The organism is Pseudoalteromonas sp. T1lg24 (genome assembly GCF_002964745.1).
GTDB classification, from domain to species: Bacteria; Pseudomonadota; Gammaproteobacteria; order Enterobacterales; family Alteromonadaceae; genus Pseudoalteromonas; species Pseudoalteromonas spongiae.
Genome location: NZ_PQCB01000004.1, coordinates 115,344 through 230,686 on the forward strand (window position 1 = coordinate 115,344; position 115,343 = coordinate 230,686).

The following is a 115,343-nucleotide window of genomic DNA, read 5'->3' on the forward strand; positions in this document are numbered from 1 at the left end:
AGTCCAGTACGACAACAAGGGCAAATATTGCGCCACTCAGTTGCAATGAGTATTGATTGAATCTCGCATTGTGTTTGATTAATTGAGCAAGAGCTAACATCAGCAAAAATGACGAATATACGCTGTTTTCGATAATCTCTGCACGCGTTGTTATCTCAATTGGTATTATTCGTGCGGCACTAAAGCCGACAGCAATGGCAAAGATAAAGCCAATAAAGCCACCGCTTGTCATTCGCGTGACAAAATTAAGAGAGCGCTGACTTTGATTACGCTGTTTTGCACGTTTTTCTAGCCACATTAAATTGCCGGTTAAAATTACATAACAGGTTGCTAAGCCGAGTAAAAAGAAAGCTAACCCTAAACCGTAGCCAGCAAAATCGCCAAAGTGCAAACGGGCAATTACACCTAAACCACTGCGCACGGCATTATCGTAGTTGTCTTTAGTAAGATAGATTTGTTGTTGATTACTTAGTTGGTAATGTACTGCGGTTTCAGTGGCAAATCTGTCTTGCTTTTGGCCTGTAAAAATCGCGACAGCGCTTTCATCGCCAAAATGCTCAATCATAATGCGGTCAATGATTGCGTTATCCATGTCTTTTTCTGCCATTTCGCGCAATCTGTCGATGCCGTTCATCGTCATTTTGTTGTCGATGATATCAATATGGGGTTCGTTAAATCCTGCTGCCGCGAGTAGCTTTTGTTGGTCGCCTTGGTACAACACAAGGGCATAAGAAATTTGGTAGACAATAACTAAATTAAAAACTAATCCGGTGAAGGCATACATCACATGAAACGGCAGTCCCATTGTGCCAATAATATTATGTGCGTCTAACCACTTGTCTTTATTGCCACCTTTACGGTATTGAAAGAAATTTTTGAAAAGCTTGCGCCAATGAATAAGTAACCCACTAAGCACTGCAACAAAAAAGAACAGGGTAATGATCCCGACAAAATACAAACCAATGCGGCCAAGGCCTAAGTTGTAATGAAGCTGGTAAACAAAATTACCAAAATCCACGGTATCGGCATTGCCAATAATTTCGCCGCTCTGAGCATCCAGCATAATATGCACATCGCTATGATCTTCTCCTGTTTTTGGGTCGGTACCTTCAATGTTTTTTGCAAAGTACGCTTCTATGTACGGTGAATGTTCTGTTGGCGGTAATAAATAAAACCTGTGGTCGACATATACATCATAGTGCTTATTAATGGTTGCAATAGCGTTATCGTAACTTACGTTTTGAGAGTCTGAGAATACCGTTTGATTTGCATGTATTGGTAGTTTTTCCCATGCCACAATGTTTTCGCGAAATAAGCTAATTGAACCGGCAAAAAATACAATAAATAAGACGATGGATATAACAAGGCCAATCCATGCATGTGCGTTAGTTAATGATTTCAGAGTTTTATTATTCATTATTATTGACTCATCAAAAGAATAACGTTGAGTAAGCAAGAGGGGATAAGAACAAGGCTAATGTTTTTGGCAGCTTTGCGTGCTTTTTCAAATGCGTAACTCCACACCAGTACGCCTGCCCAAATAGGGAATGCCAACACTAGCCCTGAAATAAGCCTAACGTCTTCTGCTAATGGCAAAATCAAATTTAAATTGAGCACGATTGAGATTGATAACAAAAGACCCAAAAAGAAGCCAATCAGTGTTTTAGGCCACATAGCTCACCCCCGCTAATACCAATAGCGATGCCACAACGCTTGTATTGAAACGCCAAATGCTTGTTGTATAAGTGCTTAAAATTGTGTGGCTTACCAGCGCAAGCATTAATGTGACAAAGGCAGCCAGTAGCGAAGATGCAAGCGCAAAAGACAGCGAGAAAATGGCAACACCAATAACATAACCAATAACTAATAAAAAATTAGCAATAGATTTATTCATTGGTTTACTGAGCAGTAGTTGTTTTTCACTGCCTAAGTAACAGGCTAGGCATCCAAGCCAGATTGGGATAATTGCTAAAAAGCTCATTATAATGCAAATGATATTGATTTTCATTCGATCCTAATGGTGTTTTTTATTTGTCGCAACATTTGTTATTCGAAAAATGTAAAAAATTATTAAAATCAACTGTATTACTCAAAAGTTGGTTTAAACGATGAGGGTGTAATAGTGACTTTTACAAAGCACTGATTATGAAATGCGAGGTGGGTTTGTTGGTAGAAGTACGGTTGGTGTATTTTTTACGTAAACTTTAAATAGACATCTAAACATCTAGAGCTTGATATTTCCGGCTATCCGTTCATAATTAGCGTCAGGTTAAACCCAATTTACCATAGTAATAAGGATTAAATGATGCCAATCACAGTGCGCGATCAATTGCCCGCCATTAATACATTAAGGCAAGAAAATGTGTTTGTAATGCCACAAAGCCGTGCGCAAACACAAGAGATCCGCCCAATGCGATTAGCCATTTTAAACCTGATGCCTAATAAGGTTGAGACTGAAGTACAGTTTATTCGTTTACTGGCTAATTCACCGCTGCAGGTAAATGTGGAGTTACTGCGTTTAGATACTCACCGTAGCAAAAATACCTCTGAGCAACATCTTGATATGTTCTATAAGTATTTTTCAGAAGTTAAAAACGAAAACTACGATGCCATGATTGTGACTGGCGCGCCATTGGCACACCTTGAATATAGCGATGTTGCTTATTGGCAAGAGTTGAAAGAGATATTCGACTGGGCTGAACAGCATGTAACGTCTACTTTATTCTCTTGCTGGGCCGCTCATGCAGGGCTATTTCATCACTATGGATTAAAGCGCAAACTTAAAGCGAAAAAGCTGTGTGGTGTATTTAAACATTTGCGTTACTTTGAACATGCAGCGTTAACACGCGGTTTTGACGATGAATTCTTAGTGCCACATTCGCGTTATGGTCATATTAATGAGGCGGATATTGCAAACCACAGCCAGCTTGAAGTAATTGCAGGATCGCCAGAGGTCGGTGCGTTTTTAATTAAGAATAAATCTGGTTCGCAGGTGTATTTAACTGGTCACCCAGAATACGATGCAGATACTTTGAAAAAAGAGTATCTACGCGACCTAGAAAAAGATCAGAATGCGCCTAAACCAAATAATTATTTTCCTAATGATGATGCCAGCGCCAAGCCAAGTAAAACTTGGCAGAGCCATGCCTTTTTATTATTTTCAAATTGGTTAAACTACTACGTTTATCAAACCACGCCATACGATATTAATTTAGTCAGCCAAGACGTAAGGACTAACAACTATGCCGAATAAATCACAGCAGCTAAGCGCTGCATTAAAAGCGCGTATTCATATTCTTGATGGTGCAATGGGTACCATGATCCAGAAATACAAACTGGAAGAAGAAGATTACCGCGGTGAACGCTTTGCAAATTGGCATGTGTTAGTTAAGGGCAATAATGACTTACTTAGTTTAACCCAGCCACAGATCATTGAACAAATTCATCGTGAATACCTTGCGGCAGGCGCTGATATTATTGAAACCAATACCTTTAACGCGACTACCATTTCAATGGAAGATTATGAAATGGCAAGCTTAAGCCGTGAAATCAATCTTGAATCGGCAAAACTGGCGCGTAAAGTGTGTGATGAATTTGAAGCACAAGACCCAACAAAACCGCGTTATGTAGCCGGTGTGCTTGGTCCAACATCAAAAACCTGCTCTATTTCACCAGATGTAAACGATCCTGGTTTTAGAAACATTACCTTTGATGCACTCGTTGAAGCCTACATTGAATCAACACTGGCATTGATTGAAGGTGGTGCAGATTTAATTCTGATTGAGACTATTTTCGATACGCTTAATTCAAAAGCAGCGGCTTTTGCAGTAGAAGAAGCATTCGAGCGCGCAGGCGTTACTTTACCCGTAATGATTTCAGGCACCATTACTGATGCATCGGGCCGAACTTTATCGGGCCAAACAACCGAGGCATTCTACAATTCTATTCGTCATATAAAGCCTATTTCAATTGGCCTTAACTGTGCCCTTGGGCCAGATTTACTACGCCAATATGTAGAAGAGTTATCGCGTGTGTGTGAAACCTTTGTATCGGTTCACCCCAACGCAGGCCTACCGAACGAATTTGGTGAATACGATTTAGAAGCGGACGAAATGGCAAAAGAAATTATTGATTGGGCAGAGTCGGGCTTTATCAATATTGTTGGTGGCTGTTGTGGCACCACGCCTGAGCATATTAATGCGATGTATCAAGGCACAAAAAATGTAGCACCGCGCCAATTACCTGAAATTGAAGTGCGCATGCGTTTAGCTGGCCTTGAAGCCTGTAATTTAAACTAGGAGCAAACATGACAAGCAGTACAGCAGTATTTACCAATGTTGGTGAACGTACCAATGTTACGGGTTCAGCCCGTTTTAAACGTTTAATCCTAGAAGAAGATTACGAAACCGCACTCGAGGTTGCCCGTGAACAAGTAGAAAACGGCGCGCAAATTATTGATATCAACATGGATGAAGCCATGTTGGACTCAAAAGCGGCAATGGTACGCTTTTTAAATCTAATTGCGTCAGAGCCGGATATCTCTCGTGTACCAATTATGGTCGACTCATCGAAGTGGGATGTAATTGAAGCAGGCTTAAAATGCATTCAAGGTAAGGCAATCGTTAACTCAATTTCACTTAAAGAAGGTGAAGAGCCGTTTATAAAGCAAGCTAAAATCATTAAGCGTTTTGGTGCAGCTGCCGTTGTGATGGCGTTTGATGAAACAGGGCAAGCCGAAACGGCCGACCGTAAGTTTGAAATCTGTCAGCGTTCGTACCGTATTCTAGTAGAGCAATTAGGTTTTCCGCCGGAAGACATTATTTTTGACCCGAATATTTTTGCGGTAGCTACGGGTATTGAAGAGCACGACAACTACGCCGTTGAGTTTATTGAAGGTACGCGCCGCATTAAACAAAACTTACCGCACTGTAAAGTGTCGGGCGGTGTCTCAAACGTATCTTTCTCATTCCGTGGTAATAACCCGGTGCGTGAAGCCATTCACTCAGTGTTTTTATATCACGCGATTAAAGCGGGTATGGACATGGGTATCGTAAATGCCGGTCAGCTTGCGGTTTATGATGATATTCCAAAAGAGCTACGAGATGCAGTTGAAGACGTAGTATTAAATACCGACCCTGAAGCCGGCGAGCGCTTAGTTGAACTTGCGCCTAAATACTCAGGGCAAGGCGTTGAAGCAAAAAAAGAAGATTTAGAATGGCGCAGCTGGCCTGTTGCTAAACGTTTAGAGCATGCTCTTGTTAAAGGTATTACCGAATTTATTGATGAAGATACCGAAGAGGCACGCCAGCAAGCTGATAAACCAATTCAAGTAATTGAAGGTCCATTAATGGACGGTATGAACGTAGTAGGCGACCTGTTTGGTGCTGGTAAAATGTTCTTACCACAAGTAGTTAAATCGGCGCGTGTAATGAAGCGCGCAGTTGCCTACCTCGACCCTTATATTGAAGCGGAAAAAGAAGAGGGTGCAACCAACGGTAAAATCCTAATGGCTACCGTTAAAGGCGATGTGCACGACATTGGTAAAAACATTGTGGGTGTTGTACTGCAATGTAATAACTATGAAGTGATCGACCTTGGGGTAATGGTACCTGCAGAAACTATTTTACGTACCGCCATTGAAGAAAAAGTCGATATTATTGGTCTTTCTGGCCTGATTACGCCATCGCTTGATGAAATGGTGCATGTGGCAAAAGAAATGACACGCCAAGGGTTTGATATTCCGTTATTAATTGGCGGTGCAACTACATCAAAAGCGCATACGGCGGTTAAAATTGAACCTGAATATGACAAAGGTGTGGTGTATGTTAATAACGCTTCGCGTGCGGTTGGTGTGGCGTCAAGCTTGTTAAGCAAAACGCAAAAGCCTGAGTTTTTAGCAAAAACGACTGCAGAGTATGAAAAAGTGCGTGAGCAGCAAGCGCGCAAACGCCCACGCTCAAAACCAGTTACACTTGCCGCAGCTCGCGCGAATAGCGCACCAATCGATTTTAAAAACTACACGCCACCTGTGCCAAAAAAACTTGGTGTGACCGAGTTTAAAGATGTCTCAATTGAGACACTGCGTGAGTATATCGACTGGACGCCATTTTTTATGACCTGGTCGCTTGCTGGTAAATACCCGCGCATTTTAGAAGATGAAATTGTTGGCGAAGAGGCAAAGCAGCTGTTTAAAGATGCTAACGAGATGCTCGATGATTTAGCGTCATCAAACAAGCTGCAGCCGTTAGGCGTAATGGGTATCTTCCCAGCTAATCGCGTTGACGATGATATTGAAATCTACTCCGATGAATCGCGCACTGAAGTACTTGTGACAAGTTGCCAGTTACGTCAGCAAACCGAGAAAAAAGACTTCCCTAACTACTGTTTAGCTGATTATATCGCACCAAAAGGTACACCAGATTACTTTGGTGCATTTGCGGTAACAGGCGGGTTAGAGGAAGACGATTTAGCGGATGTATTCGAGCAGCAGCAAGATGACTATAACAAGATTATGGTAAAAGCCGTTGCCGACCGTTTAGCGGAAGCCTTTGCTGAATACCTGCATGAGCGCGTGCGTAAAGAAATCTGGGGCTTTGCAGCCGATGAAAACTTATCGAACGATGAGCTAATTCGCGAAAATTACCAAGGTATACGTCCGGCTCCTGGTTACCCTGCGTGCCCAGAGCATACTGAAAAGCAAAAAATTTGGCAGTTACTCGATGTCGAAAACCGCATCGGTATGAAGTTGACTAGCTCTTATGCGATGTGGCCGGGTGCTGCGGTTTCGGGTTGGTATTTTTCTCACCCAGATTCGAAATATTTTGCTGTTGCACAAATTCAGCAAGATCAGCTAGAAGATTATGCCAAGCGTCAAGGTATGAATTTACAAGAAGCCGAACGTTGGCTGGGACCTAACTTGTAAAAGTCAAAGGGAGATTTATATCTCCCTTTTCTTTTGCTAATGATTAACAGCATTTAGCGGCATTTATCCGCTGCCTGTGCTGTTCAGCATCTAGTGATTTGCCTGCATTATCAACTAACAATTAATTGGCGTTAGTTTTTCGCGTTTAAATTCGCTTTTGTAGTGTTCTTTGATAATACTTGAATAATGATCGAATCTGTTTTTGGTGTGATGATAAGACTTTTTAAGTACTTGATGTTCTGCATCATTTTATTTAGTAGCTCGGTACGTGCTGAGTTGAATATTTTATTTGTAAACCCGTCTATCCCCAATGAGCCTTTTTGGCAAAGTGTTGAAGAAATCGCGCAATCAGCAGCGCAGCAACTTGGCACAAAAATGCAGGTGATTTATGGCGGTGGTAATCGTATTGTTCAACTAGAAGCGCTAAAACAATATTTAGCGAAAAACCCCAAACCAGATTATGCGGTAATTTTAAACTACCCCGGCGGCTCTACTGCGAGCATGTCATTGCTGGAATCGCAGCAGATTAAGTTTGTTACTTTAGAGCAAACAATTTTTGGTGAAGAGCGCGAAAAAATAGGGTTAGCAGGGCAAAAATATAAGCATTGGCTTGGTGAAATCTATTTTGATAATCACACCGCAGGAGGCCAACTTGCAAGAGCGCTACAGCATTTAAAACAGGCGCAATTACCCAAGCAAGAAACGCATGTGGTGGCTATTAATGGTCACTATGGCAGTGAATCGCAAGCGCGGTTTAATGGTATGCAAGAGTATTTTGAAAGTAATAATGGTGTGGTATATCAAGCGGTGCACGCTGGTTGGTCTGAGCAGGTTGCGTTTAATCAAAGCAAGGCGCTATTAGCGCGTTTTCCTAATGTTAATATTATTTGGGCCGCGTCTGATTTAATGGCACTTGGTGCCAGTAAAGCAGCAGTAGAATCGGGTCGTATTCCCAATAAAGATATTTTTATTGGCGGTTTTGACTGGTTACCCCGCGCAATTCAAGCCGTTGAAAAACAGTCAATAAGCGCGTCAATTGGTGGTCATAAAGTAATGGGCGCGTGGGCAGTTATTAGCCTGTTACTTTACGATAATGGACACGATATTTTTGCCCAGCAAAAAAATAAAAAGCTAACTTTTAACCTTGATGTGATCACTAAGCAAAATGTTGCACATTTTAAATCCCATAAAGTTAAAATTAATTGGGCCGAATACGACTTTAAAGCACTTAAAGAAAAAGTGGCATTAAGCCACTCGATTGCAGGGCTTAGCCCATTAAACCCTAACTAGCTGTAACTTGAAGTTAAGCTGATTGCGGAAGCCTTAAATTAACTTGCTAACTGCTTTTCAGCCAAGTTCAGTTCCATCGTTGCTTTTAATAAACGATAAAGATTAATTGATGCATCAATTTCTTCTTTACGGTTGGTTAAGCTCTCAATATTTAAACCAAGTGGCACATCTAAATGAGCACAGCTTTGTAAAATAAGGTTTAGATTTTCACGGCAAATACGTACTGATTCATTAAGAGATTGCTCAGAATCTAAAATACGCCATTTAGTGGCTTCTGGCACAGAAATACCAAGCCATTGCATAAACTCTAATGTTTTCTCACTGCCGCATGGAGTAAAGGTTAAGATAATACGGTTAGGTGTTAGACCTTGCTGTTTGCAACTGCGGGCATAGCTAGTGATTAAGTCGATTGTTGCTTGTGCATCATATACCGCTTGCGAGATAAAATACTCACAACCTTGCGCTGTTTTTTCTAACAGACGTTCATGCTCATTGCGTTTTGATGCATGACGCTCAGCGATGGTAACACCACCTAAGAAAAACTTATTTTGATGCTCACTTAATGCGTTATAGGCGTTTGGCAAGCTTAATTTAATCTCACCTTCAGACGATGGGCTACCTACCAAAACAAGGTTGTTCAGCGCATATTTTTCTTTGGTTTCTGTTAACCAGTCATTAAATTCTTCAACACCACGCTGCGCGACGCTTTTGTAGGTGATTACATCTAATTCTGATAAATCACTTAACAGCAAACTGTATTCACGAGGGTCTACAGTATGCTTAAACGGAAAAGGGCGTGGTACGCTGGTACGGCTGCTTTCATCTTGAATGTCGTAAATGACTAATCCGTCATATTCAATCTCATGTAAACGACCTAATAATTTATTGGCAATTTCTGTCACTTTATCTTTTTCAGTACCCATTTTTGGTGGCGTAGTACCAATTAAATAAACGCCTTGTGTTGGGTCTTGAATTTTTTGTTGTAAAGATAAAGCCATTGTTCCGTACCATAAATAATTTCGATACAGTAACTATAGCAGCCTTTTAGACGTCTAAATAGCTAAAATTTAAAATAGCGACTGAAAAAAATTGAAATAGAACTTGAGGGAAATTCATAGTGTGAAGGTTTCAGGTTTCAGGTTTCAGGTTTTAGGTTTTAGGTTTCAGGTTTCAGGTCTCAGATGTTGCGCTCAAATCTTAATTCTGAGTTCTGAATCCTTAGTTCTGAACTCTAAGTCCTTTATTCTGAAATTTAATGTTGCAAAACGTTTACACCCATTTACCGCAATTGCTCGCTTAACATCGCGAACATCGCCATAATTACCCAGTTTAGAAAAATTCTATAGAAAAATAATCCAAACCAAGGGAAACAGTATGAAACTTAAATTGGTTGCAGCAAGTGTAGCAATTGCACTATCACTTGCTGGTTGTAATAGCACAACATCATCAAATAATGCACAAGCTACCACGTCAGTAAAAGCTGAAAACAAAGTATTTGCACAAGATTATGTGTTAGAAGAGCTTGATAACGGCCTTCGCGTTATGGTGGTGAAAACAGATTACCCAGATGTAGTCTCACTACAAATTCCAGTATCAGTAGGTTCACGTAACGAAGTTGAAGCTGGTAAAACAGGTTTTGCGCACTTCTTTGAACATATGATGTTTAAAGGCTCTGAGAAATTCCCGCAAGATGTTTACTCTGATATTCTTAAAAACTCAGGTGTCGATAACCGCGCTTACACCACAAACGATTACACCAACTACCACCTTAATTTCTCAAAACAGCATTTAGAAACTGTGCTTGAAATTAAAGGTGATATTTTCCAAAACCTTAAATATTCTGAGTCGCAATTTAGAACAGAAGCACTAACAGTTAAAGGTGAATACCTTAAAAACAATGCTAACCCAATCCGTCAGCTATTAAGTGCAGTGCGCAATGAAGCGTTTGAAAAGCATACTTACAAACACACCACTATGGGCTTTTTTGAAGACATCGAAAAAATGCCAGATCAAATGGCCTACGGTGAAGAGTTCTTTAAAAAGTTTTATAAGCCTGAATATGTATCGCTCATTATTACCGGTGATGTAGACCCGAACGATACCATTGAACTGGTTAAAAAGCATTGGGGTAACTGGCAGCGTGGCGATTATGTTGCTGATATTCCAGTAGAGCCAAAGCAAACAGCGGCAAAATACCTTCATAAAGAAAGTGAAGGTTTACCGGGTCACTGGTTACTTGTTTCTTACAAAGGCCCTGCGTGGCAGCCAACGGAAAAAGATCGTGCTGCGGTAGATTTAATCTCGCAATTATATTTCTCAAATAACTCAGCGCTTTACCAAGAGTTAGTTGTTGAGAAACAGCTTGCTAGCCAAATGTTTACTTATAACCCAGAAACTAAAGATCCGGGTTTATTGCACGTATTTGTAAAGGTTGAAAAAGAAGAAGATTTAGCAAAAGCACGTGATGCGATTAATCGTACTTATGCAAAAGCGCGTACTGAGTTAGTAGATGCAGATAAGCTTGCTAACTTAAAGTCTAACCTAAAGTACAGCTTTGTTAATGGCTTAGATTCATCGCAAGCAATTGCGTCAACTCTTGCGAGCTACATGCATTTTGAGCGTGACCCAGAAGTTATTAATCAGCTTTACGCGACGGCAGATAGCATTTCTGCAGAAGATATTCGTGAGATTGCCAATAAGTACTTTATTGATTCGGGCCGTACAACTGTGACTATGTCGGCACTTGAATCGGTAAAAGGGTTTGAACAAGAAGTTGACTTAAACGCGACTGTTGCCGAATTAAATAAGCCGCAAGGCGATGCGAAATTCTCAGTACTTGATATGCGCAGCAGCTCACCGCTAGTTGACGTAAACCTATTATTCTACACTGGTGCAGCAGCAGATCCTGAAGGTAAAAAAGGCCTTGCAGCAATTACAGCTAATATGATTGCACGTGGTGGCTCTGAGTCGCGCTCTTACAAAGAAATTCAAAAAGCGCTTTACCCAATTGCGGGTAGCTTCGGCGTACAAATTGATAAAGAAATGGTGTCATTCCGTGGCCGTGTTAATAAAGACAAGGTAGACGAGTGGTACAAAATTGTTAGTGACCAACTACTTAATCCAGGTTGGCGTGAAGACGACTTTAAACGTTTAAAGAAAGAGCAGCTAGATGGCATCAAAGCAGGCCTAAAAGCATCTAATGATGAAGAGCTTGGCAAAGAAGTGTTATACAGCAAGCTTTACCAAGGCCACGCTTATGAAAGCTACAACTATGGTGATATTTCTGATTTAGAAGCGCTTACACTTGAAGACTTAAAAGCATTTTATAAAGCTGAATTTACTCAAGCTAAATTAAATGTCGGTATTTCAGGTGCCATGTCTGATGCAGCAAAAGCAAAACTGCTTAAAGACTTAGGCACGCTTCCTGAAGGCAGTGAAAAGCGCCTAACGATTGCTGATGCGCCTAAGTTGGAAGGTCGACATGCAACCATTGTAGAAAAGCCAGCTAAATCAACAGCGGTTAGCTTTGGTTTCCCGATTGATACGATTCGTAGCGATAAAGATTGGGCGGCACTTTGGTTAATGCGTTCTTACTTTGGTGAGCACCGTAACTCAAACAGCTTCTTGTATCAGCGCATTCGTCAAATTCGTGGTATGAACTATGGTGATTACGCGTATATTGAGTACTTCCCGCGTGGTATGTACCAAACTAAACCAGATGCTAACTTAGGTCGTTCTGAGCAGATTTTCCAAATTTGGTTGCGCCCACTACGCTCTAATAATGATGCACACTTTGCAACACGTGTTGCCCAGTACGAGCTTGATAAGCTAATTGAAAATGGCATGAGCAAAGAAGATTTCGAATCAACTCGTAACTTCTTAACTAACTTTGTGCCGCAAATGGTTGCAAGCCAAGATCGCCAGCTAGGTTATGCACTCGATAGCAAGTTCTATAATACCGATGAGTTTGTTGCGTATGTGCGTAAGCAGCTTGCGAGCTTAACTGTAGAAGATGTAAATCGTGTTATTCGTGACAACCTGCAAAATAAAAACATTCACTATGTATTTATTACCGGTGATGCAAAAGACATGAAAGCGCGTTTAGCAAACGAAACGGTTTCTCCGCTTAAATATAATGCTGAAAAACCAAAATCACTTACCGATGAAGATAAGGTGATTGAAAGCTACAATCTAGCTATCGATAAAGCTAACATCGAAGTGATGGATGTGAAAGACGTATTTAAGTAAACGTTTTTAACACGGTAAAAAGCCCGCCAATTGGCGGGCTTTTTTATGCTTAATTTGAAATATTACAAACATAATCAAGTAATAAAAAACACTAAGCGCACCGGCTTAACGTGGGCATAATTACAAAAAGATGCTGGATAATTAAGCACTTCAATGAAATAATCACGTTGCTAAAATGAACACAAAACATAAAGGACTAAACAATGTTAAAAAAAATAGCGCTAATAGCAGTAGTAACCCTTTCACTCGCTGCATGTAAAACCATTCCTGTAACTGACTACAATCAACAAGTAAATGCGTCAAACATGACTAAAGAGTCAGTTGAAAAGGCAATTTTAAGCGGCTGTCAGCAGCGTCAGTGGGCATGTAAAGTTGAAAGCGATGGCGTAATTGCTGGTTTACTTAATTGGCGTGGTACGCAAGTTAAAGTAGGCATTCATTACGACGAAAAGACGTACACGATTAAGTACCGCGATTCACTTAACTTGAAATATGATGGTGATAGCATTCACAAAAAATACGGTAAGTGGGTAAATAACCTTATTCGTACAATTGATTCACAGCTGTTCACAATGTAATTAGCGTATGCTAGTTAATCAACTAGCATACTAGCGACTGCTAATTTACGCGCACTCTACGGTAATTTCAAAATTTACCGAACGCGCTAAAAAGCACGCTTCATGAGCTTGGTGGTGTAACTCTGCCAAGCTTTTTTTATGTGTAATCGATTCATCTGCCAATATCACCTCGGGTGTTAACGTCACACCGGTAATACATAGTTTGCCATCATTGTTTTTGGCAAGTTCGCCAATTGCATTATCGGTGTAACGCTCAATCACAATGCCTTGTTCTGCGGCAAAGTGCAGAAAAAATAACATATGACAACTTGCCAGTGATGCAACAAAGGCTTCTTCAGGGTCAACAAATTCAGGGTTTGAAAAAGGCATCGGTACTATCATAGGAGAGGGCGATGCTGGCATTGAAAAACCGCCATCAAAATGCCACTGGTGAACACGGTTGTAACGTCCATCGGTAAACATCTCATCTGGCGCTTTTTGCCATTCAATTTGTGCACTGTGCTGCGACATCTTATTTCCTAATTTAAAACGGGTTTAAACTAATTTTGCTTGTTATCTGTTGTTAAAGAAAGTGATATTATTTTCAAGTGATATGAGTAAAATTTGAATCATAAATAATGATCAGTAGCCAATTACCCAATTTATACACCTTTGTTGTCGTCGCTGAGCAGCTTAATTTTAGTCGTGCCAGTGATTTATTGCACCTTACGCCAAGTGCAGTAAGTCATCAAATGAAGCAGCTAGAAACGCATTTAGACGTGAAGTTGTTTATTCGCCAATCAAAAGGTGTGGCACTTACCAGCGAAGCTAAACAGCTTTATAGCTCAGTTAAAAAAGCGTTTTCAGAAATAGAGTTTGGTATTGAGAAAGCGCAAGCACCTAAAGTAAAAAAGCTGGTTATAGCGGCGATCCCGAGTGTTGTTTCTTGTGTATTGGTGAATAAATTAGCCGAGCTGCAAGCTTTGCTACCTAACTATCAAATTCATTTTATTAGCCAGCATCAAATCGTTAATTTTGAGCAGCAAAATATAGACTGTCATATTCATTTTGGTAACGGCAAATATGCGAATGCCGTTGCAAAAAAACTGGCAGATGAAGTGGTTTATCCGGTATGTGCGTCAAATGTTTATGAAATGCAGCATGAATTACCTTTGATTCATTACGCTGCAGGAATGGAAGACAAGCCCGGTGGCATTAGTTGGCAACATTGGCAAAAGCATTTTCAACTACCCACAATACCAGCCCAATTTGTCTTTGATGAAGTCGGCCTTACATTAAATGCAGCTAAAAATGGTGTAGGTAAAGCACTCGCTTGGCATCAACTTGTAAAACCTTTAATTAAAGATAAGCAACTAAAACGCATTGGCGAAACGCAAATCACATTGCCATTTAGTTATTACTTTGTCACACCTAAATGCCATACTCAGTGAGTTGAACTCTCGATTTTGTATCAATGGTTGCAAGCACAATTTACTAGGGCCTGTTGATCTTTGCTGTTCTATTTTTGTTCTTTTTGAGCGTGCTTTTATCGCGGCGCTTGATGTGTTGCCTAGTAATCTAAGCGGATATCGAGCAAAGCTTCCGCGTCCTGCTCACGCCCCTTACCTACATCCATGTAGGCAACAATGAGAAAAGTGCGCTCAGAAGAACCGTTCGGCAGCGCTTGATTGGGCTTTCTACTGTGTTATCGGCTGACTCACATAGAATAACTATGCCACACAGCCTCTGCCTTGTATAAACCCCAATCAAACTGCTGCAAAAACGAACTTGAAAGGTCAACAGGCCCTAAGGGTATTAGCTCGTCGTTAAGTTAACCTTTAGCTGTGCTTTTTGCTTTATTTTATAAATTGTTAACCACGCGATTGTTAATAATAAAATCGGCAAAGTAACTAGGTTTAATGTTTGCCAACCTACGGTGGCTTCTAACCAACCTGCACTTAATGCAGAGAGGGTTACCATGCTAAACACTAAAAATTCATTAGTCGCTTGGGCTTTAGCGCGCTCTTGCGGTAGGTAAGTTTGGCTCACCATTTGCGTCGCGCTAATAAACATAAAATTCCAACCGACACCCAGTAAAAAGAGCGCAGCTAAAAAGTGCCAATGGCTTAAGCCAAGTAGGTTCACAAAGCAACAAAGGGCGATTAAAACAATTCCCGCATACATCATGGTGACCTGACCAAATCGCTCTATTAATTTGCCACTAAAAAATGACGGTAAAAACATGCCCAATACGTGCCATTCAATCACCAGTGCTGACTGTGCTAAATCAAAGCCATGACGATGCATCGCCAGTGGCGTTGCTGTCATCAATAAGTTCATCACCGTGTAACTCACCATGGCAATAAACACTGCAGTCATAAACTTAGGCGCGCTAATAATGGCTTTTAATGGTCTGCTTTCACCATTATTTTGGCTATGTGAAACCTCATTAAATTTAACGAGCTGTAATAGCAGCAGCGCAATTGAATATAAAAACGCAAGGGCAATAAACGCATTGGCGTAGTTTAATGTTGGGTAGTGATGGTTTACCCATACTGCTAAATTAGGGCCGAGTATCGCGGCTACAACACCACTTGCCATCACTGTAGAGATTGCCACAGCAGGTTTGTCACTGGCTTCAATTGCTGCAAAACGATACAGGGTAGCAAAGCCAATCCAATCCCAATTAAAAAAGTAGCGAAGCTAAATAACCAAAACTGGCTTGCCAATAAACTAAAAAAGCCAAGCACGGCGCCGCTAATGCCAATGCTATTGCCTAAACTAAAGCCCAGCTTTCGACCCGTTTTAGCCATAATCAGCGACGCAGGAATCGTAGTAACTAGTAGCCCCAACATTTGCATGGCAACGGGAAAAGTAATAAATGTGGTACTTGGGCTTAGCGCTTTTCCAACAAGGGCTGAGATGGTCACAAGCAAAATATTACCGGTTGTGATAAGTCCTTGGCAAAAGGCTAAAAGTACAACATTTTTGTTCATATTTAGAGGCCGCGTTTGGTTATGAAGGGGACTATTTCTAGCACACATTTATCTAAAGGCAAATAAATCAGTCTAACAACTTATCTTTAATTACTTACTCAAGTTAACAAAAAGCGTTAAACTCGTTTAAAATTAAGCTATACAGCTAAAAGTAGTTAAAGTGATTGGTGTTGTTATGCGTCATACAATTTGGCAAGAATTACGTAAAGAAGCAGAAGCCTTAGTAAGAAAAGAGCCGTTATTGGCAAGTCACGTTTATTCGTGTGTACTTAACCATGAGTGCCTAGGGTCTGCATTAAGCTTTATTGTCGCTAATAAATTATCTGATGCGGTAGTTTCAGCTTTCACTTTCCGCGAGTTATTCGATCAAGCATTTGTTAATTGCGACACCATGCTTGATAACGTTGCGCACGATATTAAAGCGGTGCGTGATCGTGACCCTGCGGTTGATAATTACCTAACTGTGCTATTGAATCTAAAAGGCTTTCAGTCAATTCAAGTACATCGCTTAGCACACTGCCTATGGCGCCAAGACCGAAAAGAGCTCGCGCAATTTATTCAAAGTCGCAACTCAGAAGTGTTTGGTGTTGATATTCACCCTGCATGTAAAGTGGGTAAAGGCATTATGTTTGACCACGCAACTGGCATTGTAGTGGGCGAAACCGCCGTTATTGAAGATAACGTATCGATTCTGCAAGGGGTTACGTTAGGTGGTACAGGTAATGAACAAGGCGATCGTCACCCGAAAATCCGCCACGGCGTATTAATAGGTGCGGGAGCAAAAGTACTAGGTAACATTGATGTTGGTGAAGATGCGAAAATTGGCGCGGGTTCAGTCGTAATTGCCGATGTTGATGCGCACACTACTGTCGTTGGTGTGCCAGCTAAAGTGGTTGGCAAAACCACAACAGGTTGCCCTGCAGAAACCATGGATCAGTGTTTTGTAGCTGATATGTCTGAAGAGGCTGGTTGTTCACTGTCGAGCGCTGCACTGTAATATTGCTGCTCTAACTGTTTAATTACTCCATTTTCGGCCAGTGCTTTCACTGCGTTAGCGAATGCGCTGGCAACGCTTCCTTCATTTACCAAATAAGGTACGTTGTTGACCGACACAGCTTGCTCTGGCAAGTAGTTTGGGTTGAGCGACGATTCATAGTGCTTCGACTTTCTTGAAAACCCAAAATGCATTGGTTTTGCTAAATAACAGCAGTCGTGAATTTTAATCTGTGCATTTGGCTGCTGCGCTAGGTAATAATCAATCGACGCTTTGTTGTAAATAAAAAAGTCAGCCTGCTTTTTTTCAATTACTTTGATTGCATCGGCAATACCTAAATCTTGCCCGTATCGCACCATTATATCTCGCTCTTCAATGGCCGACTTTCTGCCACCATAGGGCTTTAACAGTACTTTGTTTTCCAGTTGTTTTAAATTATCTATCTTGGCAACATCTCGGTGTGTGATCACCACGCTATGACTGGTGAGGCCATTTTCGAAAAAGTGAGTAAATTCGCTACGCGTCTGATTAAAACCATAACCGGGATAAAAGTCGATGGCACCTTCGTTAAGCAGTTTAATAATGCGTTTTTTTGGCGCGCGCTTTATGACTAACTTACAGTTAATATTTTGTGCAGCTCGTTGATATATGGCTTTGTACAGCCCTTGATTGGATGGCATTGCGGCGATAAGTGGTAATCGTGCACTTGTGCGATAACCCATGGTTATTTCACAGCTAAACGCCGGTAGGCAAATAGTCATCAGCACGATGAAAAAGGATATGCGATACATCAGGTTACGCCAATCGATAACACTTATAGTTTTAATCAAAACACACTTATTGATAAGACTCAAACAACTTCGATAATTTCATATTCAGTTGCTTGCCAGTCAAAGCTAACAATATCGTCAATGGATTGCTTTAGTAGCTTTTTAGCTATCGGGGCACTTGGTGTAACAATTTGAATATCAGCATTATTTAAAGTGATTTTATTACCACCTGCAACGGCTAAAATATAAACCCATAACACACTTTCATCGTCACAATTTTCGAGCTTAATTAAATGGCCTAGTTGTATTTTCTGATTGCTAATTGGCTCTATCGATTCTTTAAGTACCTGAATTTCTTGTCTAAGCGCTTCAATGCGTTTACTTTGCCCTTCAGCTAAATAGGCCATCTCGATGCCGAGGCTGTCGTATTGGGTTTCGGCCTTACTTTGCTCGTGAGTGGCATCTTGATGTGCGTGTTTTGCAGATTGCACTGCAACCGCCAAGCTCGCTTCAAGCTGCTCAATAAGAGCCTGTTTGATAAATGATTTATTGATCATTGTTAGCACTCACATGTGAGACTTTACTGGTAACAGTGCCATCGGCAAATTGCGTGATAATGTTGTCGCCTTCAGTAATTTGAGAGACAGAGGTGACCACGCTAGAATCTTTTTGCGTCATTGAGTAGCCGCGCGCTAATACCGCAAGCGGGCTGGTGGCATTGAGTTTTGCCGCCAATACCGCAAGTTGTTTTTCTGCAGACTCTAATTGCTTTGCTTGACTGCTTTGAAGCCTGCTAACCAGATTATGCAACTGTTGCTGTGCATGACTTAATCGCTTTTCAGGTGTGGTTTTTTCGAGTCTATTTTGCAATGTATGTTGCGCATATTTTGCTTGCTCTAATTTTCGTTGAATACTGTTGAGTAAGCGCATTTCAAGCTCATCACGTAACTGAGACTGCTGATTTAATTGGTTACTAGGGTGGTAACGCAGCAAACGCTGTTCTAATACTTGGTAGCTGTGAGCTGCATTTTGCAGGCGCTTTGCCATAAAGTGGTGCAATCGATTTTGTAGCACATCGATGTTTTGCACTAAGTGATTTTTATCTGGACTGACAATTTCGGCCGCTTGCGATGGTGTTGCCGCACGCAAATCTGCAACATAATCTGAAATAGTGGTATCAATTTCATGACCAACAGCACTTACTACAGGCAGCTTAGACGTGAAAATAGCGCGCGCGAGCATTTCGTGGTTAAAGCACCATAAATCTTCCATTGAGCCGCCGCCGCGTCCAAGAATAATGACATCCACTTCATTGCGCTGATTAGCAAGCTGTAATTGTTCAATAAGTTGTAGATGCGCTTCATTTCCTTGCACTAGTGCAGGGTAAATTACTACCTCAAGTTGTGGCGCGCGCTTTTCCAGTACGGTGAGAATATCTTTAATTGCAGCGCCAGTAGGTGAGGTGATAACCCCTAAGCGGCGAATATTGTTGGGCAAGGGCTTTTTAAATTCACTGGCAAATAAGCCTTCGCCAGCGAGTTGCATTTTAAGCGCGTCAAACTGTTGTTTTAACTGACCTTCACCTGCAGGCTCGATGTGCTCCACAATAAGCTGATAATCGCCGCGAGGTTCATAAAGTGATACGCGAGCACGCACCAGTACTTGGTCACCATTTTTTGGTTTAAAAGTGGCACTTCTATTATTACCGCGCCACATAGCTGCGCGAATTTGTGCGTTATCGTCTTTTAAACTGAAATACCAATGGCCAGAACTCGGCGAAATAAAATTAGATATTTCACCTGTGAGTTGCAATGAAAAGAAATTTTGTTCGAGTAAGTAGCGTATCTCTTTATTGAGCAAGGAAACGGTATAAACTTTTTGTATCTGATTTTGCAACATAACAGTATGATTTAGCGCTGAATGGAAAATATTCTACCACAAAACATTAAATTTTATTTTACTAGAATGAAATTCGCTGATAAAATCCACCCGCAACTCCCTACACCCACAGATATCATGAGAAGTTGCAAATGCTTAGGATCGCTAAAGAAGCTTTAACCTTTGATGACGTACTATTAGTACCAGGCCACTCAACTGTATTACCACATACAGCTAACCTTAAAACTCGTCTAACGAAAACAATTGAACTAAATCTGCCAATCGTTTCTGCATCTATGGATACAGTTACTGAAGCGCGTTTAGCGATTGCGTTAGCGCAAGAAGGTGGTCTTGGTTTCATTCACAAGAACATGACAATTGCAGAGCAAGCTGCCAATGTACGTAAAGTTAAAACGTATGAGGCGGGCATTGTTTCTCACCCAGTTACTGTTACTGCAGACTTGACAATTGCCGGTGCACTTCAATTAGCACACGATAAAGGTTTCTCAGGTTTCCCTGTTGTTGATGCTGAAAACAACCTAGTTGGTATTGTAACAAGCCGCGATATGCGTTTTGAAACAAAACTAGACCAACCTGTTTCAACAGTAATGACTAAGAAAGAGCAGCTGGTAACAGTAAAAGAAGGCGCAGATCGTGAAACGATTTTAGGCCTAATGCACGAGCACCGTATCGAAAAAATCTTAGTTGTTAATGATGACTTTAAACTTAAAGGCATGATTACTGTTAAGGATTACCAAAAAGCACAAGATAAACCAAATGCATGTAAAGACGAACAAGGTCGTTTACGTGTAGGTGCAGCTGTTGGTGTTGGTGCAGGCACAGATGAGCGCATCGCAGCGTTAGTTGAAGCGGGTGTTGATATTCTGCTTATCGATACTTCTCACGGTCACTCACAAGGTGTTATCGACCGCGTAAAAGCAACGCGTGAAGCATTCCCTGATTTACAAATCGTTGCAGGCAACGTAGCAACAGCAGAAGGTGCAGTAGCACTTGCTGATGCCGGTGCGAACGCTGTTAAAGTAGGTATTGGCCCAGGTTCAATTTGTACTACGCGTATCGTAACAGGTTGTGGTGTGCCGCAAATTACAGCGATTTCAGATGCAGTTGACGGCTTGAAAGGCCGTGATATTCCAGTTATTGCTGACGGTGGTATTCGTTTCTCTGGTGATATTGCGAAAGCACTTGTTGCTGGTGCATCACTGGTAATGGTTGGTTCAATGCTAGCTGGTACGGAAGAAGCACCAGGTGAAGTTGAGCTTTATCAAGGTCGTTACTACAAGTCTTACCGTGGTATGGGTAGTTTAGGTGCAATGAACCAAAAAGAAGGTTCATCTGACCGTTACTTCCAAGATGCTAAATCAGAAGAGAAGCTGGTTCCAGAAGGTATTGAAGGTCGCGTAGCGTATAAAGGTCCTATTGCTAACATTATTCACCAACAGGTTGGTGGTATTCGCAGCGCTATGGGTCTTACTGGCTGTGCAACAATTGAAGAGCTTAACACTAAGCCGCAATTTGTACGTGTTACCGCTGCAGGTATGGGTGAATCGCACGTTCACGACGTACAAATCACAAAAGAAGCTCCTAACTACCGTTTAGGTTAATTCGCGCTTTTATTTATCGATAAGGCTAGCTTTTTGCTAGCCTTAGTTAATTGTATCCCGATTGAAATTGCCGTTTTCAATCGAGTTGTTGGATTTTTAGAAAGAGACAACTAATGAGCAAAAATATTCATGATTCTCGCGTACTGATTTTAGATTTCGGTTCGCAATACACTCAGCTTATCGCCCGCCGCATCCGTGAAATCGGTGTTTACTGTGAACTATGGGCATGGGATGTAACCGAAGAGCAAATTCGCGAATTTAACCCGCAAGGTATTATTTTATCGGGTGGCCCTGAGTCAACGACCGAAGAAAATAGCCCACGCGCTCCAGAGTATGTATTTAATGCTGGCGTACCTGTACTTGGTATTTGTTACGGCATGCAAACAATGGCGATGCAACTTGGTGGTCAAGTACACAGCTCAGACAAAAAAGAGTTTGGTTACGCGAAAGTTGAAAAAGTAGGTAACTGTGCGCTATTTGATGCAATTGAAGATCATATCGAAGATGGCATTGGCAAACTTGACGTTTGGATGAGCCATGGCGACAAGGTTATCGAAATTCCTGAAACGTTTGTAACATCAGCTAAAACAGATACTTGCCCACATGCAGCAATGTCTTGGGAAGAGAAAAAATTCTACGGTGTACAATTCCACCCTGAAGTAACTCACACGCACCAAGGTTTACGTTTATTAGAGCGTTTCGTAATTGATATTTGTGGCTGTGAAAAATTATGGACACCAGCATCAATTATTGAAGATGCCGTTGCGCGTATTAAAGAAAAAGTAGGCGATGACGAAGTTATTCTAGGCCTATCTGGTGGTGTTGATTCATCAGTTGTAGCGATGCTAATTAACCGTGCGATCGGCGACAAACTAACCTGTGTATTTGTTGATAACGGTTTACTTCGTTTAAACGAAGGTCAGCAAGTAATGGATATGTTTGGCGATAAATTTGGCTTAAACATCATTAAAGTAGATGCTGAAGACCGCTTCTTAGCAAACCTTGCAGGTATTGATGAACCAGAAGCTAAGCGTAAATCAATTGGCCATACGTTCATTGAAGTATTCGATGAAGAAGCGGGCAAACGTCAAAATGCTAAATGGTTAGCGCAAGGTACAATTTACCCAGACGTAATTGAATCTGCTGCGTCAGCTACTGGTAAAGCGCATGTAATCAAGTCTCACCATAACGTAGGTGGTTTACCTGAAGATATGGAAATGGGCCTTGTTGAGCCACTGCGTGAACTATTTAAAGACGAAGTACGTAAAATTGGTCTTGAACTAGGTCTGCCATACGACATGCTTTACCGTCACCCATTCCCAGGTCCAGGCCTAGGTGTTCGCGTGCTTGGTGAAATTAAGAAAGAATACTGTGATTTACTACGTCGTGCTGATGCCATCTTTATTGAAGAACTACACAAAGCAGATCTTTACCATAAAGTGTCACAAGCATTCACTGTTTTCCTACCGGTTAAGTCTGTAGGTGTAATGGGTGATGCGCGTAAATATGATTGGGTTGTATCACTTCGTTGTGTTGAAACAATCGACTTTATGACAGCGCGTTGGTCACACTTACCGTATGATTTCTTAGGTTTAGTATCGAACCGTATTATCAACGAAATCGATGGTATTTCGCGCGTGGTTTACGATATTTCTGGTAAGCCGCCAGCGACAATTGAGTGGGAATAATCCTACTTAGTTTTAGATATAAAAATGCCAGCTTATAGCTGGCATTTTTTATGTTTTAGAATAATTCGACGTCATCGGCGGAAGGGTGTTCTTGGCTATCTTCATCGAGAATATCGCCGTAATAAACACATTGGTTTCGTCCGCTATTTTTTGCTACATAGAGCGCTTTGTCGGCATTTTCTATCACCGAAATAGGGAAGTCGTAAGGGCTCATTCTCGAAAAGCCAATACTCAATGTTAACTGTTCGACAAATGGAAATTTGTTATCTCGCACATATTGCTGGAATTCAGCCAGTTTTGAGGTGATATGTTCAAGTGTTGTCGGTTCAAATACGACGACAAACTCTTCACCACCAAAGCGGAAAATTAAATCGCTGGAGCGGAAAAAGAGCTGCATTTTTTGCGCAAGTGTCAACAGTACTTCATCACCGCATACATGTCCGTAGGTATCATTAACTTGTTTAAAGTGGTCAATATCAAGAATGGCTAGCCAAGAAGACTCGTCATAACGTTTGTTACGGTTGCCCTGTAATTGTGGCGTATTATGCGAGTGTAACTGGTCTTCCAGCAGTTGTTTTATCTTGCGTTCAAACGTTTGTCTGTTGAGTAAGCCGGTTAATTTATCGCGTTCACTCTCGTTAAGAATGGTTAAGTAGTTTTCATAAATACGACAAAGTGCATTTAGCGTAACTTGCTCACTGGAATTAAGGTGTTTAGCAACAATATACACGGCGCCCGATACTTGGTCGTCAATTACGACAGGGATCCAGCGTGTTTCGTTGCCTGATTTGTCTTGTAAGCTGATTGTACAGGCAGACTCAAGGCAGCATTGTAGCTCCTTCGTCGGCTCTTCAATAATCTCGCGTGAACGCCAGTGAATTTTTCCCTGTTCGTCACATAATAAAGAGGCACTCGACTCTATACCTTTGCCATTAAAACGCGAAAGGTCTTTGTAAAGCGCCGCTTCTGTTGGTTGCAGAAACTCGCTAATTGTCGACAACAAGCTTAATTCAAGTGAATCTACATCGCGGTGTCGTGTAATTTTTACTACCGAGTTTAAGAGATCTTTTTGCAAAATTACCTCAGCTCCAGACTCCGTTCTGTATATTTTTCATAATTAATTCTTAATTTTCGAACAAATATAATTATTGGTCAATTGTAAAATTTGATTTTGTTGTTATTTTGAGCATCTGAACTGAATTATGTTATTTTTTTCTTTACCTTTAGCAAAGAGTCCTTATAATGCGACGTCATTGCAGGGGCGTAGTTCCAATTGGTAGAACAGCGGTCTCCAAAACCGACGGTTACGGGTTCGAGTCCTGTCGCCCCTGCCACTTCTTTTTTCACTTTCTAAGTACTTCAATTTTTAATCTTTTTGTCATTATGGTTACAAACTGGTTAGCTACACTTTTCGATATAGAATTGCTTCAGCTCAAACAAAGCGACGATTTAATCCAGCAAAACAATGCGCAGTTACAAATTGACCTGAATTTGATGCTAGAATCAGCCGGCTTTAAGCTAGTGTTTACTGATCTAAATGTGCCTTTTGAAATAAGCGCTGGATTAGTAAAGGTGAGCAATTTGGGATTAACCGGCGAACAAAAGAAAGCATTGTGGCACACGTTATGGCAACAGATTTAATCGTAAAATTAGACCAAACCTATTTGCAGAATTTAATGACTATTGAACAGCAATGTCATGCTTTTCCGATGTCTGAAAAACTAATGGCATCGTGTTTATCGGGGCGTTACAGTGCGTATGGATGTTTGGAGAACAATACTCTTCAAGGCTTTTATATTTTAGAGCAAGTAGGTCCTGATTATACCTTGATGGATATTTGTGTTAGCCCTGAAAATCAAGGTAAAGGGCTTGCTAAAGCTATGCTTACTCATTTGTTGGGTGTTGTAAAAGCGGCAAATGGCGAGAATGTATTTTTAGAAGTGCGACAGTCGAATCTAGCCGCTATTCATCTTTACACTGCATTCGATTTTGTTGAAACAGGTGTGCGTAAAAATTACTATCCGAGCGAGTTTGGTCGTGAAGACGCGATATTAATGGCGCTTAGTTTTTAGTTATAAAAACAGCCGCTTCATTAATTCATCTAGATAACGAATCATTGTTTTGGGTTAAGCACTCCGCTTACAGCGCTATACCTAACCACATATTTAGCTAGCCCTAATCTTCCTCTTTTAGATTAAGAATAAATATAATTGCTTGCTCAAGTTTGAGAATATGATAATCAAGGCCATCTTCATTATGGTCGCGAATACATGATTCTAATTCGGCGGCGGCATCACTAATATGATTAAAGCCAAAACAACCCGCGCTGCCTTTAATGCTGTGGGCTAATGCGAGTAATTCATTGAGATCTTGTTGCTCATTTAAATGAGCGATTTGATCTAATAAATTAGGTAGCTTAGCTTTGTAATTGCTACTGATCTGTTTAAAACGCTCGCCTTGGAATAACTCTTCCCAGTTTTGCTGACTGCTGCGATCAAGTGCCAAAAATTGTTGTAATGTTTGTTCAAGCTGTGATTTATCAATTGGCTTTGCAAGCGCCTTGTTACACCCAGCTTCGAGGTAGGCGTCAACATCGTTTTTCATTACGTTTGCCGTTAGCGCAACAATTGGCCCATCAAAGGCTGCATTACGCAGCATTTCTGTCGCCTCTAAGCCACCCATTACCGGCATTTGCATATCCATTAGGATGAGGTCGTAATCGTTGGTTAATGCTTGCTCTACCGCTTCTGCGCCATTATTGGCAAAGTCAGGTGAGATGCCCCATTGACTGAGCAATAAGCGGATCAGGTCTTGGTTGTCTTTATTATCTTCCGCGACCAAAATGTTGCCCTCAAACTGCTGGGTATGGGTTGTGTGTTCTTCTTTCAACATTGCCTGAGCTGAATCGGCGCTGTTAATCATGGTGATTTGTTGATTTTGATTGTTTGTTGCCACGATTATTTCAAAGGTACTGCCTTCGCTTAGCTTGCTGTTTACAGTGATATCGCCACCCAATATCTGTGCTAGGTTTTTAGCAATACATAAACCTAGCCCTGTACCACCAAACTTACGAGTAGTACTGATGTCGGCTTGCTCAAATGGTTTAAAGGCGCGCTCTTGCTCTTGTTGTGACATACCGATACCACTATCAATCACGGTAAAGATTAGTTTCTCAGTTGAAGGTGAATAACGAACGTTTAATGCCACTTCGCCTTTTTCGGTAAACTTAACGGCGTTGCTACAAATATTGAGCAGTATTTGTTTAAGACGCGTTTCATCGCTATGAATAATGCTTGGTAATGGGTATTCGATATTTAGGCTTAAAGTAAGCTTCTTATCCGTCGCCATTGGCTCAATCACGCTTTTAATATCGTTAATAAACGGAATAAGCTCCAATGCACGTGTTTCAACTTCGAGTTTATCGGCTTCAATTTTAGAAAGGTCGAGAATGTTATTAATAAGCTCAAGTAAGTGCTTAGAGTTGCGCAATACCGTACTTAAATACTTGGCTTTTTTGTTATTTGATTCTTGCGTTAAGATGGTTTCGGTAAAGCCCATAATTGCTGTAAGTGGCGTGCGAATTTCATGGCTCATATTGGCAAGGAAACGGCTTTTCAAATGGTTAGCTTGCTCAGCTTCAATTATTGCTTTTTCGAGCTTTTTATTAATTTTTGCGATGGCTTGAGTACGTGTAACTACTTTTTCTTCTAAGTGCTCGCGATAGTCGAGTAATTCATTTTGGTATTGCTTAATTTGATTAACCATATGGTTAAAATCTTGAAACAACATACCTAATTCGTCACTGCGGTCGATTGGTAGTTTTACGTTGAGATTACCGTCTCCCACTTTATGGCTGGCCTCGGCAAGTGATTCAATCGGCTTTAACAGCATGCGACGTACAACTAAGAAAATAATGCCTGGTAAAAACACCGCAGTCGCAAGAATTAATAATGCGGTGTACATGGTTATGGTTTTACCTGCTTTATAGAGCGAATCTTTATTTAGCGCGGTAACAAAGTATAAATCATTGCCCATTGAGTGCGCTAAGATCATACGTTTTTCATCAGCTAACGTACGCAGTGCCACTTGACTAAAAAGGCCAGTATTGGCTGTTTTTTTCAGTAATTGCAGCTCGAATTCAGATACATAGCGGTTATTAATATCAACTTGATTGCAGAACAAGATTTTACCTGAGCTATCCATAATGAAATTAACCGTGTCAGAAAAGTAGTTGTTAGCAACACTTTTCGCAATTTCACTGTTATTGATATGAAAAATTAAATATCCCAAAACTTTGGGTGAGTCGAGGGTAAATCGCGAATCAAATAAGCGATAGGTTAGGTAAATCGAGGTGTTGTCGTTCTCTGTAACGAAAAACAAATTTTGTTGCTTGCGACTATTTGTCAGCTGTTCGCTAAACGGGTAGCTTTCTCGTGTTTCAAGCACCGCTTTGGGGTAGTAACTAAGTACTTCTCCTTGTGGGTTAATTACACCAATGCTGAGTATGTGAGAAAATGAATCGACGTAATTACCAAATTCATCCACCAGTGCTGATACTAATTTTGTGCGCTCTTTTGATGGGCGATTGTGCTCATCGTAACTGTAAATTAAATATTGACTGAGATCGGGGGAGGCGGAAAGTAATTCAATAATAGAACTGTACAGTTGTGTGTAATTTTGGCTTTTTGAAACTTGCTGTTCAACAAAGCGTGTAACAATTGCTTCGGCTTGTTTTTCGGAAGAACTGGTAACGTTGGAAAGGGAGAATACCCCTTGAATTGCCATAGGAATAATCACAAGGGGAGTAATATACCACAGCAGTCTTACACTCAACTTGTTGTTATTCATCGTTTTCCATTTTTCAGCAAAAGTTCTTCTATAATCTAGCATATTTTTGTACTAGTATAAGAATATAATTACAATCAGTACAATAATTTGCATGTATGTTGCATTGTCGTTTTGGAATACGATAGCTTATCGAAAAGGAGTCTCAAATAAGCATTATGTGTAAGTTTTACAGCAAGATAATAGTCGAACAGTGTTGCTAAACTCAGTTAATAAGTTAAAATGGCTATTCGTACTATCGTTAGTGCTTTTCAGCTTATCAACATTCAGCATGGCCAGCGAATTGCCGGCAAATTTGCAGGTTGTATTACTTTCCAAGTTAATGCCATATGAAAAGGCATTGTCAGTTAAGCCTAAGCTTTCTATTTTTGTTATTAATGACCAAGCAGTTTACCAGGCGTTTAATTTACTAAAAGCCAAACAGCGCAACGAGCAGCTAGGTAATATTAAGTTTGGTAATACACTACCAAACAAAGCTTACGATATTATTTACCTTGATAGCCAAGTAAATTTAAGTGATGCACTTATTTATAGTTTGAAGTTTAATAGCTTGCTGGTGACTAATGAAATTGATTTGGTAAAGCAGGGCATTACATTGGGGTTAAGTGTTAAAAATGGCCGCCCGATGTTCTTTCTTAATAAAAAGAGCAGCGATGCTACAGGACTTAGCTGGGATAAAACGGTACTCGATATTGCAACGCTTTATAACTAACCGCTATTAGGTTAAACAATTAACCCTTTATACCAACACGCCTCTAAATAAACACTAACGTGCCTAACTACGCTTTCAATTTCATTTAGATAGTCGATTAAAAGCTTACCAATACTTGTAACGCTAGGGTGCGTCCCATTTGCGGGTGATAGGCTGGTGTGAAACCCTGAGGATCGGCATTTCGCTCAATATCATACTCATTAATGTCGCTGGCGCCATCTTGCCTACCAACCAAGGTGTATTGTTTATCAAATAGGTTTTTAACAATGAGTTGTGGTGTAAGGTTTATGCCCGAAATTGTTAAATTTGGTGCTGATAGCACTAAGTTATATAGCGATAAACTAGGTGCGTGCTTATCAAAATAAGCGTTACTGGTTGGTGCATTACGATTGATTAGGTGATTTGCGCGTAAGTCAATTGTGAGGTTTGGCATAACGCGGTAATTAATGCCCCAATTAATTTTGTGATCTGTGGTGTGATTAAGTGCATTCGCAGCTAAATCTTGGTCGCCATCGGAGTAATGATAATTAAAGTACGCCGATATATTTTGATTATAGGTATAACTCGTATCTAACGTGACGCCCCAGTAGTCGCTGTGTTTTGCGTTTTCATAGCTCACTGTGCTGCTAGTGTCGTAGCGGAAGTTATTATTCTCATCACTAATATCTAGCCTAATACGGTTATCTTCTTGGCTGTAGTAAAGTGCGGTCTTAATATCTAACTGGTGTTTTTGCTGTTCGTAAAAATAATGGCTAACAAGCTCTGTGGTTCTGACTTGTTCTGGTTTTAGGTTTGGATTACCACGAAACTCATCATTGAGCTCAAAAATACTAGGCTCGCGGAAGGCTTGTCCATAGAGTAGTTTAAACACTAAGCTCTGGCTGGCGTTATAGTTAATTGCAGCTCTTGGGTTAGTTGTTCCGCCGTAGGCATCACTGTGGTCATAGCGCATACCTAAGGTGTAATTTAGGCGATCATTTAGGTAGCCTTGGGCTTCTATATACACCGCTTGTTCATCAACATGTTCAAGAGGGTATTCGCTGTATACATTGAGTCCTAATCCAGCCTCTGCCGCTAACCAATCAGATGATGTTGAAGCTTGTTGACCTATTTGATAATCGCCGAGCGAAACCACTTGGCCCATTTTCTTTGAGCGCATTAAGCGATAACCAATTTGCCAGTCTATATCGTATAGCTTTGAGATATTGAGTTGTTGTTCAAATGCGCGTTGCTCACTCACGCTATGATAACTTTTAATTAAATCTACAAAGCGATAGCTGTACTTAAAGCCGGTATCGGGTTTTTGTTCGTTTTCTCTTTGCCATATCCGCGTTTGCAATATCAGCTCTGGCGAATATTGATAGTCAAAATCCAAGTAATAGTGCTGTGCGCTTTGGTTTTTTTTATACGATGCATCGCGTGTTTGGTATTCAAAACCTGTTACATAGCTGCCGAGCCCTTGCTCCTGCTGCCAAGTATTAAAGCCTACCTTAATGAGTTGAATACCACGCTTATACTGATGTGGATTTTGCCAAACTAGTTTACCTCTTAATGCTGAATCATCGCTTTGGTTATTAAATCCCGCGCCTTGATATTGGTTAGCAAATGGGTGTGGCGTATTGGTGGTGTAGCCGTTGGCGTTATAACTCTGTAGTTGATAATTCGGAAATAAATGATTGGCAAAGTAGCCTGCAGGGTCGTAGCTTTCGAGCCCTGAATCTCCATCGCGTTTAAAATAACGGCCAGCAAGTTGCAAACGCAATTCTGAAAGTTGATGGTTAAGCATAAACTGCGCAGACTGAGTGCCGTGCTCTCCGGCAAGTAAGCTCATGCGCTGCCCAGATGTGTTTGCGGCACTTTTTGTAATAAAGTGAACAACGCCCGAATACGCATTGGCACCATAACTTGCAGAGCCTGGGCCTTGTACTATTTCAATGCGTTCAATATCAGCGAGAATTTGCTGATTGCCCCAAGGCTGCGACCAATTAAATGCGATATGGTTTTGTACAATGCCGTCAATCATAATGAGCAATTGCACATTACCTGGGGTGCCACCGATCCCACGATTGATACTGTGGCTAGTGTATTCCCCAGCACCATCATAGTGATTGCTAAAATCAAAACCGGGTACATCACGTAAGATATCAATCAGGTTTTGATATCCACGTTGCTTTATTTGCTCTGCGGTGACTATTTTAATATTTGCAGGGGCATCAAGAAGTGAGCGCTTTTTGCGGCTAGCAGTTTGCACTTGCACATTGAGCAAGTCTTTTAAGCTAAGTGCTTGTAGAGATTCTAAATCGTAATCAATAGCGTCAGCATGATTTGCTTGAGCTGAAATAGCTAAAAGTATTGCAACACTGAGAAAATTAATTCGGCTAGCCATAGCTGTTACACATTCAATATCGAATATTATTAGATTTATAGGTCAACGATAGCACAGTTTAGTTGCAATAGGTATTTATGCTAAAAGCCTATGGCAGCGGTTGTAAACAACTCGACACATAGGCTTAAGGTTGGCAGTAATAAAGAAATTACTTACTAATATATGGGTTATTTAATTGCCAGCAGGCGGGCTCTCAGTTCTGTTTCTTGCTTAGCGCAATCACGTAACTGCGCCGCGATATCGCTAAGTGGTACAGGTGTCTTACTGCGGCAGTGATTAACAGCAAGTGACGCAAGATTACGCCAGTTATCACCGATTTCAGTTGCCATTTGCGATGCTTCAAACATTGCTTGATTGTTTGTATAGTTTGCAGCTTCATCTAAAAAGCTGGCAAACATAAAGCGAAAACCAGCGCCACCTGTGCCGATTTCTTCTTGCATTCGTACAATATGCGCCAAAAATAAATGACGGTATTTCTTTGGTTTGCGATCGAGTCTTTCAATATCTTTCGCTAACTTTTCCATACCTTGGGTGCCAAACAAGTTAATGCCCGGAACTGGTAAACCAGCCATCATTTTTGCTGTTTTCTTTATGCCAGAATAAATATGTGGTGTTAAATCCACTTCTTTTGGCACATTATCAACCCAATACATTAAGCCTTTTGGTGCAAGTGCACCTTTACTAAAGCGTGCTTTTTCTAAATCACGTTTAGGGCAGGTTACAGTATGTTCAAATACAGGGTCACTAATTTGGTAGTGATCGTTAGCATCGATTCCGTAAACCATTAAATTGTGTGCATTAAAGTGAAAGCGCATTTCATCAGGGAAGTAGGGCAACCAATAAACCGAGGTTTGTAAACCAACTACTTTGCCTTCAGCTAAAACCTCATCTAGTTTTGCCATACCTTTGTCTGCACTTGAGAATTTTTCTCGGTGCAAGGTAATGCCAAGCTTTTTAGTCACTGTATTAATAATGGTTTTTGGTGGCATGCGATAAGCAATCAGTGGCATACCGGCTACTTTAACGAATGGCAAATAGGCAAAGCTCATTGCCGATGAAATACCAAACGCCATTGGCTCAGAAATATTGAAGCCATTGGTTGATAGCATATTTGATACAACGCCACTTTCGCAATGTGAAGATTGGTTATGCACTAGGTTGTTTAAAACTGGCGTCATGTTGCTCTGGTATTTCCTTTAATTGTTGTTCGGTAATGGCAAGTGCCTCGCAGTAACGGGCGAGCGCTTTGGCTGAAAGTGTGTTAAATACGCGCGGCTTAAAATGGCGTTTTATTTGCCACTGAAAAAAGCCCGTCACTTGAGATAGGGATAACACATCGTGACGTGCGCAAAGCATATGGTACTTAAGTGCTGAAACCTTGCCTTGCTGCACTTCGGCTAACGTATCTTCGGCTTGTTGATTAAGATCGTCAACAGCATACTGGGTGGCAAATGATTCGACATCCCAGCCAGACGACTTTACACCGGCATAATGGCCCGTTTCATCAACTGCATATACCAACTTTGATTGCCCTTGGTAAATTTTTGAATTGTCCTGAGGGACTTGATCTTTTTTCACCGTTATTCAACCGTTAACTGCATAAAGCCACTTGAGAAACGGCCACTTTCAGGAATGTAACAAAGTAACTGCTGACCTTTTTCAAGGGTATTCGAACGCAGTAGCTCCGATAACATAATGAAAATAGAGGCCGAACCTGTGTTGCCGCGCTCAGTTAAGTTGGTGTACCACTTTTCGTATGGAATCGTAAAGTCGATGTTTTCAAGTCCTGCATATAAACGTTCTCTGAAATAACCCGATGAGTAGTGAGGTACAAATAAGGCGTAATCACTGGCAACGAGTTTACGTTTTTCAATGATGCGGCTTAGTGCGTCTTCTACCGTATATTTTACAATGTTTTCGTTCAGTAAACGCACATCTTGCTTGACCGTCATAATCGACTGTTGCGTCACTTCTTCTGCAGAAAAACGGGTCCAGCTTTTAAGTTGGCCGTCATCTTGTTTTACTGCACCGGCGTACATACAGGTTTCTAATTCATTGGCGTACGAAATAATATCAATCCAATCAATTCTCAGATTGAGTTGTCCCGCCACGGGTTTGTTTTGTAAAAATGCGGCACCTGCACCGTCAGACAGCATCCAACGTAAGAAGTCTTTTTCAAAGGCTACTTCAGGGTTTTGTTCAAGTGTTTCAACTTTGTGCTGGCATTCTTTATCGAAATTTTTAGCTGTCATCATGCTAGAAGCTATTTCGCTTGCTACCACCACGCTGTTCTCAACTTCTTCAGCTTTAATATTCAGGTAGGCATACTTAAGTGCGGTAACACCACATAAACAAATGCCTGATGTTGAAACCACCTCGCAGGGCGGATTGTTTAATTCACCATGCACCATTACGCCATGGTTAGGTAATGTTTGGTCTGCTTGGCTGGTACTCGCAATTAAACTTTGAATCTGATTAAGTTCAGTTGGATCAGTAAAAAGGCCTTTTACTGCTTGTGCTGCAAGCGACGCATTTGTGTGCGTCATTTCTTTGGTTTCTGGATCGATTGCGTAATAACGTTGCTTAATTTTGTTGCTTCGCAAAATTACAGCGCGCGCTCGAGATGGTTTATTGCCAGCCATTCCGAGCAGATTTTCCATTTCTTTGTTTGATACAGGCTGGTTCGGTAAAGCGTCAGCCATCGCTGTAATATAAACAGGACTTCCCATATGTACTACTCTCCAGATGGTTCAGCGTAATAGGCTTTTTGTTTTGCAATTTTTTTGCGTGTTAACGGCGCTATTAGCTTTTTAATAATTGCGGTAATCGGCACGACGGTGAGGATTAAAGTAACTAAAAATACAACATACACACTTAATCCAACGGCACGGCCAAAGCTTTGCTGTGAGCCGAATTTTTTAAGAATTTTCGACCAAATAGAGAAGCTATGGTTGCCAACGCGTTCACTCGCAATCAATTTTTCATTTATCTTAACTGCTTTCATGCCAAAAAACATTGGGCGGGTAATCTGGGTATCATTCAATAACAAACGTTGTCTGATAGCATACCCAAAGCGTTTTGCATCAGCGATATCTGTTTGTGATACACCTGCCGCAGGCACCCAACTAAGTGGCTTTTTCTTTCCTGTCATCATCCAAAGTGGTGTCGCTAAAAAGCTAAATGCAGCCCCGCAGTCATCGCTAAGCACGACGTTATCGACCAAGTTTGCATCGGCATCGGCTAATAGCTTTTTCATTTTTTCTTGCGCTGATAACCACATGCCGCGACAACCGATCAATGTAACAACAGGGGTGTCTTTAAAAAGCTGTTTTGTTTGCGGTAATTGCAAGAAAGATGAAATTGGTAACGAAGGGGTTAAAAACCACACTTGATAACTAAGGATAATTAAGTCGTATTTTTCAAATTGAGTTTCAAACGGTTCTAGCTCAATTGGATCCATTGCGACGGTTTCAGGAAATACACGAAAGAACTGACCGAACGGCCAAGGAAAGGGGAAATCCACCTTAGGTTTGATCACTAGGTGATCAACTGTAATCTCTTTATTTTCCTTGAGAGGACTAACAACTGAGTCCAAAATGCTTGATAGTTGCCCAGTTTGTGAATAGTTAACAGTTAGAACTTTGCGCATTATTAAGACAGTATTTATTCCATTAAAAAGAAGTTATTATATAAAACATTAATATCTAAGTGAATCTTAATTGGACAATGTTTTGTATGTTAATGTTTAAGCGAAGTATTATTTTGTCGATTGCCTTATTTAGCGCTGTCTCCAACGCTAATAGCTTATCACTCGAGGTTGAAAATGATGTGGCTGCTTTGGGTACTTTGCATGTTCAACTTTTTCAGTCAGAACTCGGTTTTTCGCAAGATTCAAAAGATTGGCAGTCGCTTACGCCTTATCAAGAGCAGCATATTGCGATTAATGGTCAAAATGTCTTGGTTGATTTTAACGACTTGCCAACGGCTTGGTACGCAGTTCGTTTATATGTTGACGAAAACGCCAATCAAAAGCTCGATTTATCTCGCGCAGGTATTCCCAAAGAAGCGGTAGGTTTTTCCAATAACCCTATGTTATTTGGCGGCAAACCTAAAATTGCAAAAACCAGCTTTAAATTATCTGAAAACAGTAAAAGCCAAATCAAATTAATGAAAGATAAACGAAAATAATCGTTTATCTTTCAAATAGAGTGATTTAGTTCACCACAAATGGTGTTTTTGCACCAGCATCCAATTGAGCGATTAGTTCGTGCGTATTTACGTCTGTTGTTTGCTGCGGTGCTAATTCAACTAAAAGCGCGTAACAGCGGCGCGTTTTTTCACTTTCTTGCCAAATTACAATAATTGCAGCGTCGGAGTTTTGCTCAGATAAATCCAGTTCTGCCACTAACAACGTTTTACTTAGTTTGTTGTCGGTGCACCCTAAGAACAAATTGGTTGCTTCTAGGTTGAACTGTTTTGCCAAATAGTAATTTGCTGCATTGCCTACGGTTGCAACAAAATCGAGCGGTTTAAGCGGTGTATTTTGTGCTAAATCGAGCAGTAAACTTTGCAATAATTCCAATGAAAAATACTGTGCAGCACTAAACAGTGCGTAACGGTTTTCACTATTTAAGCTCGGTGCAATTTTAGCAACCGCTTTCATTGCGGTTAATGTAAAATTATCGAGTCTGCGTCCATTAATCGCAAAATCGTTTTTCAACTCTTGGCGCAGTTGCTTATTGGTTTTGTCGCGTGGTTCGTCAACAATCGCGTAGTTCAGTACGTTTAATGTCATCAAGCCACCTCAACAATTAATGCCGCGTTATTACCACCAAAACCACAGTGATTAAGTAATATATGTTGGTAACTTGATAGCGGTTTTGCGTCACTAAACGGTCTTAAAATCGTATCTGTGTTTAGGTATTCTGGCCTTGGTATAACAAGCTGTTGCTGATGCAAGTAGTCCATTAATGCTAATTCTAATACGCCACAAGCCCCTAAGGTGTGGCCAGTAAAAGGTTTAAAGGCAAAAATAGGCGCATGCTCAAGCCATTGATTAAATGCGTTTAGCTCAGCCTGATCGTTATTTAAGGTGGCCGTGCCGTGTACTTTTATTAAATCAATTTGTTCAGCATCAAGGTTGGCTTTTTTAAGTGCCATTTCAATAATAGCTTGAATATGTACGCCAGATTCTTGTGTCATGGTTAAACTGTAGTGATCACAGCCTGAACCATAGCCAACCAATTTTAATTGCGACGGTGAGGTGGTGTGTTTTGCCATAACTAACGCAGCAACACCTTCACCAAGTACCAACCCAGAGCGAGACTCACTAAAGGTACGTAGCCCTTGGCTACTTTGTAAATCGAGTGAATAAAAGCCTTCTACTGTTAGCGGGTTGTAAAACTCACAACCAACAACAATGACATATTGCGCTTTATTTTGGTTTAGCAACTGGTCGGCTAAAATAACCGCGTTAGTGCCCGCAGTGCATGCTGTGTTGATGGTTAGGTGTAAGTCAGAAGTAGCAAACTGCTGCTTTAAATAACCACTTAAACGGTCGGTATTTGTAAGCCAAATAGTTTGCTCAGGTTTGGCTTCTACCGCACTGACATCTAAGCTGGTTGAACCGAGAATAATTGCTGTATTGGCAAGTTGTTCAGCAGTTAATCCTGCTTTTTTTACAGCATTGCCTACAACACTTGAGAGCGATGAAAGAATACGCTTTTCGCTGGTATCAACAGGTAAATTTTGCATTGCAAAAAACGGCACGTCAATTTGCTCTGCCGTTTTTACTGTTTGAAACTGCGTTGTGGAAAAGTGTAATTCATTGCCGCGGCCACAGGCCGACCATGAATCAGAAGCAATAATATAACTAGGCAAGGTCTTTACTTTTTTCGCGTTCAATAAGTGCAACTATGGTGTTTATTGAGTAAAGGTCTTTACGACTTTCTTTTGAACTTTCAACACGAATACCAAAGTTTTGTTTGATAATTAAAGCAAGTTGTAGGGCATCAAGTGAATCTAAACCGACTTTAGAGTCATTGCCAAACAGCGGCGCGTCATCTTCGATTTCGTGCCATTCTATCTCATCTTCCTTGTCACACTCTTCAACAATAAGTTGTTTAAGTTTGTTTTTTAATTCTTCTATTTCCATTGTAATTTCCTAACTTTTAACTCGAATAGCCACAGTGCCAATACACCACAAATCACTGAAAAGATAATTAAAGGTAGGGCAGTGGTTAAGCTGAGTACGTCCGAGTCTGAGATAAATAAATTTTTAAGTCCTGATTGCGCCCAGTGCATAGGCGAAAGCTGCGCTATAGTTTGCATCGCCTTTGGCATGATGTCTAGAGGCACCATTAAGCCACTAATCGCCGCAAGTAAAATGTTAGTGCCGCCGCCTATTACAATCGCTTGTTCATGGCTTTTTATTTGGCTTGCGATAACCGCGCCAAAGGTCACGGCGGTGGCACAGGTTACGGCTAATAAAGGAAGGGCGGGCACGAGCTGCAATACGTTAAGGCTAGGTGCATCGACTAATTTAGGTATAACCGTAAAGCCAATAATCATCAGCACAATCGCTTGCGTAAAGCTGACTAAATAAAACGCCAATAGTTTGGCCGAAAAATATGCGGTATTTGAAATTGGAAAGGTGGTAACGCGCAATAACGTACCGTTTTGGCTTTCACTAATAAGCGTAATTGAAATCGGCAAAACAATAAAAAACACACCAAATACTAACCAAGATGGAATACTGTGCTGTACTGCTTGGTAGTTTTCTTCGCGCTTAAACGACACCAACTTTAATTGGTTGGTTTGCTCGCTCACTCGTGACATTTGTTCTGCAAGTGGCATGGACTCAGATAATTGCCCGGCATCGAGTAAGTAAATATGGAGTTTTACTTTCGCCAAAGCAATTTGCAAATGTTGCTTTGCTAAGCTGGTCATCTGAGGTGATAAGCTAGTTGCATGGCTAAAAGTGATCACAGAATTTGCCTGATCAGCAAATAGGGCGCTTTCAAAGCCTGTGGCAAGCTCAAGAGTGACATCGGCTTGTTGGTTTATATCTTGGCTAAATCCCACATCACTTAAATAGGCTTTGAGCAGCGATTCTGCCAAATTGCTATCCTGCTGGGTGATGTTTAAATTAATTGATTTAGTTAAATCTTCCGCTTTATTACTCAGTGCAAATGTCATAATCAACATAAAGCTAATCGGCATTAAAAAGAGCACAGCTAGGCTATGTAAGTCGCTAAAAATAAGCCGGAATTCTTTAATGATACTCGCTTTAATCATAGTTCTGTAAACAGCTCTTTATAGTAGTTTTCGAGGTGCAGTGTTGAATAATTGATTTCACTAATAGGCGGTAATGAAACTTGGCTAAGCTGTGCGAGCAAAGCAAGCGGTTCTTTGCACGAGCTTATTTCAATTTGGCTTGGTGAGTTTAATTGTGTATTTGGTAATAACGCAGTAATGCCTGCGATGGCATCGTCGCACAATGCACTTTCAAAGCTAATTTGCAGTGGTGCGTTTTCACTGTGAGCTGTTATATGAATAAGTTCACCACGCTTTAAACCATAAATTGTATCGCAAATTTGCTCTACTTCGGTAAGTAAATGCGAGGTGTAAATAATGGTTGTGCCTTGCTGTTTTAATGTGGCAAGTAGCTGCATAATTAGCTCACGAGAAACCGGGTCAATTCCTACCGTTGGTTCATCTAAAATTAATACGCTAGGCTGTTTTAACAGTGCAATCGCCAAGTTTAAACGGCGTTTATAGCCACCTGATAAATTATCGGCCTTTTTACTGCTTACGTGACTCAGTTGGCATTGGGCTAAGGTGTTTGTAACTAACTCATCGCAGTTATTCGTTTTTAGTAAACTGGCAAAATACGCTAGATTTTGCTGAACCGTAAGGCGCTCATAAAAAGCGTATTCTTGCGACACAAGTGCCAACTGTTGTTTGATAAATTGTCGTGGAGTAGCGTTATCGCCATAGCAAACAGAGCCTGTTTGAGCACTGAGTAAGCCAGTAATAATCGAGATTAAGGTCGATTTACCCGCACCATTTGGCCCAATTAAACCAACGCATTCACCTGGCTTTATCGCAAGAGAAAGATTATTAAGCGTATCGACATCATTACTTTTGTATCGAAAACTGAGTTGCTGCAGTTTAATAATGAAGTCGTGATCTGGCACTTACGTTCTCCCTTGCCATATATGGATATCAATTCAATATGCGTGGTTAAATTTAAAGAAAACCAACATATTAGACATAGTTAATCATTCTAACATGAGGATTTCTTGCGAAGACAGTAATTTTTTAATGGCACAGTGATGCATGTAAACGAAAAAATCCTACTTATTCACGCTGCTTTAATTGCTATTAAAGTGGTGAAACAGGTATAATTTCGCCCCATTTTTAACCTTGAATTTTAAGCGATTGGCGGGTATTCATGTCCAGTATTTCAACTGAAGTTGGCAAACGTCGCACCTTTGCGATTATCTCCCACCCGGATGCGGGTAAAACAACCATTACTGAAAAGGTACTTCTTTTCGGACAAGCTCTGCAAAAAGCAGGTACAGTAAAAGGTCGTGGTTCGAATCAACATGCTAAATCAGACTGGATGGAAATGGAAAAAGAGCGTGGTATCTCGGTTACTACCTCTGTTATGCAATTCCCGTACAACGACTGTTTGGTAAACCTACTGGATACCCCAGGACACGAAGACTTCTCGGAAGATACATATCGTACACTCACAGCGGTTGACTCGTGCCTAATGGTAATTGACGCTGCGAAAGGTGTAGAAGACCGTACCCGTAAGCTAATGGAAGTAACGCGTCTTCGTGATACGCCTATTGTTACTTTTATGAACAAACTCGACCGTGATATCCGTGACCCAATGGAAGTAATGGACGAAGTTGAAAGTGAACTAAACATCGCGTGTGCTCCGGTTACGTGGCCAATTGGCTGTGGTAAAGAGTTTAAAGGTGTTTACCATATTCATCGCGATGAAACGATTTTATACCAAACAGGTCAAGGCCATACAATTCAAGAAGTGCGTATTGTTAAAGGGTTAGATAACCCAGAGCTTGACGCCGCCGTGGGTGAAGAACTGGCCGAGTTATTGCGCGAAGAACTTGAGCTAGTAGTGGGTGCATCGCACGAATTTGACCAAGAACTTTTCCTAGCAGGTGAATTAACACCTGTATTCTTTGGTACCGCACTTGGTAACTTTGGTGTTGACCATATGCTTGACGGTTTAACAAAGTGGGCACCAGCACCACAGCCGCGTCAAACAGATGACCGCCTCGTTACTGCTGAAGAAGAAAAGTTCTCAGGCTTCGTATTTAAAATCCAAGCAAACATGGACCCGAAACACCGTGACCGTATTGCCTTTATGCGTATTGTATCAGGCAAGTATGAGCAAGGTATGAAAATGGATCATGTACGTATTGGTAAAAAGGTAAGCATTTCAGATGCGGTAACCTTTATGGCTGGTGACCGTGAGCGTGCAGCAGAAGCTTACGCTGGTGACATTATTGGTCTTCACAACCATGGTACGATTCAAATTGGTGACACCTTCACGCAAGGTGAAAAAATTAAGTTCAGCGGTATTCCAAACTTTGCGCCAGAATTATTCCGTCGTATTCGCTTACGCGACCCGCTTAAGCAAAAGCAGCTACTTAAAGGCCTTATCCAGCTTTCGGAAGAAGGTGCAGTACAGGTATTTAGACCGCTGCAAAATAACGACTTAATTGTAGGTGCGGTAGGTGTGCTTCAGTTTGATGTAGTTGTAGCGCGTTTAAAAGCAGAATACAACGTAGACGCCATGTACGAAGGTGTAAGTGTTGCGACAGCGCGCTGGGTAACCTGTGATGATGCGAAAAAGCTAGAAGAATTCCGCCGTAAGTGCGAAGTAAATTTAGCACTCGATGGTGGTGATAACCTAACTTATATCGCACCAACACGTGTTAACTTAAACTTGTCGCAAGAGCGTTATCCGGAAGTTGAGTTCCACCAGACGCGTGAACACTAATCGGCTTATTATCAAAGTGTTGTAACTTTATTGCCGTCAGTTTTGGCATTAGTCATTTAGCGGACTAAACTCCTAACGCCCAAAACTTCGGCGGCTGCGTTACAACAATTGATAAATTGCCGATGGAAAGATGAGTGATAGCGTCATTGCTATCGTATTTTTCGTTAGTTTTTTAGCGGACTAAACTCCTAGCGAAAAATACTCAGCTGCTTCGCTCTCGCAACATTTATTTAGTAAAAAAGTTAAGTTACATTGATAACGTGTTGTGTGATGTTGTCAGTTTTAAAAACGAATAAAAATGACATGGCTTGGTTGAGATTACTCCTAAGCGGTGTGTAACAGGAAATAGAGAATGAATATTCGTCAGATATTAGTAGAAAAAGCCGTTGCAGCAATGGTTGCAGCAGGCTTACCAGAAGATACCAACCCAGCGGTAACGCAAAGTACGCGCCCGCAGTTTGGTGATTACCAAATTAATGGTGCAATGGGCGCTGCGAAAAAGTTAAAAACGAATCCGCGTGAACTTGCACAAAAAATTATCGACAATCTAGATGTTAGCGATATTGCTTCGCAAACTGAAATTGCCGGCCCAGGTTTTATTAATATTCACTTAAAGCCAGAGTTTTTAGCAGACACGCTTTCATCTGCAAACCAAGATGAAAAACTGGGTGTGGCTGAGCATGCTAGCGCACAAAACGTGGTAGTAGATTACTCATCGCCAAATCTTGCAAAAGAAATGCACGTTGGTCATTTACGCTCAACCATTATCGGTGATGCGGTAGTACGTGCACTTGAGTTCCGCGGCGACTCCGTTACCCGTCAAAATCACGTAGGTGATTGGGGTACGCAGTTTGGTATGCTGATTGCGCACCTAGAAGACTTACTTAACCAAGGTGTTGATCTTGAATCAGTTGCGTTAGCTGATTTAGAAACCTTCTACCGCGATGCGAAAAAACGTTTTGACGATGAAGACGGTTTTGCTGATAAAGCACGTGACTACGTAGTTAAGCTACAAGGTGGCGATGCACACTGTGAAAAGCTGTGGAAACTGTTTATTGATACCTCAGTAAAACACTCTGAAGAAGTGTACGCAAAGCTAAACGTTACCCTTAAGCCAGAAGATATTAAAGCTGAAAGTGCATATAACGATGCGCTACAAGGTGTTATTGCACTACTTAAAGAAAAAGGCATTGCCGTTGAAGACCAAGGCGCACAAGTGGTATTCCTTGATGAGCTTGCAAATAAAGACGGTGAGCCATCTGTATTTATCGTGCAAAAATCAGGTGGTGGCTTCTTATATGCAACTACCGACTTAGCAGCGTGTGATTACCGTTCTAACAAACTCGGCGCAGATCGTATTTTAATCTTTGTAGATGCGCGTCAAAGTCTTCACTTCAGCCAAGTTGAATTAACAGCACGTAAAGCTGGCCTGTTACGTGACGAAACAACATATGAGTTCTGCCCATTCGGCACCATGATGGGTGAAGATGGTAAACCATTTAAAACGCGTACTGGTGGCACAGTTAAACTAGCTGAACTTCTAGAAGAAGCAGTAAGCCGTGCAACTGACAAGCTAGCAGAGCGCGAATCAGACCTAAGCGTTGAAGAACGCGCTGAAATCGCTCGTAAAGTAGGTATTGGTGCTGTGAAATACGCGGATCTTTCTAAGAATCGTACCAGCGACTATATCTTTAACTGGGATACCATGCTGAGCTTTGAAGGTGCAACAGCGCCTTACTTACAGTATGCATACACGCGTGTGCGCAGTATCTTCCGTAAAGCAGGTATTGACGCAGCAAGCTTAAATGCACCAATTTCAATTGTTGAAGCACAAGAAAAAGCGTTAGCAATTAAACTAATCCAGTTTGAAGAAGTGCTAGACCAAATGATTGGTGAGGCGACACCGCACGTTTTATGTAGCTACTTATATGAGCTTGCAAGCCTATACATGAGCTTCTATGAAGCATGTCCGGTACTAAAAGACGGTGTTGAGCCAGCAACTAAAGAAAGCCGCTTAATGCTGTGTAATTTAGTGGCGAAGACATTGGCAAAAGGTTTGGATCTGCTAGGCATCGAAGTAATGGAGCAAATGTAACCTACTGCATATGCTTCGCTTTGACAGCGTTACATAAAGCTTTTTATCGAATCACATACTAAAGTATGCTCAGCGGCTAAAAAGCTTTATGTGCCTTGTCAATTTCTCGCCTATTTGTAGGACTTTGCTTCCTATTTCGATTAATACTGCGTCAGGTTTTTAATCTACCCCAATCACATAGCAGGCTATGCTCATGGGGCTAGATTAAAAACCTTTCTTGTCTAAATGCAAACTAGTTTGCAAATGGCACTGAAATTTCCTTTCTTTGATTTCCGAATTATATTTTCGTCTATTTTTAGGAATTTGTTTTAACTTTGGAGCTTATCATTGGCTCTAAAGTCATTCTGAAACATGGTTGTCGCGCTGGCGACAGCAGCCAAAAGGGAGCTAACGCCGGCCCCCCTTTGGATTCCCCCGACGCCCCCAGAAATCAAACTGATTCTTCAAACATAATTTAAATGTGAACATAAACGCCATGAAGCAACGTCCTTGTTGTACATGGCTTGCTCGACTCGCTTCGCTCCCTGTCTCGCATTATTCATTTAAATTATATTTTCAGGTTTGATTAAAGGGGTGACAAAAGACCGAAGCACCGCTTCGCAGCTTGAGGAAGTGAGATCATGGATGACCTATGGAACCAAGCTTCACGGATGAATTATTAATTCAGGCCCATAACATACTTAATTGCTCTAAAACAGCTTCGAGCGAGGAACAGTAGTTGGAAGTTTTTGTAACCCACTCACGATAACTATTTTAAATTTTATGTATATCAATACAGTTATAAGTGAATGCGCCAATCATTTTATCAATCGGCTCGCTATGTAAATTATAAACATTCTCGGCTATCTCATTTATGAAATTATAACGAGTTGAATTTAAATCTTTTAATTACGCTCATTTTTTACATAGCGAGTTCATAAAATTTCTCGGTTATGCCAATTCTCGTTTTCTCCAAGTCAAAGAACCATTGAGTGTTTAAATTAAAGTTGATAACCTATTAATATATTTAAATAAAACGTATTGGTGTTTAGAATTCATGGACGATATTCAATTTGGGATAACCGGGAGTTCTCACTAATACACTGTTGTGTTTCCTGTTACTTATTATGAAGTAATAATCGAGAAAATAAATTGTGTATAATATTTTTCAGTTGCTTTTGGTGTTTATAGTATTCCTTGGCTTATTTCATTATTTCTTAGTTTTTAAAAAAAACCTAAGTAAAAAACAATGGAAGCAAGTCGATTACATCTGGTTTTGTATGTCATTCATTGGTTTAATATCTTTAGCTTCTGATGTGCGTATAAGCCAAGTTTCTCAAGATAAATTAATTCAAGAGTCACACATGGAAACATTCTGGAATGTGGCTGATAGACTTTCTAAAGATGCTGAAAGTACTTACGAATGCAATGTATTTAAGATGTTTGATAACGACTCAGATAAGAAGGATTATGCACTAAATAAAGACCGATTCTCTTCAGCGTGTGAATGGAGGAAAGAAACTGAGTTATTTTTTTCTGATTTAAATCAAGAAAGTTATCCTGAAGTGAAAATTGATGATTTGCCTATACCAAAACTTGATAGTTCAGAGCTTTTAGGGGATTACGAGTGGTTACAGCGTGAGATACCTATATACAATTTACACAGAGAATCATGGTTAGAAATAAAAAGTAACTCTTTTAAGAATACGTTTGAGCAAATATTGTATCTCCTATCCCCATTTTTTATTGCAATTGCTTTAGCTTTGAGGTTGACAAAAGTTACGGGAGAAGTTAGACATGAGAATTAGTTTCTGAGCTCGTAAAACATAACAAACAATTTAAGAGCGATTCGGCACGCGTGGCTTTTTTACTATGCGGTGGTTTTAGTGATCAAGGTGGCATGCGGAAACATCGGTATGGTGTGCCTCACACCTTCATTAGGCGTTACGACTGGCCGCTTATGGCACATAACAGCCCAAAACAGACAGTGTTAAGCTTTACTCCCTCACTCATTAATCAAACCTGAAAATACAATTTAAATGAATAATGCGAGACGGGGAGCGCAGCGGTCGAGCAAGCCATGCTTAGGCATGGATGCCGATTCATGGCGTTTATGTTCACATTTAAAGAGTGTTTGAAGAACCAGTTTGATTTTGGGGCGCCGAGGGATTCCAAAGGGAGGCCGGCGCATGCCGCCCTTTGGCTGTCGTCGCCAGCGCGACAAATATGCTGTCAAATTACACTGCTGTCGAGATGAAGATGATGAACACTTTGGCAACTATCTAACCCCAACCCTTTATTTTAAATCAACTATATAACCAATCTTTATTGGTATTTCACACGTATCTGTTTACCATAAGCTTATACGATATCTTTTGGAAAAGATGATGAAAATTGATGATATTCGCCGTGAGTATTTAAAGGATGGTTTGTCTGAAGAGAAGCTGTTAGCCAATCCAATTGAGCAGTTTGAATCGTGGTTGCAGTTAGCGGTAGATGCTAAGCTAGATGACCCAACAGCTATGGTTGTTGCAACGGTAGATAGCAATGGTCAGCCGTCGCAGCGCATTGTGTTATTAAAAGATGTAAATCCAAATGGGTTTGTCTTTTTTACCAATACTGAGTCGCGCAAGGCGCAGGAAATTGCAGGCAATAACAAGGTGAGTTTACATTTCCCATGGCACAGCTTGGAGCGCCAAGTTATTGTTTATGGTACGGCAAAGCCATTATCCAATTTGGCGGTGACTAAGTACTTTTTATCGCGTCCAAAAGAGAGCCAGCTTGCGGCGTGGGCATCAGCACAAAGTCGCCCAGTGTCATCGCGTAAAGTGCTAATGGAAAAATTCCAGCAAATTAAAAATAAGTTTAGTGAAGGCGAAGTGCCACTGCCGTCGTTTTGGGGGGGTTACTGCATTGAACCGCATCAAATTGAGTTTTGGCAAGGTGGTGCAAACCGATTACACGACCGCTTTATGTATAAACTTGAAGATGGCGTGTGGACTAAGCAGCGCTTAAATCCATAATATGGCGTTTTTTGATACGCACTGTCATATCGACTTTGATGAGTTTGAAGATGATCGCTCCAAGGTGTTAGCTGATGCGACTACATGTAATGTGTCGCGTCTGCTGATACCGGGCGTAACGCTTGCACAAAGCGCTAAACTACTTTCCCTTGAGAATACCCAAGACATTACGTTTTACAAAGCCCTTGGGTTACACCCATATTTTTTAAGTGAGCATCAACAGGGCGACTTTGAACGCCTTGCAATCCTTGCTGAAAAACATCGCGACTCATTGGTGGCAATCGGTGAGTGCGGTATCGACCGCAGTATCGACAAGCTCGATTACCAACAGCAACTTTTTCTACAGCATATTGAGCTTGCTAATCAGTTGTCATTGCCGCTGGTGGTGCATCATCGCAAAAGTCACGACTTAATTGCCGAAGCGTTTAAAACACTAAAACCAAAATGTGGCGGTATTATTCATGCGTTTAGTGGCTCAGCGCAGGTGGCTAATTACTATGTTGAACAAGGCTTTAAGTTAGGCGTTGGTGGCACAATTACGTACGCGCGTGCGCAAAAAACACGGGATGTGATTGCCAGTATGCCGATTGAAAACTTAGTGCTAGAAACCGATGCGCCTTCAATGCCGCTTTATGGTTTTCAAGGTGAGCGCAATACACCGTCGCAGATAACGCGGGTATTTGATGAGTTGTGCGAATTAAAAGGTATCGAGACACAAAGCGCCCGAATAATGCTTGCCGAGCAGCTTTACTCTTCGTCTTGCTCAGTATTGCGAATATAACGTTTAACCTGCCAGCGCTTGATTTTACGCGCTAATACCCAAGTTAATACCACACTTAAAATCAACATAAGGGCAATTTGCTTGCTTACTTCATGCAGGTAATCATGACCGTCGCGGATGGCGGCCGGAAAAGTATAGGTAAGCCTAACAAAGCCGACGCGTTCACCCTCAACAAACACATCATCAATAATCGGTGTCGCTAGTTTAGATAAACCGGGTAGCGCATTTGGGGTTTTTAATAAATCTTGATAAGACGCCGCAAAATCGCTTTGCGACAGTAAATTACCAAACTTATCAAACACAGCGGCAGTTTGAATAAATTCATCTTGTGCAAAGTTATTAACTAGGCGCGTTAACGCTTGGGTATCTTGATCTTTGATGGCAAATCGAGCACTTAATGCCAACTGCTTAGCTAGCCCTTGCGCTGTGGTTTGGCTTTGATTGTTAAGTATTTGGTGGCCTTTAAAGCTAGTGTTAAAACCAATATGGGTAAGCGCAATAAAGCATATCGCAGCAATCATTAAGCGCGATATTCTTTGGTATGTTGAGGCGAAAGCCGGATTGCGGTCTTGGTTTTTTTTCATTTTGCTCAATGCCTTTTGGACAGTGTGCTTTTTTCTTGGTTAAATTGCAACAACACATAAGTCGAGTAGTGAGCGTGTCACATATGTTTGAAAGTATGGTGGAGTTTGAGCAGTTTTTCTCAAACTTAGAGAATAATAAATGGCATTCAGTTGCAGAGTCCAATGAGCCAAGTGAAACATGTTTTGTTTTGCTTTCTACATTGCAGTCACAGCTTGAACCAAGCAGCGCGTTATTAACCTCGCTTTCAGCGCTGCCTGTGGCAGCGGTTGCAAAAATTGCACCTCACCCAGACTTATCCAGTGCGTTGGGCTTAAAAGTTAGCGCAAATGTAGCAGCTGTAAAAAAACAGCTGAGTGACTTTTTGGCGCCAAATCAAGCGTTAGAAGTTAATGTATTTGCAAATGCACCAACAATTAACCAACCTGGTTTGTTAGTCATGGACATGGACTCAACCGCTATTCAAATTGAATGCATCGATGAAATTGCCCGTTTAGCCAATGTGTATGACGAAGTGGCCAGTGTTACTCGCCAAGCAATGCAAGGGGCATTACCCTTCTCTGAAAGCCTGCGAAAACGCGTTGCAAAATTAGAAGGTGTGTCGCTTGAGTTAATGGCAGAGCTTAAAGATAACCTACCGTTAATGCCAGGCGTAAAAGCACTGTGTCAGCATTTAAAAGCGAACGGATGGACGCTTGCCATTGCATCAGGCGGTTTTATTCCATTTGCTGAGCGTGTGCAAACATTACTTGAACTTGATGCGATTCACGCTAATACCTTAGAAGATAATGGCAAAACGCTTACCGGTAAGGTGTTGGGCACAATTGTTGATGCCGACGAAAAAGCACGTTTTTTAACGCAATATGCCAAAGAGCTTAATATTGATAAGTCGCAAACGATGGCAATGGGCGATGGTGCAAATGACTTAGTGATGATGGCGGCAAGTGGCCTTGGGGTTGCGGTTCATGGTAAGCCTCTTGTTGCTGAGACGGCAGATGTGGCCGTTAATTTTGGCAGTTTATTGCAGGTGCTTTATTTTATTAGTTGCCTGAATAAATAAGCGAAACACGGCCTGATTTAGTGTTACTAATTCAGGCTAAATATAAAAGACAGTGCTTTAAATCTAATTAAATAGATCTACTCAAATAAATTGCTTAATTGGTATTGCGCTGTTTTAGACCAAAGCACTTTGCGTTTATTAAGGTTGCTTTGCACGTCTGGCGCAATGGCATAACGGGTTAAAACTTCCTGTGTGATATCAAGTGCATCACCTACACCAATAACCGACCACAACTCTTCTTCTAAGTCTTTTGCTTTGTGTTGCGCATATTGGCTGATATAACCTAACTCTTTGGCAATATAATCGGTATCTGGTCGGCCAGTACGCGAAATATATAAACGAAAGGCAAAGAACAGATCTTCTCTAACACTTGCTGCAACAAAGGTTTTACGGTTATTAACTTGTTTGCAGTCAAGTAATTCAGTAACCAGTGCTTTATCGGGATCGCGCTCTTTTGGCTGTAAGCGAACAAATAAATCAAATTGCAGCGGCGCATCATGACGCGCCATATCTTTAAGCGGTGCGCCAATTAAATTATCAAACGCGTTATGCTTAATTAAATGCTTGAACTCAAAGTTCTTAGTTAAGCTGGCCATATGGCTTAGCAATAAGTGACAGCTGCTTGGGTAAAGGCCTTTCGCAATGGCACCAACTTTGATTTGAGAGCCACGCTTGTGCAAATAAAACGGAAATTGGCAGACATTTTTCGTCACCATATTACGCAGAGCGGTCGAAAGTCCCGGCGTTTTGGGTGACTCTTCTGAAGCAACAAGCTTTGATTTATTGTTTTCAATTAACTGATTAAAAAAGCGTGAGCCTTGATGCTCCATATCGGTAGTTGGTTTATAGGTGCGTAAATTTACAACTGTTTTGGTTTTACTAACTGCCATTACTTCATAGGCTAATTTACTCAGCTGATATTTCTTGGTGAGTTTTTGTAACTCAGGTAACGCGACCAGCAGTAAATCGCCTTTTTCATAATCGGTAGGGGCAGCAAGCTCAAGCTGCAAGCCATTCACCGAGAAATCCAATGTGTGACCTGTTAGCTCGCCTTTTTCTTCTTGTTCCAATTGAATGGGGGTTTTGTATAAATAGCGTGTTTCGTTGCGCAAGTTAATATAATCAAGTGCTACAAACTCAACATCTGGGTAGCTGCGCAGTTTTTGATGACCATATTGTTTTAAGTGATTAACATGGCTTTTATCAAATGTAATTTTCTTTAACGTATCGCTTGACGATGCACTGGTGATGTCAGTTAACAACAATAAATACTTGGTATCTTTTACAATGCCTTGCACACGCGGAGAAGGTGGTTTATTGAGTTTAGCAACTTCGCTGCTAGCACTGTCTGGCAAGGATAAAGGAATATAACTGTCTTCGCTCGAGCATGGCATTAACTGTACATTGAACACTCTAAAGCTCGGCTTTTGGCTGGCAAAGCCCCAAAATAAATTACGTAAATTCGGAGTGTTATTTAGCTCGCTCTCGCTTGCTGAATAATAGAAAATCTTACCGTTATTAGTATGTGTGAAGCAGTATAAATTTATTTGCTTAACATCACCTGGGGTGTTTTGTAATTGGTTAATGCGGGCTGAATTTAATATTTGTGGCAGTACTGAGTTGCGATTTTCATCGTTAAAATAGCGCGCAACATTTAAATTATTTTCGTTAGACAGCACTATATTCGGAATAACGCGGGCATCTTTAACGCTTAAAAATACAAACAGTGAGGCAACACGCGGCAAATAATATTGCTCATAACCTTTTACAACAACGGCATCAAGGGTGTTATCTAGATTGACTTTATAACGGCGCTTATTGCCGTGAATAAAGCTTTTTAAAAATTCATCTATGGTTTTGTTGTCATCGCTGAAGGTGCGTTTCATACGCACATGATTCAGCTCTGCATTGACCGACTCAACGGCAACCACTTCGTATTCCAAACCGTTTTTAAGCCCTAACTCAAAGTCTTGCTCTAAACCCATTAGGCGCATGCGAATGGTTTCGCCTTTACGCACTTGGTAGCGCGAATAGAGTTTAACTTTACAACCGCTGACGGAAATATCCGACGTAGATGCTTCAATTTCGCTGCCGGAGGGTAAAAACAGTTTTACTTTAATTGAGTAATTCATGCGTTCTTCTGAACGCGACTCGTATGAGGCAAAAGATACCCAATTGACGCTGGGCTTTTCTTCTTTTTTCTCGCTGCTGCCAACTGGTTGAGGGGCAAGCTCGCCACGCTCTTGCGCTTTGCGCTGCATTACTTTGTGATTGTTTTCGGTGTTCATTACCGCTTCATAAACGGCAAGGGTGTAGCGTTTGTAGCGGCGAATTCCTGCCTCAAATACATTGATGGCAATTTCATCCATAAAGTGCTGCTTGCCGTTATAGCTGTAGGCGCGCACATCACCGGTTACTTGTCCGCGTAAATCAATAAAGCGATTGATTGGCTGAAGTAGACGGTTCATTTCCATTTTTATAAGGAACCGTTCCGAACTGCTTAATGTTTTGGTTTTTTTAGTAAAAATCGCATCAAAATTAGGGCGTCCCAAGTCGCGCTTGAGCTCTTCAATAAGCGATTGATACTTTATCAATACATCTTCAGCCATAAAAACGGATTGTTCCTTAATTTTTATTATTCTACTTGCTTGAATAGGTTAAGATATCAAACAATTTTGATTTTAGCTTGTCGCATTTAGCGGTGAAGCGTGATTTATTAACTGAAGCAATTACTATACCAGTATCCTAGCAAGAAACATTGATTTAACGAGTGTTAGGTGCATATTGCGTACAAATTTATAAGAGTCGGTTTTTATGGCTAAAAATAAAACTGCATTTGTTTGCAGTGAGTGTGGCGCAGAATTCGCCCGTTGGCAAGGTCAATGTGGTGAATGTAAAGCGTGGAATACGGTGACTGAATTTCGTGTGCCATCAATTAAGCAAACACCAAGAAGTGGCGGCGCAACAGCCGGTTATGCGGGCGCGATTGAAGCTAAGGTGCAAACCTTAGATGAGGTTAATCTTGAACAATTGCCACGTTTTACAACAGGCTTTGCTGAATTTGACCGCGTACTGGGTGGCGGTGTGGTGCCGGGTAGTGCAATTTTAATTGGTGGTTCTCCAGGTGCAGGTAAAAGTACCTTACTGCTACAAACCATGTGTTTGCTCGCACAAAATATGAATACCTTGTACGTTACCGGTGAAGAATCACTGCAGCAGGTGGCAATGCGAGCAAAACGCCTTGGTTTACCCACAGATAAACTGAAAACCCTCGCTGAAACCAATGTAGAAACGATTTGCCAATTAGCGCTCAGAGAAAAGCCGCAAATCATGGTTATTGACTCAATTCAGGTAATGCATATGGCCGATATTCAGTCGGCGCCGGGCAGTGTATCGCAAGTTCGAGAAGGTGCTGCTTATTTGACGCGTTTTGCCAAGCAAAACCAAGTGGCGATTATTATGGTTGGCCATGTTACTAAGGATGGTTCTTTGGCTGGTCCGAAAGTGCTAGAGCATTGTATTGACTGTTCTATTTTACTTGAAGGTAGCAGCGATAGCCGCTTTAGAACGCTGCGTGGCAACAAAAACCGTTTTGGTGCGGTAAATGAATTAGGCGTATTTGCCATGACAGGGCAAGGCTTAAAAGAAGTCAGTAACCCATCGGCAATTTTCTTAAATCGTTCAGACGAGCAAACACCAGGTTCGCTAGTAATGGTGATTTGGGAAGGTACACGGCCGCTACTGGTTGAGGTGCAAGCATTGGTAGATTATTCGCAGCTTGGTAACCCAAGGCGCGTTACGGTTGGCCTTGAACAGAACCGCTTGGCGATGTTACTAGCAGTACTGCACCGCCATGGTGGCTTGCAAGTATCTGATCAAGATGTATTTGTTAACGTGGTGGGTGGTGTAAAAGTTACTGAAACCAGCGCCGATTTAGCCCTTATTACCGCGCTTGTTTCAAGTTTTAAAAATGCCTCACTGGCACGCGAATTAGTGGTATTTGGTGAAGTGGGTCTAGGCGGTGAAATTCGTCCTGTGCCAAGTGGTGTTGAGCGATTAAAAGAAGCGGCAAAGCATGGCTTTAAACGCGCTATTGTGCCGATAGCTAATAAACCAAAAGAGCAAATTGAAGGTATGGAAGTGATAGGGGTAAGTTCGCTGTCACAAGCGTTAGAAGCACTGTTTTAATACCAATTCACTTAAATAGCTGATCATCCTAGCGGGCTAAATATCATGCTAACTGCGTTAGAATTTATCAATGTAGAACAACTACATAAGAAAAATTCCGACTTGTTAGCATTTCATTTATCCAGCGCAATCCCTGATCACATACTTAACAGAGTTGGTATAATTTCTTTTTATCTTATGAATTAGCTATAAAAAAAAGCAGCGTAACGCTGCTTTTTTTATGCTGTTTTGACGTGGTTATTAGTGAAGAATACGTGCGCGAATCGTACCGTCGATGGCGCGTAGCTCTTTTAATGCCACTTCTGAATGATCTGTTTCTACATCAATTACCACGTAACCAATGGTTTCGTTTGTTTGCAGGTATTGCGCTGCGATATTAATACCGTGCTGGGTAAACGCTTGGTTAATTTGCGTTAGTACACCCGGTTGGTTGTGGTGAATGTGCAATAGGCGGCTGCGATTAGCCAGCTCTGGCAAAGATACTTCAGGGAAGTTAACAGCCGATACCGTTGAACCGTTGTCTGAGTACTTGGCAAGTTTACCTGCTACTTCAACACCAATATTTTCTTGCGCTTCTTGTGTTGAACCGCCAATGTGTGGCGTTAGAATCACGTTATCAAATTCGCGCAGTGGTGAAACAAACTCTTCGTCGTTACCTTTTGGCTCTACTGGGAATACATCAATAGCTGCACCAGCGATTTTCTTTTCTTGCAAGCTGCTGGCAAGTGCATCAATGTCCACTACCGTACCGCGTGACGCGTTGATTAAAATGGCGCCCTGCTTCATAACTTCTAGTTCTGCAGCACCAATTAGGTTTTTGGTTTGCGCTGTTTCTGGTACGTGCAGGCTGATTACATCGGATGTTTGTAACAACTGCGTTAAATTTTGTACTTGCGTAGCATTACCAAGTACCAGCTTATCTTCAATATCGAAGAACTGTACTTTCATGCCGATGTTTTCAGCCATAATACTTAGCTGCGTACCAATGTGGCCGTAACCGATAATACCTAAGGTTTTACCACGTGCTTCAAATGAACCTGCAGCTGATTTTTGCCATTCACCGCGATGTGCTTTGGCGTTCTTCTCAGGAATGCCGCGTAATAGCAGCAGAATTTCACCGAGTACTAGTTCAGCTACTGAACGTGTATTTGAGAACGGAGCATTGAATACTGGAATGCCAAATTTCTGCGCTGCATCTAGTGATACTTGATTGGTACCAATGCAAAAACATCCAATAGCAACCAGTTTATCAGCTTGTTCAAGTACCGCTTCAGTTAAGTGAGTACGTGAGCGAATACCAACGAAATGTGCGTCGCGTAAACGCTCAATCAGTTCAGGCTCAGGCAAGGACGTTTTAACATAATCAATATTGGTGTAACCATTACGCTTAAGTGTTTCAACGGCACTTTGGTGCACGCCTTCAAGCAGTAAAATTTTAATTTTGTCTTTTGCTAACGATACCTTGCTCATAACCTTTCCTAAATATTACTTCAGCGTTTTAGGTCCTTGTGGTGTACCTACAATCACTGTGTTTGCGCCGCGCTCGGCAAATAAACCATTGGTTACTACACCAACAATTTGATTTATTTTTTGTTCAGTTTGTTTGGCGTTGTCGATATGCATATTGTGCACGTCTAAAATGACATTACCGTTATCTGTGATAACGCCTTCGCGATAAACTGGGTCACCACCAAGATGTACTAATTCTCGTGCTACATAGCTGCGTGCCATTGGAATGACTTCAACCGGTAATGGGAAGTTGCCAAGTACATCAACAAGCTTTGTTTCATCAACAATACAAACAAACTGTTTAGCAACTGCTGCCACGATTTTTTCACGTGTTAACGCGGCACCGCCACCTTTGATCATTTCGTTAAGTGAGTTGATTTCATCTGCGCCATCAACATACACACTTAAACTATCAACATCGTTCAATTCGAAAATCTCAATACCGAGTGCTTTTAGCTTTTCAGTTGAGGCTTCTGAACTTGAAACAGCACCGCGAATGTCATCTTTAATGCTCGCAAGTGCATCAATAAAGTGGTTAACCGTTGAACCTGTGCCAACACCAACGATGCTGTCTTTTTCAACGTATTCCAGTGCCGCCCATGCAGCTGCTTTTTTCATTTCATCTTGAGTCATAGGTAAAGGCCTAATGTTTGAACGGATTTTAGAGTTGTAAGTATTATACCTAGTTGCACCTTACATGCTTACCATAAATAACACTTTTTTGGCGTTACTATGGTTTTAAGTGGTACATCCCAACTTTCAATCGGTAATTGGTCAATGTGTTGGCAATCATGAGCAAGGCCGATAATTTCGGGCTTAGTACGTTGTTCGCGATAATATTTAGCGAGCGTACGATCATAATAGCCGCCACCCATACCAAGGCGGTTACCTTGTTGGTCAAAAGCGACAAGTGGTGTGCAAAGCACATCTAAGTCTTCAACCAAACAAACCTGACTACAATTTAACTTGGGTTCCAAGATACCATAGCGATTTGGCGTCATGGGTGAATTTTTCTCATACCTTTGAAAGAGTAAGTAACCGTGGCAGAAGGGGTGTAGCACAGGCAGGTAAACGTCGATGTTTTTACGCCATAACTCTTCAATTATCAATGAGGTATCAATTTCGCTGTCGTTTGATAAGTAGATCCCAACTCGGCGTATACTGGCGTTTTTAAAGTGTTGAAAAATGTTCACGTTAATTTTTTTCGCGGCTTCAAGTTGTTCAATTTCTGAAAGTTGAGCGCGACGTTCTCGCATTAACTTGCGAATATTTTGACGTTCCATAGCAATATTTAAATATTAAAAGGGCAGTAAATTAGGAAATGCGACAATTACACCGAGTAAAGACAGCAAAATGGCAATTAAAGCAAAGAACAACCAGTTGATATTTTTTGGTTTGTTACTTGATTCAACGGTTTCATCAAACTCAAGCTCTTCGCCCCAACTGTTATTTTCGAGCTCTAAGTCGATTTCGCCATTTTGTTCTTGTTGCAGGCGAGCTAAGTCATCGACTTTTTCTTCAAGGCGAATAATTGATGTGGTTATATAGTCAAGCGCAGCCAAAATACGCTGGTCGACATCGTGCTCAGGTTCTTGTGTTTGCGCTTTGTTTGCATTGACTATTTTGACTTTAATGCCGAGCGCAGAGAAGGTTTTTTGCTGTTTTATTGCTTTGTCTTGCGAGATAGGACTAAAAATGAGCTTGCCCGCAAGAAACTGTGTAGCTTTTGCATCAGACAGTTTTAATTTTGTTGTTAAGATTGTTTTCGCCTGTTCAGTGGTGACATTGTTACTTAATTGGGCGAATTGAATGCGATAGCTCATATACTTAGCAAAATTAATTGTTTTGCTAAGTATATAGTTGTTAAAAGCTTTTTTGCAAAGTTAAAAAGCAGCAAGAACTGCTGCTTTTAAATGTGATTAGTACTTAGCTGGACCTGATGGCAGTGAGTTTAAAATAAACTCGCGTACATCTTGGTTTGATGTTTCTAAATCGGCGCGGCGAAGATACATCATGTGCCCGCTTTCGTAACCTTTAAAGCTTAAGCGTTCACGCATTTTGCCACTCGGATCAAGTTGCCACATAGTGTACTTGGCATCAAAGTAGTTTGTTGCACCATCAAAATAACCAGATTGCACCATTACATTCAAATATGGGTTTTGCGCCATTGCTAAGCGCAGATTCTCGCCGGTTTTATTATTGCTGCGGTCCCACGGATGAACCGAACCAAACATGTTGTATTTTAGATCTGTTTTGTAGCCGAGCTCTTGTTGTAAGTAGTAATTAATTGCTGGTGTAAATGAGTGCAACCATGAGGTTAGCTCAGCCCAATAATCAGGGCGACTGCCTGCATCACGTTTATCGATACCTTTATAGCGTGAATCTAAACGACCCACAGTAAAGCCGTCTTCGCGTAGCAATTCTTTCCAAAACGCGGCATTAGGAATATCAAGATTATTGCGTAGTACAAAGGTTTCGCTCAATGCTGTGTATTTAGCGATGGTTGCGGCAATTTGTTGTTTTTCATCAATATTAATAAAGCCACCTTTGCTAATTGCAGGGATCGCTTTATTGATTGTAAAGTCTTCAACTTCGGCCAAAAACGTTGTTAGTGGCATGTTTTGGTATTTAGCATCTAACTTGTTGTGATACCACGCCGTTGCAGCAAAGTAAGGAATGCGATTAGCGGCTTCAACTGGGCCTTCGCGTTTAATACCAATTTCAGTAGGTGATACTAAGATTACGCCATTTAGATACATCCATTGGCGATTTTGCAATTCAAGTGCAAGACCAGAAACACGTGTTGTACCGTAACTTTCTCCAATTAAAAACTTTGGTGATAACCAGCGGTTGTTGCGTGTTACAAAGGTATTAATCCAATCAGCTAGGTATTTAATGTCGGCATTAACACCAAAAAATAACTCTTTTTGTTTATCTTTACTTGGCAGTTCACCTTTGTCATTTTCAAGAACACGAGAATAGCCTGTGTTTACTGGATTAACGTAGACAATATCGGCGACATCAAGCACTGAGTAAGGGTTACTTTTAACGCCATAAGGCTGAACTGGGTAGCCTTCGTCATCAATATTTAAGATTTTAGGGCCTGTGTAAGCAAGGTGCATCCAAACCGAAGCCGAACCAGGTCCACCATTAAACGAAATCAGTAATGGGCGTTTGCCATAGTCTTTTACACCTGACTTTTGATAATACGTGTAATGCAAACTGGCAATCGCGTTACCTTGCTCATCCCACACCGGTTGCGTGCCAATTGTTGCACTGTACTTAACCTTGTTACCTAAGATTTTTACTTGGTGATTAGAGGTTTGTTTACTATCGATTGTTATTTTTCTATCAGTGGCTTGTGATTGGTTTGATATTACAAGCGCTGAAAAAACGACTAACTGAATAAGCTTTTTCATGTTGGCCCTGTTGTTAAACATGTGGATTAGGTTAGTAAGCAGACTACTTAATTTTTGCTTGTGCGGTCAAAGAGAGTGAGACCAATATAGGCATTTTTTCGTTGAATTACTAAATCTACCCTATACTGATTAATGACGTATATAAAACAATGATGCACTTTGACTTTTTACATATAAGCCGTTTTTACAGCGCAACAAGCATCGTATTTAAAACGCGATTAAATGGTTAAAGCAAAAAAACAAACCCATTGTTTGTATCGATACGTACAGTAACTATGAGCGATATTGTCACCGCTAACTGATTCAATTAAGGAGAAAGTTATGCCTCAAACTCCAGTAGCAGATAAGCATGCGACTTTTGCCAGATGTTTAGAGTGCAATAAGGTTGGACTATTTGCCCCTCTGCATTGGCTTGCCCTTGGTTTTAAAGATATGGCGAGTGCGCCAATTTTGAGCCTATTTTATGGTGTTGTGTTTAGTATTATCCCTGTCGCGATTTTATATTTTGTCTATCAATCAGGTACCCATCTCGTTATTTTACCCGCCACAGTGGCATTTGCCCTAATTGGGCCGGCTTTTGCTGTTGGCTTATACGATATTGCGTGGGAGCTAGAAAAGCAGCACAAACCCACACTAAGTCATAGTTTAAGGTCAATGTTTCGAAACCCAGTTGGCGAGTGGGGGTTTGCGGTACTGTTAATGGTGATTATGATTATTTGGATGCGTTTAGCGGCACTGGTGCATGCGTTATACCCAAATAGTGTTAATCCAACATTTGACGAGCTCTCGGCGTTTTTAACCTTAGGGTCGTTAATTGGTGCATTTATGCTTGGTAGTGTATTTGCTATTTCAGCGTTTACACCGCAAATCATGATGGAGCGCCGAGTGGATATTATGACTGCTGTGGTGTCATCGATACATGCAGTAAAAGAAAATATTGGTGCCATGATTGTTTGGGCATTTTGCATTGTTGCTTTGGTGGCATTAGGCTTTTTGACTGGCGCAACAGGGTTTATTGTAATAATGCCGCTGCTTAGCTATGCAAGCTGGCATGGTTATATCGCCATCATAAAACACAAAGGCCCTCGCGGTTACGAGTAATAAGGGGCGGCTATCTTTTTACGTTCGTTTTTGCAGCAGTTTGGTTGGGCTTTATATAAGGCAGAGGCTGCGTGACATAGTTATGCTATGTGAGTCAGCCGATAACACCGTAAAAAAGCTAATCAAGCGTTGCCTAAAGGTTCTTTTGAGCGTACTTTTCTCATTGTTGCCTACATGGAAGCAGGTAAGGGGCGTTAGCAGGACGCGCAAGCGTTTCGATATTCGCTTAGATTACTAGGCTACACATCGAGCGTCGCGATAAACACACGCTCAGAGAGAACTAAAATAGAACTGAAAAGATCAGCAGGCCCTAGTATATTTTAAAAAAAGGGGAACGTTTGTTTCCCTTTTTTTAATGGTTATGTGGTATAACGGGACCACAATAATAAGCCTGCGAGCAGGTAAGAAAAGCTTAGTTGGAGTGTAACTATGCAACGAATTTTAATCGTTGAAGATAGCAAAATGGTGCAACAAGTATTGCGCCATCTAGTCGCGCAGTATTTATCTGTTCCCGTTGATTTTGCCGCATCGCTGAGAGAGTCGGCAGGACTTATCAAAAATAATAAATATACCCTGGCGCTGGTGGATTTGAACTTACCCGATGCGAGTAACGGTGAAGTGGCCACATTGACCTTACGTTGTGGTATTCCAACCCTTGTTTTAACTGGCAGTATTGATGAGTTTAAGCGTCAGCAAATGCTGGAAATGGGAGTGGTGGATTACGTCCTAAAAGAAAACCGCGATTCTTATACTTATGCCGTAAAGCAGTTGGCACAACTGCTCGGAAACCAAGGAACTAAAGTACTGGTTGCCGATGATTCGCAAACTAGCCGTACTATGATGCGTCAAAACTTAGAGCGTTTACTGTACCATGTTGAAGAGGCTGAAGATGGTGAACAAGCGTATCAAAAGCTATTAGCTGATGAGAGCATTAAGTTACTACTCACCGACTTTGCTATGCCGAAAAAAGATGGTTTTGAATTAGTTAAAAGCATTCGCTCAAAACGAGGGCGTGATAGTTTAGGTATTATTGGTATTTCAGGTTCTGGCAGTCAGAGTTTATCTGCCAAGTTTATTAAGCATGGCGCAAATGACTTTTTAACAAAACCTTTCGCACCAGAAGAGTTTCATTGTCGTGTAATGATGACCATGGAGCAGCTAAACCTGATAGAAACCATTAAAGATTCGGCGAACAAAGACTATCTAACAGGGCTATATAATCGTCGTTACTTCTATCAAGCGTCAGAGAAAATCATCACTGAGCAATCGTTATTAAGTATTGCTGTGATTGATATCGATCACTTCAAGCAAATAAATGATACTTACGGGCACCAAGCTGGTGATGAAGTATTAAGCTTTTTATCAAATAAGTTAACAGAGCAATTTGGTGATGCACTGATGGCGCGTCTCGGCGGGGAAGAATTTGCCGTGCTGTTTAGAGGTGAAGATCAGGATGCAGCATTTGAAAAACTTGATGAACTACGTTTTTCACTCGCGAATATGCAAGTTGAAGCTGCGGGTCAATTTATTAGCTTGTCTATCAGTGCGGGTGTTGCTCAATTGCAGCAAGACGAAGAACTTACAGAGCTAATTAATCGCGCCGATGTGGCACTTTATGATGCAAAAGGTGGTGGCCGAAATCAGGTGGTTATTCACCAATAAAGCCAACCTTTAAAGAGGAAGCTAAGAGTTCATAATCGACGCTCTTAGCTTTTAATTTTGCTGAAATCTGAAATCTGAAATCTGAAATCTGAAATCTGAAATCTTTTACAGCTGCGTAAACTCAAGTAGTTGTCTTAATTTGGTTGCTTGTCTGCGAGAGATTTCAACCGTTTGACCATTACTTAGCGTCGCTGTTAAGCCATAGCTAATCGCCTGTTCCATGCTTTCAATTGCATCTAGACGAATAATGTCTGAGCGACTGGCACGGAAATAATGCCTTTCGTCTAATTTTGCTTCAATTTTATTAAGCGAGCTGTGCAAGTACGCTTTACCGTGCGGTGTATAAATCGCCGCGTGGTTACCAATTGACTCAAAACGAATGATCTCTTTCAGCTCAATAATGCGCATGGTTTCGCCGTACTTCACCATTAGTTTGTGATCATCTGGTAGGCCACTTGCCGATGCGCTTTGTTCAAGACGTTTTTCTAACTTTTCAATGCTTTCGGCTAAACGAGCAGGGTTTACTGGTTTTACTAGATAGTCCATCGCGTTTAGTGAAAACGCTTCTACGGCAAACTGGTCGTAAGCAGTACAGAAGATAATATTCACGTCATCACCGAGTGATTCTGCAAGCTCTAAACCGGTTGCGCCAGGCATATGAATATCTAAGAAGATTGCATCTGGTTTATGCTCAGCGATTTTTTCACTCGCTTCTTCGGCATTTTTGGCCTCATCGACAATTTCAATTTGGCTATGTTTTGATAGTAGGCGTTTTAATTCACTGCGAGCAAGACGTTCGTCATCAACAATTATTATTCTAATACTCATTGTTAAAAGTTAACTCCATCGTGTAAGTGGTCGCATCACAGGTTTGTGTTGCACTGCAAACATTACCAAGGCCGAGCTTCGCAATTAGCTCGTTTAATGGCAAGTCACCTGATTTTATTTTTGGTGTTTGCGTTAATTTAAGTGTAAAAGTAAGCGCACCGCCAGTTTCATTGGTGCTTACAAGTAGTTCATTGTGGCTAACGCTGTAAATATCTTTTTTGATGAATACATACTCAACTATAGGCAGTAGCAAAGAGCATGCTAAAGGATAAGGGTTGGAAAGCTTAGTGAACTGTTTTGTTATTGTAATTCGTTCTTCAAGGCGTAGCGCTTCTAAATCAAGCAAGTGTGCTAATTGAGTTAAGTCGTCGCTAACGCTGGTATTACCTACACCGTCGTTTAGTTGATAGCGAATTAACTCGGCAAGTTTGCCAAGTAAGTCGCTCGCTAAATCTTGATTTTCGAAAATCATATAGCGGATAGCATTCATGCTATTAAACAAGAAGTGTGGATTTAATGGTGCTTCCGCATTTTTTTCAAACATATAAAAAGAAAGTCTCTTTTTTGACAGACTTTTCTGAGTCTATCGATTTTAAAATTATCTCGCCAATTAAAATGATAAACGGCAAAAAAGTGAGATGAATGGTTAGGCTGTTTTTTCTAGCTGTTGTTGCCAGTCAATTGGCAGTTCAATCACTACTTTTCTGCGCTTACCGCTTTTAACTAAAACGATGCTGGCATCGTTACTATACTGGTGCTCTAAACGGCTTTTTACATTATCGAAATGTTCAGTATCTAAAAAGAACTTACCGTGGCTTTGATGCGCAATTTCGATACGATATTTTTGGTGTTTTATAAAGCTTGCTATCGTTAGTTCGCCGTTGCGGTTACGCGCAGTGTTGAGTAAAAACGAACAGATAAAAATAAGCGACATACTTGGGATATTAGGTGATATCTCAGCATCATGAAGCTTTAAGCTGTAACTACTTGGTGCACGTTTTTGTTCTTCAAGTAACTCTAGGTAATTGGTTAAACTGGCCAGTTCATCATTGAGCTTTGCATCGGCTGTTTTACTCGACATCAAGTTGTAACGAAAAAGGTCCGATGCTTTGGTTACGAGATCTGCCGCTTTTTCTTCATCAATATCAATTTGATGCTTAATCGCTTCCATGGTATCAAATAAAAACTCAGGGTTAACACGGTTGGTTAAAATTTGTAGTTTTTGCTTTTTAAGCAATAATGCGAGCTGCTTATAATTTGAAACACTAGCTGCAAGTACGTAACTGTAAGCCCACACTAAATTAAACACAATATTATAAATAACATAGGCTACGAGTGACTCGCTTAAGCCATCCAAATGCATAAGACTGTTTAAGTACTCTTCAAGAGAGTAAGGAACTAATGCGAGAAATATAGGTAAAAAATCTAAACCAATAATCACTAATGAAGTGATGGTGGAACTAGCTAATAGCAGTAAAAACAGTTTCCACTTAGTTTTAGCGTAGGTTTTATAGTGTTTATAAACGCCGCGCAGCACGATATGGAATGCCGCAAATATCATTATGAGCTGGTAAGTGGTGAGAGCCAATGCACCGTACCAACCAAGTTGAAATATGGGTATCTCTTGGCCTTCAGGTTCTTGAAAAACCCCCCAGATACCCAAGAGACTTACTAAGGCTGATACAAATAAGATCGGCCCTTGGTATCGCCAATAATTAGGACTGGTATTTCGAATGTAACTGAAATTCATAACCGGATTTTGACCTTTTTAAATTGGCAATGTTAAACATGCGATATATTTATCGTCTTTAAACTCAGCGTTTAACGAGGCGTTTTCGTTATACATTAGCTGTAAGCGTTTAATTAGGTTTTCTTGCCCTGTACCTGTGCTTTCGACTTTATAGGTGCCTGTGTAAATTGGGTTACTTACGGTCACCACAAGTTGGTTTTTTTGTTTAGCAATATCAACAATCAGCAGGCTTTGATCTTGCCTTGGCGCAATGCCGTGCTTAATTGAGTTTTCAATTAATGTAAGAATGCCCATAGTGGGGACTTTGATATTTAAGCAGGTTTCATCTACGTGCATTTCAATTAACAAGCGCTCTTCAAGGCGAATATGCTCAATATCAAGATAGAATTCACAAATGCGTAATTCTTCTTTTAATTTTACCGTGGGGTGCTTATTCGCAGTTAAGTTGTAGCGAAAAAGCTCATTTAGTTTATCGATTAACTCTTTAGCAAGCTGTTTATCTTCGAAAATCATACCGCGAATACTGTTTAATGAATTAAACAAAAAATGCGGATTAAGCTGACTCATTAATAATGCGATCTGGCTTTGCTTAAGTTGTGTTTTAACTTGGAAGCGACGTTTTAAAGCCGATAAAGGCATATAGAAAAAGAGCCAAAATCCAAACACACCAAGTTGGGAACGAAGTCGTTCAGATGAAGCTCGTTCTATTGCTTCAGGATCTCCTTGAGCAATTTTTTCTTGTTCTTCGCGAATTTTTAGGTGTTCTCGTTTATAGCCTTCTTTGAATCCTCTTTTAAATTCTGAAGAAACGCTTTTTCCTTTTGAGGAATCTGATTGGGTTGAGTCTGATGTATCATCGACTATTGAAGTGTCGCCATCGCTTGCTGGTTGAGCGTCCTCATTACTTTCATTAAGCGGATCTTTATCTGGGTTAGCTTTGTAGTAAGCGAGTTTTTTAGCAAGAGGTTTAAAAGTATCGTGACTCGATTCAGCTATGTTGGTGGCCAAGTAAGCACTAATCATAACGAGAAAAATGCCGCTCAGAGTGATTTTAAAAAGGTTGGTTTCTTTATCGCGAAGAAAATTAATCGGTGCCCTGAGTAAAAAATGGGTGATCAGAAAAAAACAAAACACTTTTCCGCCAGTGTGTGCAAACGTATTTGCTAAACCGTAAATTTCCTTATCAGTATTTATATTTGATAATCCACTAAGCAACAGTAAAACCGCAGTGAGCGCTTGGATAACCCAATAAGCCATGTGCTTATATATCCTTTGTTATTGATTTTTAATTCCATTGAGTTGGCAAAGTTCAGGGTTATATACCAACTCCGTTGGTTCATATTGTGTCAAAAACGGTCACCAAAGCAAGTTTTTGCTGTTTCATTTTTTGCACCAAAACGTTCACAAACCCACTATTGCTGCACCTTTGTGGTGCGTTAACTTTGTTGTAACACATTGTAAATTACATAACTTTATGAATTAGATAAAAAAATATTATTGGCATAAAGGTTGGATTTAGTAAGTACAAATAAAAAACAACAACAGGTACACGTTATGAAAATGATCAGCGCCATTATTAAGCCATTTAAGCTTGATGATGTTAGAGAAGCGATGTCAGATCTTGGCATTGAGGGCATGACAGTAGTCGATGTAAAAGGTTTTGGACGTCAACGCGGGCACACTGAGCTATATCGAGGCGCAGAGTACCAAGTTGATTTTATTCCAAAAATTAAAGTCGAAATTGCAACGCAAAGTGACAATGTTGACCGCGTGGTTGAGGCGATTACCAATGTGGCACAAACCGGCAAAATCGGTGACGGCAAAATTTTTGTCTATGACCTAGAGCAAATTGTTCGTATTCGTACGGGCGAGTTAGACGAAGCGGCAATTTAAGGGGAATGTCATGGAAAACACAGTAGTTGAATTAAAGTTTGCGCTCGACACATTTTACTTTTTAATGTCTGGCATCTTAGTAATGTGGATGGCTGCGGGTTTCGCAATGTTAGAAGCGGGCCTAGTACGCTCTAAAAACACCACTGAAATTTTAACTAAAAACGTCGCGCTTTACGCGATTGCATGTACGGTTTATCTGATTGTTGGTTACAACATTATGTATGTTGATAATGCCGAGGGTGGTTTTTTACCGTCATTGGGCATGCTGATTGGTACTGAAGCGGCAGATGCTGATCATGCATTGCAATCAGACTTTTTCTTCCAAGTTGTGTTTGTTGCAACGGCAATGTCGATTGTTTCAGGTGCAGTTGCTGAGCGTATGAAGTTATGGTCTTTCCTTGTTTTTTGTGTGGTGTTAACTGGTTTTATATATCCATTAGAAGGTTACTGGACTTGGGGCGGTGGCTTCTTATCTGAGATGGGATTTGTTGATTTTGCAGGTTCAGGTATTGTACATATGGCGGGGGCAGCGGCTGCGCTTGCCGGTGTATTATTACTGGGTGCACGTAAAGGGAAGTATGGTAAAAATGGTGAAATCTACCCAATTCCGGGCTCTAATTTGCCGCTTGCAACATTAGGTACATTTATTCTTTGGATGGGTTGGTTTGGTTTTAATGGTGGTTCGCAATTGCTGCTATCAGATAAAGAAAATGCCACAGCAGTGAGTCAAATCTTACTTAACACGAATGCGGCAGCGGCTGCTGGCGCAATTTCAGCACTATTACTTTGTAAAGTGTTATGGCGTAAAGCTGATTTAACTATGGTATTGAATGGCGCACTTGCAGGTCTTGTTGTAATTACTGCAGAACCTGCATCGCCAAGCCCGTTACTTGCGGTGCTAGGTGGCGCGCTAGGTGGCAGCTTAGTTGTGTTCAGTATTGTGGCATTAGACAAAGCTAAAATTGATGACCCAGTGGGTGCGATTTCAGTTCACGGTGTATGCGGCTTCTTAGGCCTTATGCTAGTGCCGTTATCAAATAGTGATGCGACATTTGTAAATCAGTTAATTGGCGCAGTAGTAATCTTTGCCTTTGTGTTTGTGAGCTCATTTATTGTTTGGGCGGTACTTAAGAAAACCATGGGTATTCGTGTTGGCGAAGAAGAAGAAATTAATGGTATGGACCAGCACGATTGTGGTGTAGATGCGTACCCTGAGTTTGTTACCGTACGAGGTAATATCTAACCAGTTAGTTTGATTTAAGTTGTAAATATGTGAAAGCCCAATGCCTAATGGCGTTGGGCTTTTTTATTTGTAATATTATTCTATGCTTAGTACTGGTGCTATTAACGTGTTTAAACTATGAAGATAGACTTACTAATTGCGGAAGACGATATTTGTTTAAATGATCTTGTTGCTTCAAGCTTGACCGAGGAATACGTAGTGTCGCAAGCGTATAATTTGGAGCAAGCGAAAGCCTTGTGCGATAAGTCTCAATTTAGTGTCATTGTTTTAGATTATCACTTTCCCGACGGCGATGGGGTTGAGCTTATTCATCATGTTAAAAAACAAGGCAATAGCCCAATTATTGTGTTTTTAAGTGCCTCTGAAGAACTGGATACTAAAATGAATGCATTCAATGCAGGTGCCGCAGACTGGATTGATAAGCGTTCATTTATCCCCCCTTTATTATTAATCAAAATTAAAAAAGCACTGGCTAACCGGCAAGAATTTGATGCCCTAAAAGAGGCTGAGCAACAGGCAAGCACAGCAGTATTTTCTGCGATGTCAGATTCCTTTATGTGGGGTAATACGGCAAGAGCGATTCAAGGTTGCCTTTCTTGCACTAACTACAACGAGTTTTTAGTTCATATTTTTTCGTACTTACAAAGTTTAGAGCTCACGGCATCGGTTGCGTATAGCGAAAATAGCCAGATAAGTTACTGGGATAGTCCTTATGCACGTGCATGTGGTATGGAAGAAGATCTTTTTAAATTAGTAATGCAAAAAGACGAACGTATTATTAATGCTGGGCGTCGATATTTTTTCAAAGACAGTTATATCTGTATTTTGATTAAAAATATGCCTGAAGACGAAGTACGAAAAGGGCAAATTTTAGATGTGGTAGCGGCCTATATTGAATGTGCAAATCATCAAGTTAATATGCTTAATCAAGAATACGTAAAACAACTGTATTTTAAAAAAATTGCGTTTGAATTAGATGATTTACAGCAAAAAATGGGGCTTTTTACAGAGCAAACTCAGCAAATTCAAAGTCATCAATCACTTAAGTTTTTTGAAATTTTTGGCCAACTTGAACTCACCAACGACGAAGAAAGTAAATTAACTGAAGTAACTGATGACACGTTAATGAAGTTTGAAGAGCTTGCCTATAGTCATGTAAATATTATCAATAGCTTAAATAACGTGATTAAAGATTTTAAACGCCAATTATCTTAATCGGCTTTTAGCGGAAATGTTTCGATTGGTATATAGCGTAACTGGTTATTAATGCGCGTCGAGTGAAAGAGTTTAAATTCACTATAGGTCACGTCAAACGGCGTGATTTTTTGTATTATTTGAGGGGGCTGTTTGCAGTTTCGTATTAGCGTAACGTGCGGGTGATAGGCAAACGGGTTAGTGTAAAGTTGCAGTTTTTCACCTTCATCGCGTAATGTATTGGCAAGCTGTGTTAATGAGCTGGGTTGGTTTGTTGGTTTTAAATAAAAAATTCCACTATTTTGCCAAAAGCTTGTCTCTTCAAAGCGCAAACTAAATGGTGAAACCGATAAACTGCGTGCAAATTTAATTAAAGCTTCTTGTGTTTTAATTGGCACATTCGGTAAAAACGCTAGGGTTAAGTGCAAATTACTTTTTAATATAGGCTTTCGTTTACTTTCAATTTTTGATGTTAACCATCTGAATATTCTAGATTTATCTTCTTCACTAAAATCTAAGCCAAAAAATAGCCGTTTATTTTCTTGATTTTTATCTGTCATCTTTTAATATTTGCTTATGCATATATATGTTTAAGCGAATTTATGGTTGTAGCACAATTTCACAAAGCACTCAGTGAACAGACCCGCCTTCGAATTATGGCTCTTATTTTAGAGCATAAAGAGGTATGTGTCTGTGATCTTGTTGCCGTTTTAGATATGCCACAAGGTACGGTTAGTCGCCATTTAAGTTATTTAAAAAAGTCTGGGCTTGTTCAGTCAGTTACTCGCGGTACATGGCGTTATTATCAATTAAGTGAATCGCTCAGCCAGCCGCTGTTAGCGATATTGAAATTAACACTCGACACACTAAATAGCGATTGCCAAGTGCAACGTGATTTAACTTCTTTCAAACCTTCAAATTGTTAGGCTGTTTATTATGAAAATTGCGATTAATGGCTTCGGTCGTATGGGTAAATTATTAGCACGTATCGTGTTAGCTGAGGCAAACCATCAGTTGGTTTATATTAATGATCCCGCAGCAACAAACGAGGCGATTGCCCACTTGCTAGCGTTTGACTCAGTTCAAGGACGCTTTAAAGACAATGAAATTCATGCAGATGACAGCCATTTATATGTCGCTGAGCAGAAAATTAGCTTATTGCATGAGTCAAAGTTAACTGATCTACCTGTTGATAATATTGACTTATTGATTGATTGTTCGGGGCTTTACCGTAAATCGGAGCTATTTCAACCTTTGTTAGATAAAGGGTTAGCGCGTGTTCTTGTTTCTTGCCCAGTAAAAGACGAAGGCGCGATTAATTTAGTCTATGGCGTAAATCATGATTTATACCAAGCAGATAAACATAAAGTGGTTACGGCAGCGTCGTGCACAACCAACTGCCTTGCGCCTGTTGTAAAGGTATTAAAAGAAACAGTCGGCATAAAACGTGGCTCAATGACCACCATTCACGATATTACCAATACTCAAACGATTGTTGATAAAGCACATAAAGATTTACGTCGTGCGCGTGCTTGTGGTGAATCGTTAATTCCAACAAGCTCGGGTTCAACAACAGCAATTATGACGATTTTCCCTGAGCTGAAAGGCAAGCTTGATGGCTTAGCCGTGCGCGTACCGCTGTTAAGCGGCTCTTTGGTGGACTTAGTAATTGAAACTGAAAAACCAACTAGTGTTGAAGACATTAACAATGCATTTGAGCGTGCTAAATCAGGTGAATTAAAGGGTATTTTAGATATTGAAATGCGTCCGTTGGTTTCGGTTGATTTTGTTGGTGATACGCACAGTGCCATTGTTGATGGCTTGTCGACTCAAGTAATCGACAAGCATTTAGTGAAAGTATTAGCTTGGTACGATAACGAAATTAACTATGTCTCACGTATGAATGACATTGTTAATATGATTGCAGCGTCTTAACTTACCTTTTCGCCCTAAACCAAAGTATTTCAACGCCTTGGTTTAGGCTTTGTTTATCACTTCACGTAGCTTTAAATTATGTTAGCAGCATCAAACACAGTCAGTCAGGGAATTAAAGACTACATACAAATTACCCTAGCTTACTGGGGATTTACCTTAACTGATGGCGCACTGCGTATGCTAGTGGTGCTGTATTTTCATACACTCGGTTATTCGCCAATTGAAGTGGCAATGCTATTTTTGTTTTACGAATTTTTTGGCATTGTTACTAATTTGTTTGGTGGCTGGTTGGGCGCCCGTTTTGGTTTAAAAGTCACTTTGTTTAGTGGCTTGCTGCTGCAAATAAGCGCGCTTATTTTGCTGGCGCAAACTCAGTGGCTAAGTGTTGTTTATGTAATGATATTACAAGCAGCATCGGGCATCGCCAAAGATCTCAATAAAATGAGTGCCAAAACAGCGATTAAACAGCTTGTGCCAAGCGATGAAAGTAGCACTCTGTTTAAATGGGTGGCACTGCTTACAGGGTCGAAAAATACACTAAAAGGTTGTGGTTTCTTTTTAGGTGGTTTTTTACTGGCGCTATTTGGCTATCAAAACAGTTTGTATTTACTTGCTGCTGGACTTGGATTAATTACTTTATTGGTTGCCGCTCAGTTAAAGCAAAGTTTAGAGGCCAAATCATTTAAGCCGAAATTTAGCCAAGTATTTTCATCAAGTAAAAAAGTAAACCTACTCTCGTTTGCGCGTTGCTTTTTATTTGCCAGTCGCGATGTGTGGTTTGTGGTTGCCTTGCCTGTGTTTTTAACCATGCAAGCGGGATGGTCGAGTACAGCAGTAGGTATTATGATGGCGTCGTGGGTGATTATTTACGGGGTTATTCAATCCACTACACCAAAAGTATTTAAGGCTTTTAATAAACAGGCCAATGCGCAGTCAGCGGTGTTCAGTGCGCTTGCATTGTTGGCTGTTTTGGTGGTTATGCTGGTGGCGATTTATTACGGCCTATCATTGGTTAATGTAGCGATATTTGGGCTAATTTTATTTGCCATAATTTTTGCTATTAATTCTGCCATTCACTCATTTTTGATTGTGCATTACGCCCGCGATGAAGGTGCCTCGATGGATGTTGGCCTTTATTACATGGCAAATGCCTGTGGTCGTTTATTTGGCACTGTGTTGTCTGGATTATTGTTTCAGCAATATGGGTTAGCAGCATGTTTAATCGCGAGCGCATTATTTGTAGCGATTTGCATTCCAATTACTGCGAAGTTAACGCAAAACAGTTAAAATTCAGCAAAAAATGAATGGATAGTTGTTTTGCTGCCGATTGAAAGTGTTTATCAAACTCTGGTTTCTAGATTATCGCAACATGAGCGCGTGGTGCTGCAAGCGCCACCAGGGGCGGGTAAATCAACTTGGTTGCCACTGCAACTCATTAAAGATAATCACTTCAAACGTATTATTATGTTAGAGCCACGTAGGCTTGCTGCACGAAATATCGCAAGTTTTCTGGCCGACTGTTTAGATGAGCCGCTAGGGCACACAATCGGTTTGCGCATTCGTGGTGAAAATTTTACCAGCCAACACACCCGTTTAGAAATTGTAACTGAAGGCATGCTGACACGTATGCTGCAAGATGACCCTGAGTTAGACGGCGTAGATTTGGTGATTTTTGATGAATTTCACGAACGTTCAATTCAAGCTGAAACAGCACTCGCACTCTCATTTGAAGCGCAAATGGCTTATCGTGATGATCTTAAATTGCTGATTATGTCGGCAACGCTTGATGGGGAGCGTTTAAGTTGTCACTTCGATGCGCCGTTGGTGCAAAGTGAAGGGCGTCAATTTCCTATCGCTGAACATTATATCTCAGTTAAAAGTGAAGCAGATTGGCTTGCGCAAATTGCGCCGTTAACCATTCAAGCAATGGTAGAACAAAGCGGCAGCGCACTGGTGTTTTTACCCGGTGTAAAAGAAATAAAAGCGATAGAGTCTGAGCTTATTGCGGCCAAAAACACAGGAAGCATCGCGCAAGATACAACAATTTACGCACTGTTTGGCAAGCAAGATAAAAAAACACAGCAAGCGGCGTTTCAACCATGCTCTGAAGGGCAACGGAAAATAGTACTCACTACCAATGTAGCGGAAACCAGCTTAACCATTGATGGAATTCGCATTGTTGTTGATTCAGGTAAAGAGAAAATAACCCAATACAATGTTAAAAATGGTATTAGCCAATTACTTACTGTTAATGTGGCTAAGTCGTCTGCAATTCAACGCGCGGGTCGTGCAGGGCGCATCGAAGCGGGTGTGGTGTATCGCTTAGGCAGTAAAGAACATTTCGAGCGACGAGCAAGCCATGCAATACCTGAAATATTGCGCAGCGATATTAGTCAGCTTGTTTTAGAGTGCGCTAATTGGGGAACGTCAATTGACGATTTGGTGTTACTGGATAAGCCGTCGCCCAAACAGATTGATGCGGCGAAAAGTCTGTTATTGATGCTTGAAGCTATTACGGCTGATGGCAAGATTACCTCATTAGGTCAACAAATGTTGAGTTATGGTACAGAGCTACGCTTTGCTCATATGTTAATAAAAGCAAAGCAACTTGAAGCTGATTATACCGGTATTTATCATTTGGCAGTGTATTTAGTTGCGCTTTTCACCAGTCAGGTAAATCGCAGTAATGACCTTGCAACTGGGCTTAATTTTCAGCTTAAATCACCGCAGCCAAACTTTGATAAAGAACTACGCCTGTGGCTTAAACGCTTAAAATTAACGGCGGTTAATCATCTACCTCTTGAATATTTATCGATTGTAATGGCGTTGGCTTTTCCCGACCGCATTGCGCAAAAACGCGGTAACGGATTGCGCTTGGCTAATGGTGCTGGCGCAACGCTTTATGATGATTTTCCAATTTATGATGACCTATTGTGTATTGGTGATATGGGCGGTGCGACAGGGCAACACGTATTTAATGCGTGTAAGTGTGATTTAGCACAAGTTGAAAGGGCGTTGCCGTACTTATTTGAAAATAAAGACGTTGCACAGTTTGATGAGAATGCTGGGCGTTTTATTGCCGAAACACAATATTGTTTAGGGCAACTGATACTGTCACGTAAACCGAGTAATAAGGCGCTTAGTGGTGATGAAAAAGCTGCTGCTTGGTGTCATATTATCGCAAGAAAAGGGTGGCAGCTGTTAAACCTAACGTTTGACGTTGAGCAATACATAGTGCGTTTAACGTTAGCCCATCAATTTTTACCAAATGAATTTCCGCAGTTATCAAAACAGCACTTATTTGATCATCTTGATACGTGGCTTTCGCCTTATTTAACCGACGTAAATAGTTTGGCGGCGCTTAAAAAGTTGGACTTATTAGCGCCACTTAAAGGGTTGCTTGATTGGCAGCAGCAAACGTTATTAGATGAGTTATTGCCAGAGCGATTAGTTGTGCCTACTGGTTCAAAACTAAAAATTCATTACCAAGTTGATGGCCCTGCAAAGCTCTCGGTAAAAATGCAAGAAATGTATGGTGTCGCAACCACACCTAAGCTTGCGCATGGTGAGCTATCGTTAGCCATTGAATTACTGTCACCGGCAATGCGTCCGCTTCAGATCACGCAGGATTTAGCTGGATTTTGGGCGTCGAGTTATCGAGAAGTACAAAAAGAAATGAAAGGGCGTTACCCTAAGCATTTTTGGCCAGACGAACCGGCCAATGCTAAGGCAACTAATAAAGTAAAAAGCAGAATGTAATCACACTGCTTTTTACTGGGCCACGCCATGGTGCAGTTGTGCGGCAAAAAATAAATGACAAACCAACACTACACCCGTAATACGCTCACGCATGCGTTGGTAATCTGGGTTTAATTTACCCCATGTTTCGGTACGTTTTTGCACTGCCAACACAAAAACATAACAGGCGCCGAGGTAGAGTAGGGCCAGTTTTATATCAAGTAGTGCGAGCGCTAGCGTTGGAATTGTTGGTAATACAATTAGCCAATTTAGCTTATTACTGTTTGATTCATGCCATAATGTACCGGCAACGAAACTCATAATACTAATGCTATAAAACATAAATGCTTGGCTTAATAAAATATGCTCAAAAAGAAAGTGAGCACCTACTAACAATAAAAATGGAATAAGACCAAGGTAACCTAATAATGTTTGATTGTTATATTTTGACATAAGTACAATTCACGATTTCAATTGATAGTGATTGTACGCGAGAATCATCAAATTTGTTTAGTTTATTATGGATTTAGATAAACACGCTCTGATATTCTGTTTAGAGTTATAGCTCTATTTAGGGTGGTTATGTGGGTACAATTCAACAGACACAAGATTTTAGTTGGCCAAATAATTGGTTAGATACATCACATATTTCAGCGCTCAAAGATATTTTTACTGCCTGTTTTAACGGCATTTCCAGTGACGAATATTTTGAAAAATACTTCAATTGTAGTGCGGCGTTTAAACGTGTTTTAAGGCTTTATTTTGCTGATGGAAACATTGTTGGTTATTGTTTACTTACGTTTGAACGTGCAAACAAAAAAGTGTTGTTAAGAGCATCCGCTGGCTTTTATCCTGAATTTCGACAAGGTGGTCATACGTTATCGTTTTCTATTCAACAAGCGTTTAAGTATTGGTTAATGCATCCTTGGCAAGATATTTACTATGCCGATACCATGTTAAGCCCTGCGATGTATCGCGCTATTAGTAAGCGCGTTGCAATCACGTATCCTAGCCCACGGCTTTTGCATCATAAACGCGATTTGTTTGATGCATTTAATAAGGCTGGCATTGTTAGCTCACTTACAGGTACCCGTTGTTTAGTGGAAACAGGACGTAGTAGTGCTTACAGTGACGATGACTTAAAGGCGTTTTTTAACAGCGAAAAACGAGAGATTGCATTTTATTGTAAGGCAAACCCGCATTTTGCATCGGGTGTTGCCTTATTTGTGATTATGCCGATTAACTTAAAGCAATTAGTGCACACATTATTTAAGCGGTAGTATGTTAACTGTCCGCGCTAATACGGCAGTGGATATTTACGCCAAATAGCATCTATTTGCGCCATAAAGTCATCTGGTAGGTTAAGTTCAAATGCGGCAATGTTTTCGGCTAGCTGCTGTTGCGTGGTTGCACCAATAATGGTTGAAGTTACACCATCAACTTTATCGCACCATGCTAGTGCAAGTTGGCTTGGTGTAATCCCTAATTTCGCCGCAAGCTGACAATATTCAGCAACCGCCTGCTGTGCAGTTTCGGTATTTCTAAATAACCCATTGCGCTGCATTAATGTCCAGCGACTGCCTTGTGGTCTGGCATCGTTTAGATATTTTCCACTTAACATTCCGGTTGCTAGCGGCGACCAAGGTAAATAGGCAATTTCTTCATGTACACAGTGCTCTATTAAATAAGGCCAATCTTTAGCGTGCAGTAAATTGAATTCATTTTGAATAGACACTGGGCGAGGCAAGTTATGCGCCTTGGCTAATTCAATAAACGTATGAATACCCCAAGTCGTATCATCTGAAAGGCCATAGTGGCGAATCTTACCTGCTTTAATGCAGTGATCTAGTCCTTGTAAGATATCTAACATTTGCGTTTTATGAGCTTTAGTATCAACGTTTGTAAAACTAATTTGGTTCGGTCTATGTTTTGCAAAATGCGGAGAAGTGCGGTTAGGCCAATGTAGTTGGTAAACATCAATGGTGTCGATTTGTAGGCGTTTTAATGACGCATCAACCGCATTGATTACCGCTTGCCCAGTGATGTCTGAAGCATTTCTGATCCAAGGCAGGCCATTGCCTGCTATCTTTGTTGCAACTACCCAGTCATCGCGCTTTTGTTTATTTTTGGCAAAGTAGTTACCAATAATTTCTTCTGTTTTACCGTAGGTTTCGGGTGTTGGCGGTACAGCGTACATTTCGGCTGTATCCATAAAGTTGATACCGTGCTCGGCGGCTAACTCAATTTGTTGATTGGCATCAAGTTGATTGTTTTGCACACCCCAGGTCATGGTGCCTAAACAAATACGTGAAACATCAATGTTTGAACTTCCTAATTTTGCGTATTTCATAGCGAACCTTCTGGTCTTAAAATTATTAGATTTAGTGAAAATATGACGTTGCGATTTGATGCTTTTTTATGAGAACAATACTCAGCCGTGCTGATTTAAAATACAAACAACAACATCAGGCAATTATAATGGGGGTTTTAATAGGTATTGGCAATGAAATGCGATACAAAAATCGGTATGATAAACAGGATTTTTCTCAATTCTAAGTGCAATGACAGATAAAAAGAAAACGCCAAAAGCGGCAACGAAAAAGACAACTACAACGCGTAAGCCGCGCGCTAAAAAAGCCACTCAAGCTAAAACCAAACCGAGCAAATTAAAACGTTTTTCAATGCTTGCGTTAAAGCTAGGTGCTGGTTTATTGGTTGCACTCGCACTTTATTTAATCTACTTAGATAGCAAAATTAGCCATAAATTTGAGGGTAATAAGTGGCAGTTACCAGCGCAAATTTATGCCCGCGCAATGACCTTCTATCCCGGCCAATACTTATCAAAAGATGAAGTTGTATGGGAACTCCAACGCCTTAATTATTCTGAAGTTAATCGCATCAATAATACCGGTCAATACGTTATTAAAGGCAATACTATTCGTATTTATCGTCGTGCTTTTGAATTTTATGATGGGGCAGAACAGCAAGTTGGGTTCGATTTAGTGTTTGGCCCGAAAAAGCTTGCTGCAATTAAAGATGAGCAAGGGGCAAATTTATCAATGGCGCGCTTAGAGCCATTACAGCTGGCGCGCCTTGCCAACGAAAGCAAGCAAGACCGCGAATTTGTGCCACTTAGTCATATTCCGCAAGTGGTACAAGATACCTTGCTGTTGGTAGAAGACCGCAATTTTTACGAGCACCATGGGGTATCAGTTTGGTCTATTGTACGTGCCTTGGTGGCAAATATTCGCGCAGGTCGCACAGTGCAAGGGGGCAGTACTTTAACTCAGCAGTTAGCGAAAAACTTTTATTTAACCCGAGATCGCACCCTAACACGTAAAATCAATGAAGCATTAATTGCGCTGATTTTAGATTTTAGATACAGCAAAGACGAAATTTTAGAAGCGTACTTAAACGAAGTGTATTTAGGTCAGTCACGCTCGCAAGGCGTACACGGCTTTGGTTTAGCCAGTGAGTTTTATTTTGGTAAACCGCTGAATGAAATTGAATACGACCAAGTTGCGCTATTAGTGGCGATGGTTAAGGGGCCAAGTTTCTATAATCCAAGGCGTTTTAAAGAGCGCACAATGGAAAGACGCGACTTGGTGCTGCGCTTAATGGTTGAGAATGGGTTAATTTCGACTAAGAGCTATAAACTGGCGTTAGCACGCGATATCAAAATAGAACCACTATCACGCTTTGATATTAATCAGCACCCGGGCTATATGGACTTGGTTCGCCGCGAGCTGAAAACAATTTTAAATTCAAAAGATACAATTGACGCAGGTGTACGCGTATTTACTTATTTCGATTTACAAAAACAAGCAGCGATGGAAAAGTCGTTTGAAACTGGGTTGCCATATTTAGAGCGTTTAAAATCGACTTCTAAACTTGAGGCGGCAATGTTGTCGGTTAATGTAAAATACGGCGGTGTGTCTGCCTTGGTAGGTGCACGCGATAGCGATTTTAATGGCTTTAACCGAGCGCTCGATACCAAACGTAATATCGGTTCATTGGTTAAGCCAGCCATTTATATGACGGCATTTGAATCAGGTAAATACACCTTAGGTAGCTTAGTTGATGACGAGCCAATGGAGATTAGCGATGAAGCCGGACACACTTGGTCTCCGTCTAATTTCGACCAAAAATTCCGCGGTAAAATGCCGCTTTATCAAGCTTTTAGTAAAAGTATTAATATGCCAGCTGTGGCGGTTGGGCTAGATTTAGGTTTACCTGCTGTAACTGAGTCAATTAAGCGACTAGGGGTTGATGAGTCAATTAATCAGTACCCGTCACTGCTGTTAGGTGCACAAGAACTCGCGCCGATTGATGTTGCGCAAATGTATTCAACCATTGCCTTTGATGGTGATTATCGCAAGTTAACGTCAGTGGCGGCAATTACCAATGCTGTGGGCGAACTTATTTATCAGCATAACAGTACGCCTGAAACGCGCTTTTCTCCAGCGACTAGTTATATGACTAAATACGCAATGCAAAAGGTTACACGTGAAGGCACCGCGAAACGCTTAAAATTACACTTCCCAACCATTCAGTTAGCAGGTAAAACGGGCTCAACCAACAACTTACGTGATAGTTGGTTTGCTGGTTTTGACCAAAATACAGTAACCGTTACTTGGGTTGGTCGAGATGATAATAAACCGACTAAGTTAACTGGCAGCGTTGGTGCCTTAGAGCTTTATATTCGCTATTTGCGACAGTTAAACCCAGAGTCAATCGCGACACCTAGACCACCGTCAATTAAATGGGCATTTGTTAATACACAAACGGGCAGACAAGCTCCGCCAGGATGTGGCACTGTGCTTAAATTGCCAATACCAGCAGAGTTATTTAATTCACGACCGCGCTGTCACTAGCGCGTATCGTGATGTTCGAACAATAAGCTTACAGCTTAAATTGGCCAAGAGACTGTTTTAGCTTATTGGCGATTTGCAGAATATGATTCGCTTCAGAAGCGGTGCTTTGTGCGGAGCTTAAACTGTGTTGTGCAAGCTGGCTAATTTCATCGCTGTGCGCAACAACATTTAATGTGCTACTGGTCTGTAAACTGGCTTGCTCCATAATTGCAGCGCCAGAGCGGTCAATTGATTGCATATCGTGTTCTGCGTTAGCCAAAATATCCCGAGTTTGATTGGCTTGTTCAACGCCTTGCTCCATTTTATCTACACTGTTTTGCATTTTCTGTTGAGTATCTTTTGCAGCCACCTGCAAAGTGCTGACAATGGTGTGAATTTCTTGCGTTTGTTGTTGAGTGCGTGCTGCTAGTGTTCTTACTTCATCAGCTACCACAGCAAACCCTCTACCTTGTTCTCCTGCACGCGCAGCTTCAATTGCGGCATTGAGTGCAAGTAAGTTAGTTTGGTCGGCAATTTCACTGATGGCGACACTTACGTTACTAATGTTTTGTGTGTCTTCTGCAAGCTTATTGAGCGCAGCTTGGCTCTGTTTAAAATCAAGCTGTAGTTCAGCCATATGTTGGCTTAAATTAAGTGTATTTTGACTGCCTTGTTGTACGTGTGTACTGGCTTCTTTTGCTAAGGTTTGCGCATCGGTTGCTTGTTGCTCAACCGCTTGTGCTGAGCTGCTCATTTCACTTAGTTGACTCGAAATTTCAGCAATTTTTTGCTCTTGTTGTATTGCATCTTGGCGGCTTGCGTCACTTGCATCTGCAAGCAGGGAAGTTGCTTGATTAAGTTCAAGTGCGGCGTGTTGAGATTGTTCTACAAGCTCAGCAAACTGCTTTAACATAAAATTAATTTGATGGCCGATAGCGGCTAACTCGTCGTCACTTTCAAGGTTTACTTTGATATTTAGTGAGCCATTGGCTGCTTCGTTTACGGTGTTAGATAAACGCGATAGCGTGCGTATCACAGCAAAATAAAAACCAGTCACCAAGTAAAGCGCGATTACCGTAAACAGAATTGATGCAATTAGCACGCTGTTACGAATAAACTGAGCGTTTGCCATTTGTTGGCGTACTTTTTGAGTTAGGTGTGGCAGCAAGGTGTCTGTAAAGCGTTCTAAGCTTTCGATTGTTTTATTATTTAGCTGAGAAAACTGCGTGCGTGATAAAGCGATTGAATCGGGGTCGAGCACTTGCTGTTTTATGGTTCTTTGATAGTTTAGCAAGGCGCTTTTGGTATCGAGCACGACGCTTTGTAGCGCGGTTTCTGTTGGTTTATGATGCGTCATCGCAACCATTAGTTTGTTTTCAAGATTATTGACTGAACTCGGTAGCGCTTTATTTTGGTTAGATAGCTGGATAAAAGTATCAGGTGTAAAACTGCCGCTATTTATTACTGTGTCTGTGGCCTCTTTTACCGCATAAAAATTGGCAACGAGCAGCGGAAAATCATCCACTATGGCGCGATTTAAATAATTGCTCGCCAAATCGTTATCGGTTGCTAGTTGGCTTTTTATCGATATTTTATTGAGAGAGTCTAACGCATTACTAGCTGAAACATTAAAGTCATTGGCGGCAACCTGATTTAAGTTGTTGTCGACAACCGCTTGTAGCAAAGGCTTGTAATTTTTTAGTCCTGAGAGTTCCCGTTGGTGCTGTGTAATTTGGTGGTTAAGCTGCACGTTTAAAAAAATTAAGCTGATTGCTAAGGGAATTAGTAACACACATACCACGACGATGATCTTTTTAGAGTAATTTAGCTTTGCCATTAAGGTAACGGCGGGAAGAATAAAGGCATTGGGCTTTGGCATAAACTCTGATCCTGTTAAGTGATACAGTGGTACAAGTTTATAAGAAGAACGAGTTTTTGCCTTTTTTCGTTCAAAAAAAACCACGCAAGTGCGTGGTTTTATAAATTAAATCTAACTTATTTGCTTAAAGCTTAGCGAAAGCGCGCTCTGCAGCTGCAATGGTTGCTTCAATTTCATCATCACCGTGTGCAGTTGAAACAAAGCCAGCCTCAAATGCACTTGGCGCGAGATAAACACCTTCATCAAGCATTAAGTGGAAGAACTTTTTAAAGCGCTCTAAATCACATTCTGTTGCTTGCTGGTAAGTAGTTACTGTTTCTTCAGATGTGAAGAAGAAACCATACATGCCGCCAGCGTAGTTTGTGGTAAGTTCAATACCTGCTTTTTCAGCAGCAGCTTTAAAGCCTTCACAAATACGCTTACTTTTCGCTTCAAGTTCGTCATGAAGACCGTCAACATCCAGTAATTCAAGGGCTTTTAAGCCTGCCGCCATGGCAATTGGGTTACCTGAAAGAGTACCTGCTTGATAAACCGGACCTACTGGTGCGATGTAATCCATGATTTCAGTTTTACCACCAAATGCACCTACCGGCATACCGCCGCCGATTACCTTACCTAAACAGGTTAGATCGGGTGTAATATTGTAATACGCCTGCGCACCGCCTTTTGCAACGCGGAAACCAGTCATTACTTCATCAAAAATCAGTACTGATTTATATTCGTCACACACTGCGCGTAAACCTTCTAAGAAGCCGGCAACTGGTGGAATACAGTTCATATTACCTGCAACAGGTTCAACGATAATACACGCAATATCATCACCAAATTTAGCAAAAATTTCTTTTACTTCATCAAGTTTGTTAAACGATACAGTCAGTGTGTGTTTAGCAAAGTCTTCAGGAATACCCGGTGAATTTGGCACGCCCATAGTCAGAGCGCCAGAACCCGCTTTTACTAGTAGTGAATCAGCGTGACCGTGGTAACAGCCTTCAAACTTTAAGATTTTATCTTTGCCGGTAAAACCGCGTGCTAAACGAATTGCACTCATAGTTGCTTCAGTACCTGAGCTTACCATGCGCACTTTTTCGATTGATGGCACAAGCGCTTTTACTTTTTCGGCCATTAAAATTTCAGTTTCTGTTGGTGCGCCGTAGCTTAAACCGTTCTCAACAGCGTCAAGCACTGCCTGTTTAATCGCACTGTGGTTGTGACCTAAAATCATAGGGCCCCAAGAGCCAACATAGTCAATGTACTTGTTATTGTCGGCGTCATAAGTAAATGCGCCTTCGGCTTTAGTAATAAAGCGCGGTGTGCCACCAACACCGTTAAATGCACGAACCGGTGAGTTTACACCACCTGGGATAGACGCCTGCGCTCTATCAAATAAGTCTTGGCTAATTGTCATAATTTGTTCCAAATAAGATTAGGTATTTTGTTTACGGCTGAACCATGGCACTTCGGTTTCATATTTGTCGACGAGACCGTCAACACCTAGCGTTAATGCAAATAGCGCCATACGCACCAGTACACCATTTTGTACTTGGCGGAAAATGCTAGGTTATCATTACTGTTTAAGTCGTTATCAAGCTCATTTGCATCACCACGGCTGTCGCGCGGTAGTGGATGCATGAGTACAGAGTTTGGTTTGCAGTGGGCATCGTAAATTGCTTGGCTAATACGGAAGCCACCACGATACTTATTTGCTTCTTCTTGCGATGGGAAGCGCTCTTCTTGAATGCGTGTTTGATACACGATATCGGCTGCAAGATTACCTTCCATTTGGTTGACGATTTCAACTTGGTGACCTGCATTAGTTACGGTATCAACAATGTAGTCAGGCATTTGCAAGCCATCTGGCGCGACAAGTGAAAATTTTACGTCTTTATAATGGCACAGTAGTTTTGATAGCGAATGCACTGTACGGCCATATTTTAAATCACCGACAAGGGCAATGTGCATGCCGTCAATATTGCGGTCAAAGCGCGCAAGTTCTTTATCAATTGTTAGTAGGTCAAGTAGCGCTTGTGTTGGGTGTTCGTTTGGACCGTCACCACCATTAAGTACTGGTACTGTCGAACCATTAGCAAATTCGGCAACCGAGTGTGCTTCTGGATGACGCATTGCAACGGCATCTGCGTATGATGAAATTACACGAGCGGTATCATACAGAGATTCACCTTTAGCAAGTGCCGAAGTTTGCATGCCGGTTGTTTCACGAACAAGGCCGCCAAGCAAGTTAAACGCAGTACCAAAGCTTACGCGGGTGCGCGTACTTGGTTCGAAAAATAAGTTTGCAAGAATAGCACCTTCAAGTACTTTAGTGCGTTTTTGCTTCTTTGCGTACGGCTCCATTTTCTTTGCAACATTAAAAATGGTTTCAATCGCATCGCGGTTTAACTCATTTACAGACAGAACATGCTGGCCAACAAAGTTTGACATGATAAAGATCCTGAACAGTTATTTTCGGGCGCTAATATAGCAGATTTTTTATAAACTTGGCTTCATTACCGCTAAGATAACAATCGCAAGCAGTACTAAAACAGGTAATTCATTGAATATGCGATAAAACTTATCGCTTCGTTGGTTTCTATCGTGCTTAAAATCGGCCAGTAGTTTAAAGCAGTAGCCGTGGTAAATATAAAGCAAAATGACCAGCACTAATTTGTAATGCAGCCACATGCTGGCGCGGAGCCACTCTCGGCCATACATTACAATTAAAGTGATACCAAAAACGCCCGTTAAAATAGCAAATGGCGTAACGAAAAAGAGTAAACGGCGCTCCATGATTTTTAGCATAGCACTGTTACTGCGCTCTTCGGTAAGGGCGTGATAAACAAATAAACGGGGTAGGTAAAAAATGCCTGCAAACCAAGCAACCATAAAAAAGATGTGAAGCGCTTTTATCAGTAATAGGGTGTTCATTATTGTTATATCCTAAAGCAATGCGTTGCGGATCATTAAAATTTGGCGAATGTCATCCCAGCGGATAATGCCTAAAATATCATTGTCTTTGAGTTGATCATATACGTAAATAACCCCTGAGCGATTATCGCGTAAAATCTCAAATGCATCACCAAGGGTTGCTTGGCTGGTAACACCTTGCATTTCGATATAACGGATTGACACGCTTTCTTCGGCGGTAAGGTTTAAGTCGTACTCAGCAAGGCGATAGCCGTTTTCATCATCAAAAACAATGAGCGGGGTTTGTGCGTCTGCTGCATCAAGAGACTCAGCGATAAGCGATTTATCATCGCTGTAAAGTAAGTTGAATTTATCGCTCATTTCCTCAATAACCCCGACTTTTTGCAGTGCTTCTACGGCAGGGGAAACCTGATATTTAAGCCCTTGAAAGTCCAGTTGTTGTAAGAAAATGGAACGGTTGCCAAAGCCTTGGAGCGCGGTTAAATACGCAGACACAATTACTAACATAGCTGGCACAATAATGCTGTGGCTAGCGGTTAGTTCCATTACTGTCATCAGTGCTGCTAGTGGCGCATTGAGCGTTGCCGCAAGTAAACCGGCCATACCAAGTACCGCGTAAGTACCTGTAATGTTTACTTCAGGGCTAATAAATGCAGCAAAGTAGCTCATTAATGAGCCTAAAATAACGCCAAGTCCAATAACTGGGCCAATGATCCCGCCAGGAATACCTAAGCCCAAGGCAAATAAGGTTGCTAATAATTTAGCGATTAAAATGGTGGTCAGTAACTGAACCTGCTCGGGGGAACTCACAGCAATATCTATGGCGCTCATACCTGAACCCATGGCTTGCGGTACTAAGTAACCAATAGCACCGGTAATAATGCCTGCCAAAATAAGACGAGGAAACATATTTACCGATTTAAAGGTGCGAATTATCAACATCAGGTTTTTGTTAAAACCATAGGCAACCGCACCGAGCACAATGCCACAGACCACTAAATAGGGGTAATGCCAAGGTGGTATCGATACCACTTGAATTAGCGCCAGTTCTGAATCGGAGCCAAAAACAAATTGCGTGGTGATAGCACCTGTTACCGATGCCAGAATAACCGGTACGAAAATATGCACTTTGTACTCTCTCAGTACCACTTCCATGACAAAAATAACCGCTGCGAGCGGGGTGTTAAATGATGCCGAAATACCCGCAGCTACACCGCATCCCGTCAACGTACGCATGGCATTAAAAGGCAAATGCAAATAACTGGCAATGACACTGGCACCTGCTGCACCCATGTGTACTGATGGGCCTTCTCGTCCCACTGAAAAGCCGCTAATAAGTGCAATTGCCCCGCCAACGAATTGGTTTACGGCATTCCATATAGGCATTTGGCCATAGTTTTGTTTAATGCGGTGAATAACGTAGGGAATACCGAGGCGATAATGCTTAAAGCCTGTTAGGTAAGCAAAAGTAGCAATAAATACCGCGGCGAGAATAGGTAGTATTAATCTTTCAGTTTCAGGAAGTTGAGTGAAGTTATCGTATTCGCTGACAAAGCCGCTTTGGCCAATTAATACCACTAAGCGAAACATAATAATCAACATGGCGGCAACTAAGCCCGCTAGCACACCTAGTAACGCTAATTGAATACTCGATTTTGGACGAGCAACGACCCTTCGTAAGGCCGCCAAATTATCGGTTACTTTTTGGCTAAATGTCATGCGATTGTTATCGGTAATTCAGAGGGTTAATTATGACGTAATTATAACAGCATAATAGCAATAAAAAATAAGTTAATTTGTATAGCGAGTAATGATCTAAAGCAATAAATGCGTTAGATACTTCGTTACTTTAATATCACCAAAGGGAATAGCGCTAAACTTGATTAAATTGGTCAGGTATTAGATAATTCGACTATTCATATAAATGGGTCGAAGTATGTCTGATCAACTACCAATTAAATTTAGCGAAAATGCTGCAAATAAAGTAAAGCAGCTTATCGAGGAAGAAGAAAACCCAGCATTAAAATTACGTGTTTACGTAACGGGCGGTGGGTGTTCAGGTTTCCAATATGGTTTTACATTTGATGAGAAAACCAATCCGGGCGATTTAGAAATCGAGAAAAGCGGTGTAACTCTAGTAGTTGACCCAATGAGTCTTCAATACCTAGTTGATGGCGAAGTAGACTATACCGAAGGTCTAGAGGGTTCACGTTTCTTCGTAAACAACCCAAATGCAACAACAACCTGTGGTTGTGGCGCATCATTTAGTGTTTAACTAAATAGACAAATAGTAAAATTTAAAATGCCACTTTATGTGGCATTTTTTGTGCCTGAATTGGATGGTGTTTTATTGTTGCTTCTTGACTTAGCATACTAGGTCTATAAAGCAATGCCGCGATTAAACAGCTTTGGACTTGAACAGAATTTAGAGCACAAAGAACAACACGCTCGAGTGCAGAGTGTTACATTTTTTAACTTACATATATTGTTGAGAAGTATTATCATCAAATAAGGAAATATCTGCCACATCAGTTCCGGAGACAGGAATGCACCTATTTAACAAGCTACGCACTCAGCTAAACGAAAAGCCTTATATCATCGCTATTTTTATTACGGTTTTTATTATCTTATGGATGATGTCAGGTGGCTCAAATGCCAATGAGCAAAGCACCTCAGAATCCCAGCAGCGTATTGCTAAAGTTAAAGTAGAGACCTTGCATGCCAAGCCAATTAACCGCTCATTGCAACTTTATGGTCGCACCGAACCAAATAAGGTTGCCCGTGTTGCCGCTCGTCAAGAAGGCGAAGTAATAGAGATTCTTGTCAAAGAAGGTCAGTTTGTTGAGCAAGGTACGGTTATTCTTAAACTTGATAAGTCCGATTTAGATTCACAAATTACCGCTGCAAAAGCATTGCTTGAACAAAGCGAAGTAGAGTACCAAGGAGCACTCAAACTAAAGCAAAAAGGCCTTAATGACCAATCTGCATTAGCGCGTGCAAAGGCAAGTTTAGAGCAGGCTAAAGCGAGTCTTGCAAATCTTGAGCTATCGCTTAAACGAACAGAAATTAAAGCACCGTTTTCTGGTGTAATTAATCAGCGCCTTGTTGAGTTAGGTGATTACTTAGGACGTGGCGACCCAATTTTAGAGTTGGCTGATTTAAACCCGCTTGTAGTACGCGCCGATGTAACGCAAAAAGAAGTGATGGGATTAAGTGTAGGACAAAGTGTATCGGGTTTATTTATTAACAATAAAACCTACAGCGGAAAAATTCGTTATATCGCTTCCGTTGCTGATGAGGGTACTAACACATTTAAAATTGAAGCGGCATTTGATAACCCAAATATGCAGTATCGTGCGGGCTTTTCTACCCAGCTTGATATTACTTATGATGAAGTAAACGCGATTCATTTAAGCCCAGCATTTATGGCGCTTGATGAAGACGGCAATATTGGTGTTAAAACGGTTGATAACAATAACCGCGTGGTGTTTTCGCCAATTGATGTTGTGAAGTCAGAAGCCTCTGGCGTGTGGATGGCCGGACTTGGCGAAAGCGCAAATGTGATTACCTTAGGTCAAGGTTTTGTGCGAATTGGCGATACGGTTGAACCTGTGTTTGCCAATGAGCAAGAGTAGAGGTCTGCACAATGCGCACATTAATTGATGCTTCACTCAGTCGCACTCGTACCGTTTTATCAATATTCATTTTATTGATTATTTCGGGCTGGGTGACCTACCAAAATATTCCCAAAGAAGCGAATCCCGATGTCACCATTCCATTTATCTATGTATCGATAGTCCATGATGGCATTTCGCCAGAGGATGCTGAGCGTTTGCTGGTGCGTCCAATGGAAATTGAACTGCGCGCTATCGAAGGGGTAAAGGAGATGACGGCGGTTGCCAGTGAAGGCCACGCATCTGTTACGCTTGAGTTTTTCGCAGGCTCTGATCCAAAAGAAGCGCTTGCTGATGTGCGCGACAAGGTATCGCTTGCAAAAGCAAAGCTGCCGTCGGAAACCGAAGAACCAGAAGTACACGAAGTATTGATGGAAGATCAGCAACCAACAATTACCTTAACGCTATCGGGCGATATTCCTGAACGCGGCTTATTAACGCTCGCACGTAATCTAAAAGATGAGTTGGAATCAATCTCAAATGTGTTAGAGGTCGAAATCGGCGGCGAGCGCGAAGACATGGTTGAGATTGTTGTCGACCCACTTTTAATGGAATCGTATGGTCTTGACCAAAATGATATCTATAGCTTACTCACCAATAATAACCGCTTAGTGGCAGCGGGCACACTGGATACGGGTAAGGGCCGTTTTGCGGTAAAAATTCCATCTGTTTTTGAAACTATTCAAGATGTTATGGAACAACCGGTAAAAGTATCGGGTGATAAAGTTGTACGCTTTATGGATGTAGCGCAAATTAGACGCTCTTATAAAGATCCAAATTCGATTGCTCGCATAAATGGCCAACAAGCGGTATCGCTCGAAGTTAAAAAGCGTGCTGGTGAAAACATTATTGATACGGTTGATCAAGTCAAAGCCAAAGTGGAAGAAAGCAAAGCAATTTGGCCAAATCATATCAAGGTCACTTATACCGGTGATATGAGTAAAGACGTAAAAGACATGCTGTCTGACTTACAAAATAATGTGCTTTCTGCTGTGCTTTTAGTCGTTATTGTGATTATCGCGATTTTAGGCACGCGCTCCGCGTTTTTAGTGGGAGTGGCCATTCCAGGCTCATTCCTCACCGGTATTTTAGTGATTGCGATATTCGGTTTAACAGTCAACATTGTTGTGCTGTTTGCCTTGATTATGGCGGTAGGTATGTTGGTAGATGGCGCCATTGTTGTAAGTGAATTTGCCGACCGTATGATGAGTGAAGGTATGCCGCGTAAAAAAGCCTATGCGGTTGCCGCTAAGCGCATGGCATGGCCGATTATTGCATCAACAGCCACTACTTTAGCGGCTTTTGCGCCACTGATTTTTTGGCCGGGCATGATGGGTGAATTTATGAAGTATTTACCGATTACCTTAATTGCCACACTCTCTGCGTCATTAGTAATGGCGCTGGTATTTGTGCCAACAATTGGTAGTTTAATTGGTAAAGTTCGCCCGTTGACAGATGAGCAAAAGCAAAACCTATTGGTAGCGGAAGAAGGTAACCTAACACAATTAAAAGGCGCAACAGGGCGTTATGTTCGTTTACTTGACCGTGCGATTAAGCGCCCTTTACTAAGCTTGTTTGCCGCTATTGGTTTTTCTGTTTTAGTATTTATTAGTTATGGCATGTCAGGACTTGGCGTTGAGTTCTTTCCTGATGTAGAGCCAAATGGCATTAACTTAAAGGTGCGCAGTTACGGTGATTTGTCGATTTATGAAAAAGACCAAATCATGAAAGATATTGAAGCGCGTATCTTAACGGTTGAGGGCATAAAAACCCTGTATTCTCGCTCCGGTGGCAAAGATATTGTCGGATCACTGCGTATGAACTTAAAAGACTGGGATAAACGACGTCCGGCAGATCAAATTATTGAAGAAGTGCTTGGTAATACTTCAGATATGGCTGGTGTGGAAATTGAAATCCGCAAAGATGAAAATGGTCCCGGCGGCGGCAAAGATTTATCAATTGAACTCAGTTCTAAGTTCCCAAATGTATTAAATGAAGAAGCTCGCCGCATTCGTAACACGATAGAAAACGACGGCGCTTTTGTTAATGTGGACGATTCCGCCTCAAAACCAGGTATTGAATGGCAACTCAAACTAAACCGTGCAGATGCCGCGCGTTTCGGTGCAGACGCAACCATGCTTGGCGCTAACGTGCAAATGGTAACTAACGGTTTGAAATTAGGTGAATATCGCCCTGATGATGTCGATGATGAAATTGATATTCGTGTACGTTTTCCAGCAGATAAACGTGATTTAGGCCGATTAGAAACGCTGCGCGTAAAAACCCAGCATGGCCAAGTGCCAATTACTCACTTTATTGAGCGTAAAGCGGTACAAAAAGTAGATACCATTAATCGTGTTGATAGCCACCGAGTAGTTACGGTGAATGCTGATGTTAAAGTAGGTCAACAATTAGGTAAGGCGCTACCGCGTCTACAAGCGCAACTTGAAGCGCAAGGGCTAGACCCCCGCGTGAAGCTAAAAGTGCGTGGTGAAAATGAAGAGCAAGATGAATCTATGGTGTTCTTAGAAAAAGCCTTCTTAGTGGCACTTTTTGTGATGGGTATTATCTTAGTTACCCAATTTAATAGTTTCTATCAAGCAATGCTGATTTTAAGTGCAGTGCTGTTTTCAACAGTGGGTGTATTCTTAGGCTTGATTATCTTGCAACAGCCATTTGGCATTGTGATGTCAGGTATCGGTGTTATTTCATTAGCAGGAATAGTGGTTAACAATAATATTGTATTGATTGATACCTATAATGTTCTGCGCAGACAAGGTATGGACCAACACGAGGCGATTTTGCGAACCGGTGCTCAGCGCCTAAGACCTGTGCTGTTAACAACCGTTACTACGATACTGGGCTTAATGCCTATGGTACTGCAAATTAATATCGACTTGTTTAACCGCGAAATAGCGTTTGGTGCACCGTCAACGCAATGGTGGGTGCAATTAGCAACGGCTGTGGCCGGAGGCCTTGCCTTTGCAACTGTGCTTACCTTAGTACTGACTCCGTGTTTATTAGCACTTAGAAAAAAGCCGATGCAATATCAAGATGCCGAGATTGTAGAGCACAAACTGGCAAGTTAGCTTAAGTTAAAAATAAAAAGAGCATCAATTGATGCTCTTTTTTATGCTAGTTTGTTTTCGTCAGGTGCAGCATTAGGGTAAAAAACGCCAAAATAACGCAGCTAACACCGAGAATATAAAAAAATCCTTTCTTCCCTTGTTTTAATGGGATGTTGTTTACCTTAAGAAAGTAAAACCACGCAAAGCACAGTAAAACTGGCAGTAAAAAAAACAATCTAATCATAAAGATGAATACTTATTTATTGTTTTATTAGGTTATAGCAAAACGCGGAAATCTGCCACAATTGAAAATATTGACTATATTTTAGCTAGTCACTTTGACCGATAGACGAAAATATTAGTACTAAATTTTTATGCACTTTTAATAATTACTTATACTGGATCAATCTAATTCCTGCATTTGGTCGCTATAATTTGTAGATTAACCGCAAAATTTGTAGGGCATTTACTCAAAGTAGGTAGAATGTGCTAACTAAAATTTTATGCTAGGTATTGTGTATTCTTACCAATATTCTCAGTGTGGTTTAAGTGGGTTGATAGAATAGAGCATTTCCAATCATCAATAGGAGAAGTAATTATGATGGGGAAAACAGTTGCGTCGGAAGAAAATTCGCGTTTAACACAATGGCTTAAAGTAAAACGCCAAGAGAAAGGCCACACTATGCGCAGCCTTGCACAGGTGCTTGGAACACCGCATTCATTTGTTGGCAAAATTGAAAACCAAGAACGTCGTTTAGATGTTGTTGAATTTATTCGTTACTGCCAAGCGCTTGAAATAGATCCAATTGAAGGCTTAACGCTATTAAAAAGTGAATAAACATTCACTTTATTTTAAGTAATTTAATGATGCATGGATGCACTACTGCTTGCTATGAAAGCTTGTTTCCAATGCCATTAGGCGCTTCCTAATTAAAAATAAGAAAATTAACGACGGTATTACCATTAGTGCTGTTAGTAAGAAAAACAGCGCCCAATTCCCATTTAAGTAGTCAATTAAATACCCTGACGACCCTGATAAAAACGTTCTTCCCAAATTTCCTAGCGATGCAAGTAACGCATAATGTGTAGCGCTAAAGGCGCGGTCACATAACATTGAGATAAATGCCACCATGGCGACTAACGACCATGCTTGAGTAAAGCCATCTACCAAAATGGCCATGGCGTATAGGCTCTCTTTTGGTCCTACCAAAGCGATAACTGAAAACATTAAGTTAGAAGCTGCCATTGCAATACCGCTAATAAATAAGCCTTTTACAATACCGTAGCGTGAATTAAATAAGCTGCCGAGAAAGGCAAATACAATGGTAATTAAGCCGGTACCAAGTTTAGAGTAGGTGGCAATTTGTGAATTACTAAAGCCAATTTCTTTGTAAAAGACAATCGACATTCTTCCTAAAAAAGCTTCACCAATTTTAAACAGAAATATAAAGGCCAATAGCGCGAGTGCTGTTTTTACACCGTTCCGATTAAAGAAAGCTTTAAATGGCTCGGCAATTGTCACCCAAAGCCAAGCGCCAATGCGTTTTAAAAATGATGCGTCCGTTTGAATAAACTCAGCTTCAAGCGCTTTATGAACATATTCGCGATTGGAATCGGGCTCTTTCGCAAAAAATACACCTAGCATCAGGGCCAACATTATCAGTGCCAACACAAAGTAAACATGCGTCCATTGCCAGTCGGGTAGATCAGCCATGTAAAAAGGCACAGCGCCTAATAACGCATAGCCTGTCCACCAACCTGACGTTGCCATCGTCGCGGCGGCCGTTGTTTTATGGGTCTCGTGCTCGTTGAGAGTATCAATACGAAAGGCATCGATAGCGATATCTTGGGTAGCCCCAGCAAGCGCGATAACAAAACAACACAGTGCTACGGTTTGCAATTGGTTTTGAATATCAACTTGGCTTAGCCATAAGGTTGCCAGCAAGATAAATACTTGGCTTAGTAAAATCCAACTGCGCCGTTGCCCCAGTAATTTATGCAGCACAGGGAGCTTTACGCGGTCAACTAAAGGCGACCATAAGAAATTAACGCTGTAGCACACAAAGACGATACCAAAAAGGCCTATCATTGAACGTGATAAGCCTTCGTCTTTCAGCCACGCTGACATTACTGAACCAATCAGTATCCAGGGAAAACCGCTCGCGATGCCAAATGCAAATACATTGATTAAGCGGCGATCTTTAAAATAGCCAAGATACTCTGAAACAGTAACCATAGTTGTCTTATTTTACCTATTATTCTTATTATTGAGCGTTGTATTTACTGTATAGGATCAAGCACTTGTGCTTTTAAAATCACAACAGGTTTCTTTGGTACAAAGCACCAACCCAGTTTGTCGTGGCAGCCGGTTTCAACACGCATTATTTTATCGAGTGTTTCTGAGCCTTCGGTAACATAGCCGAATACAGCAAAGCCCCATTCACGACCAGGGTTTAAATGGTCATTGTCGTTCATATTGAAAAAGAACTGACGTGTGGCTGAATGTGGTTTGCGGTCTTGGTAGGCCATTGCGATAGTGTACATATCGTTTTTTAAGCCATTGCCACTTTCATTTGGAATTGCAGGCCCCATGTATGCGCCGTCGTAATCTTTATCGTAACCGCCACCTTGAATTACAAAGTCACGCTCTTGCTCTGCATCGTGTTCAACGCGGTGAAAAACGGTATCTTCGTAGCCACCATCAACTATGTAACCTAAAAAGTTATTTACCGTAATAGGCGCTTTACGACGGTCTAATTCAACGGTGATATCACCCATGGTGGTGGTGAATTTAACCAAAGGGAAGGCGTTATCTTTTTGTACAAACTCGCCTTTTTTAATCAAATTAGCAGCACTTGAAAAGCTCGTTAGTAGTACGAGTAATGAAATTAAATACTTCATAATATGTTACTCCTAGCGATTAACCGCGTTAACAAATTCTGGGTCTGTCACAATACGTGTGATCATTTCTTCAATTAAGCGATTAACTTGCTGTTCTACTTTTGCTTTATCAAAGCCAAGTGGCGCTTCACTTTGCTTATTGCCTTTATAGCGCTTAGCAAAACGGTGCTCTGTGGTTTCAATCACTACTTCAAGCTCAGCATTAGTAATTGTGGTGTGCTTGTGTAATTGCTGTTTAATCGTGGTATCTAATCGCTGAATATTAACATCGAGCGCTTTACCCATACCGCTATTGTTTGCACCCACTTGGGCTAATGCTTGTTCAATTGCTGGCGTAATTGACTCGGCAAGGTATTTATCGGCAAGCGTTTGGTTACCATCGCTATTTTTAATAGTAACTGTGGTAAAGCTCGCACGGCGGTCATTGACTGACAAGCTTACATCTTGCTGCACCATTTTTTGGTGTGTTTGAGTATAGTTAGGGCTGAATATAAACTTCTGTGACGGTGTGCTGCATCCAGCAAGAAAGCCCAAAGTGAGGGCCAAAACGGTAACTTTATATTTTGCATTCATAATTATAATGCTCTCTTTTTAGCGCTTAAAACGACAAATTTCTTATTTGAGCCTAATAGCTTGTAGCCACCAAATAGGCGTTTTAGCTTTTCATGGTAATTTAAATGGCGGTTGCCAACAATACGCAATTCGCCACCGTCACGTAAACAGCGGAAACTATCAACAAACATTTGCCATGCAATATGGTCGGTAACGGCTTGTTGTTGGTGAAATGGCGGGTTGCATAAAATCAAATCGGCACTATTACTTTCTACGCCTGTAAGACAGTCATTGTGTAAAAAAGTGCAGTTTTCTAACTGCTCTGGCAGATTTGTTGTGACATTGTGTTTAGCTGACGCAACAGCCATTGCTGACTCATCAACAAACGTAACAAGGGCGTTGGGGCAGCGTTCAAGAGTGGTTAAACCAATGACACCATTGCCGCAGCCTAAATCGATAATGCGCTGCTTTTTATTTCCTTGTGGTAAGTAATTGATAAAAAAGCGTGCACCAATATCTAATGAGTCACGACTAAACACGTTGGCGTGATTTGTGATGGTAAATTGGGTTTTTTCAAGAGGCCAAGTGATTGGAAACTTACTCTCTTGAGCTTTATTGTGTTGCTTGCTTAAGATTAAACGTGATTTTTTAACCGCTAATGAGGTTGTGGTTGGCCCTGAAAAGCGTTCAAATAACTGAATCGTAGACGAGTGAATGTCTTTTACTTTACCTGCAGCAATAATCGGGGTGTCTTGGCGTAAAACTTTACTCAATTGGCTAAGTAAAAAAGTTAAGTAGCCCGCGTTTTTCGGTACTTTTATAAGGACTAGGTCAAGATCGTTTGGTAGAGCATCTAAGCTTTTTAAAAACACCGTGTTTTCACCAGTGAGCTGATTTTGCTCAAGGTTGTAATGTGCAGCCTGTTCTGCCACAAACGAATCATTTAGATGGTAGATAAATGCATGGTTAAATGCACAGGCCAGTGCGCCAAAGCCGTCGTTAATGATGAGTACTTTGCTGCTTTTTTCTACTAATTGCTGCTGTTCAATATAATTTACTAAATATTCATCAGCCGCATCCCATGCTTGTAAGCTCGCGTTTTTTTGTTTGAGCGGAAAGCGTGATAGGGTAAATGTGTTCTCACCTAATTGAGCAATTTCATTTAGCTGTGAGTCTGAAGATGTTTGCGACATAACGGTGTTGTAAATTTATTTTTAAAGGTGCAGTAGTTTATCATGGCTTGGAATGTTTCTAACAGCATTGAGCGAATAAATAAGGCGCAATGTGTCGCGCCAGACTTTTACTATTTTGAACACTTTATTGCAGAGCAAAAAGCGCGTTCCTTGTATCAACAATTACTGGCTTTAGAGTGGCAGCAACCAACGCTGACCATTTTTAACAAACAACATACTATTCCGCGTAAACAAATCTATATGGGCGATGCAGGGACTGGCTACCGCTATTCTAATCAACTGTTTTTGCCCGAGCCTTGGCATGTCAGCGTACTTAATTTAAAAAATAGCCTTAATAATTGGTTTGGCACACAGTTTAATGCTGCGCTGCTTAACTGGTATCGCAATGGCGAAGATAAAATGGGTTGGCATGCGGATGATGAGCCTGAGCTGGGATTTTCCCCAACCATAGCGTCGATTTCCCTAGGTAGCTCACGCAAGTTTAAAATACGCGAAAACACTTCAAAGCATGTGACGGATCTAATTCTTAGCAATGGCAGTTGTTTGTTGATGACAGGAAATAGTCAGCGCGATTATCAACATTCATTACCGGTACAAAAGCGTGTTAATGATGGTCGAATAAATCTGACGTTTCGCACTGTTTGTGGCATATAATAGGTAAAAATTTTCAATGAGAATTAACTATGTCGATGTTAGAGCAAATAGAATCAAAGCTAAAAAACGCGTTTTCTTGTGAACATTTAGAAGTGATTAATGAAAGTCATATGCATAGTCGTGGCACAGAATCACATTTCAAAGTGATTGTTGTTAGTAACGATTTTGAAGGTAAGCGTTTACTCCAGTGTCACCGTATAATCAATGAAGTCCTTGCTGATGAACTAGCGAATCATATTCATGCGTTAGCAATTCATACTTATACGCAATCGCAGTGGAAAAATGCTGATATTCCTAATTCGCCTAAGTGTTTAGGTGGTTCTAAATTTGACCAGTAAGTAACAAATATACCTCAATCTTTTAATGTCCAGCCTTTGATGTGCAACAGGTTGGACTTTTCTCTTTGTTAATTAGGTGTTACATTTTTCCTTTTAAAATGATAACAATAATTAACAATGAGTGCAGTCAACTCTAATTCCTCTTCATCACATTTAATTAAAATCGCCAACCTTCTTGATGCTTTTATAGAGCGAATAGGGCAAACGGTGGCATGGTTTAGTTTTGCGATGGTGCTGATTATGTTTTTAATCGTGCTATTGCGCTATGGCTTTAGCCTTGGTTGGATAGCCATGCAAGAAAGCGTGCTTTATCTTCATGCTTATTTATTTATGTTGGGTTGTAGCTATGCGTTAAAACACGATGAGCATGTGCGTGTTGATGTATTTTATCGCCGCTTTTCAAAAGCGAAAAAAGCCTTTGTTAATTTAGTAGGTCACTTAGTGCTACTGTGGCCTGTTGCTATTTTTATTCTGTTTGTAAGTTTCGATTACGTTGCCGTGTCTTGGCAAATTAAAGAGCAATCGCAAGAAGCTGGCGGCCTTCCATTTGTTTACCTATTGAAAAGCTTGATCCCGTTAATGTGTATTTTATTACTGATACAAAGCCTGAGTGAAATTTGTAAGAGCTTAAATACGCTTTTCAATAAAGGAGATGCGTAATGGAATATATGGCGATTTTACTCTTTATATGTGTTTGCGTTGTACTTTTAATGGGTTTTCCCGTGGCATTTTCATTGGCGGGGACAGCGCTTATTTTTGCAGGTATTGGCAGTCTGTTTGGTATTTTTGATGGGGCGTTTTTACATGCGTTGCCAAATCGTTTATTTGGCATAGTTACTAATAGCACTTTAATTGCTGTGCCATTATTTGTCTTTATGGGCGTAATGCTGGAAAAGTCGAAAGTTGCTGAAAACTTACTCGATGCCATGGCCGTGGTTATGGGGAAACGCAAAGCGGGTATGGGTATTGCGGTAACCTTAGTGGGCATGTTGCTTGCCGCAAGTACGGGTATTGTGGGTGCAACCGTTGTAACTATGGGGCTATTGGCATTGCCAACCATGTTAAAGCGCGGCTATAGCGAACAATATAGCTGCGGCATTATTACTGCAACGGGCACGCTTGGGCAGATCATTCCGCCTTCAATCGCATTGGTATTACTGGGTGATGTGTTGTCTAGTAGCTATCAGCAAGCACAGCTTAATATGGGAATTTTCTCGCCAGAGAATGTCAGTGTAGGCGATTTATTCGCAGGTGCTGTGATCCCTGGCATCATTTTGGTGGGGCTTTATATTTTGTACTCAGTGTTTGTTGCGGTATTTAAACCAGAACAAGTTCCTGCATTACTGAATGAAGATATTGAGCATATTAAAAAGCGCAAGCAAGTATCGCTATTTGTCGCGCTTGTGCCGCCACTGATGCTGATTTTTATTGTGTTAGGTTCTATTTTATTTGGTATTGCTACACCAACAGAAGCCGCTGGTGTTGGCGCATTTGGCGCCATTATTTTAGCCGTTTGGCAAAAGCAGTTTAATCTTTCAAATTTAAACGCGGTAATGCAAAGCACCACCAAAGTGACTGCGATGGTGTTTATGATTTTAATCGGTGCATCGCTGTTTTCACTGGTTTTTAGAGGGTTTGGCGGCGAAGAACTGATTGCTGAAATGTTTGAAGCACTGCCCGGTGGCTTATTTAGTGCCATGCTCGTCGTGATGCTAGTGATGTTTTTACTTGGCTTTATTTTAGATTTTATTGAAATCACCTTTGTCGTAGTGCCAATTGTTGCACCGATTTTATTAATGATGGGGGCAGATCCCATTTGGCTTGGCATTATGATTGCGGTGAATTTACAAACCTCGTTTTTAACTCCGCCTTTTGGCTTTGCACTGTTTTATTTACGCGGTGTTGCACCAAAATCGGTGTTAACCTCGCAAATTTACAAAGGCGTGATACCTTTTATTATTATTCAATTGATTTTATTGGCGTTAATGGCAGCGTATCCAAGTTTAGTAACTTGGTTACCTAGTCAGCTTTATGCATAAAATTATTGCAATGGAACGCACGGAGGAAGCATGAAAAAACTCAGTACACTAATCACTTCGATTGCCTTAGCGATTGGTTTAAGTGGTTGTGGTCAAGAACAACAAACCAGTAATGCAACAACAAATACGGTCGAACAACAACAAAGCTTTAAATGGAAGCTAGTGACCAGTTGGCCAAAAAATTATCCAGGCCTAGGTACCGCTCCTGAGCGTTTCGCAGAAAATGTGGAGGCAATGAGTAATGGCCGCTTAAAAATCAAAGTCTATGGCGCGGGCGAGTTAGTGCCTGGGTTTGAAGTATTTGATACGGTTTCAAGTGGTACCGCTGAGATGGGGCACAGTGCTGCTTATTATTGGAAAGGTAAAATTCCTGCAGCACAATTTTTTACGGCAATCCCATTTGGTATGAATGCACAAGAAGTTAACGGCTGGTTGCACCATGGTGGTGGTATGGAATTATGGAAAGAGCTCTATGAACCTTACAACTTAATTCCCGCGGCCGGTGGCAATACCGGCGTACAAATGGCTGGCTGGTTTAAAAAAGAAGTGAATAGCGTTGAGGATTTAAAAGGCTTAAAAATGCGTATTCCGGGTTTAGGCGGTGAAGTGCTTGAAAAACTCGGCGGCGTGCCACTGTCTTTGACTGGTGGTGAAATTTTCACTGCACTACAAACCGGTGCAATTGATGCCACCGAGTGGGTTGGTCCGTATAACGATTTAGCCTTTGGTTTAAATAAAGCAGCAGAGTTTTATTACTATTCTGGCTGGCATGAACCAGGCGCGAATTTAGAGTTTCTAATTAATAAAGAGGCGTATGCGTCTTTACCGAGTGATTTGCAGGCCATTGTGACCTCAGCGATGCGTACTGCAAACCAAGATATGTTAGATGAGTATACGGCTCGCAATAACACTGCGCTTGATCAGCTGAAAAACAAGCACAATGTTAAACTGCGCAAATTCTCGCCAGAAGTTATGCAGGCACTAAAAGCGGCCACTATGGAGGTGATTAGTGAGCAAGCACGCAATGATGAGGCGGTAGCAAAAGTATGGCGTTCTTACTCAGAGTTCTTACAGCAAGTTAAGGCGTATCATCAGATTTCAGAAATGGAATATTATTCGAATCGATAACACGATAAGATGATAGGGGGCGTAAGCCCCTTTTTTATGAAAATTATTTGCTGATCAGACCTGTTTAGCAGTGCTTTGCTTTAAACTAGCAACAATTTTAAAAGATTTTATTAGGTAAAAGTGGAATTAACTTATGGTTATCAAGCCTAAAATTCGTGGTTTTATTTGTACAAACGCGCACCCAGTAGGCTGTGCAGCTCATGTGAAAGAGCAAATTGAATATGTGAAGTCTCAAGGCCAATTAGAAACTGGACCTAAAAACGTATTAGTAATTGGTGCATCTACGGGCTACGGTCTTGCATCACGTATTACTGCAGCATTTGGCGCAGGCGCAAAAACGTTAGGTGTGTTCTTTGAAAAAGAAGGTACGGAAAAGCGTACCGGTTCTGCAGGCTGGTACAACACAGCGGCATTTCAAGCAGAAGCTGAAGCGGCTGGCCTTTGGTCAAAAAATATTAATGGCGATGCATTTTCTAACGAATTAAAAGAAAAAACGATTGCAACCATTAAAGAAGAGCTAGGTAAAGTTGATTTAGTTATTTACAGCCTTGCTTCACCACGTCGTACCGATCCAAATACAGGTGAAACCTATTCATCAGTACTTAAACCAATTGGTAACTCTGTAACAACTAAAAACTTAAACACGTCTAAGCGTGTTATCGATGAAGTAACTGTTGACGCAGCAAGTGAAGAAGAAATCGCTAATACTGTAAAAGTTATGGGCGGTGAAGACTGGGAAATGTGGCTTGATGCACTACAACAGGCTGATGTACTTGCTGACGGTTTTAAAACAACAGCTTACACCTACATTGGTAAAGAATTAACGTGGCCAATCTATGGCCATGCGACAATCGGTAAAGCAAAAGAAGACTTAGATCGTGCAGCCGCAGCAATTAAAGATAAAACAGCGAACCTAAATGGTGAAGCGTATGTTTCTTCACTAAATGCTGTTGTAACGCAAGCGAGCTCTGCAATTCCAATTATGCCACTTTACATTTCTGGTCTATTCAAAGTGATGAAAGAAGATGGCACTTACGAAGGCACAATTGAGCAGATCAATGGTTTATTCCGTGAAAACCTTTACGGTGATAACCCACGTTTTGACGAAGGCGGCCATTTATTCCAAAACTACAAAGAGTTGGAAGATGACGTTCAAGCTCGCGTACAAACTATTTGGGATACTGTAGATAGCGATTCAATTGACGAACTTACGGATTACGTGAGCTACCACAATGAATTTTTAAAACTATTCGGTTTTGGTATCGACAGCGTGGATTACGACGCTGATGTAAACCCAGTTGCAGATATCGAGTTAGTGTAAAACTCTGAGTCTCTTTTTAGAGTTCAGAAGGTTGGTGTTGTAGCGCGCCGATATTCTGAACTCTTAATTCTCAATTCCACCAATCTTCTTCCCCCTGAAAATTTCTCACATAACACTTTTGGCTAATTGATTTAATTGAAATGGTGATCGACCCAGTAGATTAGAGCGTTTAGTAACTTGTAAAGTACAAATTTTAGGCTTTAATTTGTAAGCATAAATTTCAATTTAGACTCGCATAGTCATCCGAATTAATGTTAAAATTCGGGGAATATGTATAGATTCGATTGTATCGCCTAATATTTGCACTTTCGTGAATGTTTGGTGGTACATGGTTAGATTTTTCAGTTTCTTTTCATTAATGTAATGCAAGTGCGTATGATCAACATAAAAAAAGGTCTGGACTTGCCAATTGAAGGCGCACCTTCGCAGGTGATTCATGACGGTTCTGCCGTTAAACGAGTCGCTGTGCTAGGTGAAGAATTTATTGGTATGCGTCCTACCATGCATGTTCGTGTGGATGACCAAGTCAAGAAAGGCCAAGTTCTTTTTGTCGACAAAAAGAATCCTGGCGTTAAGTATACTGCACCAGCCTCTGGTGTTGTTAAAGAAGTCAATCGCGGTGCTAAGCGTGTATTGCAATCTGTTGTTATTGAAGTTAACGGCAGTGAGCAAGAAACGTTTGCGTCTTTCTCGGCAGGTGAGCTAGCGAGCCTTGACCGTGCAAAAGTGCAAGAAGTACTGGTTGAATCAGGTCAATGGCCGGCGCTTCGTACCCGTCCATTCAGTAAAGTTCCAGCTTTGGATTCAACGCCAAGCTCGATTTTTGTTACTGCAATTGACACTAACCCATTAGCAGCAGACCCAGCAATTGTTATTGCTGAACAAGCTGAAGCGTTTGAAGCAGGCCTTGCGGTTGTTTCTCGCCTAACTGACGGTAAAGTGTTTGTATGTAAGGCGCCTGGTGCAACTGTTCCTTCTTCATCTGTAGCTCAAGTAGAAGTACATGAGTTCGGTGGTAAGCACCCAGCAGGTTTAGTAGGTACTCACATTCACCACTTAGACGCTGTTTCTGCTAGCAAGCAGGTATGGCACTTAGGTTACCAGGATGTGATTGCATTCGGTAAACTATTCCTAACAGGTGAAATCTTCACTGATCGCGTTGTGGCGTTAGCAGGTCCTACTGTTAAAAACCCACGCTTAATCAAAACTCAACTAGGTGCATCTACAGATGACATCGTTGCTGGTGAGTTAGAAGATGGCGAAAACCGTGTGATTTCTGGTTCTGTACTTTCGGGTACTACGGCAAGTGGCCCTCATGCTTTCTTAGGTCGTTACCACACTCAGATCACAGCATTATTAGAAGGTCGTGAAAAAGAATTATTCGGCTGGATTGCTCCAGGTGCGAAAAAGTTCTCAGTAACACGTACTTTCCTATCGCATTTAGCGCCTAGTCGTTTATTCAAAATGACGACATCAACAGGTGGCTCAAGCCGTTCTATGGTGCCAATCGGTAACTACGAGCGCATTATGCCTTTAGATATCCTTCCTACTTTATTACTTCGTGATTTAATCGCGGGTGATTTAGATGGTGCGATTTCGCTAGGTGCACTTGAGCTAGATGAAGAAGATTTAGCGCTATGTACCTTCGTTTGTCCAGGTAAATACGAGTACGGTCCAATCCTTCGTGAACGCCTGACTACTATTGAGAAGGAAGGTTAATCCCATGGGCTTAAAGAAGTTTCTTGAAGATATCGAGCCGCATTTTGAACCAGGTGGTAAACACGAAAAATGGTATGCACTGTATGAAGCAGCTGCGACTATTTTCTACACGCCAGGTCATGTAACTAAAACCGGCTCTCACGTACGTGATAATATCGACCTTAAACGTATTATGATCTTAGTGTGGATGGCGACATTCCCAGCTATGTTCTTCGGTATGTTTAACATTGGTCATCAAGCGTCAATCGCGCTTGCTAATGGTTTCGCTTTAGGTGATTCATGGCAGGTTGCGTTATTCCAAATGTTTGGCGGTGAATTAACTGCAACATCGGGTTGGGGCGCTAAAATGTTCTACGGTGCTTGTTTCTTCCTACCAATTTACGCGACTGTGTTTGCTGTAGGTGGTTTCTGGGAAGTACTATTTGCATCGATTCGTAAGCACGAAGTTAATGAAGGTTTCTTCGTAACATCGGTACTATTCGCACTTATTCTGCCAGCGACGATTCCGCTTTGGCAGGTAGCACTAGGTATTACCTTTGGTGTAGTAATGGCGAAAGAAGTATTTGGTGGTACAGGCCGTAACTTCTTAAACCCAGCGCTTGCTGGTCGTGCATTCCTATTCTTCGCATACCCTGCACAAATCTCTGGTGATACTGTGTGGACAGCGGTAGATGGTTTCTCTGGTGCGACTATGCTTGGCCAAGCGGTTGTTGGTAGCGTTGACTACAGCAACATGGAGCTATGGTGGAATGCATTCTACGGTTTCGTTCAAGGTTCTGTAGGTGAAACGTCGACACTAGCACTGATGATTGGTGGTTTAGCACTAATTTACTTCCGTATCGCTTCATGGCGCATCGTACTAGGTGTGTTTGCAGGTATGGTAGCAATGTCATTCCTATTAAATGGTATCGGCTCTGAAACCAATAACATGTTCGCTATGCCTTGGCATTGGCACCTAGTGTTAGGTGGCTTCGCATTTGGTATGTTCTTCATGGCGACCGACCCAGTTTCTGCATCTTTCACAGATAAAGGTAAGTGGGCATACGGTATTCTTATTGGTGTAATGGTTGTATTAATCCGTGTTGTAAACCCTGCATACCCAGAAGGTATGATGCTAGCAATTCTATTTGCTAACTTGTTTGCACCGTTATTCGACCACTTTGTAGTTCAGTCGAACATCAAGAGGAGATTGGCTCGTGGCTAGTAATAACGAATCTATCGGCAAAACACTTGGTGTTGTAGTTGGCTTATGTTTAGTGTGCGCGGTAGTTGTATCGCTTGCCGCTGTGCAACTTCGTCCGCTACAGCAAGCAAACAAAACACAAGACGTTCAGCGTAATATTCTAGCTGCTGCTGGTTTTGCTGACGTTAAAAATGTGTCTGAAACATTCAATGCAAACATTGAAGCTCGCGTTGTTGATATGAAAACAGGTGAGTTCGTTGACACTGACCCAAACAGCTTTGATTTTGAAATGACTAAGTTCGATGCTAAACGCAGCATCAAATTAGACAAGCAAGACGATAAAGCAGGTGTTCAGCGCATGACAACTGAGTCGCCAGTTTATTTTGCAAAAAATGACAGCGGTAAAGTAGAAACAATCATTCTACCAGTTCAAGGTTACGGCCTTTGGGGTATTATGTACGGTTTCTTAGCGTTAGATACTGACACTAAAACAGTTAAAGCGATTAACTTCTACAAGCACAATGAAACGCCGGGTCTAGGTGGTGAAATCCAAAACCCTAAGTGGACTGCGACTTGGGAAGACAAGCAATTACCAGTTGATATCGTAAAAGGTACAGCGGGTAACAATGTGCATAAAGTGGATGGTTTATCAGGTGCAACGCTTACTTCTGTAGGTGTTGATAACACATTCAAGTTCTGGACAAGCGAAAAAGCGTTTGGTCCATTCCTAGCGAAAGTACGTGAAGGAGCATTGAACTAATGGCTAATTCAAAAGAAATGAAAGAAGTCTTGTTTGGTCCTGTTTTTGCAAACAACCCAATTGCACTTCAAGTACTGGGCATTTGTTCTGCACTAGCAGTAACTTCAAGCCTTAAAAATGCGCTTATCATGTCAATCGCATTGACACTAGTAACGGCTTTCTCGAGCTTATTCATCTCGATGATCCGTAACCATATTCCATCAAGCGTACGTATCATCGTACAGATGACGATTATTGCATCATTAGTAATCGTTGTTGACCAAACGCTACAAGCGTTTGTTTACGCAACAGCGAAAGAGCTTTCGGTATTCGTTGGTCTAATCATTACTAACTGTATTGTAATGGGCCGCGCGGAAGCATATGCAATGAAGTCGCCACCAATGATGTCTTTCCTAGACGGTATTGGTAATGGTCTTGGTTACTCAGTAGTACTACTAACAGTTGGTTTCATTCGTGAACTATTCGGTAAAGGTACGCTGTTTGATGTTGAAATCTTACCATTAGTTTCTGAAGGTGGTTTCTATCAGCCAATGGGTCTTCTAATTCTTCCACCAAGTTCTTTCTTCATCATTGGTTTATTCATTTGGGTACTTCGTACTTATAAGAAAGACCAAGTAGAGAAAGCATAAGAGGTAAGAGATGGAACATTATATTAATCTATTTATCAAAGCGGTTTTCATTGAAAACTTAGCGCTTTCTTTCTTCCTAGGTATGTGTACATTCCTAGCGGTATCAAAGAAAGTTACTACCTCTTTAGGTCTTGGTGTTGCTGTAATCTTCGTACTAGGTGTTGCAGTACCAGTAAACAACTTGGTTTACCACAACTTGCTTGCACCTGGTGCACTTGAGTGGTTAGGTTACCCAGAAGCTGACTTAAGCTTCCTTAAGTTCCTAACATTCATCGGTGTTATCGCAGCACTTGTGCAAATCCTTGAAATGGCACTTGATAAGTTCTTCCCACCGCTATACAACGCGCTGGGTATCTTCTTACCACTTATCACCGTAAACTGTGCGATTTTTGGTGCAGTAGCATTCATGGTTGAGCGTAACTATAACTTCACTGAATCAGTTGTATTTGGTATTGGTTCTGGTGTTGGTTGGGCGCTTGCGATTGTTGCGCTAGCGGGTATTCGTGAGAAGATGAAGTATGCTGATATTCCTGATGGTCTTCGTGGTTTAGGTATTACCTTTATTACTGTAGGTCTTATGGGTCTTGGCTTTATGTCATTCTCTGGTATTTCACTTTAAGGTAGCGAGGAAACTATACGATGGAAACAGTTGTATTAGGCGTAAGCATGTTTATCGCTATTGTTGTGATCTTAGTCCTGATTATCATCGCGGCTAAATCAAAACTAGTACCTAGCGGTAACGTAACGATTGGTGTTAATGGTGATCCTGAAAAAGCGATTATCACACAGCCAGGTTCAAAACTTTTAGGCGCATTAGCCGATGCAGGTATCTTCGTATCATCTGCATGTGGTGGCGGTGGCTCATGTGGTCAGTGTCGCGTAGACGTTCATTCAGGTGGTGGTGATATTCTACCAACTGAGCTTGACCATATTACTAAAGGTGAAGCACGTGAAGGTTGTCGTTTAGCGTGTCAGGTTGCTGTTAAAGGCGACATGGAAATTGAACTTGAAGAGTCAATTTTCGGTGTTAAAAAGTGGGAATGTACTGTTATCTCAAATGATAACAAAGCGACATTCATCAAAGAGCTTAAGCTTGCAATTCCTGATGGCGAATCTGTACCGTTCCGTGCAGGTGGTTACATCCAGATTGAAGCACCAGCTCACCACGTTAAATATGCAGACTTCGATATTCCTGAAGAGTATCGAGGTGACTGGGAGCACTTTGGCTTCTTTGGTCTTGAGTCAAAAGTTGATGAAGAGACTATCCGTGCATATTCAATGGCTAACTACCCAGAAGAAGAAGGCATTATCATGCTTAACGTGCGTATTGCTACGCCGCCTCCGCGTGATTTAAGCTTACCTTGCGGTAAGATGTCATCTTACATCTGGTCACTTAAAGAAGGTGACAAGGTGACAATTTCTGGTCCGTTCGGTGAGTTCTTCGCGAAAGACACAGACGCAGAAATGGTATTCGTTGGTGGTGGTGCAGGTATGGCACCAATGCGTTCACACATTTTCGACCAGCTTAAGCGTCTTAACTCTGACCGTAAGATGAGCTTCTGGTACGGTGCGCGTTCTAAGCGTGAAATGTTCTACGTTGAAGATTTCGATGGCCTACAGGCTGAGAATGATAACTTCGTATGGCACTGTGCATTATCAGATCCACAACCAGAAGATAACTGGGAAGGTTACACAGGCTTTATCCATAACGTTCTTTATGAAAACTATTTACGTGATCATGAAGCGCCGGAAGACTGTGAATACTACATGTGTGGTCCGCCGATGATGAACGCGGCAGTAATTAACATGCTGAAAGACTTGGGTGTTGAAGATGAAAACATCCTACTTGATGACTTCGGTGGTTAATTCACAGGTAAAAAGATAAATTTTTACGATACAATTCAGGCTCCTAAATCGACTATAATGATTTAGGAGCCTTTTTTATTACAAGATAATAAGTTTATGAAACGAATATACTATTTTGCTTTTTTTCTGATTCTACTGACCTTGGTTGGCTGTGATCAGGCGGCCAAAGAAACCAAGATGCAAGAGGTGTTGTTGCAAGGCAAGACTATGGGCACCACTTTCACAATTAAGGTATTTGTGCCAGAACAAAGAGTGCAGGAGCTGAGCTTATTCAGTGATGTAACAAGCCTGTTGAAAGACGTAAACCAATCCATGTCTACGTATATTCCTGATTCTGAAATCAATCAGTTTAACCGTTTAGCTGCGCATCAAAACTTTCCTATTTCTGAAGATTTCCGCCGCGTTACCGCTGAGTCAATTCGTTTAGGCTTAAGCACAAAGACGCTTGATGTGACTATGGGACCTTTAATCGATTTATGGGGTTTTGGGCCAGATAATCGTCCTGAAACCATTCCAAGTGATGAGGTGATTGCTGAAATAAAGCAGCATATTGGTGTTGATAAGCTTAAGTTATCAGAACAAGGATTGATGAAGACAGTCGAAGGGTTGGAGATCAGTTATTCGGCAACAGCAAAAGGCTTTGGTATTGATAAAGTAGCCGAATATTTAGATTCATTGTCGCTAACCAATTATATGGTTGAAATTGGCGGCGAAATCCGTACTTCAGGTCACAAACCAAATAACGTGCCTTGGGTGCTGGCGATTGAACAACCAGATAGTGAACCTGGTACACGCGAATTTCATAAGCTAATTCGTGTAAATGACATCGCGATGGCGACTTCAGGTGACTATCGTATATTCTACGATGTTGATGGCGTACATTACTCTCATCTTATACATCCTGAAACGGGCAAGCCGGTGCGTCAGGACTTAGTGTCGGTAACAGTGCTTCATGCGTCAGCAATGACAGCGGATGGTTTAGCGACCGCGCTAACTGTAATGGGCACAGAGCAAGCGAAGCAATATGCAGAGCAACATAACTTGGCCGTTTACCTCATTAGTAAAACGCCAGAAGGTTTAGAAACTTACGCCAGCAACGCGTTTAAGCCGTACCTTTAAGTTATTTATTTGCTTTATGGAGCAGCTAAGATTTTTACGTTGCTCAATATGCATATTTGAGAGTGAAACGGTTTTGAATTTTGGCTTGCTTTGGGTCAAGTATTAGCCAATTCAATATTACATTTTTTGTCTTGAGCGCGTATAATTGCGACACTTTTTTAAGGGGCCAACTATGTCTATATTTTTTCTTACTTTTGGATTACTCGTTATTATTGCACTAGCAATGGCTGTGGGTGTAATTGTACAAAAGAAATCAATGGCGAGTAGCTGTGGTGGCTTAGGTGCGATGGGCATAGATAAAGTATGTGACTGCGACGACCCATGTGAAGCACGTAAACAGCGTTTAGCAAAAGAACGTCGCTGGAATAAAGACCGCATCATTTAATCATTATAAAAAAGGCCATCAATTGATGGCCTTTTACTTATCTATATCTGTTAGCAATTCTGCTGCCTGTAACAGGTCGTAGGTATTGGCCTGGATCACTAAAGCCGAAGATTTTACTCATCTTAGTTGAAACCTTTTTATTGCCCTTCATTGCAGGCTCAAAACGCCACTCTTTAAGTGCGCGTGCAATGGAGCGCTTGAAGCGGCTATTTACATTACCCTTGTACTCTATATCTCTAACATGACCTTGTTCATCAACTGTAAACGTAACTGCAACATCCACATGATTTTGTCGTGATGATGGCATTCTTGGGTGTTCAGGAATAACCGAATGAATTAGCTTAGCACTAGTAAATTTTGGCTCTAATACCACTTTTGTTTTTTCGGGCTGTTTTTTTACTACTGGCGCAGTAGTTAACTCTTCCACATGTTCGGTTTTTGCAACCGATGGTGTTTTAACCGATGGGGTTGCGTTAGCCGCTAATTGATTGATTTTGCGCTTGCTAATTTGCTGAGTTTTTACTTTCGTCGATTCAACAGTGTTAGCTACCTGAGCTTTTTTAGCCTTCACTGACTTCGCTTTTTGCTCCGCTTGTTTACTTGCTATATTTTGTTGTTTAGCAGTCTCTTTTCCTTTAACGTCAGTAACGCTACTTTTGTTTGAGTCAGGCGTTTTTGCCCGCGAAATTGGCTTTGGTATTAGTTTAGGCTTTGGCTTTACGTCGCTCACTGTTTTTATAATCTGAGTATGAGTTTTCTCAGTTAATTTAGCTGTAGCAGTAGTCTTAATCGGCGATTTCTCTTGAGCGTTTTCTTCTACTTTAGCAATTGTTGTTTCAAGCGGTTTACCGGCTTGTTGTTCTTTGCTGGCTTTCTGTTTTTTATTGTTTTGCTGAGCAATAGTTTGTTGTGGCTTTTTATTTTCTGCAACCTTTGCGTCCAGCACCATAACGTGTTGTTGGTTAGCAGGTGGAACTGGCACCGGCTCGGTCTGTGTCATTGCAATAACTTTAGAGGCGGTGAATATGCTTGGAATAACGAATGCTGCAGCGAGTGCGGCGAGCCATTGGTTACCATAGCGTGGCGCACAGCTATGCTGACCTACAGCGCGATGAATACGTGATGATAAGTCACCACCTGTTGCTGCCATAGCAAGCTCAGGAATATTGTGTCTAAGCACTTCTGCTTCAGCTAATGCTCTGGCATACACTAACTGGTTACCACAGTGGTGGATTGCTAAATCATCACAGCAATACTCGCGTTCTTGCCGAATTTGTTTAGAAATCCACTTAACCGCTGGGTGGAAGAATAATACTAACTCAACAAATGTTTGTATTAGGTTGACTAAATAATCATAGCGTTTGATATGTGCAAGCTCGTGTGCCATTAGCATTTCTAGTTGGGCGATTGATAACCCGCTTGCCAAATTTGCTGGCAGCAACACCACGGGCTTTATCCAGCCAATTGCCATAGGCACGTGCGCTGTTAACGATATAACCAAACGAGCACGTTTAGTTACAAAAAGGCGCTCTTTAAGCTGGTTGAAAATTAACTCTAGCTTATCTGATGGCTGCACAATATTAGTTGTTGTAAGCCTGTGTACTTGCAGCATTTGTAAAGTAAGACGCATGCTTAACACTATAATGCCAGTCATCCACAGCACGGCAACTAGCGGCGTATAATCAGCTAACTGAATCTGATGCGCAGTGTTAGACATACCAGAAGGCACTATTGGTGATGCAATAACGTCGTTTGTTGTAAATGTGCTTACATTAATTATTTCGTCAGGTTGCGACAGAACATAAAAAGTAACGGTTGGCGCAATAACACAAAGCAGTAAACAGAATAATGAGAAAATATATCGGAATTGGCTGTGCTTATTGCTGGTAAGTTTATTTACACAGAAAAGTAGGCCCGCAATAACTAAGCCTTGCCATAAAAAATGTAATAGAGTGAGAGAGATAAAATAGAGAGTATTACTTTCTAATAATGAGGGCAGTATATCCATAACGTGTGCTTACTTATTATTTTTTTCGAGAGAATCTAACAGAGTACGAATTTCATTAATTTCTTTAGTACTGGCTTTTTCGTCGCCAAGTGCGCGCATCACCAAATCAAAACGTGACCCACCAAAAGCTTTGTTAACAATGTCTGACAGTAAAGATGATTGGGTGTGTTCCACAGAATATGCCGCGCTGTAGACATGCGCACGAGTTGACTCATCACGTGTAACAAGGCCTTTTTCGTGCATGATTTGTAGCATTTTAAGCACAGTGGTGTAGCCTATTTTTTGGCTTTCACTGATATGTTCATGCAAAGTGCGAACAGTGGCAGGCTGAATACGCCACAGCACATTAAGAATGTTGAGTTCTGCACTTGTTGGTACGCGTTTATTCTTATTCATAATTACGTCGCTTTTCGTAGATTGTTATTTACTCTACGAGATAGAGTTTATTTGTCAACCAATTAATCCTTGCATGTTTTGCTTGTAACGTCGGGATAAATTGAGATTGGCGCCGTCTTTTAAGGTAACAATATAGTCGCCGTTATCAGTAGGGCGGATTTCGCGTATGGCTTGTTTTTTTATGATCGCAGAGCGATGAATGCGAATAAAGCCAAATGGTGATAGCTGCTGTTCCATTGAAGATAATGTTTGGCGATGTAAAATCGTTCGCTCATCTTGGTTGAGGTGCAATTCAACGTAGTTTCCAGCGCCGCCAACCCAAGAAATTTCATCAGGTGTTAAAAATTTTATTCTACCAGCGTCTTTTAAAACGATTTGCTGGTCATCTAATTGGTTAGATGAAAATCGTTGTACCAGTGAGCTCATCAACTCAAATTGCTGTTTCTCAGGCGCGAGCATTCTGGCTAGCTTATCTAATGTTTTGCCTAAACGAGAATTGACCATAGGCTCTAAAATAAAATCAAACAAATCACATTCAAATGCCTTAGCTGCATCAACACGATTGCTTGATAATAATATGATTTCAGTTGAGTCTGCCAATGATTGAAGTGTAGGCCAATCATGTTCTTGAATAAGCTCATTTTGTACAAAAAGTACTTTGGCACGGGTTTTTTTACAGGCTGCTATTAATTTGGCAAAACAAGACTCAACATTTGTTAGCTTAAAAAGTGAGTTATCGATTTGTTGTGACAGAATGTCTGAGAATGTTGGGTCGTTGTGACCGACGACTAGATTGTATCTATCCATTTTATCCACCTAATTACGATGCCTTTCGTAATTAATATTACGAAACTTGTCGTAATAGTCAACGAATAAATGTAAGTGGATGTAAATAGATTGATTTAAAAGGGTTTTAAAGAAAAGGGCGAAACATTTCGCCCTTACACATATTAATTTTTTAACTGCTCAAGAGCGTGCTCGCCCCAGCCTGTTAGTTGATTATTTTTAAACACAAGCGGCGTACATTCGTCTTTTGTTGTTTTACCGTCAGAGTGAATAGAGTTTGTTGCGTAGTAAAGCACACGATATTCAGTGTCGCTTTGTTTTACTAGCTCAGAAAAATTTGGTGTACCAAGTTTATTGATTACGTGTTGATACTCTTTTCCAATTTCCATATTGGCAATCGCTTTGCGGTTTTTTTCATGGGTTCTTTCCCAGCTAGATGAATAGTCTGATTTGCCTTCGCCGCCTACCGCAACAACACAGCCTGTTAAAAGTGGCAATGTGAGGGCTGATGCTAAAACTAAGTATTTCATAGAAGATCCTTGAATGATATTTCAAATATTATAATTTTCTAGTTATTAGCAGAATTAGTGCCAAAAAATTAAATCAATATTTATCAATTGGTTATTGTTTTATGCGTTTCTGTTTTTGGTGATATTTACGAAATGTTAGTGACTTTGACTAGTTACCATCGTCGTATATTCGTTTCCTTTCAAGGTATTTAAATCGTCGCTTTCTGCGGATATCTATTGTACCTAAATGAACATTTACAAAACTTCAATATTCTACCTATGCTGTTATCTACATTCATTTTCTTATTAATAAAATGAATGCAGATAACGGCATCTTAAAACTTAACACGCCGCAAAATAAAAACTTGCTGAATCAAATAAGTTTGATACATAATAAACTGTATATATAAACAGTGCTTTGTGATTTTGAAAAAATTTATACATATTGATATGGATTGTTTTTATGCAGCAGTCGAAATGCGAGACAATCCAGAGTTGAGAGATAAGCCAATCGCAATTGGCGGTAAACACCGTCGTGGTGTGTTGGCAACGGCAAACTATATTGCGCGTCAATATGGTGTGCGCTCAGCAATGTCTAACTATAAAGCGTTGCAACTGTGTCCAGAATTACTGATTGTTCCCGGCAGAATGGCAGTATACAAAGAAGTGTCTAATCAAATTAGAGAGATTTTCGCCAAATACACAGATCTAATTGAACCGCTTTCTTTAGATGAAGCCTATTTAGATGTAACCGATTGCACACAGCACTCAGGCAGTGCAACACTTATCGCTAATGCGATTCGTGATGAGATTTTTGAAACAACAGGTTTAACGGCGTCGGCGGGAATCGCACCCATTAAATTTGTGGCGAAAATTGCCAGTGATGAAAACAAACCAAATGGCTATTGTTTGATCCCTCCTCATCGGGTGCAAGGGTTTTTAAAAGCGCTTAACCTTAAAAAAATTCCTGGTGTAGGTAAAGTAACCTTAGAGAAATTGAATGCATCAGGTTTGTTTGTTGGTGAAGATGTATTAAACCTCGGTTTAAATCAAATGCAGGTAAAGTTTGGCACTTGGGGTGCTGAGTTATTTAAAAAGTGTAATGGTGAGGTGATAGGCAAAATAAATACATCACGTATTCGAAAGTCACTTTCAGTTGAGCATACCTACGAATATGATAAAACATCGCTAGAACAATGCTTAGCAGAGCTGCCAAAATTAAAAGATGAGCTTGATATAAGGTTGCAAAGTAAAGGGCTATTAAACAAAGTATCTAAGCTTTCGGTAAAAGTTAAGTTTAACGATTTTGTTTCAACAACCGCGGATTACAGCTGCACGCATTTAGATGATGATATTTTTACGCGTTTAATCGAAAAAGCCTACTTACGAGGCGGAAATAAAGGCGTGAGATTACTCGGTTTAGGTGTTGGCTTGTCTGAAAATAGCTACGAACAAGAGCAGCTTGCAATGTTTGAATCTTGATTTTTATAAATTTGCCCTCATATTTAAGCCATCTTTTCTAAACTTACGCGACAACATTGCGCGTATTTATTCGTTCAGTAAGGTTCAAAAATGACTTCACCAAAGGCCCTGCAAGCGGCATCAATTTCAGATTTACCTCAATATGTTGATAGTTTAATTATTATCTCGCCAGACTTGGCATTACTCCCAAATGATTTTCGCGATAGCGTAATGGCTACCGCGCAATTCGATAAGCGCATAGGCCAAAAAGCATTATTGTTGGTGAATGACAATGCACCTGGAAAACGTTTAGTGATTGCACCAACAGGTCCTTTAGAGCGTGACTATGACGATGTGCGTCGTTATTTCGATGCGGCAAAACAAGGTGTACTAGAAGCAAAACAAGCGGGTGCAACAAACCCTGCAATTTTAGTGCTAGGCCAATTAGATGAGCGTTATCAGCAAGCAACAACCGTAGCGTATTTAGGTGCTTGCCAAGCATTATGGCAACCGCTAGAAGCACGTGAATTTCACGGTGCGGCAATTGAACCAATTCAATCTATTACTGTTATTGGCGAATTTGATAGCCACTATGCAAATGCTATTGCACAAGGTCAGTACGCTGCGCGCGACCTTTGCGGTACTGAACCCGAGCGTATGGCACCTCCTAAATTTGCAGAATACTGTGAAAGCTTATTTACCAACAGCGCAGTATCGGTAGAGGTGATTTCAGATACTCAATTTATTGATAAAAATTACCCAATGCTTAGCACTGTAGCCCGTGCATCATACGCGGTAGAGCGTCATCACCCGCGTGTTGTTAAGCTTGAATATGTGCCTGAAGGTGATATTGAACGTACGCTATTATTTGTTGGTAAAGGCCTTGTTTACGACACAGGTGGTGCAGACTTAAAAGTAGGTGGTGCAATGGCGGGCATGAGCCGTGATAAAGGTGGCGCTGCGTCCGTTGCTGGTTTTATGAAGAGTATTGCTGAGCATCAACCTGAAGGGGTTAAAGTAGTAGCCTACTTAGCAGTTGTTCGTAATTCAATCGGCTCTGACTGTTTTGTACCAGATGAAATTATCACTAGTCGTGAAGGCGTACGAGTACGTATTGGTAATACTGATGCGGAAGGGCGCTTGGCAATGGGCGATCTCTTAAGTGAAATTAAAGATGTCGCTAAGGGTGAAGTTAACCCTGTTGTATTTACCGTTGCAACATTAACAGGACACGCTGCACGAGCAATGGGGCCTTATACTGCGCTTGTTGAAAATGGTGCATCAAGAGCGCTTAACTTATCGCACAATATCGCAACGCAAGGTGATTTATGGGCTGATGGCTCTGAAGTATCACGCGAACGCCGCGAAGACTATAGCTTTATCGCACCTAAAACGTTAGCGGACGATGTATTGTCGAGTAACAATGCGCCATCAGCAATTACCGCCCGTGGTCACCAGTTCCCAATGGCATTTTTGGCTGTGGCATCAGGCCTTGATAAGCACGGCGCAAACTCAGAACTGCCAATTCCTTACATTCATGTGGATATTGCTGGTAGTGGCGTTGAGGGCGGCGACTGGCAACACGGCAAACCAACTGCAGCATCACTTGCAAGTATTTACGCGACATTTTGTAAATAATCTTAGATGTAAAGTTACTGTTTGTCAGAGCCTGAGGTTAACCTATCTCAACTCGTGGTAAGCGTTAGCAATTGCACTTAGCGATAAAAAGGCCGAACACTTGTTCGGCCTTTTTCGTTGTCTAGTATTATTCCAATTTAAAGCGATTCACTACGGCATTCATTTGTTCACTGCTGGCTATTAGCTCATTACTTGCGCTATTTAATTGATGGGTGTTATTTAGTGACTCATCTGCCATGCCCGCTAATTCATTGATGCGCATATTTGCTTCGCTAGCTGCTTGGCTTTGCTCATCTGTTGCACGGGCAATTTGGCTATTCATTTCAGAAATCACATTCATTAACTCATCTATTTGATTGAGCACTTCATCGGCTTGACTGGCCTGAGTAACCGTATCGCGAGAGGTTGACTGCGACGCACTTACCGCAGACACCGCTTCTTGTGCGCCTTGCTGTAACTTTTGGATCATTTGTTGAATTTCTTCTGTGCTCTGCCCTGTGCGACTAGCAAGAGTTCTTACTTCATCTGCAACTACTGCAAAACCACGCCCTTGCTCACCTGCACGTGCGGCTTCAATAGCTGCATTTAATGCAAGTAAATTGGTTTGTTCTGCAATGCCTCTAATTACATCCAGTACAGCGCCAATATTGTCACTTTCTGCTGCAAGTGACGCAACGACGTCACTTACATGGTCAATGTTATTCGATAGCGATTCTATTTGACTGATAGTTTTAGTGACGACCTCTTTACCTGCTTGAGTGTTTTCTCTAGCTTGATTTGCCGCTTGCTCTGCGGCATTTGCGTTATCACTTACTTCTCTTATCTGTGCGGTCATTTGCTCCATTGCTGTTGCCACTTGCGTGGTATTATCAGACTGCATTTGAATATATTCTTGGCTGTTATCACTGGTTTTTGACACTGTGTTTGCTTGCAACAGAACTTGCTCTGAGGCACTTGCGACTTGTTTTAATGAATCGCGTATTTTGTCTGAGTATTGATTGAAGTAGCCAGAGAGTCGCGCAATTTCATCATTGCCATCAGTCGTGAGTTTTCGCGTTAAGTCGCCTTCACCCTGCGCAACATCTTTCATTAATTTAGTTGCTTCGATAGTAGGAGTAATAATACTTTTACCAATCAAATATGCCGCTGCGCCGACAACTAAAATAATTAAAAGCGCTTCGATTAATAACGCAGTTGCCTGCTGCATAAATAATTTATTGAGATTGTCTAGGTAAATGCCAGAACCGATAATCCAGCCCCATGGCTTAAAACCTTTTACATACGAGATTTTATCAACCGGTTCATCAGCTCCCGGCATAGGCCACTGATATGGCACAAAGCCTTCCCCTTGTTGTCTGACGATATTGGCCATATCGACAAATAATCTCACGCCATTAGGATCTTTCACGTTACTGAGTGATTTGCCATTAAGCTC

General features: G+C 41.1%; 100 protein-coding genes, 1 tRNA gene and 1 pseudogene (2 of these 102 cut by a window edge). 52 read left to right on the forward strand and 50 right to left on the reverse strand.

The genetic code is table 11. From position 1 onward, the window contains the following. The 3 genes in view from C2M30_RS01845 to C2M30_RS01855 are tightly spaced (at most 2 nt apart) and all read right to left on the reverse strand, a layout consistent with a single transcriptional unit that may run on beyond the window. Window positions 1-1,417: the 5' portion of a PepSY-associated TM helix domain-containing protein gene (locus C2M30_RS01845; RefSeq protein WP_105170466.1), read on the reverse strand. It extends 185 nt beyond the left edge of the window; the window shows 1,417 of its 1,602 coding nt (coding positions 1-1,417); the start codon lies at window positions 1,415-1,417; its stop codon lies off the left edge, out of view. Between the two features lie 2 nt (window positions 1,418-1,419). After that, a complete protein-coding gene (locus tag C2M30_RS01850) occupies window positions 1,420-1,674 on the reverse strand; it encodes a hypothetical protein (protein WP_105170467.1) in 255 nt (84 codons plus the stop codon). Beyond that, window positions 1,664-2,008, reverse strand: a complete 345-nt coding sequence (locus C2M30_RS01855) for a hypothetical protein (protein ID WP_158683296.1) — start codon at window positions 2,006-2,008, stop codon at window positions 1,664-1,666. The genes C2M30_RS01850 and C2M30_RS01855 overlap by 11 nt, the downstream gene beginning before the upstream one ends. 297 nt (window positions 2,009-2,305) lie before the next feature. Here C2M30_RS01855 and C2M30_RS01860 point away from each other — a divergent pair, with 297 nt between their 5' ends. From C2M30_RS01860 to C2M30_RS01875, 4 genes are all read left to right on the forward strand, one after another. Continuing rightward, window positions 2,306-3,253, forward strand: a complete 948-nt coding sequence (locus C2M30_RS01860; protein ID WP_105170469.1) for a homoserine O-succinyltransferase — start codon at window positions 2,306-2,308, stop codon at window positions 3,251-3,253. Next, the gene (locus C2M30_RS01865; protein WP_105170470.1) at window positions 3,243-4,298 is read left to right on the forward strand and encodes a homocysteine S-methyltransferase family protein; all 1,056 of its coding nucleotides are present in this window, start codon (window positions 3,243-3,245) and stop codon (window positions 4,296-4,298) included. Before C2M30_RS01860 ends, C2M30_RS01865 begins: the two co-directional genes overlap by 11 nt. A gap of 8 nt (window positions 4,299-4,306) precedes the next feature. Next, the gene (gene metH, locus C2M30_RS01870; RefSeq protein ID WP_105170471.1) at window positions 4,307-6,922 is read left to right on the forward strand and encodes a methionine synthase; all 2,616 of its coding nucleotides are present in this window, start codon (window positions 4,307-4,309) and stop codon (window positions 6,920-6,922) included. A 234-nt stretch (window positions 6,923-7,156) separates the two neighbouring features. After that, on the forward strand, window positions 7,157-8,212 hold the full coding sequence (locus tag C2M30_RS01875; protein ID WP_158683297.1) for an ABC transporter substrate-binding protein: 1,056 nt from the start codon (window positions 7,157-7,159) through the stop codon (window positions 8,210-8,212). Window positions 8,213-8,250: 38 nt separating this feature from the next. On the opposite strand, the gene C2M30_RS01880 is transcribed toward C2M30_RS01875, so the two are convergent. Further along, window positions 8,251-9,210 carry a hypothetical protein gene (locus C2M30_RS01880; RefSeq protein WP_054980371.1) on the reverse strand — a complete coding sequence of 320 codons (960 nt, stop codon included), beginning with the start codon at window positions 9,208-9,210 and terminating at the stop codon, window positions 8,251-8,253. Between the two features lie 376 nt (window positions 9,211-9,586). Between C2M30_RS01880 and C2M30_RS01885 the strand changes: the two genes are divergently transcribed. Together C2M30_RS01885 and C2M30_RS01890 are read left to right on the forward strand one after the other, a co-directional pair. Beyond that, a complete protein-coding gene (locus C2M30_RS01885; protein ID WP_105170473.1) occupies window positions 9,587-12,460 on the forward strand; it encodes a M16 family metallopeptidase in 2,874 nt (957 codons plus the stop codon). A gap of 203 nt (window positions 12,461-12,663) precedes the next feature. Further along, window positions 12,664-13,038 (forward strand): hypothetical protein, encoded by a 375-nt coding sequence (locus C2M30_RS01890; RefSeq protein WP_105170474.1) that lies wholly within the window; start codon window positions 12,664-12,666, stop codon window positions 13,036-13,038. A gap of 45 nt (window positions 13,039-13,083) precedes the next feature. Here the strand turns inward: C2M30_RS01890 and C2M30_RS01895 are convergent, their stop codons facing one another. Further along, window positions 13,084-13,548 (reverse strand): OsmC family protein, encoded by a 465-nt coding sequence (locus tag C2M30_RS01895; protein WP_105170475.1) that lies wholly within the window; start codon window positions 13,546-13,548, stop codon window positions 13,084-13,086. Window positions 13,549-13,655: 107 nt separating this feature from the next. Between C2M30_RS01895 and C2M30_RS01900 the strand changes: the two genes are divergently transcribed. Further along, window positions 13,656-14,468: a LysR family transcriptional regulator gene (locus C2M30_RS01900; protein ID WP_105170476.1), complete on the forward strand. Its 813-nt coding sequence runs from the start codon at window positions 13,656-13,658 to the stop codon at window positions 14,466-14,468. Between the two features lie 364 nt (window positions 14,469-14,832). Here the strand turns inward: C2M30_RS01900 and C2M30_RS01905 are convergent, their stop codons facing one another. Then, complete coding sequence (locus C2M30_RS01905; protein ID WP_234004665.1) at window positions 14,833-15,636, reverse strand: MFS transporter; 804 nt, start codon at window positions 15,634-15,636, stop codon at window positions 14,833-14,835. Continuing rightward, complete coding sequence (locus tag C2M30_RS21665) at window positions 15,618-16,013, reverse strand: hypothetical protein (RefSeq protein ID WP_234004666.1); 396 nt, start codon at window positions 16,011-16,013, stop codon at window positions 15,618-15,620. The genes C2M30_RS01905 and C2M30_RS21665 overlap by 19 nt, the downstream gene beginning before the upstream one ends. Window positions 16,014-16,188: 175 nt before the next feature. Between C2M30_RS21665 and cysE the strand changes: the two genes are divergently transcribed. Next, window positions 16,189-17,010 carry a serine O-acetyltransferase gene (gene cysE, locus C2M30_RS01910; protein ID WP_100914549.1) on the forward strand — a complete coding sequence of 274 codons (822 nt, stop codon included), beginning with the start codon at window positions 16,189-16,191 and terminating at the stop codon, window positions 17,008-17,010. On the opposite strand, the gene C2M30_RS01915 is transcribed toward cysE, so the two are convergent. Genes C2M30_RS01915 through xseA form a run of 3 tightly spaced genes read right to left on the reverse strand, consistent with a single transcriptional unit; the run spans window position 16,947 to window position 19,676 of the window. Further along, window positions 16,947-17,837 (reverse strand): substrate-binding periplasmic protein, encoded by an 891-nt coding sequence (locus C2M30_RS01915; RefSeq protein WP_158683298.1) that lies wholly within the window; start codon window positions 17,835-17,837, stop codon window positions 16,947-16,949. The genes cysE and C2M30_RS01915 overlap by 64 nt on opposite strands. Before the next feature lie 20 nt (window positions 17,838-17,857). Next, window positions 17,858-18,334, reverse strand: a complete 477-nt coding sequence (locus C2M30_RS01920) for a transcription elongation factor GreAB (RefSeq protein WP_105170478.1) — start codon at window positions 18,332-18,334, stop codon at window positions 17,858-17,860. After that, complete coding sequence (xseA, locus tag C2M30_RS01925; protein WP_105170479.1) at window positions 18,324-19,676, reverse strand: exodeoxyribonuclease VII large subunit; 1,353 nt, start codon at window positions 19,674-19,676, stop codon at window positions 18,324-18,326. Before xseA ends, C2M30_RS01920 begins: the two co-directional genes overlap by 11 nt. A 131-nt stretch (window positions 19,677-19,807) precedes the next feature. On the opposite strand from xseA, the gene guaB reads away from it, so the two are divergent. Next, on the forward strand, window positions 19,808-21,277 hold the full coding sequence (gene guaB, locus C2M30_RS01930) for an IMP dehydrogenase (protein WP_105170480.1): 1,470 nt from the start codon (window positions 19,808-19,810) through the stop codon (window positions 21,275-21,277). A gap of 113 nt (window positions 21,278-21,390) precedes the next feature. After that, window positions 21,391-22,965: a glutamine-hydrolyzing GMP synthase gene (gene guaA, locus C2M30_RS01935; RefSeq protein ID WP_100913975.1), complete on the forward strand. Its 1,575-nt coding sequence runs from the start codon at window positions 21,391-21,393 to the stop codon at window positions 22,963-22,965. Between the two features lie 55 nt (window positions 22,966-23,020). On the opposite strand, the gene C2M30_RS01940 is transcribed toward guaA, so the two are convergent. Beyond that, window positions 23,021-24,040 carry a GGDEF domain-containing protein gene (locus C2M30_RS01940; RefSeq protein WP_100913974.1) on the reverse strand — a complete coding sequence of 340 codons (1,020 nt, stop codon included), beginning with the start codon at window positions 24,038-24,040 and terminating at the stop codon, window positions 23,021-23,023. 182 nt (window positions 24,041-24,222) lie between these two features. On the opposite strand from C2M30_RS01940, the gene C2M30_RS01945 reads away from it, so the two are divergent. Then, window positions 24,223-24,299, forward strand: a tRNA-Trp gene (locus tag C2M30_RS01945). A 291-nt stretch (window positions 24,300-24,590) separates the two neighbouring features. Then, window positions 24,591-25,037, forward strand: coding sequence for a ribosomal protein S18-alanine N-acetyltransferase (gene rimI, locus C2M30_RS01955; RefSeq protein ID WP_105170482.1), 447 nt, complete (start codon window positions 24,591-24,593; stop codon window positions 25,035-25,037). Between the two features lie 103 nt (window positions 25,038-25,140). On the opposite strand, the gene C2M30_RS01960 is transcribed toward rimI, so the two are convergent. Beyond that, window positions 25,141-27,813: an ATP-binding protein gene (locus tag C2M30_RS01960; protein ID WP_105170483.1), complete on the reverse strand. Its 2,673-nt coding sequence runs from the start codon at window positions 27,811-27,813 to the stop codon at window positions 25,141-25,143. 268 nt (window positions 27,814-28,081) lie between these two features. Between C2M30_RS01960 and C2M30_RS01965 the strand changes: the two genes are divergently transcribed. After that, a complete protein-coding gene (locus C2M30_RS01965; RefSeq protein ID WP_158683300.1) occupies window positions 28,082-28,522 on the forward strand; it encodes a YfiR/HmsC family protein in 441 nt (146 codons plus the stop codon). A 97-nt stretch (window positions 28,523-28,619) separates the two neighbouring features. Here C2M30_RS01965 and C2M30_RS01970 read toward each other — a convergent pair whose 3' ends face one another. From C2M30_RS01970 to C2M30_RS01990, 5 genes are all read right to left on the reverse strand, one after another. Beyond that, entirely contained in the window at window positions 28,620-30,908 is a 2,289-nt protein-coding gene (locus C2M30_RS01970) for a TonB-dependent receptor plug domain-containing protein (RefSeq protein WP_105170485.1), read from the reverse strand. 167 nt (window positions 30,909-31,075) lie between these two features. After that, on the reverse strand, window positions 31,076-32,086 hold the full coding sequence (locus C2M30_RS01975; RefSeq protein ID WP_105170486.1) for a BtrH N-terminal domain-containing protein: 1,011 nt from the start codon (window positions 32,084-32,086) through the stop codon (window positions 31,076-31,078). Then, window positions 32,055-32,486, reverse strand: a complete 432-nt coding sequence (locus C2M30_RS01980) for a hypothetical protein (RefSeq protein WP_010561845.1) — start codon at window positions 32,484-32,486, stop codon at window positions 32,055-32,057. The genes C2M30_RS01975 and C2M30_RS01980 overlap by 32 nt, the downstream gene beginning before the upstream one ends. A 2-nt stretch (window positions 32,487-32,488) precedes the next feature. Further along, complete coding sequence (locus C2M30_RS01985) at window positions 32,489-33,637, reverse strand: beta-ketoacyl-ACP synthase III (protein ID WP_100913966.1); 1,149 nt, start codon at window positions 33,635-33,637, stop codon at window positions 32,489-32,491. 5 nt (window positions 33,638-33,642) lie between these two features. Beyond that, the gene (locus C2M30_RS01990; protein ID WP_105170487.1) at window positions 33,643-34,557 is read right to left on the reverse strand and encodes a hypothetical protein; all 915 of its coding nucleotides are present in this window, start codon (window positions 34,555-34,557) and stop codon (window positions 33,643-33,645) included. A 92-nt stretch (window positions 34,558-34,649) separates the two neighbouring features. Between C2M30_RS01990 and C2M30_RS01995 the strand changes: the two genes are divergently transcribed. After that, complete coding sequence (locus C2M30_RS01995; RefSeq protein ID WP_158523444.1) at window positions 34,650-35,096, forward strand: DUF2141 domain-containing protein; 447 nt, start codon at window positions 34,650-34,652, stop codon at window positions 35,094-35,096. 25 nt (window positions 35,097-35,121) lie between these two features. Here C2M30_RS01995 and C2M30_RS02000 read toward each other — a convergent pair whose 3' ends face one another. The 5 genes from C2M30_RS02000 to C2M30_RS02020 are packed head-to-tail and all read right to left on the reverse strand — an operon-like array spanning window position 35,122 to window position 39,106. Further along, window positions 35,122-35,703 (reverse strand): hypothetical protein, encoded by a 582-nt coding sequence (locus C2M30_RS02000; RefSeq protein ID WP_105170488.1) that lies wholly within the window; start codon window positions 35,701-35,703, stop codon window positions 35,122-35,124. Then, the gene (locus C2M30_RS02005; RefSeq protein ID WP_105170489.1) at window positions 35,703-36,788 is read right to left on the reverse strand and encodes a beta-ketoacyl synthase N-terminal-like domain-containing protein; all 1,086 of its coding nucleotides are present in this window, start codon (window positions 36,786-36,788) and stop codon (window positions 35,703-35,705) included. Before C2M30_RS02005 ends, C2M30_RS02000 begins: the two co-directional genes overlap by 1 nt. Next, a complete protein-coding gene (locus tag C2M30_RS02010) occupies window positions 36,781-37,062 on the reverse strand; it encodes a phosphopantetheine-binding protein (protein ID WP_010561839.1) in 282 nt (93 codons plus the stop codon). The genes C2M30_RS02005 and C2M30_RS02010 overlap by 8 nt, the downstream gene beginning before the upstream one ends. Further along, the gene (locus tag C2M30_RS02015; RefSeq protein ID WP_105170490.1) at window positions 37,053-38,204 is read right to left on the reverse strand and encodes an ABC transporter permease; all 1,152 of its coding nucleotides are present in this window, start codon (window positions 38,202-38,204) and stop codon (window positions 37,053-37,055) included. Before C2M30_RS02015 ends, C2M30_RS02010 begins: the two co-directional genes overlap by 10 nt. Further along, entirely contained in the window at window positions 38,201-39,106 is a 906-nt protein-coding gene (locus tag C2M30_RS02020; protein WP_105170491.1) for an ABC transporter ATP-binding protein, read from the reverse strand. Before C2M30_RS02020 ends, C2M30_RS02015 begins: the two co-directional genes overlap by 4 nt. Window positions 39,107-39,363: 257 nt before the next feature. On the opposite strand from C2M30_RS02020, the gene prfC reads away from it, so the two are divergent. The 5 genes from prfC to C2M30_RS02050 all read left to right on the forward strand — a co-directional run bounded on the left by prfC (window position 39,364) and on the right by C2M30_RS02050 (window position 46,825). After that, window positions 39,364-40,947, forward strand: a complete 1,584-nt coding sequence (gene prfC / locus C2M30_RS02025) for a peptide chain release factor 3 (protein WP_105170492.1) — start codon at window positions 39,364-39,366, stop codon at window positions 40,945-40,947. Between the two features lie 352 nt (window positions 40,948-41,299). Further along, window positions 41,300-43,042, forward strand: a complete 1,743-nt coding sequence (argS, locus tag C2M30_RS02030) for an arginine--tRNA ligase (RefSeq protein ID WP_105170493.1) — start codon at window positions 41,300-41,302, stop codon at window positions 43,040-43,042. A 1,133-nt stretch (window positions 43,043-44,175) separates the two neighbouring features. Beyond that, complete coding sequence (locus C2M30_RS02035) at window positions 44,176-44,829, forward strand: hypothetical protein (protein WP_105170494.1); 654 nt, start codon at window positions 44,176-44,178, stop codon at window positions 44,827-44,829. 576 nt (window positions 44,830-45,405) lie between these two features. After that, complete coding sequence (gene pdxH / locus C2M30_RS02045) at window positions 45,406-46,044, forward strand: pyridoxamine 5'-phosphate oxidase (RefSeq protein WP_199775865.1); 639 nt, start codon at window positions 45,406-45,408, stop codon at window positions 46,042-46,044. Between the two features lies 1 nt (window position 46,045). Beyond that, complete coding sequence (locus C2M30_RS02050) at window positions 46,046-46,825, forward strand: TatD family hydrolase (RefSeq protein WP_105170497.1); 780 nt, start codon at window positions 46,046-46,048, stop codon at window positions 46,823-46,825. Here the strand turns inward: C2M30_RS02050 and C2M30_RS02055 are convergent. Continuing rightward, entirely contained in the window at window positions 46,792-47,409 is a 618-nt protein-coding gene (locus C2M30_RS02055) for an AhpA/YtjB family protein (protein ID WP_105170498.1), read from the reverse strand. The two genes, C2M30_RS02050 and C2M30_RS02055, sit on opposite strands and share 34 nt — an antisense overlap. Before the next feature lie 83 nt (window positions 47,410-47,492). On the opposite strand from C2M30_RS02055, the gene serB reads away from it, so the two are divergent. Continuing rightward, window positions 47,493-48,467 (forward strand): phosphoserine phosphatase SerB, encoded by a 975-nt coding sequence (gene serB / locus C2M30_RS02060; protein WP_105170499.1) that lies wholly within the window; start codon window positions 47,493-47,495, stop codon window positions 48,465-48,467. A 77-nt stretch (window positions 48,468-48,544) separates the two neighbouring features. On the opposite strand, the gene C2M30_RS02065 is transcribed toward serB, so the two are convergent. Then, complete coding sequence (locus C2M30_RS02065) at window positions 48,545-51,076, reverse strand: PilZ domain-containing protein (RefSeq protein WP_105170500.1); 2,532 nt, start codon at window positions 51,074-51,076, stop codon at window positions 48,545-48,547. A gap of 205 nt (window positions 51,077-51,281) precedes the next feature. Between C2M30_RS02065 and radA the strand changes: the two genes are divergently transcribed. Beyond that, window positions 51,282-52,655 carry a DNA repair protein RadA gene (radA, locus tag C2M30_RS02070; protein ID WP_010561827.1) on the forward strand — a complete coding sequence of 458 codons (1,374 nt, stop codon included), beginning with the start codon at window positions 51,282-51,284 and terminating at the stop codon, window positions 52,653-52,655. 240 nt (window positions 52,656-52,895) lie between these two features. Here radA and serA read toward each other — a convergent pair whose 3' ends face one another. The 5 genes from serA to C2M30_RS02095 all read right to left on the reverse strand — a co-directional run bounded on the left by serA (window position 52,896) and on the right by C2M30_RS02095 (window position 57,583). Then, window positions 52,896-54,125, reverse strand: a complete 1,230-nt coding sequence (gene serA / locus C2M30_RS02075; RefSeq protein ID WP_010561826.1) for a phosphoglycerate dehydrogenase — start codon at window positions 54,123-54,125, stop codon at window positions 52,896-52,898. A gap of 15 nt (window positions 54,126-54,140) precedes the next feature. Next, entirely contained in the window at window positions 54,141-54,797 is a 657-nt protein-coding gene (gene rpiA, locus C2M30_RS02080; protein ID WP_010561825.1) for a ribose-5-phosphate isomerase RpiA, read from the reverse strand. A 68-nt stretch (window positions 54,798-54,865) separates the two neighbouring features. Then, window positions 54,866-55,453 carry a 5-formyltetrahydrofolate cyclo-ligase gene (locus C2M30_RS02085; protein ID WP_442792797.1) on the reverse strand — a complete coding sequence of 196 codons (588 nt, stop codon included), beginning with the start codon at window positions 55,451-55,453 and terminating at the stop codon, window positions 54,866-54,868. Window positions 55,454-55,462: 9 nt separating this feature from the next. Further along, window positions 55,463-55,987: a hypothetical protein gene (locus C2M30_RS02090; protein WP_105170502.1), complete on the reverse strand. Its 525-nt coding sequence runs from the start codon at window positions 55,985-55,987 to the stop codon at window positions 55,463-55,465. 96 nt (window positions 55,988-56,083) lie between these two features. Beyond that, window positions 56,084-57,583 (reverse strand): S10 family peptidase, encoded by a 1,500-nt coding sequence (locus tag C2M30_RS02095; protein WP_105170503.1) that lies wholly within the window; start codon window positions 57,581-57,583, stop codon window positions 56,084-56,086. Window positions 57,584-57,904: 321 nt separating this feature from the next. Between C2M30_RS02095 and C2M30_RS02100 the strand changes: the two genes are divergently transcribed. Continuing rightward, window positions 57,905-58,684 (forward strand): DUF2189 domain-containing protein, encoded by a 780-nt coding sequence (locus tag C2M30_RS02100; protein WP_105170504.1) that lies wholly within the window; start codon window positions 57,905-57,907, stop codon window positions 58,682-58,684. Window positions 58,685-59,113: 429 nt separating this feature from the next. Beyond that, the gene (locus tag C2M30_RS02105) at window positions 59,114-60,346 is read left to right on the forward strand and encodes a GGDEF domain-containing response regulator (protein ID WP_105170505.1); all 1,233 of its coding nucleotides are present in this window, start codon (window positions 59,114-59,116) and stop codon (window positions 60,344-60,346) included. A gap of 105 nt (window positions 60,347-60,451) precedes the next feature. On the opposite strand, the gene C2M30_RS02110 is transcribed toward C2M30_RS02105, so the two are convergent. From C2M30_RS02110 to C2M30_RS02125, 4 genes are all read right to left on the reverse strand, one after another. Continuing rightward, entirely contained in the window at window positions 60,452-61,174 is a 723-nt protein-coding gene (locus C2M30_RS02110; protein ID WP_010561819.1) for a LytR/AlgR family response regulator transcription factor, read from the reverse strand. Then, the gene (locus tag C2M30_RS02115) at window positions 61,164-61,718 is read right to left on the reverse strand and encodes a histidine kinase (protein WP_105170506.1); all 555 of its coding nucleotides are present in this window, start codon (window positions 61,716-61,718) and stop codon (window positions 61,164-61,166) included. Before C2M30_RS02115 ends, C2M30_RS02110 begins: the two co-directional genes overlap by 11 nt. A gap of 102 nt (window positions 61,719-61,820) precedes the next feature. Then, window positions 61,821-62,924 carry a histidine kinase gene (locus C2M30_RS02120; protein ID WP_105170507.1) on the reverse strand — a complete coding sequence of 368 codons (1,104 nt, stop codon included), beginning with the start codon at window positions 62,922-62,924 and terminating at the stop codon, window positions 61,821-61,823. 18 nt (window positions 62,925-62,942) lie between these two features. Further along, window positions 62,943-64,181 (reverse strand): sensor histidine kinase, encoded by a 1,239-nt coding sequence (locus C2M30_RS02125; RefSeq protein WP_105170508.1) that lies wholly within the window; start codon window positions 64,179-64,181, stop codon window positions 62,943-62,945. 297 nt (window positions 64,182-64,478) lie between these two features. On the opposite strand from C2M30_RS02125, the gene C2M30_RS02130 reads away from it, so the two are divergent. The 3 genes from C2M30_RS02130 (at window position 64,479) to C2M30_RS02140 (ending at window position 67,275) form a co-directional block, all read left to right on the forward strand. Next, on the forward strand, window positions 64,479-64,817 hold the full coding sequence (locus C2M30_RS02130; protein ID WP_010561815.1) for a P-II family nitrogen regulator: 339 nt from the start codon (window positions 64,479-64,481) through the stop codon (window positions 64,815-64,817). 10 nt (window positions 64,818-64,827) lie between these two features. Beyond that, the gene (locus tag C2M30_RS02135) at window positions 64,828-66,060 is read left to right on the forward strand and encodes an ammonium transporter (RefSeq protein ID WP_010561814.1); all 1,233 of its coding nucleotides are present in this window, start codon (window positions 64,828-64,830) and stop codon (window positions 66,058-66,060) included. A gap of 117 nt (window positions 66,061-66,177) precedes the next feature. Then, window positions 66,178-67,275, forward strand: a complete 1,098-nt coding sequence (locus C2M30_RS02140; RefSeq protein WP_105170509.1) for a response regulator transcription factor — start codon at window positions 66,178-66,180, stop codon at window positions 67,273-67,275. Here the strand turns inward: C2M30_RS02140 and thpR are convergent. Next, window positions 67,272-67,814 carry an RNA 2',3'-cyclic phosphodiesterase gene (thpR, locus tag C2M30_RS02145; RefSeq protein WP_105170510.1) on the reverse strand — a complete coding sequence of 181 codons (543 nt, stop codon included), beginning with the start codon at window positions 67,812-67,814 and terminating at the stop codon, window positions 67,272-67,274. The genes C2M30_RS02140 and thpR overlap by 4 nt on opposite strands. 42 nt (window positions 67,815-67,856) lie before the next feature. On the opposite strand from thpR, the gene C2M30_RS02150 reads away from it, so the two are divergent. The 4 genes from C2M30_RS02150 (at window position 67,857) to hrpB (ending at window position 72,948) form a co-directional block, all read left to right on the forward strand. Then, window positions 67,857-68,180, forward strand: coding sequence for an ArsR/SmtB family transcription factor (locus tag C2M30_RS02150; RefSeq protein ID WP_105170511.1), 324 nt, complete (start codon window positions 67,857-67,859; stop codon window positions 68,178-68,180). Between the two features lie 10 nt (window positions 68,181-68,190). After that, a complete protein-coding gene (locus C2M30_RS02155; protein ID WP_105170512.1) occupies window positions 68,191-69,189 on the forward strand; it encodes an ArsJ-associated glyceraldehyde-3-phosphate dehydrogenase in 999 nt (332 codons plus the stop codon). A 78-nt stretch (window positions 69,190-69,267) separates the two neighbouring features. Continuing rightward, window positions 69,268-70,476, forward strand: coding sequence for an organoarsenical effux MFS transporter ArsJ (gene arsJ / locus C2M30_RS02160; RefSeq protein WP_105170513.1), 1,209 nt, complete (start codon window positions 69,268-69,270; stop codon window positions 70,474-70,476). A 30-nt stretch (window positions 70,477-70,506) separates the two neighbouring features. Continuing rightward, window positions 70,507-72,948: an ATP-dependent helicase HrpB gene (hrpB, locus tag C2M30_RS02165; protein ID WP_105170514.1), complete on the forward strand. Its 2,442-nt coding sequence runs from the start codon at window positions 70,507-70,509 to the stop codon at window positions 72,946-72,948. A 12-nt stretch (window positions 72,949-72,960) separates the two neighbouring features. Here the strand turns inward: hrpB and C2M30_RS02170 are convergent, their stop codons facing one another. After that, window positions 72,961-73,380 (reverse strand): DUF3429 domain-containing protein, encoded by a 420-nt coding sequence (locus C2M30_RS02170; RefSeq protein WP_105170515.1) that lies wholly within the window; start codon window positions 73,378-73,380, stop codon window positions 72,961-72,963. Between the two features lie 131 nt (window positions 73,381-73,511). Between C2M30_RS02170 and C2M30_RS02175 the strand changes: the two genes are divergently transcribed. Further along, window positions 73,512-74,207, forward strand: coding sequence for a hypothetical protein (locus C2M30_RS02175; protein ID WP_105170516.1), 696 nt, complete (start codon window positions 73,512-73,514; stop codon window positions 74,205-74,207). A 17-nt stretch (window positions 74,208-74,224) separates the two neighbouring features. On the opposite strand, the gene C2M30_RS02180 is transcribed toward C2M30_RS02175, so the two are convergent. Beyond that, the gene (locus C2M30_RS02180; protein WP_105170517.1) at window positions 74,225-75,277 is read right to left on the reverse strand and encodes an aldo/keto reductase; all 1,053 of its coding nucleotides are present in this window, start codon (window positions 75,275-75,277) and stop codon (window positions 74,225-74,227) included. Window positions 75,278-75,488: 211 nt separating this feature from the next. On the opposite strand from C2M30_RS02180, the gene mrcB reads away from it, so the two are divergent. After that, window positions 75,489-77,801, forward strand: a complete 2,313-nt coding sequence (gene mrcB / locus C2M30_RS02185) for a penicillin-binding protein 1B (RefSeq protein WP_105170518.1) — start codon at window positions 75,489-75,491, stop codon at window positions 77,799-77,801. A gap of 28 nt (window positions 77,802-77,829) precedes the next feature. Here the strand turns inward: mrcB and C2M30_RS02190 are convergent, their stop codons facing one another. The 5 genes and pseudogenes from C2M30_RS02190 to C2M30_RS02210 all read right to left on the reverse strand — a co-directional run bounded on the left by C2M30_RS02190 (window position 77,830) and on the right by C2M30_RS02210 (window position 84,300). After that, entirely contained in the window at window positions 77,830-79,659 is a 1,830-nt protein-coding gene (locus C2M30_RS02190) for a methyl-accepting chemotaxis protein (protein WP_105170519.1), read from the reverse strand. Between the two features lie 124 nt (window positions 79,660-79,783). Beyond that, entirely contained in the window at window positions 79,784-81,064 is a 1,281-nt protein-coding gene (hemL, locus tag C2M30_RS02195) for a glutamate-1-semialdehyde 2,1-aminomutase (protein ID WP_105170520.1), read from the reverse strand. Window positions 81,065-81,082: 18 nt separating this feature from the next. Further along, window positions 81,083-82,098, reverse strand: a pseudogene (locus tag C2M30_RS02200) (aspartate carbamoyltransferase). A 48-nt stretch (window positions 82,099-82,146) separates the two neighbouring features. Then, complete coding sequence (locus tag C2M30_RS02205; RefSeq protein WP_105170521.1) at window positions 82,147-82,581, reverse strand: CopD family protein; 435 nt, start codon at window positions 82,579-82,581, stop codon at window positions 82,147-82,149. A 12-nt stretch (window positions 82,582-82,593) separates the two neighbouring features. Further along, a complete protein-coding gene (locus C2M30_RS02210) occupies window positions 82,594-84,300 on the reverse strand; it encodes a chloride channel protein (protein ID WP_010561798.1) in 1,707 nt (568 codons plus the stop codon). A gap of 217 nt (window positions 84,301-84,517) precedes the next feature. Here C2M30_RS02210 and erpA point away from each other — a divergent pair, with 217 nt between their 5' ends. The 4 genes from erpA (at window position 84,518) to C2M30_RS02230 (ending at window position 90,161) form a co-directional block, all read left to right on the forward strand. Next, window positions 84,518-84,856, forward strand: a complete 339-nt coding sequence (gene erpA, locus C2M30_RS02215) for an iron-sulfur cluster insertion protein ErpA (RefSeq protein WP_010561797.1) — start codon at window positions 84,518-84,520, stop codon at window positions 84,854-84,856. A 271-nt stretch (window positions 84,857-85,127) separates the two neighbouring features. After that, window positions 85,128-86,216 (forward strand): efflux RND transporter periplasmic adaptor subunit, encoded by a 1,089-nt coding sequence (locus C2M30_RS02220; protein ID WP_105170522.1) that lies wholly within the window; start codon window positions 85,128-85,130, stop codon window positions 86,214-86,216. Between the two features lie 11 nt (window positions 86,217-86,227). Beyond that, window positions 86,228-89,344, forward strand: coding sequence for an efflux RND transporter permease subunit (locus C2M30_RS02225; protein WP_105170523.1), 3,117 nt, complete (start codon window positions 86,228-86,230; stop codon window positions 89,342-89,344). Between the two features lie 577 nt (window positions 89,345-89,921). Beyond that, on the forward strand, window positions 89,922-90,161 hold the full coding sequence (locus C2M30_RS02230) for a helix-turn-helix domain-containing protein (RefSeq protein ID WP_010561794.1): 240 nt from the start codon (window positions 89,922-89,924) through the stop codon (window positions 90,159-90,161). A 42-nt stretch (window positions 90,162-90,203) separates the two neighbouring features. On the opposite strand, the gene C2M30_RS02235 is transcribed toward C2M30_RS02230, so the two are convergent. The 4 genes from C2M30_RS02235 to C2M30_RS02250 are packed head-to-tail and all read right to left on the reverse strand — an operon-like array spanning window position 90,204 to window position 93,969. Continuing rightward, window positions 90,204-91,559, reverse strand: a complete 1,356-nt coding sequence (locus C2M30_RS02235; RefSeq protein WP_105170524.1) for an AmpG family muropeptide MFS transporter — start codon at window positions 91,557-91,559, stop codon at window positions 90,204-90,206. Window positions 91,560-91,603: 44 nt separating this feature from the next. After that, a complete protein-coding gene (locus C2M30_RS02240) occupies window positions 91,604-92,224 on the reverse strand; it encodes a peptidylprolyl isomerase (RefSeq protein ID WP_105170525.1) in 621 nt (206 codons plus the stop codon). 12 nt (window positions 92,225-92,236) lie between these two features. Further along, window positions 92,237-92,797 carry a YajG family lipoprotein gene (locus C2M30_RS02245; RefSeq protein WP_100913928.1) on the reverse strand — a complete coding sequence of 187 codons (561 nt, stop codon included), beginning with the start codon at window positions 92,795-92,797 and terminating at the stop codon, window positions 92,237-92,239. 2 nt (window positions 92,798-92,799) lie between these two features. Then, window positions 92,800-93,969 (reverse strand): methyltransferase, encoded by a 1,170-nt coding sequence (locus tag C2M30_RS02250; protein WP_105170526.1) that lies wholly within the window; start codon window positions 93,967-93,969, stop codon window positions 92,800-92,802. Window positions 93,970-94,011: 42 nt separating this feature from the next. Here C2M30_RS02250 and C2M30_RS02255 point away from each other — a divergent pair, with 42 nt between their 5' ends. The 14 genes from C2M30_RS02255 (at window position 94,012) to nqrM (ending at window position 107,110) form a co-directional block, all read left to right on the forward strand. Beyond that, window positions 94,012-94,623: an alpha-ketoglutarate-dependent dioxygenase AlkB family protein gene (locus C2M30_RS02255; protein WP_105170527.1), complete on the forward strand. Its 612-nt coding sequence runs from the start codon at window positions 94,012-94,014 to the stop codon at window positions 94,621-94,623. 29 nt (window positions 94,624-94,652) lie between these two features. Continuing rightward, entirely contained in the window at window positions 94,653-94,961 is a 309-nt protein-coding gene (locus tag C2M30_RS02260; RefSeq protein WP_105170528.1) for a BolA family protein, read from the forward strand. 207 nt (window positions 94,962-95,168) lie between these two features. Next, window positions 95,169-95,621, forward strand: a complete 453-nt coding sequence (locus C2M30_RS02265) for a TRAP transporter small permease subunit (protein WP_234004668.1) — start codon at window positions 95,169-95,171, stop codon at window positions 95,619-95,621. Beyond that, on the forward strand, window positions 95,621-97,000 hold the full coding sequence (locus tag C2M30_RS02270; protein ID WP_105170529.1) for a TRAP transporter large permease: 1,380 nt from the start codon (window positions 95,621-95,623) through the stop codon (window positions 96,998-97,000). Before C2M30_RS02265 ends, C2M30_RS02270 begins: the two co-directional genes overlap by 1 nt. Window positions 97,001-97,030: 30 nt before the next feature. After that, window positions 97,031-98,128, forward strand: coding sequence for a TRAP transporter substrate-binding protein (locus C2M30_RS02275; protein WP_010561785.1), 1,098 nt, complete (start codon window positions 97,031-97,033; stop codon window positions 98,126-98,128). 133 nt (window positions 98,129-98,261) lie between these two features. Continuing rightward, entirely contained in the window at window positions 98,262-99,449 is a 1,188-nt protein-coding gene (gene fabV, locus C2M30_RS02280) for an enoyl-ACP reductase FabV (protein WP_100913921.1), read from the forward strand. Between the two features lie 375 nt (window positions 99,450-99,824). Further along, window positions 99,825-101,168 carry a Na(+)-translocating NADH-quinone reductase subunit A gene (locus C2M30_RS02285; protein WP_100913920.1) on the forward strand — a complete coding sequence of 448 codons (1,344 nt, stop codon included), beginning with the start codon at window positions 99,825-99,827 and terminating at the stop codon, window positions 101,166-101,168. Between the two features lie 4 nt (window positions 101,169-101,172). After that, window positions 101,173-102,372: an NADH:ubiquinone reductase (Na(+)-transporting) subunit B gene (locus C2M30_RS02290; RefSeq protein ID WP_010561782.1), complete on the forward strand. Its 1,200-nt coding sequence runs from the start codon at window positions 101,173-101,175 to the stop codon at window positions 102,370-102,372. Then, window positions 102,365-103,111 carry a Na(+)-translocating NADH-quinone reductase subunit C gene (locus tag C2M30_RS02295; protein WP_010561781.1) on the forward strand — a complete coding sequence of 249 codons (747 nt, stop codon included), beginning with the start codon at window positions 102,365-102,367 and terminating at the stop codon, window positions 103,109-103,111. Before C2M30_RS02290 ends, C2M30_RS02295 begins: the two co-directional genes overlap by 8 nt. Next, window positions 103,111-103,740 carry an NADH:ubiquinone reductase (Na(+)-transporting) subunit D gene (locus C2M30_RS02300; RefSeq protein WP_054980658.1) on the forward strand — a complete coding sequence of 210 codons (630 nt, stop codon included), beginning with the start codon at window positions 103,111-103,113 and terminating at the stop codon, window positions 103,738-103,740. The genes C2M30_RS02295 and C2M30_RS02300 overlap by 1 nt, the downstream gene beginning before the upstream one ends. A 10-nt stretch (window positions 103,741-103,750) precedes the next feature. Next, complete coding sequence (nqrE, locus tag C2M30_RS02305) at window positions 103,751-104,359, forward strand: NADH:ubiquinone reductase (Na(+)-transporting) subunit E (RefSeq protein ID WP_010561779.1); 609 nt, start codon at window positions 103,751-103,753, stop codon at window positions 104,357-104,359. Window positions 104,360-104,379: 20 nt separating this feature from the next. After that, window positions 104,380-105,606, forward strand: coding sequence for an NADH:ubiquinone reductase (Na(+)-transporting) subunit F (gene nqrF / locus C2M30_RS02310; RefSeq protein WP_010561778.1), 1,227 nt, complete (start codon window positions 104,380-104,382; stop codon window positions 105,604-105,606). Between the two features lie 96 nt (window positions 105,607-105,702). Next, complete coding sequence (locus tag C2M30_RS02315; RefSeq protein ID WP_105170530.1) at window positions 105,703-106,725, forward strand: FAD:protein FMN transferase; 1,023 nt, start codon at window positions 105,703-105,705, stop codon at window positions 106,723-106,725. Between the two features lie 172 nt (window positions 106,726-106,897). Beyond that, complete coding sequence (nqrM, locus tag C2M30_RS02320) at window positions 106,898-107,110, forward strand: (Na+)-NQR maturation NqrM (protein WP_010561776.1); 213 nt, start codon at window positions 106,898-106,900, stop codon at window positions 107,108-107,110. Between the two features lie 37 nt (window positions 107,111-107,147). Here nqrM and C2M30_RS02325 read toward each other — a convergent pair whose 3' ends face one another. The 4 genes from C2M30_RS02325 to C2M30_RS02340 form a co-directional block, all read right to left on the reverse strand. Further along, window positions 107,148-109,118: a M56 family metallopeptidase gene (locus C2M30_RS02325; RefSeq protein WP_105170531.1), complete on the reverse strand. Its 1,971-nt coding sequence runs from the start codon at window positions 109,116-109,118 to the stop codon at window positions 107,148-107,150. 9 nt (window positions 109,119-109,127) lie between these two features. Next, on the reverse strand, window positions 109,128-109,514 hold the full coding sequence (locus tag C2M30_RS02330; RefSeq protein WP_054981173.1) for a BlaI/MecI/CopY family transcriptional regulator: 387 nt from the start codon (window positions 109,512-109,514) through the stop codon (window positions 109,128-109,130). Window positions 109,515-109,568: 54 nt separating this feature from the next. Then, a complete protein-coding gene (locus tag C2M30_RS02335; protein ID WP_105170532.1) occupies window positions 109,569-110,321 on the reverse strand; it encodes a LytR/AlgR family response regulator transcription factor in 753 nt (250 codons plus the stop codon). A gap of 143 nt (window positions 110,322-110,464) precedes the next feature. Continuing rightward, window positions 110,465-110,830, reverse strand: coding sequence for a DUF3192 domain-containing protein (locus C2M30_RS02340; RefSeq protein WP_100913916.1), 366 nt, complete (start codon window positions 110,828-110,830; stop codon window positions 110,465-110,467). 405 nt (window positions 110,831-111,235) lie between these two features. On the opposite strand from C2M30_RS02340, the gene dinB reads away from it, so the two are divergent. Both dinB and C2M30_RS02350 read left to right on the forward strand, forming a co-directional pair. After that, complete coding sequence (gene dinB, locus C2M30_RS02345; RefSeq protein ID WP_105170608.1) at window positions 111,236-112,291, forward strand: DNA polymerase IV; 1,056 nt, start codon at window positions 111,236-111,238, stop codon at window positions 112,289-112,291. Between the two features lie 90 nt (window positions 112,292-112,381). Then, a complete protein-coding gene (locus tag C2M30_RS02350) occupies window positions 112,382-113,908 on the forward strand; it encodes a M17 family metallopeptidase (RefSeq protein WP_105170533.1) in 1,527 nt (508 codons plus the stop codon). A 127-nt stretch (window positions 113,909-114,035) separates the two neighbouring features. Here C2M30_RS02350 and C2M30_RS02355 read toward each other — a convergent pair whose 3' ends face one another. Further along, window positions 114,036-115,343, reverse strand: the 3' portion of a protein-coding gene (locus C2M30_RS02355) for a methyl-accepting chemotaxis protein (protein WP_105170534.1). 330 nt of this gene lie beyond the right edge of the window; the window shows 1,308 of its 1,638 coding nt (coding positions 331-1,638); the start codon falls outside the window, past its right edge; the stop codon is at window positions 114,036-114,038.

What these genes read in the sequence shown, in the direction of transcription:
- C2M30_RS01850 (WP_105170467.1), bottom strand. Translation starts at nt 1,674, where the DNA reads ATGTGGCCTAAAACACTGATTGGCTTCTTTTTGGGTCTTTTGTTATCA.
- C2M30_RS01855 (WP_158683296.1), bottom strand. Translation starts at nt 2,008, where the DNA reads ATGAAAATCAATATCATTTGCATTATAATGAGCTTTTTAGCAATTATC.
- C2M30_RS01860 (WP_105170469.1), top strand. Translation starts at nt 2,306, where the DNA reads ATGCCAATCACAGTGCGCGATCAATTGCCCGCCATTAATACATTAAGG.
- C2M30_RS01865 (WP_105170470.1), top strand. Translation starts at nt 3,243, where the DNA reads ATGCCGAATAAATCACAGCAGCTAAGCGCTGCATTAAAAGCGCGTATT.
- metH (WP_105170471.1), top strand. Translation starts at nt 4,307, where the DNA reads ATGACAAGCAGTACAGCAGTATTTACCAATGTTGGTGAACGTACCAAT.
- C2M30_RS01875 (WP_158683297.1), top strand. Translation starts at nt 7,157, where the DNA reads ATGTTCTGCATCATTTTATTTAGTAGCTCGGTACGTGCTGAGTTGAAT.
- C2M30_RS01880 (WP_054980371.1), bottom strand. Translation starts at nt 9,210, where the DNA reads ATGGCTTTATCTTTACAACAAAAAATTCAAGACCCAACACAAGGCGTT.
- C2M30_RS01885 (WP_105170473.1), top strand. Translation starts at nt 9,587, where the DNA reads ATGAAACTTAAATTGGTTGCAGCAAGTGTAGCAATTGCACTATCACTT.
- C2M30_RS01890 (WP_105170474.1), top strand. Translation starts at nt 12,664, where the DNA reads ATGTTAAAAAAAATAGCGCTAATAGCAGTAGTAACCCTTTCACTCGCT.
- C2M30_RS01895 (WP_105170475.1), bottom strand. Translation starts at nt 13,548, where the DNA reads ATGTCGCAGCACAGTGCACAAATTGAATGGCAAAAAGCGCCAGATGAG.
- C2M30_RS01900 (WP_105170476.1), top strand. Translation starts at nt 13,656, where the DNA reads ATGATCAGTAGCCAATTACCCAATTTATACACCTTTGTTGTCGTCGCT.
- C2M30_RS21665 (WP_234004666.1), bottom strand. Translation starts at nt 16,013, where the DNA reads ATGAACAAAAATGTTGTACTTTTAGCCTTTTGCCAAGGACTTATCACA.
- cysE (WP_100914549.1), top strand. Translation starts at nt 16,189, where the DNA reads ATGCGTCATACAATTTGGCAAGAATTACGTAAAGAAGCAGAAGCCTTA.
- C2M30_RS01920 (WP_105170478.1), bottom strand. Translation starts at nt 18,334, where the DNA reads ATGATCAATAAATCATTTATCAAACAGGCTCTTATTGAGCAGCTTGAA.
- xseA (WP_105170479.1), bottom strand. Translation starts at nt 19,676, where the DNA reads ATGTTGCAAAATCAGATACAAAAAGTTTATACCGTTTCCTTGCTCAAT.
- guaB (WP_105170480.1), top strand. Translation starts at nt 19,808, where the DNA reads ATGCTTAGGATCGCTAAAGAAGCTTTAACCTTTGATGACGTACTATTA.
- guaA (WP_100913975.1), top strand. Translation starts at nt 21,391, where the DNA reads ATGAGCAAAAATATTCATGATTCTCGCGTACTGATTTTAGATTTCGGT.
- rimI (WP_105170482.1), top strand. Translation starts at nt 24,591, where the DNA reads ATGGCAACAGATTTAATCGTAAAATTAGACCAAACCTATTTGCAGAAT.
- C2M30_RS01960 (WP_105170483.1), bottom strand. Translation starts at nt 27,813, where the DNA reads ATGAATAACAACAAGTTGAGTGTAAGACTGCTGTGGTATATTACTCCC.
- C2M30_RS01965 (WP_158683300.1), top strand. Translation starts at nt 28,082, where the DNA reads ATGGCCAGCGAATTGCCGGCAAATTTGCAGGTTGTATTACTTTCCAAG.
- C2M30_RS01970 (WP_105170485.1), bottom strand. Translation starts at nt 30,908, where the DNA reads ATGGCTAGCCGAATTAATTTTCTCAGTGTTGCAATACTTTTAGCTATT.
- C2M30_RS01975 (WP_105170486.1), bottom strand. Translation starts at nt 32,086, where the DNA reads ATGACGCCAGTTTTAAACAACCTAGTGCATAACCAATCTTCACATTGC.
- C2M30_RS01985 (WP_100913966.1), bottom strand. Translation starts at nt 33,637, where the DNA reads ATGGGAAGTCCTGTTTATATTACAGCGATGGCTGACGCTTTACCGAAC.
- C2M30_RS01990 (WP_105170487.1), bottom strand. Translation starts at nt 34,557, where the DNA reads ATGCGCAAAGTTCTAACTGTTAACTATTCACAAACTGGGCAACTATCA.
- C2M30_RS01995 (WP_158523444.1), top strand. Translation starts at nt 34,650, where the DNA reads ATGTTTAAGCGAAGTATTATTTTGTCGATTGCCTTATTTAGCGCTGTC.
- C2M30_RS02000 (WP_105170488.1), bottom strand. Translation starts at nt 35,703, where the DNA reads ATGACATTAAACGTACTGAACTACGCGATTGTTGACGAACCACGCGAC.
- C2M30_RS02010 (WP_010561839.1), bottom strand. Translation starts at nt 37,062, where the DNA reads ATGGAAATAGAAGAATTAAAAAACAAACTTAAACAACTTATTGTTGAA.
- C2M30_RS02015 (WP_105170490.1), bottom strand. Translation starts at nt 38,204, where the DNA reads ATGATTAAAGCGAGTATCATTAAAGAATTCCGGCTTATTTTTAGCGAC.
- prfC (WP_105170492.1), top strand. Translation starts at nt 39,364, where the DNA reads ATGTCCAGTATTTCAACTGAAGTTGGCAAACGTCGCACCTTTGCGATT.
- argS (WP_105170493.1), top strand. Translation starts at nt 41,300, where the DNA reads ATGAATATTCGTCAGATATTAGTAGAAAAAGCCGTTGCAGCAATGGTT.
- pdxH (WP_199775865.1), top strand. Translation starts at nt 45,406, where the DNA reads ATGATGAAAATTGATGATATTCGCCGTGAGTATTTAAAGGATGGTTTG.
- C2M30_RS02050 (WP_105170497.1), top strand. Translation starts at nt 46,046, where the DNA reads ATGGCGTTTTTTGATACGCACTGTCATATCGACTTTGATGAGTTTGAA.
- C2M30_RS02055 (WP_105170498.1), bottom strand. Translation starts at nt 47,409, where the DNA reads ATGAAAAAAAACCAAGACCGCAATCCGGCTTTCGCCTCAACATACCAA.
- serB (WP_105170499.1), top strand. Translation starts at nt 47,493, where the DNA reads ATGTTTGAAAGTATGGTGGAGTTTGAGCAGTTTTTCTCAAACTTAGAG.
- C2M30_RS02065 (WP_105170500.1), bottom strand. Translation starts at nt 51,076, where the DNA reads ATGGCTGAAGATGTATTGATAAAGTATCAATCGCTTATTGAAGAGCTC.
- radA (WP_010561827.1), top strand. Translation starts at nt 51,282, where the DNA reads ATGGCTAAAAATAAAACTGCATTTGTTTGCAGTGAGTGTGGCGCAGAA.
- serA (WP_010561826.1), bottom strand. Translation starts at nt 54,125, where the DNA reads ATGAGCAAGGTATCGTTAGCAAAAGACAAAATTAAAATTTTACTGCTT.
- rpiA (WP_010561825.1), bottom strand. Translation starts at nt 54,797, where the DNA reads ATGACTCAAGATGAAATGAAAAAAGCAGCTGCATGGGCGGCACTGGAA.
- C2M30_RS02090 (WP_105170502.1), bottom strand. Translation starts at nt 55,987, where the DNA reads ATGAGCTATCGCATTCAATTCGCCCAATTAAGTAACAATGTCACCACT.
- C2M30_RS02095 (WP_105170503.1), bottom strand. Translation starts at nt 57,583, where the DNA reads ATGAAAAAGCTTATTCAGTTAGTCGTTTTTTCAGCGCTTGTAATATCA.
- C2M30_RS02100 (WP_105170504.1), top strand. Translation starts at nt 57,905, where the DNA reads ATGCCTCAAACTCCAGTAGCAGATAAGCATGCGACTTTTGCCAGATGT.
- C2M30_RS02105 (WP_105170505.1), top strand. Translation starts at nt 59,114, where the DNA reads ATGCAACGAATTTTAATCGTTGAAGATAGCAAAATGGTGCAACAAGTA.
- C2M30_RS02110 (WP_010561819.1), bottom strand. Translation starts at nt 61,174, where the DNA reads ATGAGTATTAGAATAATAATTGTTGATGACGAACGTCTTGCTCGCAGT.
- C2M30_RS02115 (WP_105170506.1), bottom strand. Translation starts at nt 61,718, where the DNA reads ATGTTTGAAAAAAATGCGGAAGCACCATTAAATCCACACTTCTTGTTT.
- C2M30_RS02120 (WP_105170507.1), bottom strand. Translation starts at nt 62,924, where the DNA reads ATGAATTTCAGTTACATTCGAAATACCAGTCCTAATTATTGGCGATAC.
- C2M30_RS02125 (WP_105170508.1), bottom strand. Translation starts at nt 64,181, where the DNA reads ATGGCTTATTGGGTTATCCAAGCGCTCACTGCGGTTTTACTGTTGCTT.
- C2M30_RS02130 (WP_010561815.1), top strand. Translation starts at nt 64,479, where the DNA reads ATGAAAATGATCAGCGCCATTATTAAGCCATTTAAGCTTGATGATGTT.
- C2M30_RS02135 (WP_010561814.1), top strand. Translation starts at nt 64,828, where the DNA reads ATGGAAAACACAGTAGTTGAATTAAAGTTTGCGCTCGACACATTTTAC.
- C2M30_RS02140 (WP_105170509.1), top strand. Translation starts at nt 66,178, where the DNA reads ATGAAGATAGACTTACTAATTGCGGAAGACGATATTTGTTTAAATGAT.
- thpR (WP_105170510.1), bottom strand. Translation starts at nt 67,814, where the DNA reads ATGACAGATAAAAATCAAGAAAATAAACGGCTATTTTTTGGCTTAGAT.
- C2M30_RS02150 (WP_105170511.1), top strand. Translation starts at nt 67,857, where the DNA reads ATGGTTGTAGCACAATTTCACAAAGCACTCAGTGAACAGACCCGCCTT.
- C2M30_RS02155 (WP_105170512.1), top strand. Translation starts at nt 68,191, where the DNA reads ATGAAAATTGCGATTAATGGCTTCGGTCGTATGGGTAAATTATTAGCA.
- arsJ (WP_105170513.1), top strand. Translation starts at nt 69,268, where the DNA reads ATGTTAGCAGCATCAAACACAGTCAGTCAGGGAATTAAAGACTACATA.
- C2M30_RS02170 (WP_105170515.1), bottom strand. Translation starts at nt 73,380, where the DNA reads ATGTCAAAATATAACAATCAAACATTATTAGGTTACCTTGGTCTTATT.
- C2M30_RS02180 (WP_105170517.1), bottom strand. Translation starts at nt 75,277, where the DNA reads ATGAAATACGCAAAATTAGGAAGTTCAAACATTGATGTTTCACGTATT.
- mrcB (WP_105170518.1), top strand. Translation starts at nt 75,489, where the DNA reads ATGACAGATAAAAAGAAAACGCCAAAAGCGGCAACGAAAAAGACAACT.
- C2M30_RS02190 (WP_105170519.1), bottom strand. Translation starts at nt 79,659, where the DNA reads ATGCCAAAGCCCAATGCCTTTATTCTTCCCGCCGTTACCTTAATGGCA.
- hemL (WP_105170520.1), bottom strand. Translation starts at nt 81,064, where the DNA reads ATGACAATTAGCCAAGACTTATTTGATAGAGCGCAGGCGTCTATCCCA.
- C2M30_RS02205 (WP_105170521.1), bottom strand. Translation starts at nt 82,581, where the DNA reads ATGAACACCCTATTACTGATAAAAGCGCTTCACATCTTTTTTATGGTT.
- C2M30_RS02210 (WP_010561798.1), bottom strand. Translation starts at nt 84,300, where the DNA reads ATGACATTTAGCCAAAAAGTAACCGATAATTTGGCGGCCTTACGAAGG.
- erpA (WP_010561797.1), top strand. Translation starts at nt 84,518, where the DNA reads ATGTCTGATCAACTACCAATTAAATTTAGCGAAAATGCTGCAAATAAA.
- C2M30_RS02220 (WP_105170522.1), top strand. Translation starts at nt 85,128, where the DNA reads ATGCACCTATTTAACAAGCTACGCACTCAGCTAAACGAAAAGCCTTAT.
- C2M30_RS02225 (WP_105170523.1), top strand. Translation starts at nt 86,228, where the DNA reads ATGCGCACATTAATTGATGCTTCACTCAGTCGCACTCGTACCGTTTTA.
- C2M30_RS02230 (WP_010561794.1), top strand. Translation starts at nt 89,922, where the DNA reads ATGATGGGGAAAACAGTTGCGTCGGAAGAAAATTCGCGTTTAACACAA.
- C2M30_RS02235 (WP_105170524.1), bottom strand. Translation starts at nt 91,559, where the DNA reads ATGGTTACTGTTTCAGAGTATCTTGGCTATTTTAAAGATCGCCGCTTA.
- C2M30_RS02240 (WP_105170525.1), bottom strand. Translation starts at nt 92,224, where the DNA reads ATGAAGTATTTAATTTCATTACTCGTACTACTAACGAGCTTTTCAAGT.
- C2M30_RS02245 (WP_100913928.1), bottom strand. Translation starts at nt 92,797, where the DNA reads ATGAATGCAAAATATAAAGTTACCGTTTTGGCCCTCACTTTGGGCTTT.
- C2M30_RS02250 (WP_105170526.1), bottom strand. Translation starts at nt 93,969, where the DNA reads ATGTCGCAAACATCTTCAGACTCACAGCTAAATGAAATTGCTCAATTA.
- C2M30_RS02255 (WP_105170527.1), top strand. Translation starts at nt 94,012, where the DNA reads ATGGCTTGGAATGTTTCTAACAGCATTGAGCGAATAAATAAGGCGCAA.
- C2M30_RS02260 (WP_105170528.1), top strand. Translation starts at nt 94,653, where the DNA reads ATGTCGATGTTAGAGCAAATAGAATCAAAGCTAAAAAACGCGTTTTCT.
- C2M30_RS02270 (WP_105170529.1), top strand. Translation starts at nt 95,621, where the DNA reads ATGGAATATATGGCGATTTTACTCTTTATATGTGTTTGCGTTGTACTT.
- C2M30_RS02275 (WP_010561785.1), top strand. Translation starts at nt 97,031, where the DNA reads ATGAAAAAACTCAGTACACTAATCACTTCGATTGCCTTAGCGATTGGT.
- fabV (WP_100913921.1), top strand. Translation starts at nt 98,262, where the DNA reads ATGGTTATCAAGCCTAAAATTCGTGGTTTTATTTGTACAAACGCGCAC.
- C2M30_RS02285 (WP_100913920.1), top strand. Translation starts at nt 99,825, where the DNA reads ATGATCAACATAAAAAAAGGTCTGGACTTGCCAATTGAAGGCGCACCT.
- C2M30_RS02290 (WP_010561782.1), top strand. Translation starts at nt 101,173, where the DNA reads ATGGGCTTAAAGAAGTTTCTTGAAGATATCGAGCCGCATTTTGAACCA.
- C2M30_RS02300 (WP_054980658.1), top strand. Translation starts at nt 103,111, where the DNA reads ATGGCTAATTCAAAAGAAATGAAAGAAGTCTTGTTTGGTCCTGTTTTT.
- nqrE (WP_010561779.1), top strand. Translation starts at nt 103,751, where the DNA reads ATGGAACATTATATTAATCTATTTATCAAAGCGGTTTTCATTGAAAAC.
- nqrF (WP_010561778.1), top strand. Translation starts at nt 104,380, where the DNA reads ATGGAAACAGTTGTATTAGGCGTAAGCATGTTTATCGCTATTGTTGTG.
- C2M30_RS02315 (WP_105170530.1), top strand. Translation starts at nt 105,703, where the DNA reads ATGAAACGAATATACTATTTTGCTTTTTTTCTGATTCTACTGACCTTG.
- nqrM (WP_010561776.1), top strand. Translation starts at nt 106,898, where the DNA reads ATGTCTATATTTTTTCTTACTTTTGGATTACTCGTTATTATTGCACTA.
- C2M30_RS02325 (WP_105170531.1), bottom strand. Translation starts at nt 109,118, where the DNA reads ATGGATATACTGCCCTCATTATTAGAAAGTAATACTCTCTATTTTATC.
- C2M30_RS02330 (WP_054981173.1), bottom strand. Translation starts at nt 109,514, where the DNA reads ATGAATAAGAATAAACGCGTACCAACAAGTGCAGAACTCAACATTCTT.
- C2M30_RS02335 (WP_105170532.1), bottom strand. Translation starts at nt 110,321, where the DNA reads ATGGATAGATACAATCTAGTCGTCGGTCACAACGACCCAACATTCTCA.
- C2M30_RS02340 (WP_100913916.1), bottom strand. Translation starts at nt 110,830, where the DNA reads ATGAAATACTTAGTTTTAGCATCAGCCCTCACATTGCCACTTTTAACA.
- C2M30_RS02350 (WP_105170533.1), top strand. Translation starts at nt 112,382, where the DNA reads ATGACTTCACCAAAGGCCCTGCAAGCGGCATCAATTTCAGATTTACCT.